The sequence below is a fragment of the Agrobacterium sp. SUL3 genome (assembly GCF_001263295.1).
Classification (GTDB): Bacteria; Pseudomonadota; Alphaproteobacteria; order Rhizobiales; family Rhizobiaceae; genus Agrobacterium; species Agrobacterium tomkonis.
This window is the reverse complement of sequence record NZ_KQ414505.1, coordinates 284,826-398,453: the sequence shown is the minus strand read 5'-3', so window position 1 is coordinate 398,453 and position 113,628 is coordinate 284,826. Positions and strand designations below refer to the sequence as shown.

Sequence of the window (113,628 nt, the reverse complement as noted above, 5' to 3'; positions counted from 1 at the left end):
ACTGCTCGCCGCGGATATCGAGCCTGAGATGAGCAGGGTCGTGCTGGAATATGGTACGGAGGCGTAACTCGTCGGCAGTGATGGAAAACCCTTCAGGGCGCGGACCTGCGGCGAACATTATTGCCGACGGATCGACTTGAGGGGTCCAAAAAATCTGCTGGGCATGAGCCGCGATGAGCGGGTCGGCGCCGAAATCGCAACCCCCATAGGTTCGCAAATTCTTCGGCCGTTTCGAGTGAGAGTCGGCCGCTGGACACAAGCTCCCGATAGGCTTTCCGGTAGTCGGGGTTTCGGCGCAGAAATTCCCAGGCAAGGTCACCCGGAGTTAGATTGTCGATATAGTTGTAGGCGGTCTCAGACCGCCAACTTTCATCTTCGGACATCCTCCACCGCCTCCGCGAAATTATGACGCAACGCGAGTCAAGCAGCGGTCACGATCCCAAGTTGAGCGTGGCGTGGGAAGAACGAAGTCGGATCAACGTGATGCAGGTTCTGCATCACCTCAATGGAGGCGGGGGCCGAGAAGCTCGCAAAAGCCGTTCTCGGTCATCCATTTCGCGCGAGCGAGGTGGGCGGCATGAATTTTCGCTGCACGGTTGGGGTCCGCTGCGGGATCGAGGCCGAAGAGAAGCTCGACGACTTCCTCCCAGGTCGCACCGTCCGCCTCGGCGTCGAGCAGCCTCAGGTACAGCTTCAGATGCGCCTGGTCATAGGCGGTGAGCGCCGCGCCGAGCGGCGGTTCGTCCAGATATTCTGCGTTGGTCACAATGAGCCCCACGAGTCATTCGTATCCAATTTGGAGCAGTTTGTTAACCGTAATGATATCCCGCGCCACACCGCCGCGGTTTGACGCAAAATCAGGATGGTCGGGCGGGTTCGCCCGAAAAAGTCGTCAAGGGTTGTCCTTGTCACCAACCAGCATCACTCCCACGCTTTGGCCGGAGTTGAGCAGGACGATGCCACCGCCTTCAAAGGCTCGACGGACCTGATCGCGTGTTGATTCATACACCTCGAGCCCGCTGTCGGATTCAAGGCGCTTCAACGCGGTCAGTGATACCCGGGCCTTGTCAGCGAGCGTCTCCTGTGTCCAGCCGAGCAACGCGCGTGCGGCCCGTGATTGTCGGGCGGTGATCATGCATGATCACCTCCCACTCGGACCTACGCGTACGCCAGAACTACGGCTATAATAGTCGTTCTTACTGGAAAAGACCAGCGGTTCTGGCTTTAGCGGGCGCGATTCCGGTGTCCAGAACCAGAGGTGATTCGTTCCACCGTCAGGCGTTTGGCCCCGCCCGGATTGTCCGGGCGGGGCGTCGCGCTGGCCTTACTCGCCGTTGCGGCGGCCGCTAGGGCGGGACCAGATGAGGCTGAAGCCTTCGCCTTCCTCGTCGTCGAAGAGGTTGGCGTAGATCGGGGCATTGAAGCTGGGATCGTCGAGCTTCAGGCCCAGATAGGCGCGCCCCTCGTTGGAGGTCTTGGACCAGGCGGCGCCGATCTCGGCGCGGCCGACGAAGACGCGGTGGCTGGGGGCGTTCTCTCCGGTAGCGCGGGCCTCGGAGACGATGCGGACGTTCTTGGTCTGCAGGCTGAGGGTGACGATTTCGCCGGTGTACTCGTTGTTGCCGGTCTTCTTGAAGGTGCCGATGGTCGCCATGGTAGTTCTCCTTGAACTCTGTTCCGAGCCCGCACCATTGCGGCCTCGATGGCGATCGACAGGCCGGAGGCGATTGACGGCGCACCCCGCAGGGGCCTGACAGCAAAGGAGGGGCTTTCTTGGCTCGCGAGGAATGACGGCGCAGCCGGCAGGGGAAGAAAGTTTCGACGCCGCTGTTGCGGCATAGGCGATCGAGGCGCAGCCGACCTTCGGCCAGATCAGCCCATTGAAGAGGCCGTTTTGGAGCGGTCGACCTGACAGAGACGGCATCACAGGAGAACGCGGCGACCGCCCCGGACCGATGGACCGTGACGACGCCTGACACCGCGGTTCAAACCAGCTCCGGCGGACGCTCCGTTCCGCCGGCTCCTGCCCGTCGCCCACGCGATCGCCCCCTCTCAGCACTCGCACCGTCGTTGGGCGCGCCGTCAGGGCATTGCCCCCACCACCGTCACCGAGGGCATGGCGCGTCAGTTGGGTTAGCCGTTGATCCGATCAACGCGATTGCGAACGACCCTGCCGACGAAGAGCGCGACACGTAAGACATCAACCCACCGTCCTGCCGCCGCCGGCAACGATGTCAGGCGCGCGCGACGTTCTGCCCGGTTGGCCCGGGCGCGGCCATTGCTGTCACCCGAATCAGCGCCGTGACACCAACGGCGACTGCGCCGATGACGGAGAAGATGATCTGCCAGGTGTCGGAGGGCATGGTGTGTTTCACGATGCCATGTGTCGCATGGTAGCCGGCGAGCGCCGCAGGCGCGACGAAAGCGAGTGCGATCGCGAGCCGTATCCAGAGCGGACGGATGAAGGCGAGCAGGAACTGCCCGAGGCCGAGCGTCAGTGCGGCGGCGGCGAGGCCGACGAGGATTGCCCCGAGCCAACCGGCGCCGGTCTGGAAGGCCCAAGTCCCGGCACTGACGCCCGCGAAGAACGGAAGCGCGAAGACAGCCAGTGTGAATAGAAGCCAGCACAGGGCGCCGATCGCCACGATGCTGGAGAGGATGCCGATGAAAACCATGGTGGTGTTCTCCGTGAGATAGAGGTCTGACGGTCGCGCCTCCACCACCACCACGGCGCGTTGCCAGTATAGCCGAAGAGAAGGCGGGACGGGAGCGGAAATCCCGTAGGATTCCCGCTTGCAGTCGCGACGCCTTGCCCGCGGTCAGCGGGCGAAGGGATCGATCTCGTGAACGATGGCGGCGAGTTCGCCGTCATATTCGCCGGCCGGCATGACGCCCATGGTGCCGTCGCCGGCCTGGAAGATGACGATGGTGACCATGAGGCTGGTAGCGAGGCTGAAGGCGAAGGCGTGAGCTTGATTGAGGGACATCTGACCGGCTCCTGTCTTGGAGGCGGGAGACCATCTCCCGCGCGACAGGCGCCCGATGTGTCCGGCCGATGGCCGCGATCACCGCGCAGGCGAAGCCGGAGCGGCGGCACGCTTTGCGTAGTCCGACCCTTTACGGGTTGATGGCGTCAGGCCAGCGGCTGGACCAAGGATCAGCGCATTGGAAGCGGGGGATGGTTTTCCGCCATGACCGGGGCCACCATGGAAACGCCCGTTCAATGCTTTCGCGCCAAAGCATCGCCGCCATGCTGCCGGTCGTGATGCTGCCGACATGGCCGGGTATGATCATGCAAAGCGCAGTTGTCGAAGAGAATGCCCATGCCGAAGGTGCCTGAGAAGACCGACTTCCCCGTCAGCCAGGTGCGGCGCTATCTGGAGCCCGGTCCGATCGTGCTGGTGTCATCAAAGTGGCAGGGCGCGACCAACATCATGACGCTCGGTTGGCACACGATCCTGGAATTCTCGCCGTCTCTGGTCGGCCTGATGATCTCCGGCGGCAATCACAGCCACCACATGATCCGCGAAAGCCGGGAATGCGTGGTGAACCTGCCGACGACGGCGCTGACCGATACCGTGGTGGGGATCGGCAACACGTCGGGGGCCGAGATCGACAAGTTCGCCAAGTTCAATCTCACGCGGCAAGAGGCGAGCAAGGTCGATGCGCCGTTGATCGGCGAATGCCATGCCAGCTTCGAATGCCGCCTTCACGACGACGCGCTGGTCGACAAGTACAATTTCTTCATCTTCGAGGTGGTGAAGGTGCATGTCGCCACGTCGCCAAAGCATCCCGAGACGCTGCATTACACCGGCGATGGCGTGTTCGTGGTGTCCGGCAAGGTCATCAGCCGCAGATCGCTGTTTCGACCCGAGATGCTGTGAGAGGCAGCGCTCACGCGCCACCTCCCTTCGGGCGGAAGTCGAACAGCGGGATGCCGAGCTTCCTCGCCTTGTCGGCGAGATTGTCCTGAATGCCGGTGCCAGGGAAGACGATGACCCCGATCGGCAGGACGTCCAGCATCTGATCGTTGCGCTTGAACGGTGCGGCCTTGGCGTGTTTCGTCCAGTCGGGGGCGAAGCCGACCTGCGGCACCTTGCGGGCGTCGGCCCATTTGGCCGCGATCTTCTCGGCGCCCTTCGGCGACTTGCCGTGCAGCAGCACCATGTCGGGGTGCTTGGCGTGGACCTGATCGAGCTTGGCCCAGATCAGGTGGTGATCGTTGAAGTCGAGCCCACCGGTAAAGGCGATCTTTGCACCGGCAGGTAGTAGCACCTGATTGTCGGCGCGCTTCTTGGCGGCGAGGAAGTCGCGGCTGTCGATCATCGCCGAGGTCAGGTTGCGGTGGTTGACCATCGATCCGCTGCGCGGTCGCCAGTTCGATCCGGTGTGGCGCTCGTAGTGCTCGGCGGCCTGGTCGCGCATCAGCTCGAAGGCGTTGCGGCGTTCGATCATGGTCTGGCCCTCGGCCGTCAGGCGTTCCAGCTCGACGGCCTTCACTTCGCTGCCGTCCTGTTCGCGCTGGCCGCGGCGCTGCGCCTGCTCGTTGTCGTCCAGCTCGCGCTCGATCCGGTCGGTGGCTCGGTGGAAGACGTTGACCGTCGACCAGAGGAGATCGTCGAGGTCGGGCTCGAGGCGGGTGTCCTCAAGGGTGACGATCAGGGCGTCAAAGATGTCGGCGATGGCGCCGGCGACATGGTCGCCTTCCGGAAGCGGTCGGGGATCGGGTTCATCCGTGAAGGGACGGTAGCCGTAAAGCTGGAGTTCGCTGAGGACATGGTCGGTGGGTGAAGAGGCGTGGTGCGGTTCGTAGTCGTCGTGCTCGCTCATCGGGATGCTCCGTCGGTTCGACCGCGACCCTCGCGGCCTTCATGGCGACGAAAGCCGGCGGGCGGGCCGGACCTGCACCCGCAGCGAGGCGGAGGGCCGGAGCACAGCGGAGGATGACGAAGGCGGGCTATTTTGCCTCGCGATGGAAAGGCCCGCAGGGCCGCCGGAAAATAGTCCGCCGCAGGCATTGCGGGTCCAGGCCGTTTGCTGGCCGATCGCCCTCTCGAAGGCCGGGGCGCGGTTCTCTCCGACATCAAGATCATCCGAGCGACGCCGACGACGGCGCTCCCGCCGTCTGCATTCTCCTGTCGGCCTATGCCGCCAGCGCCATGAAGCGTGCGACGTCCTGGGGCGCGATCTGCACCCGGGCCGCTGCCCGGAGGCTGTCCAGACCAGCCAGGCGGAGATCCTCGTTGAAGTCGCCCAGGCGCGGAGACACCACGACCGCCTCGATCCCGGCGGCGTTCGCCCGTTCGATCAAGGTCGTCATCGCACCGTCGCCGGCCGGATCATTGTCGCGGGCGATGTAGAGCCGGCGCAGCGTGTCGGGGAACAGGATGGCCGAGAGATGCGCCGCCGAGAGCGCCGCCGCCATCGGCATAGTGGGCAGCGCCATTCTGAGCGACAGCATCGTCTCTATGCCTTCGCCCGCCGCCATCACTTCGCCCGCCACACCGAAGCGAACGGCGTGTCCCAGGAGGTCGCCCATCGCCCGTCTCGGTGTGTCGATCGGGGCCTTGTCCGAGCCGTCAGGGGCGAGCCAGGTGCGATGCGCGCCGGTCTGATGCTCGGCGAGATCGGTGACCGATGCGATCATCGCCGGCCAGGTCTCCGTCGGGGAATACTCGTCGGGCCGATAATAGCACCTGGGATGAAAACGCAGGCTTCCGGTTCCGTGCAAAGCCGTAATCGCACGGTTCCGTAGATACGTTTCCACGACAGTGCCCAAAATCGGCTGCGACATCCCGACGAGCCGCCGCGCTGCTTCCGGCGATCCGATCGGCGCTGGTGCTTTGCGTTCGCCATCATGCCGGCGGTCCGGCTCGGGATGCGGCATCGACAGGAAGGCGCGCGCCTCATCGGCGACGTCCTTGAAGTCGACCAGGCCGCAGCTCTCGCGGATGACGTCGAGGAGATCGCCATGCTCGCCGGTGGCGGCGTCGGTCCATTTGCCGGCGGTGCCCTTGCCGGTTTCGCCGCCCTTTAGCCGCACGAACATCGAGCGGCCGGGCGTGTTGCGCACATCGCCGACCAGCCAATAGCGGCCCTCCCGATGACCGGCAGAGAGGTAGTGGCGGCACACCGCCTCGGCCTGCCGGCCGAGACGGATTGCCAGTTCGGAGGCGTCCTGCCGTGCCATCACGCCGCCTCCCGCTCGCCGATACGCTCGACGGGATAGCGCTCCAGCACCTTGGCGAGGATGGTCGCCCCGGTCGTATCGGTCGGCACAAACATTCGCAGCTTCCACGAGATGATTTCGTGGAATAGGCCATATGCCCGCAGGCGATCGCGCATGGCGTCGGTGAAGCCCGACAGTTCGATGCGGTTGGCGCCCATGACCCGGACGCGGCGAAGCTGGAGACCCTCGGTCAGATCGAGGATGGTCTTGCCGTCCATCAGCGCCATGAACGCGTAGTCGGGCGTCAGGGTTGACGTGCCAGCCGCGAGCGCGCCGGCCACCCATGCCGGGGAGACGCGGCGGCCAACGATGCGCTCGCCGTCATCTGTCTGGAGTCGATAGACCCGCGTCGACTCGTTCGGCAGCCGCTTCCAGATCGGCAGCAAGAGCCCGCTGACGACATGGATGGTGCTATCGGCATATTCCGGCACCTCGGCGGCCTCGGCATTCCAGGCCGCTGTGAAGCCAGCCCGATCCGCGTCGACCCAATGGGTCTCGTCCATCATCTTGATGGGGATGTTGTGCGCCTCCATGGGCCGGATCAGCCGCACGCGCCGTTCGATCTCGCCATCGTCCAGCATGATGCTGGTGGTTGGTATCTGCACGGCGGCGCGGCCCGAACGCTCGTTGACCAGCAGCTTCGCGCCTGCGTCATCGAGATGGTCGAGCGCCTCGGCCAGCGTCACGGGACGGTTGCGCTGGCGCTGGTTGATGGTCAGCAGCCGGGCCTCGGCCCCGGTGCCAGGATGAACGTGGATCGTTCGGCGGTCGGTGACGATGAAGCTCTCGGCCTGCAGCGTCTCCAGCCCGACGTCGTAGCTGCCGGAAGCGATAGCGCCTTCGATCTTGGCGTTCAGCAGCCGCTCGAACGCCGTGAACAGGACGCCCTGAAGTTCGATGGTCAGCGCAAGCAGCCGGTTGAGAAAGGTGGTGATCGGCGGCAGTTCGTCCTTGATGCCGGTGGAATCCATCAGCGAGAGGCCGGTGGCATCCTCGAACATCTGGAGCGAGCAGCCGTCGACCTTGCCGCGCACCAGCAGCAGGTAGAGTTGCCGCAGGGCGTCGCGGGCGTAGTGGCTTTCCAGATTGTCTTCGGGCCGGAACAAGCCCTGGCCGCCGGTCTGGCGCTGGCCGCGCGTGATCGCGCCCAGGGTGTCGAGGCGGCGGGCGATGGTCGAGAGGAAGCGCTTTTCCGCCTTCACGTCGGTCGAGATTGGCCGGAACAGCGGCGGCTGCGCCTGGTTAGTCCGGTTGGTGCGGCCCAGGCCCTGAATGGCGGCGTCGGCCTTCCACCCCGGCTCCAGCAGGTAGTGGACGCGCAGTCGCTGGTTCCGCGCCGACAGGTCAGCATGGTAGCTGCGCCCGGTGCCGCCGGCGTCGGAGAAGATCAGGATGCGTTTTTGATCGTCCATGAACGCTTGGGTCTCGGCCAGATTGGCCGAGACGGCACGGTTCTCCACGGCGAGGCGGTCAATGCCGCCGGGACTGGTCTTGCGAACAATGCGCCGCGAACGTCCCGTCACCTCCGCTACGACATCGGTTCCGAAGCGCTGGACAATCTGGTCGAGCGCGCCGGGGACCGGTGGCAGCGAAGCGAGCCTCTCGATCAAACGGTCTCGACGGGCAACAGCGTCACGGCTCTCGACCGGCTGGCCGTCGCGAAACACCGGTCGCGACGACAGATTGCCCTCGCTGTCGGTGAACGGCTCGTAGAGCTGCACCGGAAAGGAATGGGCGAGGTAATCCAGAACGTATTCGCGCGGAGTGATGTCCACCCGGACGTCGTTCCATTCCTCGGTGGGGATTTCCGCCAGGCGGCGCTCCATCAGGGCTTCGCCGGTCGACACGATCTGGATCACGGCGGCATGGCCGTCGATCAGGTCCTGCTCGATCGAGCGGATCAGGGTTGGCGTCTTCATCGAGGTCAGCAGATGGCCGAAGAACCGCTGCTTGGCGGATTCGAAGGCTGAGCGCGCCGCGGACTTGGCCTGGCGGTTCAGCGTGCCGCCGTCGCCGGTGATGTTGGCGGCCTGCATCGCCGCGTCGAGATTGTTATGGATGACAGCGAAGGCGCCGGCATAGGCGTCGTAGATGCCGGTCTGCTCGGGGGTGAGCTGGTGCTCGACCAGTTCGTATTCGACGCCGTCGTAGGAGAGCGACCGGGCCGTGTAGAGCCCGAGCGAGCGCAGGTCGCGGGCCAGCACCTCCATCGCCGCCACGCCGCCGTCCTCGATCGCCTCGACGAATTCGGCGCGGGTCGAAAACGGGAAGTCCTCGCCGCCCCAGAGACCGAGGCGCTGGGCGTAGGCGAGATTGTGGACGGTGGTCGCGCCGGTCGCTGAGACATAGACGACACGCGCGTTCGGCAGGGCGTGCTGGAGCCGGAGGCCCGCACGGCCCTGCTGCGAGGCGGCGACGTCGCCGCGTTCGCCCTTTCCACCAGCGGCGTTCTGCATGGCGTGGCTCTCGTCGAAAATGATCACTCCATCGAAGTCGGAGCCCAACCATTCGACGATCTGCTTGACGCGGGAAAGCTTCTCGCCGCGATCGTCGGACCGTAGCGTGGCATAGGTGGTAAATAGGACGGCTTCCGAGAGCGTGATGTCCTTGCCCTGCGGGAAGCGCGACAGCGGCGTGACCAGCAGCCGCTCCATGCCGAGGGCGGACCAGTCGCGCTGGGCATCCTCCAGCAGCTTGTCGGATTTGGAGATCCACACCGCCTTGTGGCGGCCCTGCATCCAGTTGTCGAGGATGATGCCAGCCGACTGGCGACCCTTGCCAGCGCCGGTGCCGTCGCCAAGCATGAAGCCCCGGCGGAAGCGCACGGCGTTCGGCGCATCGTCGGGCGCGGCCGAGACGACGTCGAAGGCCTCATCGAGCGTCCATGATCCCGCGAGGAAGTCGGAATGCGCCTCGCCGGCGTAGATGACGGTTTCGAGCTGAGCATCGGAAAGAAGACCATCTGGGACGATGTTGGCGGGCAGCCGGGGCCGATAGCTGGGCTTCGGCGGCGCGACCGAGGCCATCGCCACGGATTGCACCAGCTTGGTCGGATGGGCCTGCGCCCCGGGAATAAGGATCGCCTGCAATCGGTATTCTTCATAAATTGCATCGGTGATCCGGCCGTCTTCGGCGGGCGTCCAGTCCACGGTTTCATAGGCGAGTTCGACGCCTTCGGGCTCGATGGACGCGGGCGTGGCGGGACGTGCAGCAGTGGTGCGCGCGAGATATCCGCGAACGGTCCGGGGCGTCGCGGCGGGTGCCAGGGCCGCCGCTGGCGGGAGGGCCGCAGTCTGGCGCGGTGGAACTTGCGCCTCGATCCAGCCGAGCAGCGTGGCGACGTCGGGCGCGGTGCCTGGCGAAGGGGGAAACGTAGCCTGATCGTCGGCCGGCAGCTTGTCGATGACTGTCAGCCGGGTGTCGATGGTCGTGCCGTGCTTGGCATAGACCGAGCCGTCCACAGCCGCTGTGAAGACGACGCGGCCACGCTCCTGAAGCCGGATGAAGGCCGCAGCCCAAGCCGGATGGTCGGGGCTGAAGTTGGCACCAGTGATCGCCACCAGCCGCCCGCCATCGGAGAGCCGGGCCAGCGCGGAAGCGACATGGCGATAGACTGTATCGGCCACGCGGCCGGTGACGTTTGCCATGGCAGAGAATGGCGGATTCATCAGCACGACGGAGGGGACGGATCCAGTCGCGAGATGATCATTGATCTGGGCAGCGTCGAAGCGCATGACGGCGACAGCCGGAAACAGCGCAGCGAGCAGATCAGCTCGGGTCTCGGCCAGCTCGTTGAGGAGGAGCGTTCCGCCTGATATCTCGGCCAGGATGGCGAGAAGACCCGTGCCAGCAGACGGCTCCAGCACGATGTCGCCAGCAGCAATGGAGGCGGCCGCCACGGCGGCGAGACCGAGCGGCGCCGGCGTCGAGAACTGCTGGAGCGCCTGCGATTCTTCCGAGCGCCGCGTATGCGTCGGCAGGAGTTCGGCGATCTTCGCGAGAGCGGAAAGCCGTGAAGCCGGAGACGCGGCCTTACGGAAAAGCGCCTTTCCGTATTTGCGCAGGAAGAGGACTGTCGCGACCTCGCACGCCTCATAGGCGGCCTTCCAGTTCCAGGCGCCGCTGGTGTCGGATGCGCCGAAGGCTTCTTCCATCGCTGCACGGAGGATCGCGGCGTCGATACGCTGGCCGCGCTCTAGATGATCGAGAAGCTGTAGCGCTACGTTGAGGATCGAGGACGCGGGGGTGACGGGCGCGGCCGGAAGGGCCACGGGAGACAGAATGTTCATGGAGGAACCTCGGGAGAGCGGAAGGGACAAACCCGGACGGCGCTCTCTCTCAACCGCCCGGACTCGACCCGTCCCGGCCGTCCTCTTCCTCTGATCAGCCGACATAAAAAAACGCCCGACCGTGAGGCCGGGCGCTGAGGGAGAGGGCAAATTTCAGTCGATCGCCTGGAAGATCTCGGCGGCTTCCAGATGGTCCGCGGCGTAGTCGTAGAGGCGGCCATATCCTTCCGACATCGCGTCGATCGGATATTTGAAGGAGAGATGGGAGAAGGCGAACAGCGTCGCGATGATGCCCGCGGCGTCGGCCGATACCTCGCCCTCATAGCCGTTAGTGTCGCAGACGATCTGAAAGCGGGGCTTAGAGGTCGGCGCGAGGTAGAGCGGCCTCCCGCCGCGCTCATAGAAGTCCCAGAGACCGCCACGATAATCGAGCGGGCTCAGGCGTCCCATCAGGTGATAGACGGTCATCTCCGCCACCAGGACGTGCTCACGGCCGAAGAGCAGCGGCAGGAAGCCCATCCGGCGACCCTCCGGTACGATTGCCACGGCGCGCGCCGCGGAATCGTCAGTGCTGGGGTTGGTGTCGGGCATGGGGGTTCTCCGGAGAGCGGATCGGGACGAACCGGCGGCGCTCTCTCTCGACCGGGCCGGCTCGAACCCGTCCCGGCAAACCTCTCGCTCTGACGCGCCGCATGAACGCCTGATCGCGCGGCCTTCCGAAGCGGGCCGCGCGCCACTACACTCCTTCATCTAACACATGGCGGACGGCGACCCTGGCGATCGGGGACGCATGTCCGCCCGACCAAGTGAGGTTCCGGAAGGAGACGGTGATGAAGGGAAGTGTGATCGGCATCGTGCCGCGGGCTGCCTCGTTGTGGGCTTCGGGGCGGGCTTTGCGCTCCGCCCGGTGATCGCACCGGGCGACGCATCGGCCGCTGCGGTCGCGGGCGTGGCTCAGCCGACGGAAGAAGAGGCCATCGCAGCCGTCCGCCGCCATCGCCCCTTCACGGGGACGTCGCTCGCAAATGCGACACTCAAGCTCGGTGATTGCTCGCCGGGCGGTGTTGGACCCGGCGTGACGTGCATGACGCAGCTCACGATGGATGTGACCCGGGCGAACGCCACGCCCCAGAACCGACCGGTCGGCTTCGCGCGCGTCAACGGTCAATGGGAAGTGGCCGTCTGGTAGAATTCAGGCAGCTATTTCGCCACCCGTATTGGGCGGAAGGTAGGCGTCGTAAGGATTGCCATCTGCCAGATGGCCGAACGGCGTGAACATATAGTCGCCACCGTCACGGCCGACCGCACAGATGACATAGCGCGGCTCGCCGGTCGCGGCGTCCGTGCATTCCATCAGCGCCAGATCGCCGCTTTCCGCGGCGCGCAGCAGGGTTTGGAAATTGGCTCGCGCATGGTCGGGGATCATCGCGCACCTCTTTCGGCGAGCCAGCGGCCCGTGCTCATCCATTCGATCGTGTGGCCTGTGGAGAGATCGAGCAGATGGGCGCCGCCGGAGAAACCGTCGACGACAGGTTCCGAGGCGACGCCGGCCCACTGAAAGCCCCAGGTGCCGGTGAGCCCGAACGTCTCCGCGCAGCGGGTGACGAAGGTGATCAGCAACTGCGGATCGGCGGTCCCGGGGTCGCGAAGCCAAAGTCGCGTGGCGCCATGCTCGGGCGTCAGCGAGAGCAGGAACGGCTCGGCGGGCGGATCCTCGCGACCGTTCTCGGCCATCAGCGCGGTGTAGATGTCGAAGGCCCGCGCGACATTGGCGACTGAGCCGACGTCGAGCAGGCAGGAGAAGCGGGTGAGAAAATCGGGCATGTCGGGCTCCTGAAACGAAAAGAGCCCGACGCTGGGCCGGGCTCGGGTGGATCGGGATCGTGGTTGAGAGGGGCTAGTAGCCGAATTGCCATGACGGCCACGATTGGCCGTCGTCGGCAGCCGCCGCGGCCTGGGTGAGGTATTCGGGATCGCGGTCGGCCACGGTGGGGTTGCGGACAGGCGTCTCGTCGATGACGGTCACGCGGGAAACGAGGCCATCCTCGACCTCGACGTGGACCGGCACGAAATACTGGAAGACGACACGCCGGATCGGCGCGGGGCTGAATTGCACCATGTGAACGCTCCTTCGATTGGGGGAGAGGTGCGGAGCGGCCGAAGCCGCCCCGCGAGCCACTCATTCGGCGGCTACGAGGTGACGGTCGTCATCCTCGCCATCGGCCGGCGATTCCGAGTCGTCGTCGGCGCTGAGGAAGTCGGGCAGCTCGGCCCCCTCGGCTTCGCTGCCGCCGTCCGCGCCCGCTGCAGAATCGCCGTCAACGCCAGCAAGCCGAAGCGGCTCAGGCAGCCAACCGCTATCGGCCAGGAGACGCTCGGCCTCCTTGGCCATGTCGCCCTTTTTCAGATGACCGATAAGCTCGGCCGCTCGCTCGCCGGCGCCTTCGCGGACGGCTTGGAGGATGCGCGGCTTGGTGACACGGTTGAGGTAGTTGCCGAAGGTCGGGCGCCAACCAGCCTCCACTATGTCGAGCCCGGTCGTCCGCGTCAGCCGGTCGGCCTGCGCGAGCCTCATGTCGAGCGTGTGCTGCGACACGCCGCCAGCGCTGTGCGGGTTCGGCCGCTCATAGAGCGCGTTGACCCCATAGCTGACGCAATGTGCCAGCAGCGCCATACGGCTGGCATCGTCGAGACCGGCGAGCCAATCCCACAGGGCGTCGTCGTCCTTCGGGATGTCAGTGGCCCAGGCGTCGTGACGCTCCTGCACGGCCCGCGCGGAGGGGCTGTCCTTCAGCGCCTCGTCCTGAACGGGGAAGAAGATGTGCTTCACCCCGGCCTCCATAGCGCCCGTGTACATGCGGGTCATGAAGTTGTCCGAGACGAGTTTGTGGAGAAGCGCCGTCATGGCGATGTGCGGGTTTTCAGCCACCGCGTTGCGCAGCGCGAGGGTGCGGTAGGCGGTCAGCTCGACGACGAGGCGTTCGGGCAACGGTTTGATGCTGTCGTCATCATCGTCCTCCTCCGGTTCGACAGGCCGGCCGCCGATAGTGATGACAGCGCGTTGCACCGAGGGGCTCGCGGTGCCGGCGGATTCGGTATCGGTCTCCGATCCTTCCTCACCATCGGTCCGGACCTGAGGCACATCCTCGGGCCGGACGAAGCCGCGATCGACCGAAAGCGATCCGTCGGCGTCGATGCTGACAAAGACGCCGGCGATGGCGATGTCGGCCGGATCGAAGTGCTCGGGGCGATCGTCGAACGCGGCCAGAGCCGTCTCGATCTCGCCCATGCGCTCGTCGACCTCATCGGGCAGTTCGTCGGCGTCCTGATATTCCGCTTCGAGCCTGGCCTGCTCGGCGGTGAGCGCCTCGATGGTCGCCTGTTCCTCCGCCGATAGATCGATCGGCGTGCCGGAGATTTCCTGCAGACCGCGCACGGCGTCGTAGGGGAAACTGACCGCGACCTCGATCCACTTCCAACCCTCGGCGGCGATCACCTCAGCCTCGGCCTTCAGCTTCTCGGCGACGAGGCGATCGAGAAGCCCGACGTCCTGCAGCCAGCCGCCATCGTCGGCCTGGAACAGGTCGCGCATGACGATGCCGCCAGCCGCCTCATAGGCTTCGAGGCCGAGGAAGACGGCACGCTTGTCGGAGGCGCGCACCGTGGTCTCGGTCAGCATGCGCCGGATCTGATAGGGCTCCTTCGACCAGGCGTCCTTGATCGCGTCCCAGACCTGGGTCTGACGCTCGTGGTCTTCGGAGACGGTGAAGGCCATGAGCTGCTCCAGCGTCATGCCGTCGTCGGCATAGACCTCGTGGAGGACGGGCGAGACGGCTGCGAGGCGCAGCCGCTGCTTGACCACGTTGACGGGGACGAAGAAAGCCGCAGCGATCTCCTCCTCGGTCATGCCTTTGGTCAGCATGTCGTGGAAGGCGCGGAACTGATCGAGCGGATGGAGCGGCGCGCGCTCGATATTCTCGGCCAGCGACACCTCTTCGGGGAGGATGGCGCCATCGCGATCACGGACCACGCAGGGCACTGGAGCGATCTTGGCGAGACGCTTCTGCTTCACCAGCAGTTCGAGCGCCCGGAAGCGGCGACCGCCGGCGGGCACCTCGAACATGCCGGTCTCCACGCCCTCGGCGTCAACGACGGGAAAGACGCTGAGACTCTGGATCAGGCCGCGACGAGCGATCGAGGCCGCAAGGTCCTCGATCGAGACGCCGGCCTTCACGCGCCGGACGTTGGACTGGCTGAGCACCAGCTTGTTGAAGGGGATGTCGCGCGAGGACGACAGGATGATCTTCTGAACGGCAGTAGCCATCGGGATTTACTCCGCGACGGGCGGCCGAGAGACTCTCTCTCAACCTCCAACCCGTCACGAAGCGAAGCGCCGCCCTCTTCCTCTAAAGGGGGCAGCGCAACGGACCGGCGAACCAGAAAGGCACGGAAGCGCAAAGCCGGAGATACGGAAAACCGCATCCCCGGCTTCGCGGAAATCAGGCGGCTCGATCGAGCAGCTTCTTCGCCTTGCCCTCCATGTCGAGGCGGGCGTCCTGATGGGGCTTGTCGCGCGCGACGGCGGTGATGCCCTGCACGAAATCGAAGATGGACTCCGGAGGGCGGCCTTCCTCGGCCAGCACTCTGTCGATGATCTTGCCAGTCTCGGCCTTGGAGAAGCCGCGCCGACGCAGGAAGTCGGTGCGGTCTTCGTCGGTCCTGGCGACGATCCGCTCGCGGGCGGCCCTGATGCCGTTGACGAACGGCAGGGGTGAGGAATTCGCGAAGTTCAGCAGCGCCGGGGCCGCCTCGTGCGCGAAGCGGTTGGCGGCATATTTGGAGTGGCGGATGGTGATTTCCTCGAAATCCTCCACGCCCCACAAATTGCGATTCTGGCAGACCGCCCGGAGATAGAAGCTCGCCATGCCGAGCGTCTTGGCGCCAACCTCGGAATTCCAACAATAGAATCCGCGGAAATAGAGATCCGGCGAGCCGTCAGGCAGGCGGCCAGCTTCGATCGGATTCAGGTCGTCGACCAGGAACAGGAAGACGTCGCGGTCGGAGGCATAGAGCGTGGTCGTATCCTTGGTGATGTCGACCCGCGGATTGTAGATGCCGGTCGACCAATCGAGCACGCCCGGCACCTTCCAGCGGGTGTCGCCCGTGCCATTGCCCGCGATACGCTGCACCGCCTCGACCAGTTCGTGGTCGAAGATCCGGCCGTAATCCGGGCCGGTGACGGCGCGCAGTTCGACGCGGCCAGTATCGGTTTCCAGCGTCTTGATCTGCTCGGCCCGACTGGAGGTCAGGCCGTATTGCAGGTTGATGGCGGCGAGCGCGGCCGGGAGCTGTCGCAAATAGGCGGCTGGTGCGCCGACCAGGCTGGCGAGCTGGCCGAAGGACCAGTGCGTCGGCGCGATTGACGCATCGGTGCCTGGCAGGATCAGCGCCAGCCGCTCCGAATCGTTGCGGTTCGCCTCGACGTGGATGAGCGCGCTTTCCACCACCCGCGTCCGGCTTCGTTCGGTGCGGTCGCGAACCGTGTGGGCCAGTTCCGACAGGGAGAGATAGCGCTCGTCGGCCGGACGCGAGAACCATTCCGACGAGACGCGGCCGATCCACTCCCCCCGGCTGACATCGACCTTGTAACCGCCGTTTGTGTCGCGGCGGGCGTCGAGGACTGAATCTTGGGACATGGGAACAATCTCCATGACGGGCGCCGGAGACCTCTTCTCCAGTCCTCAACCCGTCACGGAAATCAGTCCACTCTCTCACTCTCAGCAGGGCGTTGCGGGGCAGCCGCCCCGCAGAAGGGGTCGGTCGAGACCAGCGGGCTCGGGCGCAGGGGAAGGCTTTCCCCTCAAGGTCTAGTCCGGAGTAGAGATGCCTACTCTGGGCACGTTTCATGTCGAGCAAGTCGGATAGTGAAGAATCGTGTATTGGAAGAGTTAGTGCGATCGCAAAGGAAAACAGGTGGGCGACGTTTCAACCGAGAAAGAAACTTTCCGGGTGCTCAGCTTAGATGGCGGAGGCGCAAAGGGCTTCTACACACTGGGCGCGCTGAAGGAGATTGAAGCGCTCGCGGGTTGTAGATTGTGCGAGAAATTCGACCTGATCTACGGGACTTCGACTGGCTCCATCATCGCCGCGCTACTAGGCCTTGGGAAATCGGTGGACGAAATTGAGGCGCTCTACCGCAAGCATGTGGTGACCGTCATGTCGGCTTGGCGCCCGAGCCAAAAGACCGCGGCACTCGATGCGCTCGCAGCAGATGTTTTCCGGGAGCTGCGTTTCGACGCCTTCAAGACGGACATCGGCATTGTTGGCACGAGATGGAAGGAGGAGCGTCCCATCATCTTCAAGACGAACCGGCGTCAGGCTTTTCGTGGCAAGGCGACGTTTGAGCCCGGCTTTGGTTGTACGATCGCCGACGCGGTGATCGGGTCGTGCTCGGCGTATCCATTCTTCGAGAAGAAATTTGTAACTACCTCCGCAGGTGAGAGGATCGAGGTCCGGGACGGCGGTTTTGTCGCGAACAATCCTACGCTCTACGCAATCGTTGACGCGATTGAATCGTTGGGGATCGCGAGGAGCGATGTTCGCGTGGTGAGCATCGGCGTTGGCGAATATCCGTCACCGAAGCTTCCGACCTGGAGCGTTCGAAAATGGGCAAGCAAGCTGCCGACGATGGTCTTCCTTCAAAAGACGATGGAGATCAGCGCCCAGTCGATGGATCAGTTGCGGCGCGTGATGTTTCGAGATGTTGCGACGGTTCGGGTTCACGCCCGATATACCCAGCCAGAGATGGCGACGGACATGTTGGAAGTCGATTTGGAAAAGCTTGGCTTGCTGTGGCAGCGCGGGCGCGATTGCGCGCGCGAGGCGGAGGAGGAACTGAAGTCGTATTTGGCTTAAACGGGGGGAATTATGGCGATCGCGGAAGCGCAACTCGAGACGTGGTCTCAGCAAGGCAAGACGGGCCAGTTCACGGACACCTATAATTCAATTAGGGGGAATCTTCTCGACGGGTCGGCCTTCTATCCGGTGAAGGACATAGAAGTTCACCTGCAGGGCTCTTACGGCAACGATACGAACGTGTGGGCGGACAGCGACGTGGACGTCGTCCTCTGCCACAATGGCGCGTTCTACTACGATATTTCCGCGATGAGCCAAGCCGAACAGGATGCCTTCAAGGGCGTCTTTTCAGCAAATGCCGCATACGGTTATAACGAGTTCAAAGGCGATGCCGAGAGGTACATCAATCAACTGTACAACGGTGTCGTTGCGGGCGGAAAGGCGCTGCATGTTCCGGGAAATAATGGTCGCCGCAACGCGGACATACTCATCTGCCAGCAATTCCGGCGTTACTATTCCTATCAATCCGGCGTTCACGGCTACCATTCCGGGGTAGCGTTTTACGTGAACGGATCACGGATCGAGAATTTTCCGAAGCAACACTCGGACAACTGCACCGCAAAGCATCAGGCCACGAACCAGAACTTCAAGCGTGTGGTCCGGATCTTCAAGAACATGCGCAACACGATGATCGGCAAGGGGTTGCTCGCCGACAAGATCGCGCCCTCATACTTCATCGAGGGGATGCTTTCGAATGTGCCGAACGACAAATTCGTGGGCAGCTATCAGGATATGTTCGTCGAGTGCTTCAATTGGGTCGTGAACGCGGATCGGACGAAGTTGACGACCGCGAGCCAACTCCATTGGCTCGTAAGGGATGGTTCCTCGGTCTGCTGGTCGACGGCTAGCTTCGATGACTTCACGGCAGCGCTCAAGGAATTTTGGGAGAGTTGACGAACAGCGCGTAGTCGGGATCGGGACGAGACAGGTCGAGGATTTCGGGATCAAAGGTGTAACCGACGAAGTCGCGGACGTGCGGAGGCAGTTTACAGGCGAAGACCTGGCGGCAGGTGCAGGTCAAAGCCTCGTTTCGTTAGGAACAGGAACCGGGTGACGGCTGCGATCGCTTCCCGGCCGATGGCCGCGCGTGGACGTGTTTGCGATGCTGTCGATCAGCGTTCGTTATTGTCGTCTTCATAGTTGGACCAATCGTCGGCAGGCGCATAATATTCTGCCGCGTCGTAGGTCTGGGTTTTCTTGTAGCGATCGCTGAGACCCACGACAGCGAGTCTTGAGAGACCGGCGATCTTGAGACCGCATGCGACGCATTCGAAGTGGGTCGGAAGATACTCTTGGGTTTCGATGATTTCGTCGTCGTCGAGCTTCTGTGTTGGAGCAGAAACTGGCTCCCCCAGGACAAGAGCCGCCGAGCCGCACGATGGGCAGTCGACTCGGTGGCCGTTCTGACGGGTGGCCCACACTGCGGCCTGGGTTTGTAGCGTCGAGCGGTCGTCATCGAGCTTGGCGTTCCAGACCTTTTTGTGCGCCTCTACATCGCCCTTTACGGCCTTCGCGCTTTCGTCGTCGGCTGCGTCGATAAGCTTTTTTGCAACCTCCGCTTCGTCTTCACCTACGAACTCTGGGAGCGTCACTCCCATTGATGTCAGGAGGATCGCACAAGTCTGATAAAAACGTGGCTGCCAAGTCGACCCCTTGACGCCGTCGAATGCCAGTTCGCCGGAGTGGAGTTCGGCATTGCGCTTGCCGGTATGTACGACCCCGAAGCTCTCATGCTCCTTGGTAAATTCCGGCAGGATGCCTGAAAGGCGCTTGAACACCTCACTGATTGGAATGGATCTTGGTGAGAACCTCTCTTCGAAGGGAGCGAACCCCAACGCGAACAGGAGATTTGATCCGTTTTTATCGGCCTCAGCTAGCAGCGCTGGGCTGACATTCGCCAAAGCTGCGCGAGCGAGGAATTCCAGGGAGAAGCTAGACCAGAGCGCGTATTCCCATTCATCGCTGTCATAGTCATCCATGTTTTGAATGTAGCGCTCGGCCTTCGCGTATAGCGCTTCTGGATGATATGTTGCCGGTGTTGCGCCCGGCTCGATAGTCTTCTTCATTTAAGTGCCCCCAAATATACCCTTTGTATTGAACGATCCTCGCGCCCGGGTGGGATCGGAGACCGAGCGTGCAACATGCGCCAGTTGTCGATGATCAGAGTATCGCCAGGATGGGCGAGCGCGATCGACAATGGGACGCTCTTAGCGAGCCAATCGCGGATCTGCGTGTCGGCCGCGTCGCCAATTCTGCTTGCTGGCCGAAGGAATATTTCATCCCACCGTAATAGGTCGGCGCCATCCGCAGATTCGAAAAGGTGAAGCAGCGCAAGGGTGCCGTCGCGTGGACGCCGCGGTTTGAAGATTGCCCGTGTGAGAGTGTCGCGGGAAACGGCATCGATGAGCGCGCGACCGTCAAACAGCAGCGTGGGGACGTCGTCATATCCCACTTGGCATCGCAGCAACAGATAGCGCGGGGGCCGGCGCCAGTGTGCAAGATCGGTATGGAACGGAAAGCTGCCCAAGCCGAAGTTCCCGCTATAGGTATTTGGAGCAGCGTCCTCGCGAGGCACCAGGGTTTGAACAAGGCCTCCTTCCCAGGGCGTCAACGGATCGCCAAAATCGCTGGCGACTTCGACAGTACCGATGCCCAAGCGATGCCGTGGAATGAAGGAGTAACCGTTTTCGGCAATTTTGCTTCTGAGATCGGACGCTGTCACTTTTGCAGTCCCTCAGATTGCGTTCTCGGCCTTCAGCAGATCCCGAACACGGGCGCCGAGCGGCGTGAGGATGTAGACGGTTCCGCGATAAGCGCCATCGGGGAAGTGTGTCTTCTTGGGGATTGCGAGGCGGCGGACTGCTTGGTCGTGGGCGAAGACGGTTTTCAGTGCTTTAGAAATCGCCCCCATGGCGTTTCTGAGGGCGGGATCGGCTTGGCCGGTTTGGTTGCTGAAGGTGTCGTGGCCACTGAGAAGCTTTTGGAGCGCTTCTCTCCGCAGGGGCTGGCTGGGTTTGGGACGAACTGCGTCTACGACCTTTTGTGCAAGTTTCGCCAGTTCGTCGTCACCTTGGTCCTTTGGGACCGCAATCGGGCTGAAAAGCTTGAGATTTTCGGGCTTAACGTACGGAGACAAGGCCTCAAGCGCGCCCTTCAGACTGTGATCTGGTATCTCTGCAATAAGCGTCGCCATAGCTCTTCTCATTAGATCTGACTAACGAGAAACCTAAGGGGGTCGCTTGCCGCTTTCAAGGCCGATCGTTAAAAATCATCGAAAATCCCGCGTCTTCACCTTGATCGAGTCGATGTGCAGATCGCGGACGTAGATGTCGCGTGTGCGCAGCCCCTTCGGTGCCAGACCGCGCGGATCGGGGGTCGGCGAGCCATGGTGGAATTCGTCACCGCGTCCATGCGGCAGCGGGAATGCGGCGTCGCGATCGCCGACACTGGCGAGGTCCGCCGAGAGATCAGTCAGGCGCTGGGCGACGAGATGCACGACTTCGCCCTCGCGCTGGATGCGGCCGCGCACGGCGAACATGCCGGCTGACAGTATGATGCGCCGGTTCGGGACGATTTAGCGCTGTCTGCTTTTCGGGAAAACGGGACCGAAACGCTTGGCCCTCGCGAGGCGCTCGGCGCTCTCCAGTCTGCGCCGCGGCGCATCGGCGTCCTGACGGCACCTCAAAGATTGCCGCATCGGGACAATCTGAGTTTGCTAATCGGGCGACGCGACGGGATCATCCATCGAGCACACGAAATCAGTGAGGCCGAACTGGACGATGGAATGCGCCACGCAAGGCGCTTCATCGAGCGGTTTGCGAAATCGCTGCTCGATCTGAATCTTCTGCAGTAGGCGATCGTAGGGCCAGGCTGGGTGCCTATGGATTCTGCAGTTTCCATAGGCGGTATTGCTCGCGCAGCTTCGCTTCTATCGCCATCAGTTGGGCGGGATAGTGGTATCCTTCGAAGCCACGCGCTGCAATATCGGTTGACAACTGGACTAGGCGCCAAGGTGTGTATTCGTGAAATGGGTTTAGACCGATGACATTGCCAAGAGACAGGTCAGCCGGCGCCGGCGCCGTCAAGAGCTTCGCAAACGTTGCGATTGCCGCGTTCATATCCCACCGGCAGACAAACAACGACAGTGCGCAGAGGGCAAGGAGTGGAATCGGCGGTCCCTTCCACCTGTAGGAATCAGGATTGATCGGACTGAACTTGATGCCAGCGTTCTTCGCGACAAAACCACAGAGCGTGAGCGCTGCGTCGTAGTGCGGCCGCAAGGCACTGACGTCGAAAACCTCCTGATCCTTGTGCTTCGTGGCCAGTTCCTGGGCCCGACGCCAATGCGGCGGCTCGACCGGCGTCTCCCTGAGAAGTTCAAACAGGGCAAGGTGCTCTTCTGTGAATTGGTACTTTGCCGCGGCTGCCCAATCGAAGCCTGGCATTTCTGCTTGGGCAGGATGGAAGGTCCAGCGTTGATAATGCGAGTGGCGCCGTAGGCATCGGGTCCATTCAATTTGCTCAGGTGTGACCGTCACCCGGACGCGGCTAGAGGCTTTCAGTTCGAAAAACCATTGGCGCATGGCGCGGATCGTCGACTGATCGAATAGCTTCTGCTCGATACCTTTGCACACAAGCTCTCTGATCAGTCGTGTTTCTGCAGATTTCTCAGACCCGAGATTCACGAGCCCGTCAGGTTGGGTGAGCACGCCATCGTCTTCGCCATAGAATTCACAGAAAGGATGATGCGCGTCGTTGCCGTCCTGCCCGACGAACCGGAAGTGAGATTGCCTGATCAGCTTTTGCGTTGCGCGGGCGCGAGCCGAACGCACGACATGAGCGCCGGTGCTGCCGCACGACGAACATCGAACGTCCGAGCGAATCCAGTCGCTCCATTTGGGATCTATTTCGGGAACCTGCTCGGCGGCAATGGGCTGCCTTCCGCTCAGCAACCATGCGAGTTGCTCGACGTCGATCTCGCGAGCGTAGTGTTGCGAGTAAGCAGTGGTTGCCATAAATCCTCCTAGAATGACCTTCTATGTTCGTTGGACGTGTTGCCATTTGTCTTGGCGCAATGCTTCCACCGAGTTGTTGTTCTGAGAGCCCGTCCCGAAAGGGTTGAGCGACTGGGGCACTCGTGATTCCAAGGGGTTGTTCAGGCCATCTTGGAGCGAGCGATGTGGACCCCAGCCACTCGCCGGCAGCATAGTCGCGCGGGACTTCGATATGAAACGGATTTGACGGATGCGGAGTGGCGGCTGATTGCGCCGTTGCTACCGGCGCCGAAGCGGACGGGCCGGCCGCTCTCCTGGCCGCTGCGCGAGATCGTCAACGCGATCTTTTACGTCATGCGCGGAGGCGTCGCCTGGCGGCTTCTGCCGAGCGACCTTCCGCCCAAGAGCACGGCCTATCGCTGGTTTGCGGCCTGGCGAGACGGGGGCGTGTTCGAGGCTCTCAACCATGCGCTGCTGATGATCGATCGCGAACGCAGCGGTCGGCCGGCCTCGCCCAGCGCCTGCATCATCGACAGCCAGAGCGTGAAAACGAACGAAGCCGGTGGGCCCCGTGGCTACGACGCCGGCAAGAAGATCATGGGTCGCAAGCGCCACGCCCTCGTCGATACCGACGGGCGTGGCCTCGTCCTCTTCGCCCATCCCGCCAGCGTGCAGGATCGCGATGGGGCGGGCCCGCTGCTGGCCGCCTCGCGCCGCCCGTTCCCCTTCATCGAGAAGGTCTTCGCGGACGCTGGCTACCAAGGCCCGCGTGTCGCGACCGCCACCCGCATCGCCGTCGAGATCGTCCGGCGCAAGCCCGATCAAATCGGCTTCGCCGTTCAGCCCCGGCGGTGGGTCGTCGAGCGCTTCTTCGCCTGGATCAATCGAAATAGACGGCTCTGGAAGGACGCCGAAGCCACCATCGCCTCCGCGACGGCCTTCCTCTACGCAGCCGCCGCCATGGTTCTTATCCGCCGCATCGCGCGAGCGTCATGAGTTCCGGGACGGACTCTGAGTGAGAAGCGCGCTCTACGCCGCAGGCGTGAAGCGGACGCTCGGCGATATAATTCTTATAGTTTTCGTCGCGCGCGTGAGCGCTACATACAAATCCTTGCCGCTCATTGCGTCGGTTGATGTCACGATGGCTCGGTCGAACTCCAAACCTTTCACCAAGAGCGTGCTTCCAATACTGCGGATTCCCAATCGGCGACCGGCGTGACGACTTCGATTTTGAACCTCCCAGATCGACGCGTGGAGGCTCGGGGGTTGGGTCTTCGTCGTGGTCTGGAGGGCCGATTGCATCGCAAAGTACATTTCGCGGCGGTAGATGCGGACGCCCGGCCGATCTCGCAGCGCCTGGAGGAAGGCGAGCATCGAGTCATCGCCACCGTCCTGGATGATCGCATCGGTGAGCTGCAAAAGATCGCCGAATTTAGCCTGGCCCAAGCGGCGGCCCTGTTGGCGGGCGTCAACGGCGCGCTGGAGTTCTGCCTTGTCGGCCCCGATCATACATTTGGCGGCGAAAGCCAGGAGCATCTTGAAACGCGCTTGTCCGACCGACCCATCAATGGCTCTGGCCGTGGCGAAAAGCGTCTTGCAGCCGACCGCCTCGATATTGACGAACCCTTGCTGTGCGAGCTTCTGCGCCAGCGCCGATCGACGGTTTTCGCTAGTGCTGTCGCCGATGACTATGAGGTTTCCAAGCAGGTCATCGCGCATCGATTCGAGGCATTGCCGGACTACTGTAGCCTGCTGATGGCGCGGATCGGCGGGCAAGGCGGTCCAGGTTACGCAACTTGGACGATTGCTGAGATCAAGAATTTCGCCCTTCTGAAGCGCCAGCCGCACGGCTCGAAGCCATTCGGCGAGATCCTCGTTCCCGGCGTTCTTCCATCGCCATGGAGTTGCCAGTTCGGCTGCTTGTCCAAAGTTTGGAAAGACATCCTTCTCCCAGCTAACCGGCGTTTGGCCCCGGAAGTCGAAGATGGCCTGAAGCGGGTCGCCAAAAACGCACGTCGGCAAATGATTGGCGAGCCGTCGGATCACATCGTGCTGCTGCAGGGTGCAATCTTGGTACTCGTCAACGAAGCAGCCACCATATGAAGAATTGATCACCCCATCCACGGCGCCACTATCGAGTAGGCAGGCTCCGGCGGCATAAACTGCGTCCCACTCCGCCGTGGAGTTGGGGGCGGTCGAAAGGATGCCGGAGCGCCGAGGAAAGGAAGCCGCAAACCGGAGGCACCAGCCGGCGATCGTGTCGATGCGATACTTACCGCTAGGAATTTGAAGTTTCTTGAGGCGTCGCGTGAGCGCGTCGACGCCGGCATGCGTGTGCGTAAGAATGAGCCGGCGATGTTCGGACACGCCCACCGCACGGGCAATTTGCTCGGTTTTCCCGCAGCCAGCGGCCGCAATGATGCTCCCCCGTCGAACGCCGGCCGCCAATCGCGCAATATCTGCGTCTACCTCAGGAGCCATCGATCCATGTCCGCATGGCATCGAGCCCTTGGGCGAGTGGAGTTGCAGCCACGTTGGCCAAATGGGGGCCGACAACTGATGCCAACCCTTCGCCGCGTGAAATGTCCTTGAACCAACTCTTGTCGTTCGCGACCTTACCAATCAGCCGACGCAAATCCACGGTGTCGCGCTCCGGTCCCAGCTTGGCGGCGGAAACGGTCGGAAGGCCGGCGGCGTTCAAGGCATTGTCGAGGACGGCGATGACGCTGTCCTGTCCGACGCACTCGATTGCGAGGGCAATCAGTGCGCGTACTCCGGCCCAGGGTAGGTCGAGAAACAGCCGTTGCTCGGTCGAGCAGTTGTCAGGCCATTGCCAGAAGGCCGCGCCTTTGTCGGTCGCTCTGCGCAAGGCCTCCGCGTTTGGCGGCTGGTCGGAGTCCAGAAGAAGCCAGACCTCGTATCCAAGATCGCGAAGATGCTCGGCGATAAGTGGGGCCTTATCCTTGCCCCCGCCATCGATCGGGACCGCTCCCTGCAATGCGAACGAATCTCGGCCGCTAGTATGCCACCATCCATCTAGCCCGCGCATAAGGCCCTGTTCCGTTCGCCCCTCGCCAACAAGAACCTTGCGCGCGAGGAAGGCCTCAGGCGTTCCGCGAAGGTGACGCTGCGCCGTGTCGAGGTCTCTGGCCAGTCCCGAAACTGACGCCACGGTCGTCACACCCGCTGACGATCGAACGGCAAAAATATCCGAGGCGGTTAGCTCGCGGATGACGACTGGCGAGTGTGTCGTCACGAACATCTGCGGCTGGACGGCACCTTCCCCGCCCTTGGGCGTTTTCAGATACTTGAGCAGCCGGGCGACGCGATGCGGTTCCAGACCATGTTCGATTTCGTCGACGATAGCGATATGAGGCGGGCCGGCGTCGTGCTGAAGCGCGGACACGAGAAGGCGAGAGGACCCAGTTCCAAGTCGGCGGAGTGGAAGGTTGCCGTCATGCAATGCAATCCCGCCAGAGGTGATGCTGACCCCTTGAACGTCCAGTTCGGCTGTGAATTTCCCTCGGACGGGCACGGCGAATAGCTTGCTCAGCTCCTCTGCCCGGTCGACGGCTTTTTTGAAGATACCTTGATCGCCGGCCTTGAAGGCTGTGCGGGCCGCCCGGCCGGCTTCCGCCAGTTGAAGGCTATATCCCTCACCAGCCTCGCCGATGCGTGTCAGGACGGAGGTTCGGCCCCAGCCGAGATGTCGTTCGGCATACGGTCCCAAGCGATTGGTGCCCATCCGCTTGGCGTCTTTGTAACGTACGGTCGGTGGGTCCTTGTCGATGGCATCGATACGATCATTGTGGATCGACCATCGCGCCTCTAGCGATTGATCGATAACTACGGTGATGGATAGCGCGTCTTCCAAACCCGCGCCGGACTCGTCCTCGATTTTCGTAGCTGCCTGGTTCCAGCCCCGAAGGTGTAAACCGTATCGGTCCTCGGCTTTGAAGTCGCCGGGTAGCCCGGCCAACGTTACAGTGATCCGCAACGGCTTCTCGATATCGAGGTCGAAGAAGTCGCAATCATCGGCGAAGCTATACGAGCGGGGATTTAGACACAGCTCGATGGCATCGAGGATGGTCGTTTTTGTGGAGTCGCCGGGGCCGATCAGGCAGTTCATGCCCGCCGCAGGTGCCCAAACCAGAGATTTGATTCCACGGAAGTTCTGGACCTCCAGATAGACGATGCGCATTCCTGCCCCCAGGCCGCTGACGCAGATCGTCAGTCAAAGTTCTTTCTCATGCCAAATCGCTCACAAGGATCCTCGATCCGGGTAACTAGCGCCCACGGGCACCGCCGATCTGCGCGCCGATGCGCGGCCGACGAGCCGATTTCTGCGGTGCGGCACCGTCATCGCCGAGATGGTGAATTCGCAGAGCAGGACGCTCCGGCAGTTTGACGGTCAATTCGAGCTTACCCCCCACCGCCTCGACATAGCTGCGAAGCGTCGAGAGATACATGTCGGTCTGCTTCTCAATTTTAGAGACCGAAGGCTGCTTGATATTGAGCGCGGAGGCGATATCGGCCTGGGCCTTACCCGCTATCTGGCGCAACTCGCGCAGGCCTTCGACCTCCTGCTTGAGCTCCTGATAGCGCGTATCGATCGCGACCTGCTCCCCCGGAGGCAGCGTTGCGATGAAGTCGTTCAGGTTCCGGCCCATCTCACTTTCCCTTCTTTACGGCTTTCAGGCTTTCCAGATGCTCGGAAAACCGGAAATCCGCTTTTGCTATCAGCTTCCTATAGAAGCGTTTCTGGCTTCCGCCCGACTTGTCTCCTGCTACCAGCAGGATTGCTCTTCGTTCTGGATCGAAGGCGAAGGCTGCGCGCCATTCGCCGTCGGCCACTTCGAACCGCAGCTCCTTCATATTGGCATGGCTAGACCCCTTGAGCGTATCGGCATGGGGCCGACCAAGCTGCGGGCCGTAATCCGACAGCAGCTTGGCAACCGCGAGCAACGCCTCGCGGACATCGCGCTCAAAGGCCAAAACCTCGCCCTCAAAGGCCGGGTGGATTTGGACTTCCCACTTCATATAGCCTCCGGGCTATGTCGGGTCAATGGGAAGGATGCGCGGAGCGGCCGGCGACGCCGTGGTCACGCGACGGCAACTTTCGGCCCAAACATCGAGATCATCGACCGCGTAGCGGACCCATTTTCCAAACTTGTGAAATACGGGTCCGCCACCCAGCGAGCGGTAGCATTCCAGCGTATGCCCTTCGAGGGCGAGGTAGCGGGCGGCCGCCTCGGTATCGACGAAGCGGATCGGGCCTGCGTCATCGACAAACCTCGCGCGACGCAGGATGTCCGCCGTAGGCCACCGGCGCCGCTGGTTGGCGTCCTTACGCATGGCTCGCCTCCTTTGGCTCGTCGTGCTTGGTGCCGGGCGGAACGGCGCGATTGTCGCCGGAGCGATGACGGAACGGCCGATAGTTTCCGAGCTTGGTGCGCGAACCATACTGGCCGTCCTCGTAGCCGAGGGGTTTGCCGGTCGCGGTCAACACCGGCTCGATAACCTCGACTTCGGGCGCAACCGAAGGCACTTCCACAACCGGCGCCCGCGTAGGTGTGGGAGGCGGGCTCGCCGAGTGACCGCCAAGCAGAGCCTGCCGTCGCTGGTTCACCGCCTCCGCTGCGGCTCGCACCGGGTCGTCCTCGGTGTGGACGTACTTCATGAACATAGTCACCGTCTTGTGGGCGGTGAGCGCCATGCCGACTTTCACCGGGATGCCGGAGTTTGCAATGTCGGTCGCCGAGCGATGCCGGATGCCGTGAGTTCCGATATGCGGGAGGCCTGCACGCTCAAGGATGCGTCGCCAGCCCTGATAATAGGTGTGCTTCGACATCGGCAGGTCGGGGTCGAAGACGGACGGGCAGACGAAAGGCGATTCCTCAAGGAGAGGAGCGGTCTCGAACAGCCGCTGCGCTTCGGCACTCATGGGTTTGGACATGCCGCCGGTCTTGCTGTCGGGCCAGACGACGCGCCGGTTGTCGTAATCGACCCACGACCATTCGAGCTGGATGATCTCCGACATGCGCGCCGCGAATTCGAACTGGAGCCGGATCGCGAGGAGGATGAAGGGATGCTCAAGGCCCTCCGCCTCGGCGCGCGCAAGGTAGGCGAAGAGCTTCTTCATCTCGCTGTCGGTGATCAGCCGGGTCTTTCCCCGTTCCGGGTACTTCGGGACGTGGCGGCATGGGTTCGACCCGTCGGCGCGCATGCCCCAGACCTCGGCCATGTTGAACATCTTCCGCACGGCCGCCAGGACGCGGTTCGCGTTCGTGGGCTTGTGCGACATCTTCTTCATCAGATTCGAGATGTCGGCGCGGGTGACGTCGGGCACCTTCAGTTGGCCGAGCACCGGGATAATGTAGCGCTTGCCGTAGCCGCGGTTCGAATGAACGGTGGACGGCTTGTTGCGGCTCTCCGAGTAGTCGGTGATGAAGCGGTCGAAGAGTTCTTTGACCGTGGGTGCCTGCCGAGCTGTGGCCCGCTCGGCGCTGGGATCGAGGCCGCGGCGAACCTCGGCCAGCCAGTCCTGAGCGATCCCGCGGGCCTGCTCGACGGTGATCTCGCCGTAGCGGCCAATAGCGGGCTTTCGGCGCTGCCCGTTATGGGCGACATAGGCCACCATGAAAATCTTGCGACCGGCCGGGGTGACCTTGACAAGGAAGCCGGGTATCGTCGTATCCCGGAGTTCGTAATCGCGCTCCTGCGGGGTTGCGGCGTCTACAGCGGTCTTGGTGAGTTTGATTTTGGGCATTCCTAACCTCCGATGAGGTCGGATTTCAGGTGCAACATAGGTGCACCTAGAAAGCCAACCGTGGCGTACATCCGGTTAGGTATGGGTGACTCGATATCCGAAAAAAGCTAGTGCTGACAGTCGGTTATCGGGAAAACGGATACCCCCGGATACACAAAGGATAGGGCATCTGGGGTCTCTCAAAATGCGGTTCCGCAAGGAGTGCTGGTTCGATCCCGGCTTGGGGTACCATTTCCTGAAAATAGCATTGATTTTTATGGTTTTTGTTCGGCGCACCGGCCCGTAACAATCATCCCGATGATAGCCGTACAGAACGGATGCTGGCAAACGAAAATTTTCGTTTCAGCCTGTCGAAAGGCCGTCGCATTCATCTACATCCTTGCTATAGCCGAACCTGCCTCGGGATCAGGGGCTGCTCCCCCGCCATAATAGGATTTCACCGCATCGTGGCCGCGTAGTCCTTCTGGCCGATACGCCTTCGTTTCATCGTAATGGACCACACCAGCCAACTTGAAACGATCAACGACGCTTGGATGTATTGGCGCGTCGACAGGAATTTTGCGAACGCATGATTTCCACGGCAACCAGCCCGACTTGATTTCATCGTGCTGACCGCCTGCACTGGAGGGATATAAATGCAGCCATTTATCGTCTACGACGATGGGATGCGTCACATTCGTCGCTCTGTTCACCATCCACGCCAGCGCGATGTCTGATAGACGGGATTCCGTTTCCAGATAGCTCCCTCCAATGTCTGAGTGCACACCCGCAAACCAGACCTGCTCGAACCAACCGTCTTCCTTGTCTGCCGAGTCGCTCGATTCATCGGTCCATGGCACGCGAGCAAACTTCGCTCTATTCTCGTCAATGGAAAGGGCGTGTTTGGCATATTCGACGCGTGGATTGAGAACCGTGTCGTAGAATTTCATACGCCAGCCCGTCAGATGAATGGTTTTCCACCATGGGTCGCTCAGCCCTGTAGCCCACTTCAAATGGGTCGCCAGATACCACGTTACCATGAATGTCGCCGCCACACCCACGCTGGCAAAAAGCCATGCGTTTAATGCAATCTGCCACGGCATCATCGCCCAGACGGCCGTGGCCAACAGGGCAACTCCCAAGGTGGCCGCGAGGAGGATGAGTATTTGCTGGACGGCATTGACCCCCAACGCGCCCACGGTGTCCCACACTCCGACGAAGTAAGGTACCGTATTGGCCCGCTTGGTTTCATCAGAGGATCGATATTTTTCGCGAAAGCGGGCGGCCAACTCTTTCCGCTGGGCGTCAAGCAGCTTGCTGCCTTTACCGGCGCCGTGCTGATAAACCGTTTTCACCGCTTCGTTTGCAACCTTGCGAGCGGTTTTCGGGTCACGATAAAAGGCAGTGACGCCGTCATCCATCCTTGTCGGCACGCCGCACCAACCCAGTACGCCACCCAAGCATCGCGCGGTGTAGGCGCCACGGCTGAATCCAAACAGGAAAATCCGGTCACCTGGTTCCCAAGACTGGAGAATAAAAGTGTAACAGTCCACGATATTCTTGGTTATTCCAAGTCCTGTCGCCTGTGAGAGAACGTTGTAGATCTTCCGGAAGGCACCGATCTTGATATCGTCGGCATCTGAAGCTGACCCCAACCCGGCATCGTAAAAAGCGATTTGATCATCGGGGTTCACGGCCGAGTCTGGACCGCACCGGGTTGCACGAAATAATTTATAGACGTTACTGCGGCGCTCATCGGGAAGTAGCCCGCCGGCCTGACCTGTACCATCTGAAAGTATAAGGATGTTCTTCGGCATGCGGCTTCGCTCCAATGAACCTCAGCCATCTTGCTGGATTTGTGATATTCAGTAAGCACAAAAGGATTTCAACCGGGAGTTTTCCTCAAAATTCTCTTCTAGTGAAGCCTCTATACGATGCAGAGAAACAAACCGCCGTTCGACTGTGTCATCGCCGTCGTAAAATCACGAAACTTTGCTCATCCACCTCCCGTTTATTAACGGGCTTTCATTTGCCAGAAGTAACGGACTGGATTAGACGAATCCCGTAACACACCGTTGACTGGCGACTTAATTTCGCCATCACGCCCGCCTTTTTGAAAGCCCGTCCGGGATATCTGCTTCTTCGCGAAGTTTGGGGAAAACATCATGGCCAATGCGACCACCGCCAACAACAGCCGTACGCTCGCCGCTCTCGGCGTCACGGCGGGAATGATCTTCACCGTCGGCTCTGCCCTCGGTTTCCAGCATATTGGCGGTTACACGCCCTGCGCCTTGTGCCTGTTGCAGCGCGATCCCTATTATTATGCCATTCCGCTGGGCATATTGGCCGTTGCAACCAGTGTCTTCAAACTGCCGGTTCAGATCACGCGGCTGCTCCTCGCCCTCATCGGCGTGGCCATGCTGATCGGCGCCGGGCTTGGTGTTTATCATGCCGGTGTGGAATGGGGTTTCTGGGAAGGTCCGATCACCTGCGCCACCGGCGCGCCGTCCATCACCACCAATGCCGGCGATCTGCTGGGCAATCTCAACGCCATCAAGGCGCCGTCCTGCAATGACGCAGCACTTCGGGTGCTCGGCCTTTCCTTCGCGGGCTGGAACGTCATCGCAAGCATTGCACTTGCGGCCATCGCCTTTTTTGGCGCGAGCCGTAAAAGCCGGTAAGCGGAAAAGCCGCGTTGCAGTCCTGAGGGATCAGGGCTGCAGCTCGGTATCCCAGTAAAGATAGTCCATCCAGCTTTCGTGCAGATAGTTGGGCGGGAACAACCGCCCATTATTGTGCAAATCCTGAACCGTCGGCTGGAAGGGCTTCTGTGCCGGGAACATGCCCGCCTGTTTGGGAAGCTTACTGCCTTTTTTAAGGTTGCAGGGAGAGCACGCGGCCACGACATTGTGCCACGTGGTTTCACCGCCATGCGCGCGGGGGATAACATGGTCGAAGGTCAATTCATCCCGCGTGCCGCAATATTGGCATTCGAACTTGTCCCGAAGGAAAACGTTGAAGCGCGTGAAGGCGGGGTTGCGGGTGGGCTGCACATAGGTCTTGAGGCTGACGACGCTCGGCAGCCGCATGGAAAAGCTGGGGGATGACACCGCGTGATCATATTCTGCAATGATGTTCACACGGTCTAGAAAGACAGCCTTGATCGCGTCCTGCCAGGACCACAACGACAAGGGATAATAACTCAGTGGCCTATAGTCTGCGTTCAGAACGAGCGCCGGCAGGGCCTGTGGTGAAACTGCAATCGTCAAGGGCTTCTCCTGAGCGATTCGGCATCTGCACTTGTATATTAGGTCCGTTGTTACAGGATTGTGAAGCCTATAAATGCAGCGGAGAAGAGCTTAATTTTTCAGCGGGAAAAAGGCTCTTTTATGTTCCTGATGACCGGACGACAGTCCGCCCGATCGCTTGCCGCCTGACAAGCGCATGAACAGCGATTCGCCGCTCGCGGTCACAAAATCGGTCTCACGCTTGTTGCGCCATCGGTGATATGATTATCGCGACCGAGAGAGCGGCGCGCACATTACGAACTGGCACCTATCGGTCGCTCCATCAGCAGGAGGAGAGCGCATGGTTTCGCGCAGGCATCATCCATCGACAGCGTTGCGGGCCGGGCTGGCAACAGGCCTGTTTGTCCTTACGATAAGTCTGGCCGCACTGGCCCATGCGCAGCAATATCAGAATTTCGAAATCACGCCGGATGGTCGCGGTGGTGCGCAGGGCACGATCGGCGGGCGCAATTTCGAAATCGAACGCAACTATGACCGGCCGCCGGCAAACCGCCGCTCCTCATCGGACGCACGGCGCGACTATAGGAGCCCCGTGCCGCAGCAAACATGCCTTGTCGACACCGAGGGCAGAACCCGCTGCAACTAAACGCGGCTGCGCCGATTTCCCGGTCGGCCTCCTCTGCCGGCAACAAAATTCGATTTCACTAAAAAGCAATCTATCGACTTAAACGGCCTGCAAGAAAGGGCCGGTATGTTCAGGCACAGACAAAACAACTGTGCAGGGGCAGAGACATGGCAAAGAAAACAGGCCGTCTGGTAAAGACTTTGGCAGTCGCCGTCGGCATGGCGGCAAGCATCGCGACGACGGCATCTGCCGTTCAGCTTGGTGGTCTCGCCAAAAACCCGGTCACAGCGCGGCCCGGCCAGTTCATGTCAACAAGCCGTCCGACCATCGCGCCCATCGCCTTTGCTAAATTCTGCGACAATGCCGCCGACCAGTGTGTCCGCATTGGCGATCGTGACACGATCGAGTTGACGAAACAGAAGCGCACGGAACTGCAGCGTATCAACTCCGAGATCAACTCCGCGATCGTCTATGTCGGCGAACTTGAGGGACAAGATGAGTGGAAGCTCAATCCGGCCAGCGGTGACTGCGACGACTATGCCGTGACAAAGCGACAACGCCTGCTGCGGGCCGGCTGGCCGTCGGGTGCGCTTCGCATCGCCACAGCCCGCATACCGAGCGGTATCGGCCACGCGGTTCTGGTCGTCAGCACGACCCAGGGTGATCTGGTGCTGGACAACCGCACCAACGTCGTCAAGCCGTGGAAAGCGGTGGATCTGAAATGGATCAAGATACAGTCGCACGAAAACCCGCGCATCTGGCTGAAGCTCTAAAACGTCTCCGCCAATACCCGCACATCCCATCGTTTCGCAGGACCGGATGCACGCTCGACCATCGATTTAAGGCGTCATGTATTTCGAATGCGAAAGAGGGTATGCTGCCCCCATATCGAAGTATTCTTGACCGAAAAAACGCCGCTGATGCGGCGCTTCAACAGAACGTTTGCGGAGATCGTGGCTTCCAAACGACCCAGCCCAAAAAGGCTGTTCGGCCGCCGCAGTCAACGCTCTTGACCTTGTACCGGAGAGACAGTATCGGCAGCTATGCCTAAGGTGCTCAACTGGATTCGCGGTCGTAAACAACCAGCCCCCCGCGACGACCGGAGGCGCCGCAGGTTGGACCTTGGCGACAAGCCTACCTCCTTTCCGATCTACGCCATTGGTGACGTGCACGGTTGCCTCGACCTGCTTTTGCAGGCGGAACGGAAAATCCTCGCGGATCTGGGTCCCGACCCCTCCCCCGCTCTGGTCGTTCTCGTTGGAGACTATGTCGACCGCGGACAGGATTCCTGCGGTGTCATCGACCACCTTCTGCAGCCGCCGCCGGCGCCACTGCGCCGTATCGCGCTCTGCGGCAATCATGAGCAGCTGTTCAGCGACTTTCTCGAAAATCCGCAGGACAACATGCACTGGCTGGATTTCGGCGGCCGCCAGACGCTTTTATCCTATGGTGTCGATATCGATTATTTCATGCACAAGGGCCGTTTACGACTTCAGCCTTTCAGAGACGCACTGATCGGCGCGATCCCGCATATCCATCGCCAGCTTTTAGCCAGCCTGCCAGTCTATGCGCGCATCGGACCCTATATTTTCGTGCATGCCGGCTTCCGGCCGGGAGTGCCGCTGGATGCGCAGACCGATGAGGACATGTTATGGATCAGGGAGCCGTTCCTGTCGCAGGGAGCCGGGCTGGACCTGCTCGTCGTTCATGGCCATACGCCTGTTGCGGCACCCGAAACAGGCCCGCGACGGATCGGCATCGACACCGGAGCTTTTACGACGGGCAGGCTTACGATTTTAAGAATTTCAGACTCTGAAATTACCCTACTTGCATAATATTAAACGCATGGCATGTTTTTTTATGGTCGCAGGACAAGACTCTGTCGAAATCCCCTTCTCAAGGTGAGAAAACCGGTAGGACTCGTCGTTAACATTAGCTAAAAGTTCCGTTCGAAGCGCTATTTTAACACTTGATCGTTCGTTTGGGCTGTGCGATTTAAAAAAGAGAAATTTTTACATGTTGGATAGTCATATTCGACATTGAATGTATTTAAAGTCGTATTTTAAAGATTTGGAGACGTATTATGTCCCGCCTTCACAACGGCCCGGCGCTTGCTGGCGCAATGTTGATCGCCAGCATGGGTTTTTCTTATGCGAACGCCCAGAGCATAGAGCCCGTTCCTCCACCCGCACCTCAGCAGGCTACACCGGCACCGGTTGTGGCACCCGTAAAGACCGCCGACGAAACGACGGCCGCCTTCCTCGGCCGTGTCAACACCGCGAATCCGGAAACGGTTTCGCTTGCAGCCGCTGAACTCTTCAAGCAGTCTCCGACGCAGGTAACGGTGGGTGACTTGATCGCCCTTGCATCAAGCACGGATGCCGCAGCAGCGGACATGACCGGAAGAGTAACAAGCGGGTTTCCGATTATCGCCGTTTCCACCAACGCTGCGCAATTCTCCGAACAGCTTTCCGCACTGATTCTGAGTGATTCGAGCCAGCTGCCCACCATCGTTGCGCTGGCCAAAAAGGTCGCCAACAAGGACTTCTCCGAGGTCGTCGGCGAAGGTTTGGCGCTTGCCTATTCCACGGCGATGCAGAGGGGCGACACGATACTCGCAGCCGCGATACAGCTGCAGACCAAGAGCGTCGGCGTGCCATCCGATCTTCTTATTGCATTTAGCGAAAACGTTCAGGGCACGGCCGCCGGCCCTGCCGCTCCCGCAGCAGCCGCTGCAGCTGCCTCACCGATCGGTGGCGCCGGTTCCACACCTGCGAGCGGCAACAGCATTGGCGGCTCGGCGGCCGGAGGCGGTTCAGCCGGCACGGCACAGGCCGGAGGCGGAGCAGCTCCGGCTGGCGGTGGCGGCAGTGGAGCGTCGGGCAGCGCAGCAACTTCGCCGTCGATAACGGTTTCAATCGGCAGCGTAAGTACACCGACAAGCACAAGCCCGATTTGACACTGGCTTCCCGCGGTTTCCTCGGGTTATCGCGGTTTTCTGTCTTAAGACGCAACGGGACTTGGCGACCGCGGCGCCCGCTAAAAAACAACGAGGCTGACAGTTGTTGCAAAGGCACGATCCCCTGACGATGGCCGACTACGACAAAAGCGCGTTTACGGCCGATATTATCGATATCGAAACCGCTCTCGCGACGATCCGTCGGCAATGGCGTATTGTCCTCGCCGCTATTGCTGTCGCTGCAGCAATTGGTTTGACCTATATCGTGACCGCCGTCCCGATTTATTCTGCTACGGCAACCCTGCTGATCGACCGCAACAACAGCCAGATCGTCGAGCAACTTTCGACGATCGGCGGCGTCGTGGAGGACGAGGCATCCATTCTCAGCCAGGTCGAGGTTCTGCAATCGGAAACCATCGGGCTTGCGGTCATTAATAGTCTGAATCTGGCGGAAAATCAGGAATTCGGAGCCGCACGCGCGTCGCTTCTAAGCTCGATAATCGATACTATCCGTTCGCTCGTAAATGTTTCCCAATGGTTTTCGCCCGAAAAAGAAACCGTCATCGATGACGAAACCCTGAAACGAGCGCTGTCGGACCAGTTGCTGTCGAACCTTTCCGTCAAACGCATAGGCCGCACTTATGCACTGGAACTTACCTACAACTCTACATCGCCGGTGCTTGCCGCCCAGATCGTCAATGCGGTAGCTTCCGCCTATCTGGTCGACAAGCTGAACTCCAAATACGAGGCAACGAAGCGCGCCAGCGACTGGTTGTCCGATCGCATAGCCGAGTTACGCCAGAGGGCTCTCGAAACCGATCTGGCCGTGCAGAAATTTCGCGCCGAGCACAATTTGATCTCGGCCGGCAGTAACGGCCTGCTCTCCGATCAACAGCTCGCCGAATCCAACAGCGCGCTGATCCTGGCACAATCGGAAACGGCAAGGGCGCGGGCGCGGGTGCAACGGATCGACCATATCCTCGCTACTGACGATGTCGATGCCGTCGTAACGGATATTCTCGACAGCTCCGTCGCAAATGATCTGCGCAAGAAATATCTCGAATCCTCCAAGGTCGAGGCGGAAATCACCGGCCGGCTTGGCGGCAACCACGTTCAGGCCGTGCGTCTGCGCAACGAAATGCAGGAATACCGCCGGCTGATGTTCCAGGAAGTCAGCCGGATCGCACAAAGCTACAAAAGTGATCTTGAGGTCTCGGAAGCACGCGAAAAATCACTGGCGGAGAGCGTCGCCAGGGCCACTGACGTCAGTAATTCGGCCAGCCAGACACAGGTTCAGTTGCGCGAATTGCAGCGCGAAGCGGAAACCTACAAGAACATGTATCAGACCTTCCTGCAGCGCTACCAGGAGGCGATGCAGCAGCAATCATTCCCTGTGACGGAAGCGCGCGTGATCTCCAAGGCAATGCCGCCTGAGGGGCCGAGCAAGCCAAATAAGCCGCTCGTTTTGGCGTTGTTCATGTTCATGGGCGCCGTAGCCGGCGGCGGCATGGCCGCATTCCGCGAATTCCGCGATCGCTTCTTCCGCACCGGCGAACAGGTTCGCGATGTTCTCGGGCTGGAGTTTTTGGGGAATACCCCTCTCATTCAAAACAAGCCTGCCACGGACAACCTACCGACAGGAAAAGAGAGCAATCCCGCTGCCACACGCCCCTCCAGCATTGGGCGCCACGCTGTAGACCACCCACTATCCTCCTTTGCAGAAACGCTGCGTAGCACCCGGCTCGCAATAGATCTCGGCATTGCTGCGAAAAGCGGAGCGCGGGTGGTGGGGGTAGTATCAGCCTTGCCGAGTGAGGGAAAATCAACGATCTCCATCAATCTGGCGCAGCTTCTCGCCGGGCAGGGCGCGAGAGTGCTGCTGCTGGATGCCGATATTCGCAATCCGGGCGCCACGCGCGCCCTGGCGCGTCACGCCGGAGAAGGCCTGCTCGAAGTGTTGCTGGAAGGTCGCAATGTTCGGGACGTGCTGCTGCACGACGAAAAGACGCGGCTCGCTTTCCTGCCCACAGTCGTCAAGCAGCGCGTACCACATTCCTCTGAGCTGCTGACATCGGCTCAGATGCATAAATTGCTGGCCGAAGCGAGTAACGCGTTCGATTATATTGTCGTAGACCTGCCACCTCTCGGGCCGGTGATTGACGCTCGAGCAATGGCTGGACGAATTGATGGTTTCATCTTCATCACCGAATGGGGTAAAACCGCCCGCAGGGCGGTACGCAATACGATCGAAAACGAAGTCCACATCCGCAAGAAGTGCCTCGGCGTCATCCTGAACAAGGTAGACACGGAAAAGCTGAAGCTCTATCGGGCTTATGGTTCGAGCGAATATTATCATTCGCGCTATACCCGATATTATCATGACTAGACGGGACTATGTGACGCGTCTGCGTAAGTTCTTGGCAGTCGCGCCGGTTCTGATCATTTCCACGTTTGTTTTATCCATCGCAGCACAAGCATTTTCCGAAAGCCGGCGTTTTTCCGATATTGTCGCGATGGCGAAGATCGCGGACGATAAGAACGGTCTGGCACCCGGTCTTCTGGCGAAAACTGTCAAAGGGCTGCATCCCGTCGTCGCAGAAAAAATCTGCCGTTCAGATATTATCAAGGGTGGATTGCGGCTGGTTCTCGCCGATCTCGATATAAATGGCAAAGATCAGGCCTCCGAGACAGCAGCCGCGCGCCTTGGTTTTGCCGAGACTTATATTCGTCATGCGCTTTTTTGTTTTCCTGCCAATGGCGACGTATGGCTGCGTCTTGCCATGGTTCGTGCATTGCGCAACGCCTCGCCCATGGAAATTGCCGTGCTAATGAATTTTTCTCAGCTTTACGGACCGGCCGACGCCAATCTGATACGTGGACGCTTCGTGATGTGGCAGCAATTTCCAAAAGAAGCCCTACCACAGGCAGACACGGCCCGCGATGCCGACACCGCGATCGTGTGCAGCAAAGGAGGGGAAGTCCTGCGCTGGACCTTGCGTAATATCTGCCCACAAAAGCCGCCGGACAGAATGAAACGCCCAGTCCCGCATCCTTGATCTAAAAGGGCGGCGCGGTCAGGTCTCACCTTCCTTTGAGGCACCGCCACAGCAGCCAATTCCCATAAAGCCGAAAAACCATGCAGCCCACCGAAGCCCTGCCAGAACCACTGTCCTCCTCGCAGCCCCAGCCGCTCGCATTTCAGGACTATTTCCGGGCAATTGCCATCGCCGCGTTCTGGGCGATCTTCCTGCTCACGCTTCTCAATCGGGGCGCGGTTGAGATTGAGAGCCGTATTGTCGTCACGGCGGCAATCTATCTTTTGCTGGTGTCCGCAATCCTTCTGCTTGGGCCCCCTCAGGCCGGTGCCGGCAAGGCCATCGCAGCGGCCTGCCTTTTGTTGGGGGGGCTTATCGTTCAGCTGCTGTTTCAGGCATTGTTCCTGCCGGGCATCACTCCCTCGCATCCCGCCTGGTCTGTTGCCGCGATGTTCACACAGACCGCGCCCACCGCCACGATATCACTTACCCCGGCTGACGATCGTCTCGGCCTGCTGAGCGCCGCCCTGCCCTTCGGCGCCTTCATAGCTGGCCTCGTGATTTTCGATACGAATGAGCGAGCGGCAAAAGCACTGCGATGGTTCGCAATAGGCGGCGGCTGGCTCGCATTGTGGTCAATCATGCAGTTTCTGTTTTTTCCTGAAATGCTCGGCTTCATTCAGAAACGCTTTTATCTTGACAGTCTGACCGGTCTCTTCGTCAACCGAAATACCGCTGCAACCTTTTTCGGCCTCATCCTGCTCACACTTGTTGTGCTGCTGCATAAAAGGCTCCTGGCTCCCAACTGGCGCATGGTGAGGGCTCTGGTGGCAAATCGTCTGACCGTGCCGGATGAACAGAAACGTCTCATCCGCAGCGCGGCTTTCGCCAGTGCGCTTACTGCTTTTTGCTTCATCGCATTGATGCTGACCGGATCGCGCGCAGGGATCATGTCGAGCTTTGCGGCACTGTTGTTGCTTATCCTTTTGACCGTCTTCAACTCCCCCATTCGAAGAGGACGGAATGCGGCACCCCTTTGGGGCGGACGGCACGGATCGAAACGACGAGCAGCGATCATGCTTTTCATCGCCATCGGGCTGTTCTCGCTTTTCGCCAATAGGGTGGCGCTTCGCATGGAAGCGCGGTTGGAAGACGACCTGCGCTTCTGCTACATGCCGGGCATCACACGCGCCATCGCCGATAATTGGCCGTGGGGATCGGGGCTCGCAAGCTTTAAGGAAACCTACGCCCCCTATCATGCGGCGCAATGCGGCGTGAACAGCGTTGTCACCCATGCTCACAATGTCTATGCCGAGGGCTTGCTGACGCTGGGCATCGTATTCCCGTTTTACGTAGCTTTTTTTGTGCTCACCCAATTGGCCATATTTTTTCGCGGGGCACGTAAACGCAAACGTTATCGTTACGCTTCCCATCTGGGCTTTACTGGACTCCTGCTTGTCGCACTACATTCGACGCTTGATTTTTCGCTACAGATCCCCGGCTTCGCAATGGCTTACGCCGTCTTCCTCACCCCCGTTGTAACCCTTTGTCTGCATCCGCCGGGAACAGAACGGGATGGGCGGCAACGCCGGAGCCGACCTTCGGCCGATCCCCAGACAAATGAAAGGCTCGGCGAAACTACCGCTTCCACCATCAATTCCTGTGAACAATGATGGGCCGGGGCCTGCTTTATGGAAAAGCTCATGCCGGTAACCCGTTTTACCGATGTCTTTACAGCAGCATCGGAAATCGTCGACACGGTCCCAACATTGGCAACCGGACCCAACAGGCAAAATTGATTAACCGATGAAGACAGGCGACATCAGTTTCCCCTGATGATAGAGTGGATACGGAAAGTGTTTAAACCCGTTTCATAAACGCCTAAGAGGACTTGAAGTAGTCCGTTCGGTTAAAACCAAACAGCATAACGTACTTTATATATTTTCATTTACTGAACTTTCTGGATAATAAAACCAAAATACTCCACTGGAATTGCCTTTGAGCCGAAATTAAGAGGCATTTCCAGACTGAACTAGACTGGTTTTTCAAAAATATATTTTCCATAAATTTAAACAATTTAAGGAATACCAATGAAAAGGTTTTTACAAAGATCTCTTATCTGCCTTTTCGCGGCATTCAGTCTTCTTTCTCTTCCTGCATTTGCACAACAGTCCGAACTCGTCAAAAACGGCTTTTTCGCCGGCCATATCTTCCCATGGTGGCCGCAAGGCTCGGCTATACTGTTGCAGAAAATAGCCGGACGCGAGGCTGTCTTGATTCCGTCCGGCATGGTCGTACAGGAGAAAATCAGCGTCTCCGGCGGGCGCAACTACCGCCTCTCAATGGATATCCGCAGTGAAGCCACGCAGCCGGGCACGGTTTATGCGCAGATGAGCTTTCGTGGGGCGGGCGTCACGGATGAATGGCAAGGGCCAGCCAAAGTCACATTAGATGGCCGCGAGAATGGGAAATGTACCGCCGATAAAGTTCCGCGGACCGAGAAAGCAGCTTTCGTTACAGGCGGCGATACGGCCAAATGGCAATCCCACGCCATTGTCTTTACCGCACCGCCTGAAGCCGATCAGATGGTTCTTTACCTTCGTAAAGCTCCGTGCACCCCGGGCGCAGCGGCATTCACCGGCATCTCCATGACACAGACAGAGGAGCCGGCAACCTCAGTTGCCGAAGCCGCACGTCAGACCTTGGTGACAGAGTGGCTTCCACCGCCCGCGGAGCAGGCTTCTAACGCCGCACTCATGAGAAACCAGCTTGCTCGTCCCGCTCCACAGGATGGTCGACATCGCCTGGCGACAGCAAGAGACATGGCAATGCGTGTGCATGTTGGTGTCGATGAAGACGTGATGACGCTTCAGGCCGCCAGCGATCTCTCAAATTTTTCTGCGCAGGTTGCAGGTGCTGTTGGACCCAAACATCTGTCCATAGATGAAGCTGTCGCAGAGCAGCCGTTGCTCGTCGTCGGCCGCCTTAACGCATTTGCCCGTAAAGCGTTCACTGAGGCCGATTTTGAAGAACTGGGAGACGATGGCTTCCTCATACGTTCTTCCGGTCCCCACATCCTGATCGCCGGGCGTACACCGCGCGGCACCATGTATGGCGTCAACTGGTTCCTCGACCGTAAGCTCGGCATTCGATGGTTGGCGCCTGATGTGACAAACCTTCCGCTGACGCCAGACATCACGCTACCGTTTCAACACGAGCGACAAATCCCGCGCTTTGGCTTTCGGGAGGTGCTCAGTGTCGAGGCGGAAGACAAGGCATGGCGTCAGCGTAACCTCATGAACGGTGAATCTCACGGCCCCTCCTTCCAATCGTCACCGCCGGCGCTTGATAGTTGGGATAGAAGCTGGGCAAGCCAGGGCATCATCGCCAATTTCTATCAATTATTGCCTCCGGCCATCTATAGGCCGGCTCATCCGGACTGGTATGCGGGCGGGCAACTGGCGATGATGAACGAGGAGATGCGCGCGGAGATGGCCCGGGTGGTTATCGAACGACTACGTGCCTTGCCGGGCTATCGCAGTATCTGGTTTTCCATTCACGATATGGATTGGGGCTGGGATATGGACGCAAGCAGCAAGGCATTCGCCGATCGTCATGGAGGGTATGCTTCGGCGCCACGGCTGGACATGATGATCGACATTGCCCGACGCGTCCGCGCCGAACTACCTGGCGCTCGTCTCGCCTTTAATGCCTACCACTGGAGCTTCACACCGCCGGAAGGCATGACCGTCCCCGATCACATCCTTGTCTATCCGATGACGATCCACGTTAACTACCGCGACGCGCTCAACGGTACCGCTAACGCCGCCCTCGGCAAGGACATTGCCGGCTGGAACAAGATTGCCCGCAATGTTCTTATTTGGGATCACATCACGAATTTCGCCGGCTTCATTCAACCTACTCCAAACATCTTCCCAATCGGCAGATCGATCCAATGGCTGGCCTCACTGGACCACGTTGGGGGATATATGGGTGAAGGCAGCTTCAATACGCCGGGCGCCGAATTTGCCAGCCTGAGAGCGTGGGTGATCGCCCGTCTGCTCTGGGACCCAGAACAGGATATTAATGAACTGGTTCGTGAGTTCTGCGAGGCTTATTACGGGCCTGCGGCTTCTGATATCATCGAATATATCCGTTTCTACCATGACAAGATCAGCCGCACCGATGATGTTCTGGCAGAAAAGACGAGTGTCGATATGGCTATGTTTGACGCCGAGTTTGTCAAACGGGCCGACAGCCTGTTTGACAAAGCCGAGGCATCGGTCCGCGGAACCCGCTATGAAGCCCGGGTGCAGACCGCCCGCATGCCGGTCGATTATGTAATCCTCCTGCGGCGGAACGAATATTCGGACTTGAAAGATCAGATAGGCTTCGACGTAAACACCGACAAAAACCAGCGCTCTGCCCGTTTTTGGAAGGCGATCTCGCAAGCCGGTGTTACCCAATACATTCAAAACGACAAGATTGCAGCCCTGGCTCCTCTTCTGGCCATAGAAAGGCGACCGCCCGAAAAGCCGGATATCGCCATGGATGGGGTGAGCTGGAAAGACATACAGGATATCTCATTTCAACGTTTCGCCGGAGCGAAAAGCGCGATCGTGGCCGATCCCCTTGCCTCTGACGGGGCAGCGGTGGCACTCGATCGGAGCTCGCCGGGTTGGAATATGCAGTTGAAGTTTGACAAATTACCCAAGTCCGGCGAATGGTGGCTTTATGCCGCCCTTCGTACGGATGACACGACGAAAAATGAAGCCGTCGCCAAACTCGGCGCGGCCCCCCCGATGGATTGTTTCGATACAATTGGGCCCGATCAGCTGACTTCCGCTGCATACTCCTGGTTCCAGGTTCCAGGTGGACCTTTTTCATACACGGCCGACCATGCTCGCAGTATTTATCTGGATCCGTTACGCGGGCCTGAGGGATCGAAGGTTATTATCGACAGAATAGTTGCATTATCTCGCCCGTGGCGTGAAACAACCATTGATCTGCCCGGCAAAAATTTACCGCATGTCAGAACATCCTCCACGCAAAAATGCTAATATTCGCGCAGTGGGATGTGAACTCAGTTACATTCGAAATGCAAAGAAACAAATATAATTTAAGTGAAGACCGCGTTCGTACATCGATATACAAATTTTGATAAATCCATCCTGCTCCGCTCTGTTCACTTATTGCCTAAACATTTAGCGATACGAAAATGCCCCATTTTTGAAGGAATTTATGGGTGAATACCACCTACAGCCAGCCTTGGTCTTTGCCACGAAAAGATGCGATCCCCAAGCGACGAATGCTTCTTCTGGAGATAATTCTGGTCGGCGGCCTGCTTTTATTGCCGCTGCAGGCAGTGAAGCTTTCCATTGCACAACCCGCACATCTCTGGGTGTTAATCGCGCTGGTGGTGATGCTGTTTTATGAACGGCCACGACTATCGGGAACAGAACTTATCGCCTATGCGGCATTCGTCTATTTTACGCTGGCTCTAACCTTCATGCAGGATTACACGCGCATAAAGGAAATGGATCAGCTCGTTAAATTTGTCCTTTTTTATCCGGCGTTTTATGTGGTGGGAAAATGGTTGGGATGGCACTTCGGTGACCGTTCGCTGCCATTGGCGTACGGCTTCCTATTTATCTTCCTGATTTTTCAATATGCAGCGCAGACGCTGCATATACCCGTGATCTATGAGGAAATCAGCTTTGGGCAGGGTGCGCTCCATGGAACGTTCAAGGAGCGTAATTGGCTGGCGGTCTATTTTCTCCTTCTCTCCTATGTATTGCTCCTGAAGGATCGCTCAAATCGAGGCTTCTTGCTGTTCTTCGGTCTTAACATTGTTGTCATGCTTCTATCCGGCTCAAAGACGACGTTCATAGCTGCTGGAATCGTGTTTCTCCTGCAATCAAGGCTGCCTTTGTGGATAAAGATCCTGCCGGTTATCATCGGCGCAATGTTTTATCTGTCCATTTTTTCGGAAGAGCTCACCGGCGACAGATTGGCGGTCAAACTGGAGGAAGAACGGGGACTTGCATTCACTGTCAGCCTCGATCTGCTGCGCGCCAATCCGTTTGGTTACGGGCTGGGATTTGTGGAGGCGTTTTTCTCCAACACCTGGATTCAGGTAAGAGGGCTGGGAGAAGGCACAAACTCGGTATTCTCGGTCCCGCTTGATCTCTGGCTAATTGCCGGACCTTTCGGTTTTGCGATGTGGTTGGTGATCTTTGCCGGAGTGGGAAACTCTGCAACCAGGGTGTTGGCGCCAATTGCAGCCTTGTCGTTGCTTAACCCACTACACCAGTCCGAACTGGTCTATTTTTTCATGGGATTTTTAGTATCGCAGGACAAGTTCCAGCGACTTGCACTTCAAAGAGCGAGGAAAATCGCGGAAAGTATCAACGCAACGAATGAATTCAGTCGCGAATACAAGCATAGAGCGGAGAAACTCCCGTAATGTCGGGGGTTTGCCCTCACTCCGCGGCGCATCCCGCTATGGGGGCCCAAGAATAGGCAATCGTCAATTTGGACGTCGCAGTATCACTTGATTGGTTATTTCTCGAAGTCGTTAATGTTGTCCGTGAATATCTGCAAATTCTGCGAACAGGGGAATTTTCGGTCGGCCACCAATCGCAAATTTGTCTGGTCAAAGCGATTTATTTCGCATATGCGAGAAGCAGTTCCATATTTATTTTATTTCTTAAATTCTTACAAAGCGGATTATAAGCCATGTTGGCACCAATTCACAGTGAGCTAGAAGCGCACGCTGCTGTAATGCGGGACCTCAAATCAAAGTTTTCGCAAATTAACGAATGTATCGGAACAGGGGCGAAGGTTGCATACATTGACTACCCCGCACATTTCAATACAGGAGACCTGCTGATTAATATTGGCACCGAAGCATTTTTTTCTCGAAATGGAATTAATGTCGTAAGTCGCTATGCAATCGGAGATCTTGGCAAATATTATTACGAATCCGATAAATTCATTCTAGGAAGACGCCTCCCTCAACTTGATGCGGATATCGCCGGCGGTGCGGTTCTGGTATTCCATGGGGGTGGGAGTTTCGGAGATGTATGGCCGCATCATCAAAAGCTCCGTGAAGCCCTGTTGGAGCGATATAGTGGCGTTAAAGCCATCGTGTTTCCCCAATCGATTCAATTTGGCGACCGAAGAAAATACGACGAAGCCGCCAAATTGTGCGGCAGGCATGGCAACCTGACAATATTCGTGCGGGACCAGGAATCGCTTGAATTTCTGGCTGCCAGTGGGGTACCGGGTGAGATATTGCCCGATATGGCACATGAGCTTTGGGAAAACGCGGCGTTTTTTCCATTCCCTTACACGATCGGAACTGGCGAGCTCCAACAAACACGCATCGACTTGGAGGGGGGGAGCAGTCAAGCTGGCGCCAAAGGTGGTTTCGATTGGGATGACACCCAATCTTCTCGCGACAGGGTATTATACAAGGTATTTTGTGCTTGGCGGCGCCTCAATCCCGTTCCGCGATCAGCTCCCAGCTATAAGGCATGGTATGTTTTGCGGGATCGCGTCATCGGCAATGGCGTCGAACATTTCCAGAAGTTTGAAAGTGTCAGGACCGACCGCTTACACGGTATGATTTTGTCATCACTGCTTTCCAAGCCGATATATTTTGATGATCGCAACAACAAATATCGGAAACTCCATCGATATCATTCCAAGTGGCTCTCAGGGTCGCCGTTAGTTACATCGGCTTGAGCTCTCGGAGGGACCATGAGCTCAAGACTGATATTTGGCCTTTCAGCCAACCTGGCAGGCGGCCTCGTGCCGATGGCGGTGACGTTGATCGTCACACCATTTTACCTTCATTTGGTCGGCCTGGAGCGTTTCGGCGTATTATCTCTCATTTGGCTGCTGCTCGGATATCTCGGCATCTTTGACTTTGGTTTCGGGCGAACCGTAGCGAGTGCGGTCGCTCGCGAAAGTGACGAGCACCGACGGGCGGATTTTTTTTGGACCGGCCTTGCACTTAGCACCCTTGGCGGACTAGCGGGTGCATTTCTCGCTTATTGCATCAGCCGTTTCTTCTTCGACCGCATCTTTTCCGTGAGCGCTGACTTAAGTGGCGAAATTGGAACGGCACTCCTGACACTTGTGGCTATTTTGCCATTCGTGACCATTTCCTCGGTGCTGACTGGATACCTTCAGGGACGGGAACAATTCGGAAAACTCAATATCGCCCAGTCGGCAGGCACAATTTTGTTTCAGACTGCTCCGCTTCTGGCGGGGTGGCTGGTTTCGGTCGAACTTCCGTGGCTCGCGGTGGGCGCTCTTCTGGGAAGGGTCGGAGGCGTTATTCTGCTCTTTGCTTACTGCCTGTCATTGTCAAAAGAAGCGCGAGTGCCGCGTTTTAGTATCTCCGATGTCCGCCCCATGCTCAGCTTCGGCGGCTGGACGATGGTCTCCGGCGTCATGAACCAGCTTATGCTAACCATGGACCGGTTTGTTATCGGTGCAGTTTCCTCCCTGCACGCGGTTGCCATATATAGCTTGCCGTATAATGTAATCATTCGGGTCACGCTCATCCCATATAGCTGGTTCTCGGTATTATTCCCGCGCTTCGCCGCAGCCAAACACGATGAAGAAGCTCGGCAGATACTTGAATTCGGAAGTCGTGTGATGTTTCTTACCATCACCCCGATTACCGTCTGCGGCTTAATCTTTCTTAAGCCTTTTCTGGACCTTTGGGTTGGCAGAGAAATAGCTGACCAGGCCGTCCCTCCGGGCACCATACTCATGGCTGGGTTCTGGTTCTACGCAATGACATTCATGCCCCTCGCATTCTTCCAGTCACGCGGCAAGGCTCACGTGCCGACCCTTGCATATGCGATCGAGTTTGTTGTTTTCGTTCCACTTCTATACTTCGCCGTTGCCAAGGCTGGCGTAATTGGCGCTGCTGGCGCGTGGGTTTTTCGCACCATGCTCGACGGGATCATTCTTTACTGGGCTGCAAATAGAGTGACGGTCTACTGGAAGAATTTCACCCTCGCCATGCCCTGTCTTTTACCAGTTTCACTGTTTGAGTTACTGGGACGCGATCTGGAATATTACAACGCCCTGAAATCCTTCCTTCTGTTCGGATCGCTTGTTTATATCGCGTTTTGTCTCCTGCCCTCCGAACGTGGGATGGTCGTGCAGTTCATAAGATCGGTAAGGCGGAAGGCTCTTTGATTAAGGCACTTCGTAATTAAACATATTTCAAAATTTTCATGCACTGCAAAACTTCACCTTGCGATAGCGAAATGAATTGATAGACTACGGCTAAATTCATATCTGCCTGCTTTTTTTACTTTTATCTTTTTTAGAAAAATACATTGTTTGATAGGGTTACTTTTGAACATTTCACTTGTGACGTCCACAATGCATCGCCCTCGACAAATCGGCGAGCTTTTGGAATCCCTAAAAATCCAGTCGGTACCAGCAACTCAGATCATTGTCGTTGATCAAAGTTCTGATGACGGTACCGAGGAGGTCGTGAAGCGCTTTGAAGGCAGTCTTCCGGTTCTTTATATCCGGGACAGCCGCAAAGGGCTTTCTCGCGGCCGCAATCTAGGGCTTGAACACGTTACCGGCGATATCGTCGCCTTTCCAGACGACGACTGCATCTATCTGACGGATACCTTAAAACGGGTAAGCTCCGCATTCCTCGATGACGGCGACCTAGGTGTCTACACGGGCATGAGCATCACTCCTGCCGGCGTGCCTTCGCAAGGCCGTTGGGGGATGGTGCCGCATGTCATCAATCGCTTCAATATCTGGACCAGCCAAACCTCCTACACAACGTTCTACCGCGTGCCGACCCTCAAAAAAGCAGGCCGGTTCAACGAAGATCTTGGCGTTGGTTCTGGCACGGTATGGGGTGCTGGCGAAGAAACGGAACTATTGCTACGCGCACTGCGCGACGGTGCAAAGGGTTTTTATGATCCGGGTCTGCGCATCATGCATCCCGAACCGCTGGCGATTTTTGACGACGTCGCGATGAAACGTGGGCGCCTTTATAACCGAGGCTTTGGGCGAGTAATGCGCATGGAGGCGTATCCGCTCTGGTTCATCACCTATATGGCGGGCCGTCCGCTCATTGGCGCCATGGCCGCCCTCGCCAAAGGACAGCTGGGGCAAGCGCGTTATCGTGCCAGCGCGTTTCGCGAGCGCCTGCGCGGCTGGGCCGACGATCCTAACCGGCAAACACAGCGTAATCACTAACTCTCGAAAACGGCTCTAACGGGATGGTATTGGTTTGACCACATTACAGCCCAAACATTTCATTGCCATGATTGCGGACACCGTGTTGTCGGCAAGAGAGCCGTTTGGCTGCGCGAAAGTGATTGGGGCCGCACCGTCCCTGTTAAGTGGTCGCTATGCCGGATGGAGCGCATCTGTTGTTCCACAACAGAAAACAGCCCCCGGTCTGCGGGTAGATTCTTCCGATGGCTTTCCTGAAATCGATCATTCGACGGTCAACTACGCTTGCCATGAAGCAAACCTCCATCAGCACAGCAGCTCAGGCGCGCGCGCCAGGGCAACAACCAAGGAACCCTTAACGTGCGTCTGAGAAGTGGTGACACATATGCGCCCACCACGACTGTTTTTGCAGACCGGCGGTGGCCTGAAGAAACGGGCATCGGAAAGGTGCAGACCGAAATTGAGGCACGGCTTCCGGCCGACCTGCGCATAGTCGATGTTAAGGTGCGCGGACAGATAGGTTCGCCCTTGTCGCCGCTCTCTATCAGTCACTCGCTTGCCGGACGTGGCGGCAAAGGCGTGTTTTTCAGCGCGGGCTTCGTACCACCGCTAGTTACTAAACTTCCATCGGTGGTCGTTGTGCACGATCTCACCCATCGCCGTTTCTACGGCAAAACCAAGCGCGCTTATTATGACCTGATCTATAGGCCGCTGTACCGACGCTGCGCGGCAGTTATTTGTGTTTCGGAATATACAAGACAGGAGTTCATGGACTGGTCTGGAATGCCTTCAGACAAAGTCCATCTTGTCTATAATGGCACTGAACAGATGTTCCGCGAAGACGGGCTGAGACACAGCCCCGGCTACCCTTACATCTTCTACGGCGGCAATCACCGCAGCTACAAGAACCTGGACAGGCTCGTGCGAGCCTATGCAACCTCCAGCCTGCCCGGCCGGGGAATAAGACTGGTTCTGACCGGAAACCCCAATAATGAGCTTCAGGCGCTGGCCACCGAGCTTGGCATCGACCGGAATTTGATTTTCACGGGCCGACTGCCATCCGAGCAGATCCCTTCACTCTACAGAGGGGCACTCGCAGTCGCCTATGTCTCGCTGTTCGAGGGCTTCGGACTTCCAATCGTCGAGGCATATGCGTGTGGGGTACCGGTCATAACCTCAGATGTTTCGGCCATGCCGGAAGTCGCAGGCGGGGGCGCGCTTCTGGTGGATCCACAGTCCGTGGAAGAGATCAGGGAAGGGCTTGATCGGATCACCTCTGACGAAGCCTTCCGGCAACACCTTATCACGAGCGGCCGCAAGAGACGGGAAGATTTCGATTGGGGCGTATCGGCTCGACACCTTTGGGAAATAGTGAAGGGGGCTGCCATCTAGGCGGTAATTCGGAAACATGGTGAATATTATGGCCAAACGACAGAGACTTCACGTCATCCTTGTCAATTTCCGTACGCCAGAATTGACGATCCGCAGCGTCGGTTCGATACGGGAACGGGGTATCGCCAAGGCTGAAAATATTACTGTCGTCGAGAATTGCTCGGGCGACGATTCAATGCGCCTGATGCAAACCGCCATGCCGGATATCGAGATCAAGGCATCACTGGTCAATGGCGGTTTCGGTGCCGGTGTTAATTTTGGTGCTGCGGGAATAGACGCGGACTATTTGCTGATACTCAATCCCGACACCTATTTCGAGATGGATAGCGTAACACCTGTACTTGATCACATGGACGCCATGCCGGACATCGGAATTGCGGGTCTGGATTTGATCAATCCCGATGGTAGTCGGCAATACGGCGCCCGACGCTTCTACTCGGTACTGGACATCGCTACCCGACGCTTCGGTCAACTTCGTCCATTGATGAAGAGCCGTATAAATCGCCATCTCATGCTCGACGAAACCGATAGAGGCGAACCATTCAATGCTGAATGGGTGATGGGTACGGGTTTCATCATAAGGCGCGACCTGTTTAATCGGCTCGGCGGCATGGAGGAAAACTACTTCCTCTATATGGAGGACGTAGACCTGTGCGCACGCACCTGGATGAGCGGCCGTCGTGTGGTCTATTTCCCAGGCCTTCCACTTGTCCATGATCACCAGCGCCAAAGCGCAGCAAGCCCGTTAAGTTTCGCCGGCCGAGCACATATCCGCAGCCTATTGTTGTTTGCGCGGCGCTTCCATTTGCCACTGTTTCGCTCTCCCGGAATTGCAAACATCATCAGCAGCGGCCGCAAAAAACGGTGGTCGGAAGAACCGCCGACTAACGTGTTTACAACGACGTCTATTGATCTCTGAAGTCGATAGAACAAGCGGAAGATGGAAAAATGCAGTTTGAAAGACTGGATATACCTGACGTGATTTTGATCACGCCGAAGAAGTTCGGGGATGAGCGCGGATACTTTATGGAGTCTTTCCGGAAGAGCCTGTTCGAGGAAGCCGTCGGAAATTTTGACTTCGTTCAGGACAATCAATCCCTGTCAGCGGACGCAGGTACGATCCGTGGACTCCATTTCCAGCTGGAACCCAAAGCGCAGGGTAAACTGGTCTCCTGCGTCACTGGCGCCATCCTTGATGTAGCGGTCGATATCCGCACCGGATCTCCTACCTACGGACACCACGTGACGGCCGAACTTACCCCCGACAATGGGCAAATGCTCTGGGTTCCGGCAGGCTTCGCGCATGGCTTTTGCACGCTCGAGGCGAATACCAAAGTCAGTTACAAGGTCACAGAATATTATAGTCCCGAACATGATCGCGGTCTCGCATATGACGACCCCGAGATCGGCATAAACTGGCCGATCGCCAGCGGCAAAGCGGTCTTGTCAGCCAAAGACCGCCGCCAGCCTACACTGGCGGAGCTTGGCGCCGTGTTCACCTATTCACAGAGTTCTATCGGTTCATTGGAAGGGTAGCCCATATGCGTGTTCTGGTAACCGGGGGTGCCGGCTTCATAGGTTCTGCTGTTATTCGTCACCTGGTGCTCGACAAAGGCTACGAGGTTCTAACGGTCGACAAGCTTACCTATGCGGGTACACTGGCCTCTCTTCAGAAGATTATCGATCACCCCAGACACCATTTTTTGAAAGCGGATATATGCGACAGTTCGGCGATCCTTGATGCGTTCGAAAGCTTCCGTCCGCAGCGTGTCATGCACCTTGCCGCTGAAAGCCACGTGGATCGCTCAATCACCGGCGCGCGCGATTTTGTCGAGACCAATGTGTTGGGCACATTCAATATGCTCGAGCATGCACGTCGTTTTTGGTCGAGCCTGAAGGCCGACGAGAAAGAACCATTCAGATTTCTGCACGTCTCCACCGACGAAGTCTACGGCTCGCTCGGACAGGAAGGTCTTTTCACGGAGGAGACCCCCTACGATCCGAGTTCGCCTTACTCGGCATCCAAGGCCTCTTCCGATCATCTGGCGAAAGCCTGGGCCCGGACCTATGGTCTGCCGGTCATCGTCTCCAACTGCTCCAACAACTACGGCCCGTACCATTTCCCGGAAAAACTCATCCCACTCGTGATCCTCAACGCCCTGGCGGGAAAGGCGCTGCCAATATACGGGACTGGCGCCAATATTCGGGACTGGCTCTATGTCGAGGACCACGCCCGGGCGCTTGATCTCATCTCCGAGAAAGGCCGCATAGGCGAGACCTATAATGTGGGCGGTCGAAACGAGAGACGCAACATTGATGTCGTCGAGCGAATTTGTGCGTTGATGGACGAGTTTAATCCATCAGGTGCGCCACATGCACGGCTGATAACTTATGTGACCGACCGCCCCGGTCACGACGCTCGTTATGCCATCGACGCCACCAAGCTCGAAGTCGAGCTTGGATGGACGGCGCAAGAGAATTTCGACACCGGCATCGAAAAGACCGTCAAATGGTACCTGGACAATCAGTGGTGGTGGGAGCCGCTGAGACAAGATTACTCTGGAACACGGCTCGGATTGATTGAACAGCAGATCAAGGTCGCGTCATGAGCCAGCGGCTGCTTGTGACTGGAATACACGGACAGATCGCAATGGCGCTGGCTGAACGCGCTGTGCTCAACGGATCTTTCGAGATTGTCGCCCTTGGTCGCCCTCAACTTGACCTAGCCGATCCTTCAACGGTGGGTGCAGCGATCGAAATGGCATCGCCAGACATTATCGTATCGGCGGCAGCGCATACTGCGGTTGATCAGGCAGAATCGGAAGAGGAACTTGCCACACGCATCAACAGTCTCTCAGCAGGAGAGATTGCAAAGGCCGCCCATCGGCTTGGCGTGCCAGTCATCCAGATTTCCACCGACTATGTTTTTGACGGCCAAAAGAGCACGCCGTATTTGGAAGACGATCCCGTCGCTCCAGTCGGGGTTTATGGACGCTCCAAGCTTGCTGGAGAAATAGCGGTTCGCGCCGCAACAGACGAGCATGTGATCCTTCGCACTGCCTGGGTTTACAGCCCATTCGGCAAAAATTTTCTGAAGACGATGTTACGGCTGGCGGAAACGCGCGAAAACCTTTCAGTTGTCGACGATCAGATCGGTAATCCGACCTCAGCTCTCGATATCGCCGATGGCATACTCACAGTGGCCTCCAATCTTCTATCGGATCAATCACGCAGGCTCCGCGGCACTTTCCACATGAGTGGATCCGGTGCAGCAAGCTGGGCTGACTTTGCCGAAGAGATTTTTTCCCACGCCCGCTTGCAAAACGGTCCGTTTGCGACAGTGACGAGGATCGCAACAAGCGACTATCCCACGCCTGCAAAACGTCCGGCGAACTCGCGGCTCGATTGCTCGCGATTGCGGGATCTGCACGGCATCGTTTTACCCAATTGGCAAAGTTCGACCGCTCAGATTGTCGAACGGTTGATCGCCGAATTGCGAGCATAAGTCACCTTATCAAGACAAACGGAGAAAGCACGGCATGAAGGGCATCATACTTGCGGGCGGAAGCGGAACACGATTGCATCCGATGACTTCGGTCCTCTCGAAGCAACTCATGCCGATCTACGATAAACCGATGATTTTTTATCCGCTGTCGACGCTAATGTTGGCCGGCATCCAGGACATATTGATAATCTCGACACCCCGCGACCTGCCCAACTTCCAGGCGCTTCTGGGGGACGGTTCACGCCTCGGGATTTCATTGACCTACGCCGCGCAGCCGACGCCCGACGGCCTTGCCCAAGCCTTCGTTATCGGCGCCGATTTCATAGGCTCCTCGCCCTCATGTCTCATTCTGGGTGATAACATCTTCTACGGCCATGGTATAAGCGACGTGATCAAGGATGCGGCCTATCGCCTGGACGGAGCAACAGTGTTCGCCTACCAGGTTAACGATCCAGATCGATATGGCGTCGTTGAGTTTGATAGCTCCATGAAGGCAATTTCGATCGAGGAAAAGCCTGCCGTACCGAAATCCAACTGGGCGGTAACCGGGCTCTACTTTTACGACAATGACGTCATCGACATCGCGGCTAACCTGAAGCCGTCGGCGCGAGGCGAATTGGAGATCACCGACGTGAACCGTGAATATCTTGACCGTGGAAAGCTCAATGTCGAACTTATGGGCCGCGGTTACGCCTGGCTCGATACCGGAACACCCGATAGTCTTCTGGAAGCCAGTGAATTCGTAGCGACACTCGAACGCCGTCAGGGCTTCAAAATCTGCTGCCCAGAAGAAATTGCCTATCGCATGGGCTTCATAACTGAAGATCAAACGCGAAAACTCGCGGAGGGCTACGGAAAGAGCAGTTACGGTCGCTATCTTTCCAAACTGCTTGGCTAGAGCATTTCCAGGAAGAGTGCGTAGCGGCTGTACGCCCAGAAAATACGCGAAACAAATCTGGAGCGCGTCCGACGTTTCACCGTAACTGGATGCGCTCTAAGCTGTTTATGTGTCTACGTTTCCGGATACAAAGCACTATGCCACGTCGATGATTTCAATTTCCTTCCCACCCAAACTGACCAGATCACCGGCCGCTTTACCCATCAACGCCCGGGCGACGGGGGAAACATAAGACATCGATCCCGCAGCGGGATCGGCCTCGTCTTCACCGACAATCCGGAATTGTTGCGTCCGTCCGTCATCGCGGCTGAAGGTTACCAGGCTGCCAAAGGCGACGATGCCGTCCGCAGGCGGGTGCGGCATGAGTTGGGCGGTGCGGAGACGCTCCGCGAAATACCTGATATCGCGCAGGGGGCTGGCGGAAACCCGCCTTCTTTCATTGACGTCCTCAATGGCGTTGGCCGCTTCGCAAGCTTCACGCGCGGCGTGCAGTTGCAGTTCCAGCGCTTTCAGTCCGGCCTCGGTCACCAGATTGGGATGTGGCGAAATCACCCGATCGGGCAGAACCGTCTCGGCTGCTGTTTCGGCACTGTCTTCCTTGGTAAAGGCTACACTCAATCCTGGCACTCCAATGTCGTTGAAATGCCGCTTGGACATCTCTCTCCAGTCCAGTTTTGCCATTGCTCCCCGCGACGGAGCAAGAGCGCAACCGTAAGAAACCCGCATAGAGGGAACATACCCCTCATTTCTGGCTCTAACGGGAGGCTTTTTGCCCTGCTAGGTTGTCTTGCAGGAGGAGTGAGGACACCAACGCTAACGAACAGGAGACGGCAATGGCCCGGACAGTAGTGAATGCGCTTGGGGATACGCTCTATTATAGCGACAGTTCCACCGGATTTTTCTCCGCCACGGGTTCCGGCCCACTGCTCACCGGCACCGGCGGTAACGATTCCATGTGGGGCGATAGTTCCGTCAATGTGACGATGGCGGGCGGCACGGGCGATGATATCTATTATCTCTATTCCAGCATCAACCGCGCTGTGGAAAATGCCGGGGAAGGCATCGATACGATCGATACCTGGATGAGCTACACCCTGCCCGACAATTTTGAGAATCTCAGGGTGACGGGTGATGGCCGTTACGCTTTCGGAAACGCGCTCGATAACATCATCACCGGTGGATCGGGCAGCCAGACGATCGATGGCGGAGCTGGCAATGATGTTCTGATCGGCGGCGGTGGAGCCGACACTTTCGTCTTCACAAGCGGCAACGGCACCGATCTCATCATGGATTTCAGCGCCAACGATACGATCCGGCTTAACGGTTACGGCATCACATCCTTCGATCAGCTCGTCAACAATGCCACGCAGCAAGGCAGCGATCTGTGGCTGAATTTTTCGAATGGCGAAGCCGTCGTTCTTGCCGGAACGACCATCGACGACCTTCAGGCGAACCAGTTCGAACTCAGTCTCGACCGGTCATCCCTGACCCAGACCTTTGCCGATGAATTCGATGCACTGTCACTGCGTAGCGGCGATCAGGGAACCTGGGATGCCAAATATTGGTGGGCTCCGGAAAAGGGAAGTTCCCTGACGACGAATGGCGAGGCGCAATGGTATATCAACCCTGCCTATGCCGGCACGTCAGAGGTCAACCCGTTCAGCGTCGAAAACGGCGTGCTCACCATCACCGCTGCGGAAACGGCACAATCAGTCGCCGATGAAGTCGAGGGTTATGATTATACCTCCGGCATGCTGAACACCTATTCCTCCTTCAGCCAGACCTATGGATATTTCGAAATCCGCGCCGATATGCCGACCGACCGCGGCGCATGGCCAGCCTTCTGGCTTCTGCCGGAGGACGGATCCTGGCCGCCGGAACTCGATGTCATTGAAATGCGCGGCCAGAATCCCAACACGCTGATCATGTCCACCCATTCGAACGCCACCGGTGAACAGACATCGGTCGTCAACAATGTCAGCGTGCCGAGCACGGAAGGGTTTCACACCTACGGCGTGTTGTGGGATGCCGAACATATCACCTGGTATTTCGACGATGTCGCGGTGGCGCAGACGGATACGCCTGATGATATGCACGACCCCATGTATATGGTCGTCAATCTTGCCGTCGGCGGCATGGCGGGAACGCCGTCAGCCAATGATTTCAGCGACGGCTCACAGATGATGATCGATTATATCAGGGCCTATTCACTTTCAGACTGGGCCGCCTGACAAAAACGCCGGCAGTCGCGTCCAGAACTGCCGGCGTTTAGACATCAGCCTGCAGAGGCTGCGTCTTTTTCAGGTTCTTTATTCAGCCGCAAGCTGCGTGCCTACAGCGTTCAGCGACATCAGATGCTGCGCCGTTTTGAGGCTTGCGGGCTGCTCGGCCCGGTAACGGCGGCTGATTTCCATCATCAGCACCGTACCCGGCAGGAAGGTGAGCTCCGAGAAGATGCTCGCCCACTCAATATCACCCCAGCCGAGCGGCATGTGGAGGTCGCCGATACCGAGCGCTGTATTTTCCTGTGTGAAATAGGCCTCGTAGAAGCCCTGCGGCCGGCCGAAGGAATCGTGCACATGCAGGTGGCCGGCGACCGGAGCCATGGCGCGAAGCTGCTCGCGGAAATCGAGACCACGATAGGTGGATTCGAGATAGGCATGGCTGAAATCGATCAGCGCCACGAGATTATCGTGACCCACGGCCTTAACGGTCGCCGCCACTTCGGCCGGCGTCTGGCGATATTGCCCCGGTTCGGTGGTGAAGATGTTCTCCAGTGCAACGCGCACGCCATTGGGCTTGCAGAATTCCGCAAGTTCGAAAAGCGCTTCCCGCTCACGGCTGTCGGCATCGGCCCGCTCGGCAATCTGGTCGGCACGCAACGCACCACCATGCTGAACCAGGATGCCCGCGCCGATACGGTTACAAAGGACAGCGAGCGCCTTGGCGGCATCGATCTGGTAACGGCACGTCACCGGGTCCATGAAATTGGACGAAACCAGGCCATGCACGGTGTAACGAAAATCGAACTGCTTTGCGAGCGCCACGAAACGGTCGGCGCGCTCCTCGATGATGCGGCCGCCCGCAATCAGATCGAGGCTCGTCACGGCGATTTCAACGGTATCGCAGCCAATATCCGCAAGTGCGCGCAGATCACTTTCAAGCGTGGCCAGTTCACCGTCGTCGGAGCCGGCGTTGAAACCGGTACCAATAAGATTGCTCATGTCATCATCTCCAGGGATAGAAATTATGCAAGTTCACGCCGCCGCACGGGCGCAGCGCGCCGTATCGAACAAATCCGGTCTGTCGATATTGACGTAGTCTACCCCGGCCAATGCAATCTCATTATGAAGGTCGACGTCATCCCCGCCATAATAAACCATGACTTCGAGACCGGCCTTGCGGCACGCCGCGACAAGCCCCGGCCGCCGCATCTGCTCCGGCGTGATCTCTATGATCGAGGCATGGTGCACGGCCGCCGCCAGCGAGGGAGACTTGGCGATATCGAGCAACATCATCTTGCGGAATTCAGGCGCGGCTGCCTGCAGGCCCCGGCGCATATCCTCCGAAAATGAAAAGAAGAAAGTATCGCGCACCATGCCGAGATCCCGTACCAGCGCGGCAACCTTGACGGGATCGCAATATTTCAGCTCGACATAAACACCGCAGCGGCCTCGCAAATGGCGCAGATAGGCATCGAGACGCGGCACGACCGCCCCTTTGAAACCTTCCCCGAACCAGCTGCCCGCATCCAGCGCATCGATCTCGCCCGACAGGGCATGGCCGATCGGCCCCTTACCATCGGTGGTACGGTCCAGCGTTTCGTCGTGGAAGACATAGAGCACCCCATCCGCACTCTCGCGCACGTCAAGCTCGATATAGTCCGCGCCCTGCTGCAGGGCGAGATCGGCGGCGGCAAAGGTATTTTCGGGCGCGAACTTGTTGGCGCCGCGATGGGAGACGATTTTGGGCATGGAATTTCCTGTCAATTTACGGGCTCCGGCTCTCGCGCCGGAATGGTCGAATTGTGAGAAAGATCGGCGTGCAGCCCGGCAATGCGATTGCCGGTAGCATCAAAAACGAGGGTGAGGCCTGATCTGCAGCTGATGCCGACCCGATCACCCGGCGCGTGCTTTATCGTCTCGCCATATTCCAGCGCGTGGATCACGCCCGCGGACGTGTCGATCGTGTAGAACACCTCACGCCCCATCGGCTCGACGGTGGTGACCGGCCCTTCCAGCCGCGCTTCGGCGGATTTGACGAGCGTAATATCCTCCGGGCGCAAACCGAAAGTGATCTCGCCGTCGCAACGGGCATTGATGTCGAACCTGGCGTCGCCAATCTGCAACTGCTCGCCTTTCGCCTGCCCCTTCAGCAGATTCATCGGGGGAGTACCGATAAAACCGGCGATGAACAGATTGTCGGGCCGGCGATAGAGATCATCGGGCGTGCCGATCTGGGCGATAGAGCCGTTGTTCATGCAGATGATCCTGTCCGCCATGGTGATCGCTTCGATCTGGTCATGGGTGACGATCAGCGTCGTGATGCCAAGACGCTTCTGAATGTTTTTCAGCTCGGCGCGCATGGCGATGCGCAGGGTGGCGTCGAGATTGGAGAGCGGCTCGTCTAGAAGCAGGATATTCGGCTCCTTGACCAGCGCCCGGGCCAGCGCGACACGCTGCTGCTGACCGCCGGAAAGCTGCGAAGGCCGCCGGTCGAGCAGCGCGCTGATCTGCACCAGGCTCGCAGCCTCTTCCACCCGCCGCGCCACGTCCTCGCGCGGCACATTCTTGAAACGCAGCGGAAAGGCGATGTTCTGCCGTACCGTCAGGTTGGGATAAAGCGCATAGGACTGAAAGACGATGCCGACATTGCGGTCGCGTGCGTCGATGCGGTTGACATTGTGGCCGTCGAAGGCGATCTCACCGCCGCTCGGCGCGTAAAGCCCGGCCAGCAGGAAAAGTGTGGTCGATTTTCCGCATCCGGAAGGACCGAGAACGGCGACGAATTCACCATCTTCGATGGAGACCGTCATCGGTTGCAGAACCCGGGTGTCGCCCCAGCTTTTGGTGACTTTGTCGAGAGTGATCCTGGCCATGGTGATTATCCTTTGATCCCGCCGATATTCATCTGGGTGATGTATTTCTGCGTGAAGACGTAAATGATCAGCACGGGCAGCAGATAAACGACGCCAACGGCGGCGATCATGCCGAAGTTCACGCCCACGCTGTCCTGTGCCACGAAGAAGAGATAAAGGCTCATCGTCATCTGGCTTTTTTCGATGAGCAGGGTCTGGACGAAGACATATTCCTCCCAGCCACGCAGAAAGGTGAAGGTGGCGACCGCGATCAGCCCGCCTCTCACCTGCGGCAGAACCACCATGCGGAAGGCCTGAAAGCGGGTCGCGCCATCGGTGACGGCGCTCATTTCGATGTCCCAGGGGACATTGTCGAAGAAGCCCTTGAGAACGAAGATGGCGAAGGGCAGCTCCAGCGCGCTCATGACCAGAACGACGCCGAAGAGATTGTTGAGCAGGCCCATGTAATGCAACTGCACGAAGATCGCGACGGTGAGCGCCAGCGCCGGAAAGGCATGCAGGAGCAGAAGCCCGCGCAGGACGTTTTCACGCCCGGCGAAGCTGAAGCGCGACAGGGCATAGGCGGCGGGCGTGGCGACCAGCGCGACGATCAGGGTCTGGGAAGCGGCAAACAGCAGCGAACTCTGCAGGGCCGTCCAGACGGATGGCATCAGCGCGATGCGCGTGCTGCCGGTTTTCTCGATATCGCGGCTCCACAGAAAGCTGTAGTTCTCGATGGTCAGATGCGGCAGAACCAGAACGAAAACCAGTGTCGCCACCACGGCGGCGAGCGCCAGCCAGAGCAGCATGGGATTGCGCAGGCGAGTGGAAAAAAGCGCAACCGCAACCGCCCCGCAATAGGCAAGAGCCGCGATTGCGCCGCTGCGCCACAGCACAAGCCGGCTGAGATTGTCGTCTGAGGTCGTGAACGACTTCACCACCAGCCACAGATAGGGCAGGAGAACAGGGGCCGAAACCACGGTCAGGAACACGAGGATGACAGGCAGAAAGCTGGCGCGATGGGCAAGGCCGCGCCTTTCAAGCCGCGTCCAGTCCGGCTGCAGACCAAGGGCGCGCCCGGCATGGGTTTGGGTATCGGCGAGCGTCATCACAGCACCTCGATTTTAGGGGGAGCAAAGGTCGAGCGCATATTGGTGAGGCGCCATTGAACCAGCGTCACCGCGACGCCGATGGCCATCAGGCCGAGCGCGAGCGCGGCGCCATAGGCATAAGCACCGTTTTCGAAGGCGCGACGGTAGATATAAAGCGCATAGGTGGTGCTGTCGTAGACCGGGCCGCCGCCGGTGATCAGCAGAATATATTCGTAGGTCGTCATCAGTGAGAGCGCCTGATAAAGCGTGACAAAACGGATCGGCGCGGAGAGAGCCGGTGCAACGACATGGCGAAGCACGCCCCACTCACTGGCGCCGTCGATGCGCGCGGCATTGGCAAGGTGCGACGGTATGGAGCGGATGGACGACGTCAGGATGACCATGGCGAAGGACGCACCGACGACGCCGTTCGCCACCACCACCAGAATAAGCGGAAAGTCGTTGCGCAGGTTGAGCACGGGTGCGCCGAGCGCGCCAAGGAACTGGTTGAGCAGTCCGGAAGATGTGGGATCGGCGATCCAGATCCAGAGCACGCCGTAGAGCACGGCCGGACTCATGCGCGGCAGAAGCCACAGGCCGCGAAAGAAGTTGCCAAGCCGGTCCGGCATCGCCGTCGTCGTAACGGCCAGAAGCGCACCGAGGCTGATATTGAAGATGAACAGCGTCGCTCCGACATAGATGAGCGTCGTCAACAGCACGATCGGCAGGCGTATGTCGCGCTGGACCATACGCTGGAAATTCTCGGCCGTGAATTTGCCGATCTTCAGATTGGCGCCCATATCGGTGAATGCGATCACCAGATTGACGACGATCGGGGCCAGAAAGAAAAGGCCGAGCAGAAGAAGAGCCGGCGCCAGATAAAAGATCGGCCGGGCCGGGCGGCGTGCCCTGAGCTGAAATTGGGACATCACAATATACCGGTGAGAGCGCAAAAGTGCCGCCCGGCAAGGCCGGGCGGCGTGGCCGAGGGCAAACTCAGTTGCTTGCGGTTTCGCGGATTTCGACGTCCGCGCCGAATTGCAGTTCCAGTTCGTCGGCGATGAAATCGACCGCCTGGGCCGCCGTCATCTTGCCGGTTTCGACCGCCTGCAGACCGCTGAACAGCACCTTGTTATAGCTGCTGAACTTGGTGTGGTTGGGCACGAACTTCGCGAATTTCATCATCGGCGAGGCGGCGGAGAGTGCCCAGTTATCCTTGTACTTCGGCATCGCCGTCTGGGCGTTGCTGATAGCCGTGTGATAAGAGGTCACGGCGTGTTCGTTGTTGAAATAGGGCAATGTCGCGAGCGCCACGAGATCGGCCGCTATATCGGGATTGGTGCCCTTCGGGTTGAGGGTATAGAGCAGCGGATGCGACAGGTTGGCCGGCTTACCGCCCTTTTCGGCGGCCGGAGCGGCGATCCAGCCGATCTTGTTGAAATATCCCTTGCCGTCGGTCGGCCAGGTCGCGCCGTTCTTTTCACCCACCTGCCAGGCAACCGCCCAGACGCCCTGATGGAAGATGAAGGACTTTTCCGTTTTGAAGGCGGTCTGGATCGCTTCCCAGCTCATGGCCGTATTGTCGACCGGGGTGACGCCCTGCTTGGCATTGCGCTCGTACCAGCCGAGCGCCTTGACCATCTCGGCCTTGGGGAACAAGAGCTTGCCGGTCTTTTCATCCATGAACTTCACGCCATAGGACTGGAACACCATCAGGTAGTCGATGCCGACATTCGGACGGTGCAGCATGCCGTATTGCGCAACCTTGCCGTCCACCACTTCCTTCGACAGCGCCGTCAGATCGTCGAGCGTGAATTCACCGGCGTCGACCTTGGCCGGCAGGCCCTCGATGAAAGCCTCATCCTTGCCGATCTTGCGCAGCATGTCCTTGTTGTAGAAGAACATGCGGATTTCCGCATCCTGCGGAACGCCGTAAATCTTGCCGTCCGTCGCCCTGGCGGAATCCCACAGAACCGGCAGGATATCGCCATAGACCCACGGCGTGGCGGCGATCTTGCCTTCCATCGGCATGGCGTAACCGTCCTGCGCGAACTGGCCGATCCACTCATGCGGCAGAACGTAGATATCCGGCCCCTGGCCGACAGAAAACGCCTTCAGCGTATCGAGTGCCAGGGCGTCCCAGCCCTGAACGCTGCTGTTGTTGACGTCGATGACAATGCGCTTGTCGATGCCTGCGGCCTTGAACTGCGCGTTCATGATGCCGGCGGCGGCTTCGATGTTGGTGACGCGGCCAGGTCCATTCTTGTCGGCGAGCGTCCAGAGTTTGATTTTGATGTCTTCGGCAAAGGCAACAGCCGGCAAAAGCGTGCCGAGAGCGACTGTCGCCATCAAAGAAAGAGACTTGAACATGTGAACTATTCCCGTTGAAACTTTTTACTTAATTAACTTGCTTAATTAACAGCCTTATGACAGTTTTCTTCGTGAACCATTTCCGATGAAAACATCATTTAATTAAGTTGCTTAATTTACATCTTCATGACAATTCCGTGGGTGGAGTCTGGAGAGCGAAACTTTGACTGAGCGACGAAACGGCGGACTTACGGGCATCGGCACGACGCAGGGCGCGCTTCTGGGTTACATCAGGCGCAAGGGTTCGGCCTCGCGGGTCGAGCTTGCCGATCATTGCAACATAACGCCGGCCGCCGTCAGCATGATGACGCGCAATCTGCTCGAGCGTGGAATCATCGTGGAGGGCGCGCGACGGCAGGAGGGGCGCGGCGCGCCCCATATCGATCTGCTGCTCAAGAAAAACGTCGGTTATGCCCTTGGCGTGCACGCCAATTGTTATCTGGTGATGTTGACGCTCCTGAATTTCGGCGGCGAGATCGTCGGCGAATTGCGGCTGCGCGGCTCCTATCGTGCATTTTCCGATGTGCAGAAGGCGCTTCAGGAAGGATCCGAGGAACTACTGGCAAAAAACGCGATCGACAGGAAGGACCTGATCGGCGCCGTGATTGCCATGCCGACCCGCTTTCACAGAGAGGCCGCGTCGCTCGATCTGGCCGAAGAGGTGATTTCCTGGGCAGATTCGGACCTTTCCGCCATGCTGCGCGAAGCCTTGCCCTGCCAGGTGATCATCGAAAACGACGCCAACGCCGCCGCCATGGGCGAACTCACGCTCGGCAACACGGCCGGGCATGAAAATTTTGCCTATATCTACCTGTCCGAAGGCATTGGCGGCGGCGTCATCATCAAGAACGAGCTTTATCGCGGTTATCTCGGCAATGCCGGCGAGATCGGTGCCTTGCGCAACCGCAACGTTTCGCGACCCTCCTTCGAAGATCTGGCTGCATGGTGCCTCAAGCATGTGGGCGAAAAACCCGCAGGGCGCGCGCCCGATGTCTGGACGGATTATCTGTCGCGCAATCCGGCCGTGCTTGATGCATGGCTTGAGCGGGCAGGCCCGGAGGTCGCCAGCCTTGGCTTCGCCGTCAGCGCCGTACTTGCACCCACCGCCATCTATGTAGGCGGCACATTACCGAGGATCGTGCGTGAAAAACTGGTGGACTGGCTGGATTTCAAACGCTCCGACCCGTTCAACGGCTCGAAGGTGATACAGCCGCAGATCCTGCTGCCTGAAGTGATCGCGACAGACCCCGTTGCTTTCGGCGCGGCGGCGATGATCCTCCACGGCGTCAGCGAAACGGGCTGACGCCCCGGACCTTCCGGGTTGTCGTGCCCTAACCGAGATTGGTCACCATGAAATAGATCAGCCAGCAATGTGCGATCGCCAATGCCGCCCAGGCCCATTTTGCGACCTTGATATCGGCGTCGACGACGGTATTGCTGATCTCGCCCCCGCCAAGAGCCTCTTCCCCAACCCGATCCTCCCGCGTCAGAGACGTGGAAGAAGCCTTGGAATCCGGCTCGCTGACAATATAAAGCCTGTCGCTGCGCATCAAAGCACGCGGCTCGGCATCGACGCTTTCCGTATGGGAAAGTGCGCCCTGACGGGAGACGCCGTTCACCGCAGGAAGCTGCGATGACACCCGCCTGTTACGCATGTTACCTCGATTGGGCATCATAATTTTCCACATAATAAAAATAAAAATATTCACCGGTAAGACCGGATAAAGCCGTGGCTTTTCCGGGCATGTCAGAAAGAGCGGCAGCTCACGCCCCGCCTATCGACCAGGTATTCCCCCATGTCCCTGCGTCTCCCCGGACACAAAGACGCCCTTGCATTCAGCGTGCCGGACTTCCCGGCAGATCACGCCTGACCGCGTAAGGCTTGGCCTCCCGCTGGATCAGGAAGACGGATTTCTCGACCGGCAGCGGCTCGACCGTCCGGTACCGTTGAAACCGCCTGGAATATTCGAACCGGATCAGCCTGCCTTCGAACTTCCCGGCCAGAACACGATAGCCGTTGACGAATTCGTTCAGGATTTCCAGTTCCTCTCCCCACAGCCAGCCACCGTAAGAGGTGCCTTCGTTCGAACGCAGCACGATCTCGAAAAAATGCCCGCCCGCCACAACCGGCATGCGGAAAAGAATATCGAGATTATCCTCGTCCTCATCGTCGCATTTTTCAGCCGATAACCTGGCATGGGCAACCTTTGCATGAACCAGCGCCGAGACCGGATAGAACGGGCGCCCCTTGAACCACATGAACTCGCTGACCGCATATCCGACATCGTCGGCACGCTGGTAAGGTTCAATACGCGGCTCGAACGCCATGTAGCTTCCGTTAAACGCTATCACTTTCGAAAATTCCCGATGCCTGCCCGCTGCATATTCGCTGCTTTCAGCCCGTCCTTCATGCTTCTGCCTGCGACAATAGGCAGGCCGCGTCACACCAGCGTCAAATGGAGCGCTATGATGACTTTCAATTTCCCGGACACGTTGTTAGATGGTGATTCATGAGGGGACGAAAGTGGCTGGGAACGCTGAACTGATACCGATCCGGCTTTTTGGCACCCCGCGCTGTGATGCGGTGCGGGAAGCATTTTTCCCGTCCAAGGGTTTTGCGCTCATCGCAGCCCTCATTCTTGCGCCCAACCAGTCGCTTTCCCGCCAGCACGCCGCATCGCTCCTGTGGGAAAATGTCGAGCAGAAACGCGCACTCGGCAATTTACGACAGCTGATTCTGCGCCTTCAGAAGCTGCCCAATGAAGACGAGTCCATCCTTCTGACCGAAGGGAACGATCTGAAGGCGGGAAAGCTGGCGCAGCGGACCGACCTTGCGATCTTTCTTGTCGGCGCGAGAGCCGAAGACCCGATGCGGCGGCTGCAGGCCCTGCTCGAATTTAGCGGCGACCTGCTGGATGGGCTGGATGCCGGGCAGGATCATCTGTACCTCTGGCTGTTGTCGGAACGCCGTCGTCTCAAGGACCTGTTCTTCTCAAGCTACACGCAGCTTCTGGAGGAGCTGACCCGTTTCGGCCGCGCCAGCTCCAACGATATCGCGAGACTTGCCGAATGCGCGTGCAAGATCGAACCGGAACGCGAGGAAACCTACCGCGCCGCCATGGCCGCCTATGCGCGGATCGGAAATATCAGCGCCTGCGAGGGCATGTTCGCGCTGTTGCAGGAGCAGCTGCGTCAGGAGGCACGCTCGCCGGAAGCCGAGACCGTGGCGCTGAGACGCCGGATACAGAGCCTCGCCTCAACGATAACCACCCCCGCCGAGCCTGACGAAGCCAGCCGGCGAAAAACCACCACGAAACCGCGCGTCGCCTTCGGCCTGCCGGCCCGGGTGGACGGGCTGCCGGCATCGCCGGTCATGCACGCCTTTATCGAGGATGTCGCCAACAGCCTGGTGCGCTACCGGACCTTTACCGTCCTTTCACCACACAGCACCTTTGCGCTCTCGCGGGACCGGGCCGATGATGGTTACGCCATGCTGCGGGCCGACTACCGGATCATGTCGTCGGTTTTCGACGATACCGGCATGTCAGTGGCGCTGATCGAGGAGGCGACCGGCGAAAACGTCTGGTCGCTGGAAGTGGTTCTCACCGAGCGGCACATCCACACCGCATTTCGCCTGCTCTCCAAACAGGTGGCTGCGGCGCTTGCCCGCGAGATCGAGCGGCTACAGGTGGAACCCGACCGGAACCATAGCGGCGAGGCCTACCGGCAATTGCTGGAGGGCCAACAGCTCCTGCGCGGCAAATGCGACCTGCCGCTTCTGCGCAGAGCCCGCTCCATGTTCCGCAGAGCCGTCGATCTCGATCACGGCATGGCCGTCGCCCGCGCCCGGGTGGCGCAGAGCCTGCAGCTGGAATGGCTGATGCTGGGCGGCAACGACCCTCACCTGCTGCACCGCGCCAAGGCGGAGGCCGACGCTTCCGTGGAGATCGACCCTGCCCTCGGCGTTGGTCACTGGATGTGCGCCGTGGTGGCGCTCTACCAGCGGGATTTCGACATATCCGCCGAAAAATTCTTCGAGGCAGAGGCGCTTGCTCCCAACTCCGCCGACCTCCTGCTCCAGCATGCCGATGCACTCGCCCACTTTGGCGATGCCGAAACCGCCTGGGAGAAGTTCCAGCAGGCGATCGATCTCAACCCGCTCGCACCCGATATCTACTGGTGGGCCGGCGCCAGCATCGCCTTCAAGCGCGAGGATTATGGCGCGGCGGTGGAATTATGCGCGCGAATGGAAAATGACGAGCCGGCCCTGCGGGTTTTGACCGCAAGCCACGCGCTGCATGGCGATTTGGCCGCTGCCCGGGAAACCGGCGGCAGGCTTCAGGAAAACTATCCGGGTATGTCGGCGAGGGAGATCAGCAGCCTTTCTCCAGACCGTGACCCGATAGCGAATGAAAAATTCTATCACGCACTTCGATTAGCTGGGATCAAATAGGAGATATTATGTCCTCGCATTTCTTCATTGTCGGAAAAAAGGGCTTCGGCGTTCTTTTCATTCGCACGACGCCGCTCAGGGTTGCGTCCGTATCGCATGAGACGATCGCGGCCTATGAAGCCAGCCACCCCGGCGTGGACGGCTATGCACGCGTCGCGGCTGCGGCAAAGGCCATGCTCGTTCGCCAGGACGGCCAGCCCGAGGCTGAGCTGGACCAGGTCCAGATCCAGGGCATCGAAGCCCTCGTCGCCGGTGGCGCCGTGGTTTCCGAAGCCGATTTCGCCTTTATCGGTGAAGTGACCGACGCCGGCTGGGATTTCAACCGCATGGTGCAGGCGCCAATCGGCGCGGCGCTGAAGGCTGTCGGTCCGGCAGGTTCGGTCACCGGCGAGCTGTTCGACGCCATCCTTGCCGACGACGCCAACTCTGCGCCCTGATCGCGGTTCCGCAGCCTTGACCGCTGCCGGTGCTCCCATATCAGCGACAGCGGCTTCAAGGCATGCAGACGCATCGTTCTTCGATCCCGAACTGCTCCGGCAGTTCGGGATTACCCGTATCGGTGACGTTACCGGTCTCGATATTATCGGCATACCCGTATGGTTTGCGGTGCGCCCCAATTCGCGCGGGCTTTCGGTTTCGCAGGGCAAAGGACTTGTTGCGGAACAGGCGCGGCTCTCGGCGATCATGGAAGCAATCGAGGGTGCCGTCGCTGAAGATACCCGCAAACATGTCTCCGCCTTCGGCTCTCTCGAGCAGATGCGGGCAAAAGGCGTTCCTCTCATTCCTTTCGAAACCGTCGGCCGCGTCGATCCGGAAAGGCTGGATCCTCAGCGCGAACGCGGCTGGGTGAAGGGAATATCCGTTCGCCAGCAGCAGGACGCATTTGCTCCTTACGAACTCATCGGAATGGATTTTCGCGCGGATTTCCCCTGGGATCGGCAGGCTTTCCTCATGAGTTCGCAAGGTCTCGCGGCGGGGTTTAATCATGACCATGCGGTTCTCCACGCCTTGCTCGAACTCGTTGAAAACGACGCCTGCTTTCTCGTCGATACTTTCGAAACCCGCACGATCGCGCCAGAGCCGGTCACATTTCCGGTCGGCATCGATGCGTCGTTCGACAGCCTTGTTGAACGCCTTTCAGACATTGACCTGACACCGTCCTTCTTCGACATGACCAATACACTCGGCGTGCCGGTGGTGATGGCAAGCCTTCCCCGCTCCGTTAACGCGCTGGACGGCCCCGCAACCCGCAATGCGGCGGGCGCCGCCTGCCGACCCGCAACCTATGACGCCGCTGTTGCAGCGCTGCTCGAAGCGATACAGTCGCGACTGACGGATATCAGCGGCGCGCGGGATGATCTCTCCCCGCTGCGTTACCAGCGGGACATGTTGACTGCGCCCGCTTTCGGGCGGCAACCGGTAGAACGGACGCCGGTGCAGCTTGATCTTGTAACGGATGACAGAGCTTTGCCGCCCTGGCGCCAGCTTGCCGAGCGCCTTTTCACCGCAGGAATCGAGGATATTTATGTCTTCCCACTGGAAACGGGTGTCCCGGGCCTCAATGTCGTGCGGGTTCTGGCGAGCGGCCTTACCCCGACCAGTGGAGGCCTGCAAAACATATCGCCGCGGGCGCTCGATCATTTCCTGAGCGCCGGAGGTCTTCGATGAAAACCGTGGTTTTTGCAGGCCCCTCCATCCACGGTGTCACTGGCGAAAAAATGTCAGGTCTCGATCTTCGCGGACCGGCGGCCTGCGGTGATATTTTCGATGCCGTGCAGCAGGGCGTCCGGACAATTGGTCTCATCGACGGCCTTTATGGGGACTGCGCCGCCGTCTGGCACAAGGAAATCCTGCATGCCCTGTCATCCGGCGTCACTATTCTCGGGGCCGCCAGCATGGGAGCGCTCCGGGCGACGGAATGTGCCGCCTTCGGCATGATCGGCATCGGCGAAATCTTCGCAGCCTATCGTGACGGACGACGGTTTTCCGACGCCGATGTGGCGGTCAGCCACGCGCCGGGTGAACTTGGCTATCGTCCACTGACGATCGCGCTGGTCGACGCCGAGGCAACGCTGGAAGCGTGCCGCGATAAAATCGCCACGGAAGAACACGATACTCTGCTGCAGGTTGCCCGACACCTGCATTTTAGCCGCAGAACATGGCGTGCCATTACCACTGAAGCCGGACTTGCTTCAGAAGTGGCAAATTTTCTGGCCAAAGAGGCCGTTTCCGTAAAAAGAAACGACGCGGTCGAACTTCTGGAGGCGCTCAATGCAGGGGACCTGCCGTCCCCGCCATCGCCATCATGGAAATTCCAGAACACGGTGTTTTTTCAGCAATTGGCGGCGCGGCGGATGACGGGAGAAAAGATGCCGTGACAATGTCCCGGTCTCCGTCTTTCGTAGCCGATTGTGGTGGACTGATTGACACGATCGCGTTCGCGCTTCCGGCATCGTTTTTTACCGATGATCACGACAGGCATCGCGTCTCGCCACTGCTTCCCATCGGAAACCTGCTTTCGGCTCTGCCCCACGAAATGATGGCGGCCATCATCATTGACCGGGACTGCATTCCATCGGCGCAGGACTGGCTCGAAAGGCTGGCTCCCCCCTGCGCCGCCGAGTTGCTGCCGCTTGATGAAAACAGCCGCATTTCGCATCCGTGGATACAGGATATGATCCATGTTCAGACCGATGAAAAAGGCGCTGCGACCGAACTGGTTTCGGCAGCGGGAAACGCCAGCGCCAGCGCGCTCGCCAAGCGTTTCGAGCTTGTAACGGCCGTTTCGGACGTCCTCTTGGATGGTGGCAACCAGCTGGTTGGCCCGGATTTTCGGCTGGTGGGCCATTCGAGCCTTAAGGACAGCAGTAGAACAGGAGTCGATGCCAACGCCGTAGAACTCTCGCAGCAATGGCAGAAGGTCGAGGCTCTGGACGGCAGACCAGTTCACAGTTTTGGATACCGGCCGGAAGACCTTGGTGTTACGGAGGCCACGCTCGATCTTTCTCCGGCAAGACCGGCCCCCATGGCGATGGCCTCCCGGAAAATGCACCAATGCGGTTTCCACGTTGACCAGTTCGTTTCGGTGACTGGTCTGAGACAGGATAACCGTCCGCTGCTCCTGGTCGCCGATCCGGTGGCGCATGCGGGATGCGGCAGCCGTGCAGCGACGGATCTGAAACAAAAACTCGACGCCTCGGTGCATTCGCTGATCCGGCAGGGTTTCGCGGTAAGGCGAAATCCCATTCCTGTTTCCCCGGCCATCGACAGCAACAAATGCATTCCGCGACTTTACAACAATGTCATTCTTGAAAATGTCGTACGATCAGGCCAAAAGCAGCCATTCGTCTGGTTGCCGCATTTCGGTGATGAGGAGGCGCTCGGGGAGTTCGACGAAGACAACAGGCAAATCTGGGCAGGGCTCGGTTTCGATCCCATCTGCGTGACCGGGTGGAGCCATCTTGCAAGCCGCAACGGGGCGTTGCGTTGCGCCACAAAGGTTATAAGCCGGGCTTCGTAGCGTGTTCCGTATCTGTAAAACCGCATTCTTTTGTCAATAAAGGTTCATATTACCCGTGGAAATTGTGTTGAATGTCTACCTTCAACAATATTAATTGATAATTATCCGATTTAAGACCCTCAACATGGAGGAATTTATTATGCAGCCCAAACTTCCCAGCCCGATCGACGTGCATGTCGGCACCCAGATCAGAATGCGGCGCAAGTCGCTCGGCATGAGCCAGAGCGCTCTGGCCGGCCGGCTCGGTATCACCTTTCAGCAGGTCCAGAAGTACGAAAAAGGTGCAAATCGCGTTGGTGCATCGCGTTTACAGGCCATCGCATCCGTTCTCGGTGTCGATGTCAGCTCGCTTTTCGCCAATGCCACGCCCGATGTCGGAAACGACAATCCGGCCATCGGCTCGATAAACGCCATGCAGTCCTTCGTCGCTTCGAATGAAGGATTTTCGCTCAATCAGGCCTTTTCGCGAATCAAGAGCGCAAGCATCCGCCGAAGCATTGTCGCCCTCGTGACATCGCTTGCAGCGACCGAAACGGCGGAAAATACGACCGCGCCAGAGAAGAAGAACGATGAGTAACGCAGGTGTGACGCTCGCGTGACGCTCGATATGGTCGAAAATGAATAACGCGGGATCAACGCGTTTTCATACTGTCGATTGTCGAGAGGGAAGCATGGCGGCGTCTACCACAGCAATACTTGAACAGGACAATGCAGACGAGATTCTGGCGCTTGGAAGGATGGTTTCATACCTTTGCCAGCGCTCGAAATCCATGGAACTGGGCATGTCGACCTATTTCCTGGAAATGGCATTGTTGTCGCTGGCTCAGGATATCAATCAGCACGGCCTGCCGCCTGCAGGCGCAGAGCTGAATTCCAGCGGTTTCGCACCGGCCGATCTGCATTGAGCAATTTCCTATCCGCAGCCGCATAGATGCGTAGCACGAAGCGTTCCCGCACCTTCCTCCAGCCGGGAACGCCTTGAAATGAATTGACGCATCTTGCATCTGCCTGCGCATAGCCCCTCCCAAGGGATTTCATCGTAAATGATGATCGAGGCCCGGTTTTTCGCCGGGCCTCGCCTATTATCGGGGCAGCGCGCGCCGAAGTTCCGCAGCTGCGGCGACCATGTTGACGAGCGCCGGTCTCACCTCTTCCCATTTGCGGGTTTTCAGGCCGCAATCCGGGTTGATCCAGAGTTGCCGATCGTCAAGCCGCTCTCGCGCCAGTGCCAGAAGGTCAACCATTTCGCCGACGGCCGGTACACGCGGCGAATGGATGTCGTAAACGCCGGGGCCGATCTGGTTCGGATATTTGTAGGTCCGGAAAGCATCCAGCAGTTCCATCTTCGAACGTGAGGTCTCGATGGAAATCACGTCGGCATCCATTGCGGCAATCGCATCGATGATCTGGTTGAATTCCGAATAGCACATATGGGTGTGGACCTGTGTGTGATCGCCCACGCCGCTCGAGCAAATGCGGAAGCACTCCACCGCCCAGCCGAGATAGTGCTGCCAATCCCGATGCCGAAGCGGCAGACCTTCACGAAGAGCTGCTTCATCGATCTGGATCATCTGTGCGCCTGCCGCCTCGAGATCATTGACCTCATCACGGATGGCCAGCGCGATCTGCCGGCATGTCAAGCTTCTGGCGATATCGTCGCGCACGAAAGACCAGTTGAGGATCGTTACCGGACCGGTCAGCATGCCCTTGACGGGTTTATCAGTGAGTGACTGCGAATATTCCCACCAGCGAACCGTCATCGGTTTCGGCCGCGACACATCGCCGAAGATGATCGGCGGGCGGACATAACGCGAGCCGTAACTCTGCACCCATGCGTGCTGGGTGAAAGCGAAGCCGGAAAGCTGCTCGCCGAAATATTGCACCATGTCGTTGCGCTCGAACTCGCCGTGAACGAGGACATCGAGACCTATTTCTTCCTGCCAACGGATGGTTGCTTCGGTTTCCTTTTGCAGAAAGCCTTCATATTGCGCATCTGTCAGGGCACCTTTCGCATGCGCGGACCGGGCCTTGCGCACCTCCAGCGTCTGCGGGAAGGAGCCGATGGTCGTCGTCGGGAAGAGCGGCAGGGTGATGGCCTGCGCCTGCACCTTCTGCCGTTCGGCAAAGGCGCTCGTCCGCTGCCTGTCGGCCTCGCCGATCGTTCCGATACGTTTCTGCACGGCTGTATTCGTCACCTTTGGCGACGAGGCGCGTGTGGCAGCTGCCTTCGAAGCCGCGCCCAGTTCAGCCGCAACCGCAACCTTGCCCTCACCGAGCGCCCTGCCGAGCGTCGCAAGCTCGCCGAGCTTTTGGGCGGCGAAGGAAAGCCAGCTTTTCAGGTCGGCATCAAGGCCGGTTTCCAGTTCGAGATCGACGGGAACATGCAGCAGCGAGCAGGAAGGAGCAATTTGAAACGCTTCTACGCCCCGCGCGGCAATGGCCGCTTCCAGCCGATCAACGATTGCCGCAAGATCGGCACGCCAGATGTTACGACCATCAATGACACCAAGCGAAAGGACGCGATTTGCGGGCAAAGCCTTCAGCACAGCCTCGAACTCATTGGACGCACGCACCAGATCAATATGAAGACCCGCGACCGGAAGTGCCACAATGGTTTCCAGATTGTCCTCAAGCCCGCCGAAATAGGTGGCAACGAGGATTTTCAGGTCCGGGGCGGCTTTCGACAAGGTCTGATAGGCCATCGTGAACGCATGGCGTTCACCCTCGGAAAGGTCCAACGCCGCAACTGGTTCGTCGATCTGTACCCAGTCCGCACCGGCCGCATGCAGGCGGCGCAGCAGTTCTTCGTAAACAGGCAATAGCTTCGCCAGCAGATCGAGCGGCTTGAAAACGGCCTCCCGCGCCTTGGCAAGCTTCAGGAAGGTGACCGGACCAAGGATGACGGGACGAGTGTGAATGCCGAGCGCCTTCGCCTCAAGAAAATGCTCGACCGGCTTTTGCGAGGTGAGCACGAAATGCTGATCCTCGGAAACCTCCGGCACCATGTAATGATAATTCGTGTCGAACCACTTGGTCATCTCCAGCGCCCGAACGCCCAACCCGTGAAGGTCATCTGCCCCGTGGGCGTGGCCGCAACCCGCATGGGCCTCGCTCTGGCTGCCACGCGCCATGGCGAAATAGGTCGACAGGGAAACATCTTCACCTTCCCATCCGTAAACCGAGGGAATGGCACCCACCATCACGGCTGTATCAAGAACATGATCATAGAGGGAGAAATCATTGGAGGGGATGTGGGTGATCCCCTTCTCGCGCTGAAGCACCCAGTTTTCGGCGCGCAGCCTGGCGGCGGTTTCAAGAAGTTCCGTCTCGGGGATCTTTCCCGACCAGAAGCCTTCAAGCGCGAACTTCAATTCGCGATGGCGGCCAATTCTCGGAAAACCGAGCGATGCGACTGGAATGGTCTTGTTTGGCATTGTCATACCCCATTTGGTTGTGGGGGCATGGGTAAAGCGGACGCGTGCAGGCCCGACCTTTGCCGAACCATTGCAGCAACCACCGGGACACCCCGCCCGTGGACGTTATTTTGTCCTGGCAGGTCTCCTGGCTTACGGGTCGTCGCCTTTGCCCGTCTTCCCGGGAGTTTTCACCCCAGTGACGTGGATGGACAAAGGCTCGCCGCTTACAGTTGCGGGGGCAGCTCCGGCCTTGCCGATCGTCGGCGCACCGGATTCCCTCTTAGCTCCGGGATTGAAACATTCAGGCCCGGAGAACCATGACGCCAGCATTTCTCACCACAAGCGTCACGATGTCAATAGACATAAAGAAATCTTTATGTCTTTATTTCCTCAATTCAGGATGCGACCGCGCCCGGCCCCGGAACGGCACCTGAGGGCACCTTGCCGAGAATGATCATGCCCAGAACCTCGTCTTTAGTGACATCCTCAGTCCGGGCATGGCCGACAACCTTGCCGTTTTTCATCACGAAGACCCGGTCGGCAAGATCGAAGACATCGTGAATATCGTGGCTGATGAGGAAGATGCCGATGCCCTGCCGTTTCAGCTCCTTGACGAGATCGCCCACCTGCGCCGTCTCCTGCGGCCCGAGTGCCGCCGTTGGCTCATCCATGATGAGGATGCGGGCATCGAACAGAATGGCGCGAGCAATGGCGACGGACTGCCGCTGGCCACCGGACAGCGCCTTCACCGGCTCCTTGAACCGCCGGAAATTGGGGTTGAGACGCCCCATCACCTCGCGGGCTGAGGCTTCCATGGCGACATCATCAAGCGTGCCCCATTTCGTTTTCAGCTCGCGACCGAGATAAAGATTGGCCGCCGCATCGACATTGTCGGCCACGGCCAGCGTCTGGTAGATGGTCTCGATGCCGTATTTCTTGGCGTCGCGGGGATTACGGATATCCGCATCCTCGCCATTGATGAGGATATCGCCGCCATCGCGCCGGTAGGCGCCGGAGAGGATCTTGATAAGGGTCGATTTGCCCGCGCCGTTGTGGCCGAGAAGGGCGACCACCTCACCGGGGAAAAGGTCAACAGAGGCGTTTTCCACCGCATGGATGCCGCCGAAGGAAATGGAAATATTGCGCATTTCCACGAGGGGCGTGACTTGGTCCGTCATAGGAGTTCTCCTCGGTTCTTACTTGGCGCGGGCGCGGTAGATGGTGTCGAGCCAGACGGCGACGACCAGAACCACACCGACGACGATGCGCTGGAAGGGCGTATCAATACCCACCAGCACCATGCCAGATTGCAGCGACTGCATGACGAGCGCGCCGAGCATCGCGCCCGCTATGGTGCCGACACCGCCGGCAAGCGAGGTGCCGCCGATGACGGCCGCCGCGATGGTGTAAAGCTCGTCCAGCTCCCCTTGCGCATTGGTGGCCGCATTGAGGCGAGCGGTCGAGATGGCTGCGGCGATGGCGCAGAGAACGCCCATCAGCGTGAAGATCTTCACCGTGACCCAGCGGGTCTTGATGCCGGCCAACTCCGCAGCCTCCGGGTTGCCGCCAATGGCGAAGACATAACGCCCGAAGCGCAGCCGCGTGGCGATGAAGGTCATGACCGCACCAACCGCAAGCGCCATCAGCACCGGAACGGCAATGCCGTGCGCAATGAACAACCCGCCTTCCGGCCAGGTTATGCCATTGGCGTCAGCATAGTTGCGGGCAATGTTGATCGGCCAGGGGTAGCTGTTCACCACCGCCACGAAACCGATAACAATGAGGCAGCCGAGCGCCACCAGAAAATATTCCGCCCAGACCGGCCGCAGCGGAAAACCGAAACGGCGACGCTGATGGCGGGAATTCAGGATGGCCGCCACGATGGCGACGCAGGCCACGACAGCGGCGATCCAGCTCCAGGTCGCGCCAATCGAGCCATTGGTGCCGCCACCCATCAGACGGAAGGTGGAATCCATCGGCGCAACGGTACGCCCGCTGGTAATAAACCAGGTGCCACCGCGCCAGACCAGCAACCCGCCGAGCGTGACGATGAAGGACGGCACGTTCAGGAAAGCGATGATCGAACCCTGCAACATGCCGATGGCGCCGCCGACGAGAATGCCGGTGAGAAGCGTGACAATCCATGTCGCCCAATGTTCGAAACCGAGAAGCTGCGGCAGGATTTCCGCCTGCATGACCCCCATGATCATGCCGGAAAAACCGAGGATCGACCCGACCGACAGATCGATATTGCGGGTGACGATGACAAGCACCATGCCGGTTGCCATGACAGCCACGGACGCGGTCTGCACTGAAAGGTTCCAGAGGTTTCGCGGCGTCAGGAACAGGCCGCCAGACAGGATATGAAATCCGATCCAGATCAGAAGAAGCGCCCCGACCATGCCGAGCAGCCTGGTATCCAGCTCCGTGGCACTGATGAAGCGCGTTATCGAGCCTGTCTTTTCCGTCTTTTGCGACGCTGTGGAATTGGATTGGGTCATATCGGCCATGAACTGCCGGTCCTCCTTACATCTGAAAGGCGCCACGCCACCGATGTGGCGCAGCGCCCAAAGCTGGACCCTTGGGTCTTAGTCGCAGGCCTTCACGGTTCCGGCCTTCACACCCTGGCAGGCCGTTTCCTTCTTGATCCAGCCGGCATCGATGACGACGTTCAGATTGTCCTTGGTGATCGCGATCGGCTTGAGGAAGACCGACTGCATCGCTACCTTTTTCGGACCGCCATCAAAGCTGGTGACACCCTTGATTTCCGTCATCTTCTTGCCGCCGGCCAGTTCCAGCGCGATGCCGGCTGCTTCCTTGCCGAGTTCGCGGCTATCTTTCCAGACCGATACCGTCTGCGTGCCCAGCGCGACGCGGTTAAGTGCCGCGAAGTCGGCATCCTGACCGGAAACGGGAACCGAACCGGCCATGCCCTGCGCAGCGAGAGCGGCAATAGCGCCACCGGCCGTGCCGTCATTCGAGGCGACGACCGCATCAACCTTATTGTTATTCTTGGTCAGGAACTGTTCCATGTTCTTCTGGGCATTTTCCGGCTTCCAGCCATCGGTATAGGCTTCGCCGACATTCTTGATCTTGCCGCCGTCGATGGCGGCCTTCAGCACTTCCTGCTGGCCGGCGAACAGGAAGTCCGCATTCGGGTCGGAAGACGAGCCCTTGATGAAGACGTAGTTACCTTCCGGCTTGACCTTGAACACTTCGGCTGCCTGAAGACGGCCGACTTCCTTGTTGTCGAAGGTGATGTAGAAGGCGTTCTGATTTTCGATCAGGCGGTCATAACCAACAACCGGAATGCCTTCGGCAACGGCCTTCTCCACCGCCGGGCCAATCGCGTCGCTATCCTGCGCCAGAATGATCAGCGCATTGGCGCCCTGCGAAATCAGCGACTCCACATCGGTCAGCTGCTTTGCGGCAGAAGACTGCGCATCGGCGGAAATGTATTTCGCGCCGGCCTTGTCGAGTGCTGCCTTGATGGCCGCCTCATCCGTCTTCCAGCGCTCTTCCTGGAAATTCGACCAGGAAACGCCAACGACGAGATCAGCCGCGATGGCGGCGGTATGCAGGGAAACGAGTACGGCCGTACCCGCCAAAAGCTTGGCAAACGAATTCATGATGTCCTCCCGGTAAGGGCGAAGCCCCACACCTCCATGCAGGGAAAACGCCCGGAAAAAAGCTGACGGTCTCTGTGATTTCACAATTTTCTCGACAGTCGAGAAAATTAATGTCAGAGATTCCCAATGCTGTCAACAACGGCTGCGGGCAGCATCCGGGTGCCTTGATCTTCGCTCTGGCATGCGCCATCAGACGGGGGTCAACACCACAGGAAAAAGCCGTTCAGGGAGCAGGCCCCAGCCCATGTCCGCCATTGCAAGTACGGAACTGGTGCGCCAGAAAAACAGCCTGTCGGTTATGGCGGCCCTGCGCCTGCACGGCAGCCTTTCCCACACCGACATGTCTTCCTTCACCGGGCTCGCCTCGGCCACCGTCTCCGCCATCACCATGGAACTTGAGCGCGCCGGCCTCATTCTGCGCAAGGAACAGCTCGCCGCCACCGGTCGCGGGCGGCCGCGCATTCTCTTTGCGCCGCGCGGCGCATTCTGCCACGTCGCCATCGTCATCATTTCTTCCGACAGCGTGCAATATTCGCTGGTTGATTATGCCGGCAAGCTGGTGGATCGCTTCACCGAACAGAGGTTAGCTGCCGAAAAAGGCACATTCGGCGGGGCAATACTCGCCGGCCTCGCACGGCTTGCGGACCGCTCGCGCATCGATCGCCACAATATTCTTCAGGTATCGATCAGCAGCAAGGGGCTGGTGGATGCGGCAGCGGCAACGCTCGTCTGGTCACCGGTACTCGGCAATGAAAGGATCGATTTCCGGCAATTGCTTTCCGCTGACGGCCGCAATCGCGTGACACTGAACAACGAAACCCTGCTCGCCGCCAAGGCCATCAGGATGCGCGAGCAGACGAAAGACGACCCGGCGCCGGAAGCGCTCGTCACCCTGTCGCTCGGCCACAGCATCGGCCTCGGCATCGCCCGCTCCGCAGGCGGTACAATCGAGGTCAGCGCCCCCAATTTTGGCCATATGCTGCATCTGGCCGATGGTGCCCTGTGCCGCTGCGGCACCAAAGGCTGTATCGAAGCCTATTCCGGGTTCTACGCCATCCTACGCTCGGCTTTCGAAGCCCCGCCCCAGGCCGAACCGGCCAAATTCGTGCCGATTGCCGAAGTAGACAAGATCGCCGCTTCCGCCCGCGCCGGCGCACGCATGGCGCGCTTTGCCTTCCGCACCGCCGGGCTGGCACTGGGCAACGGTCTTTCACGCCTGTTCAGCCTGCATGGCCATATGCCGGTTTTTGTGACAGGACCCGGCACCCGTTATTTCGATCTTCTGGAAAACGGCCTGCATGATGGCCTTGCGCAATCGCAGGCGGTACGTTTCGGCGGCATGCCCAAAATCAGCATCGCGCCCGACGAACCGGAACTGGTGTTCGAAGGGCATATGGAACACGCGCTTTCCGCTGCCGACGACTATATATTGAGCGCCGATGGCCCGGAGAGACCGGTGAGAAATTCCGCGATTTGACAGGTGCTAAACGCTCGCCCGTAACGAGACGCAGCTATTGGCCGCTCACTAAAGCCGACGCAGGCCTTCGCGATGCGCAGTATTTTCCGGCAATTTAACCGCAGTGGCAATATCGAGCCGTATGAGCAACTGGATGAAATTCCAGCCAAGATCAATCTGTCCCGGCTCCAGGCCGAGCCGTGCCGATTCCGGAAAAGCGTGATGGTTACCATGAAAGGATTCGCCGAAAGTGAGCACTGCTGCTGTCGGAATATTGTAGCCCTGCACAGCGACATTATCGACTGCCCACACCTGTTGGCCTCCACGATGCGCATAGTGACCGACAAGCCAATGTCCGGTCAACGAAACCGAAATGCGTACTGCAATGCCCCAAACCACCCAACTCCAGCCACCGAGAAAATAGAACAATAGTATCCAGGGGAGTTGCTGCGCCATCCAGCTACGCTCCAGGAAACGGTAGAAACGATCGTTTGCAACCTCCGGCTCAATAAGGAACATCGGCGGGTGCTTGAGTATGACTGCGCAGTGCATCTGCCACCAGGCGTCGACGAAGAAGGACCGCCGGTGAGCGAACAGGTCATGGCATGTTATTTGCCGCTGCGCCCAATCGCGTATGTCATGTGCGTAGATCATGCCAAAAGGTCCGGCCATGCCGACCAGCGTCCCCAGATAGACCAATACACGCTCGACCGACTTGCCGGTGCGGAACGAGCGGTGGATCAGTAGCCTGTGCATTCCCACCGAATGTCCGGCGCAAATGGTGATGGCGGTCATGATAACGAACAGAGTGAAGCCACCCCAAGAAAATGTCAGCGGCCCGAAGATAACCGCGACCGCCATCATCGCGCCCGTCCACACCGACTTCGCCGGCATCCAGCATACGCGCCCTTCCGTTGCATCACTCAGCGGTTGCGAGATCATACGTCCTGTGGAAATCGTCGCCATCCGCCCCGCCCTTTTCTTGCCTGACCCGCGCGCAATCTTGCACCATCACCCAGCGGATGATATTTATTTAGTCTATGAGCTAATTACCTTTTTAGCAGACTTATATAATTAGGCAATTAGCTAATTAACTTGAGTGCTGATATTTATGAATCATCGAGGAAGGTTTGGCATGTGATGGAGCAGGAAAACGATTCCGAAAGGTTGGCCGAGCAGGTAACGACTCCACCCATGCAGCTTGTTTTTGAGGCGCTGGCGTCGGCCCCGCGCCGTAAAATCCTGGCCTATCTTACCCACACAGATCTTACGGCCGGCGAAATCGCCGCACGCTTCGACATGTCGAAACCCTCCATCTCGCAACATTTGAATGTGCTGGAAACCGCCGGTTTGATATCGGGCAAACGGGAGGGCCAATTCATCCGCTACTCGCTGACACCCAATAAGCTGGTGAATACTCTCAACAGCTTTGTTCAAGATGTCTGTCCTGTCGGGCGGCCGCTGAAGAAAGAAAGCAAGGAGTTGGCCGACTTGAAAAAAAGCACGAAGGAGCGATGAACGCTCGATAGAGACCGTTCAACCTGCTCCGGAGTTCGTATTGCTGATGCTGATGCTCAGGCCCGCTCCGCCACGGCTTCGGTTTTTTCCCTGCTGCCTGTCAGCATCGCCACGAATTGATCCAGAGCGGCGGCCTCATCCTTGCTCAGACGCAAGCCCTGTTTCGTGCGCCGCCAGAGAATGTCCTCTGCCGCGCAGGCCCATTCGTGCTCAACCAGCCAGCGCACCTCGCATTCATAAAGCGTGCCGCCGAAATGCCGGCCGAGGCCAGGCACATCGGTGGTGGCGCCCAGCAGTTCCGCCGCCTTGGTGCCGTAGTTTCTGATGAGCCGCTCGGCATGGCGTCCGTCAAGGAAGGGATAGCGTGAGATAAGCGCCCGCACCTGCGCCTCGTATCTCTCAGCGCCGAAATCACCGCCCGGCAGGTGAGAGCCCGCCGTCCATGGTTTACCCTTATCGCCGATCGCCGCACCGATCTTTTCCAGCGCATGTTCCGCCAGCCGCCGATAGGTGGTCAGCTTGCCGCCGAAAATGTTGAGAAGCGGCGCTTCGCCGTCCCCTCCCTCCAACTTCAGCACGTAGTCGCGGGTGGCTTCCTGCGCTTTCGAAGCACCGTCATCAAAAAGCGGCCGCACACCGGAATAGGTCCAGATGATGTCTTCCGGCTTTACCGCTTCGTTGAAATAGTCGCTGGCGGCATTGCAGAGATAGGAAATCTCTTCCTCCGAGATGCGCACCTTCGCCGGATCGCCCTTGTAATCGCGGTCCGTTGTGCCGATCAGCGTGAAATCCCGCTCATAGGGAATTGCGAAGATGATGCGGTTATCAGGGTTCTGGAAGAAATAGGCGCGCGGATCGGAAAACTTCCTGCGCACGATGATGTGGCTGCCCTGTACGAGCCGGACATTATGAACATCCTTGCGGCCGAAGACGCCGGACAGCACCTTGTCCACCCAGGGACCGGCGGCATTCACCAGCATACGCGCCTTGTGCGTGGCCGCTCGTCCGGTTTTTTCATCCATCGTTTCGATGAGCCAGAGGCCGCCTTCACGCCGCGCGGAGACGACCCGCGTGCGGTTCATGATCGTCGCGCCGCGATTCGCGGCATCGCGCGCATTGAGTACCACAAAACGGGCGTCATCCACCCACCCATCGGAATATTCGAAAGCCTTGGCGAAAGCCGGTTTCAGCGGCTTGCCCGCCGGGTCCTTGCGAAGATCGAGCGTGCGGGTCGCCGGCAGCAGCTTGCGGCCGCCGAGATTGTCATAAAGAAACAGGCCGAGCCGGACCATCCAGGCCGGGCGTACGCCGCCCTTCTGGATGGGCAGAACGAAGCGCATCGGCCAGATGACATGCGGGGCCATGGCCCAAAGGATTTCCCGCTCCATCAGGGCTTCACGCACCAGACGAAACTCGTAATGTTCGAGGTAACGCAGGCCGCCGTGAATGAGTTTGGTGGCGGCGGAGGACGTGCCGGAGGCAAAATCGCCCTTTTCCGCCAGCGCCACGGAGTAACCCCTGCCCACCGCATCGCGGGCAATGCCGCAGCCATTGATGCCGCCACCGATGACAAAAAGATCGAAAATGTTTTCGCCGGACATGAAGCCTCCGCGACAATGCAGGGGAGGAACCCCTTATGGAAAGACAATTATATAAAAACGAAAACAAAACGAATGTCAAAAGAAAACAAACGAACATTGCAAAGGCAAGCAATATCTCCGCCATGAGCAGCGCTTCACAACGTCAGTCTCCCGGAGCACTTTCGCTTTTCTGCGAATCGCGAAAACGCTCTCACTCCTTGTTTGCCGCATTTCCTGACGGAAAATCGGGGGGCACTTTTTCTGGAAATGCTCTAGGAGATTTATGTTTCAGCCATATGTCTGAGAAACCTGCTCAAGCTCATAGAGCACGCCGCCCATGTCTTTAGGGTGCAGGAAGAGAACGGGATTGCCATGCGCGCCGATCTTCGGCTCGCCATCGCCCAGAATTCGGACGCCTTTTTTGACGAGATCGTCGCGGGCCACGAGAATATCAGGCACTTCGAAGCAGAGATGATGGGTGCCGCCACCCGGGTTTCTGTCGAGAAAAGCGGCAATCGGCGAATTTTCCCCGAGAGGATAAAGAAGTTCGATCTTGGTATTGTCAGCCTGAATGAACACCACCGTCACGCCGTGTTCGGGTAGCGATTGCGGTTCCGAGACATCTGCGCCCAACGCCCTGTAACGGGCCACGGCGGCATCGAGATCGGGCACCGCGATGGCGACATGATTTAGTCTTCCAAACATGGCCGTCCTTCCCTTACGCGTTCCGCCTGATGCCTTCCAGCAGATCTAGGACCTTGTTGGCGGCATCCATGACATTGGTGCCGGGCCCGAAGATTGCCGAAACCCCGTGGTCGAGCAGAAACTGGTAATCCTGACGCGGAATGACGCCGCCCACGACAACGACGATATCGCCCGCACCCTTCTGTTTCAGCGCCTCGACCAGCTGCGGCGCAAGGGTCTTGTGGCCCGCGGCCAGCGACGACATGCCGACCACATGCACCTTGTTCTGAACAGCAAGATCGGCCGCTTCGGCCGGCGTCTGGAACAGGGGACCAGCCAGCACATCGAAACCGATATCACCGAAGGCGGAGGCGATGACCTTGGCGCCACGATCATGCCCGTCCTGCCCGAGCTTGGCGACCATGATGCGCGGTTTGGTGCCGATCCTTTCCGCAACACCTGACAACCGGGCGGCGAGTGTGGCCAGCTCGGGCTCGTCCTTATAGGCCTCACCGTAAATATCGCTCACCACCTCCGGCACGGCGGCGTGATCGCCGAAGGCCAGGCGCAGCGCATCGGAAATCTCGCCAACCGTGGCACGGGCGCGGGCGGCGGCGACTGCTGCTTCGAGAATATTGCCCTTGCCGCTGCGGGCGACTTCGGAGAGTGCGGCCAGCGCTTTGGAAACATCTCCACCATCCCGGCGGCGTTTGGTGTCCTCAAGCCGGCGGATTTGCGCGGCGCGCACGGCGGCGTTGTCGATGTCGAGGACATCAATATCCTCTTCGGTCTCCAGCCGGTAACGGTTGACCCCGACGATGACCTCTTCCCCTTTGTCGACCGCTGCCTGTCGGCGTGTCGCGGCCTCCTCGATCAACCGCTTCGGCAGCCCCTCCGTTACGGCCTTGGTCATGCCGCCAAGCGCCTCGACTTCCCCGATCAGCGCCCAGGCCTTTTGCGCCAGTTCGTCCGTCAGGCTCTCGACATAATAAGAACCGGCCAGCGGATCGACGACCTTGGTGACGCCGGTTTCGTGCTGGAGGATAAGCTGGGTATTACGGGCGATGCGGGCGGAAAATTCCGTCGGCAGGGCAATAGCCTCATCGAAGGAATTGGTGTGCAGCGACTGCGTACCACCAAGCACGGCGGACATGGCCTCAAAGGCGGTGCGGACGATGTTGTTATAGGGATCCTGTTCCTGCAGCGAGACGCCGGATGTCTGGCAATGGGTGCGCAGCATCAGCGAAGAGGCCTTTTGCGGCTTGAACTCGTCCATAATGCGCGACCAGAGGAAACGGGCGGCGCGCAGCTTTGCCGCTTCCATGAAGAAATTCATGCCGATGGCGAAAAAGAACGACAGGCGGCCGGCGAAATCATCGACATTCAGCCCTTTCGCAAGGGCGGCCCGCACATATTCCCTGCCATCCGCCAGCGTGAAGGCAAGCTCCTGCACCAGCGTCGCGCCCGCCTCCTGCATGTGATAGCCGGAAATCGAGATGGAGTTGAATTTAGGCATCTCTTTTGCGGTATATTCGATGATGTCGGCGATGATGCGCATCGAAGGTTCGGGCGGATAGATATAGGTATTGCGGACCATGAACTCCTTGAGGATATCGTTCTGGATGGTGCCGGAAAGTTTTTCGCGCGAAACGCCCTGTTCCTCGCCAGCGACGATGAAATTGGCAAGCACGGGAATGACCGCGCCATTCATGGTCATCGATACCGAGACTTTTTCAAGCGGAATGCCATCAAACAGGATTTTCATGTCCTCGACGCTATCGATCGCCACGCCGGCCTTGCCGACATCGCCTTCTACCCGCGGATGGTCGCTATCGTAACCACGATGGGTTGCGAGATCGAAGGCGACGGAAACGCCCTGCTGGCCGGCGGCAAGCGCCTTGCGGTAAAAAGCGTTCGAGGCCTCCGCCGTGGAGAACCCGGCATATTGGCGAATGGTCCAGGGCCGCCCGGCATACATGGTGGCGCGCGGGCCGCGGGTGAAGGGCGCAAAGCCCGGCAGGCTTTCGAGATGGGACGTGTTTTGCAGATCGTCGGCCGTATAGAGCGGCTTGACCTCTATGCCTTCAGGCGTATGCCAGACGAGTGTTTCCGGTGACCGCTTCAGCTCCTTTTCGGCAAGCTGCAGCCAATCCCGCACCGTTTTTTCACCCGACATGCATCTCTCCCCTTCTGCATTTCATCTTAACATTGTGGCGGGCAATCGTGACCGAAATCCAGCCATGCCCCTGCCGGGCCAAACCTGCCGACCCCGTAAACCGCTCCGGCCCGCATCCGTTCCGGAGAAATGGTAACAGCCATCACTCGAATTCGAGGATCACCTCGTCAACAGCAAGGCTGTCGCCCGGCTTAGCCGAAACTTTCGCGACGCGGCCGCGTTTTTCCGCGCGCAGGATGTTTTCCATCTTCATGGCCTCCACCGTCGCCAGCGCCTGACCGGCTTCCACCTCATCACCCTCACCGACCGAGATGCCGGTGATGACGCCCGGCATGGGGCAGAGCAGCAGTTTCGAGGTATCCGGCGGCAGTTTTTCCGGCATCAGCAGCGCCAGTTCCGCCACGCGTGGGCTGCGCACGCGGGCGACAACATCCATGCCCCGCCAGCGAAGGCGGATCGCGGCACCGGCAAGATCAACCTTGGCGGCGATCACCTCGCCCGCCACCGTGAACAGGCCGAGGCTCTGGCCGGGAAGCCAGCCGGTATCGACACTCAGCGCCGCGCCGTCATCAAAACGGATCGCCGTGCCATCCGTGCCGGTTTCCACGCTGACGCTTCGATGGGACTTACCGAGCGAAACGACCCATTCGTGGCCAACGATGCGGCGGTGATTGCCGATGGTGCCGGAAATCTCCACCGCGCGGCTCTGAAGCCGTTGGTGGATGACGGTGGCGATGGCGGAAAGCTTGCGCGCTGAGGCCTCATCCGGCTCGACGCCGAAAAAGCCTTCCGGAAATTCTTCCGCGATAAAGCCCGTCGTCAGGCGTCCGGCGCGAAAACGCTCATGCTGCATGACGGCCGACAGGAACGGCAGGTTGTGGCCGATACCCTCCACCTCGAAACGGTCCAGCGCCTCTCCCATGGTGTCGATTGCCGTTTCGCGGTCCTCACCCCAGCTGCACAGCTTGGCGATCATCGGATCGTAATACATCGATATCTCGCCGCCTTCAAAAACGCCGGTATCGTTGCGGATGACGGTGCCGTTTTCCTGCTCGCCCTCCTGCGGCGGGCGATAGCGCGTCAAGCGGCCGATGGAGGGCAGGAAGTTGCGATAGGGGTCTTCGGCATAAAGCCGGCTTTCGATCGCCCAGCCGTTCAGCTTCACATCCGCCTGCCCGAACGAAAGCTTTTCCCCGGCAGCGACACGGATCATCTGTTCGACCAGATCAATGCCGGTGATGAGTTCCGTGACCGGATGCTCCACCTGCAGGCGGGTGTTCATTTCCAGAAAATAGAAATTACGGTTGCCATCGACGATGAATTCCACCGTTCCGGCCGAATGGTAGCCGACGGCCCTTGCCAGCGCCACGGCCTCTTGCCCCATCGCTTGCCGGGTCGCCTCATCCAGAAACGGCGATGGCGCTTCCTCGATGACTTTCTGGTTGCGGCGCTGGATCGAGCATTCGCGCTCACCGAGATAAAGAATGTTACCGTGCCGATCGCCCAGCACCTGTATCTCGATATGGCGCGGCTGGGTGACAAATTTCTCGATGAAGATGCGGTCGTCGCCAAAGGAGGACTTCGCCTCGTTTTTCGAGGACTGGAAACCCTCCCGCGCCTCGGCGTCGTTAAAGGCGATACGCATGCCCTTGCCGCCACCGCCGGCAGAGGCCTTGATCATCACGGGATAACCGATCTGCGATGCAATCTTCACCGCCTCTTCGGCATCACCGATCAGCCCCATATGGCCGGGGACAGTGGAAACACCCGCTTCCGCCGCGAGTTTCTTCGAGGTAATCTTGTCGCCCATCGCCTTGATGGCGCCGACGGGCGGGCCGATGAAAATGACGCCCGCCTTCTCTAGCGCCTCGGCAAAGGCGGCATTTTCCGACAGGAACCCGTAACCCGGATGTACCGCATCCGCCCCGGTCTTTGCGATAGCCTCAAGGATTTTGTCGATGACAATATAAGACTGCGACGAAGGGGAAGGGCCGATATGCACGGCTTCATCCGCTTGTCTCACATGCAGCGCATTGGCATCCGCATCAGAATAGACCGCGACGGTGGCGATGCCCATTTTCTTCGCCGTCTTGATCACCCGGCAGGCGATCTCGCCGCGATTGGCGATGAGGATTTTCTTGATCATGCGGTTATTCTCCCCTCGCATCGTCATCATCGTCGCGGAATTTCTTTTCATAGGGCATCAGCAAGATCGCCGAGGCAGCGGCCGCCGCGCCGAACAGGGACGCGATGGGCACGACGACCAGCAATACGGGCACGGCAGGATTTGCCGCACGGCCGATGCGCGCACCCAAACCGCCAATGTCGAGAAAGATCAGCGCTGCACCGACGCAGACGCCGATCAGCACGCCAACTGCCGCATTGAGCGCCATGAAACGCAGCATCTGCCGATGATCGAGCCGTGCGGCCTCCGGCGTCAGTCTGGGTTTCAGGTTGCGGTTACCGGATGCCTTACCGGAGCCAAGGCGAAACCCCTGCCGCAGCCAGCGTTGCAGCCAATCCATATCGATCTGAAATATACCGACACCCATTTCGCCTCCCTCCTCCATTATCAAATTTCACCCCGTCACCTGTCGCTTTCCGCTGAGGAATCCGCAGGCACGGTCAGATAGGAAAAAGGCACGGCATCCGTGAGCCAAACGCCATTATCGGCCAGGTAGAAACGGCAACCATCCGCAAACATCTGAGCGGCATCGACAACCAGGACCACAGGCTTTCCATGCCGTTGTCCGACGGTCAGCGCGGTCGTCCGGTCAGCGGAAAGATGAACCTGTTGTCTTTCCCCAGGGCGCAGGCCTTGCTGCAGGATGGAATCGAGAAAACGCGTCGCCGTACCGTGAAACAATTGCGTCGGCGGCTCGACCGGCGGCTGGCCAAGATCGACCTTCACGGAATGCCCCTGCGCCGCCCGGATGCGGCGACCGTCTTCCGATAGCGTAAAGCGCTTCTTGTCGCTTTCTGCGACGACCGCAAGCAAGCCTGCCTCATCGAGCGGCGTGCCACTCGCATTCGCTTTTGCCAAGAGATCTGCGACATCCGCCCAACCCTGATGATCCAGGGCGAGGCCAATACTTTCAGGCGCATGGCGCAGAACATAACTCAGGAACTTGCTGGTCGCTGTCGACATCGAATTTCATTCCCCGTTGACGGATGACAGCATCCTCAAATCTCGAAGAAATTCTCAAACGATTCGGGGAAATTCTGCCGGGCGACACGCTCGTCGATGACAAGCATCGCCTGATAGGACAGCGGATCAAAATTCTTTTCCGCCGGAAGAACTTCGCGGCCGAACAGCAGGTTGAGGCGGGCAGCGTCGAGATTGCCCCGTTCGAACGGTTCCGGACCGAAATGGTGCCAGAGCGAGTGCAGGAAGGCGGCGTCGATGCGGTGTTCCTTGGAGTCGTCGCGCGCCCTGCGGGGTATCATCTTGATGGGCGTCACCCCTTTTGGATTGGCGCGACGGATGGTGAACTGGACGCCCGTGCTTGGCATGCCGGAGGGAAACCCCTTGTGTTTGGTCATTTCGGGCAGGTTCGCCATGTCTTTTCCTTCCAGAAGCATTTTCAGTAAAAGCGGGTTCGCTTTATGTCCTGACAATGCGCAAATTCAAATAATGAGAGCGCTTCCACGGTCCAACAAACCAGAAGCGCTCCAGTCTCTCGTTATGCCTTGCCGATCTTATCCTGCGTCTTCGTGTCGAAGTCGGAGGCATCGTGGCGTTCATGCAATTGTTCGGACGGATCGCCCGAGGTCTTGTTGACGATCACGCCGCGTTTTACCGCCGGCCGTTCGCCGATTTCAAGCGTCCAGCGCATGACGTTCTTATAGCCATCGGCTTCAAGGAAAGCACCGGCATCGCCATAGGCCTGCCCGAGCGCGATCTTGCCATACCACGGCCAGACGGCCATGTCGGCAATCGTGTATTCGTCACCGGCCAGATAACGGTTTTCGGCGAGGTGCCGGTCCAGCACGTCCAGCTGACGTTTGACTTCCATGGCGTAACGGTCGATCGCGTATTTGATCTTCACCGGCGCATAGGCATAAAAATGCCCAAAACCGCCGCCGAGGAAGGGGGCGGAGCCCATCTGCCAGAACAGCCAGTTCAGCGCCTGCGTGCGGGCATTGCCCTCTTTAGGCAGAAACGCGCCGAATTTTTCCGCGAGATAAACGAGGATCGAACCGCTTTCGAAAACGCGCGTCGGCTCAGGCGTCGAATGATCCATCAGCGCCGGGATCTTGGAATTCGGATTGACGCCGACAAAACCGGAACCGAACTGGTCACCTTCGCCGATCTTGATCAGCCAGGCATCATAGTCTGCGCCCTTGTGGCCAGCGGCCAGCAATTCTTCCAGCATGATGGAAACCTTCTGGCCATTCGGCGTCGCCAGCGAATAAAGCTGCAGCGGGTGCTTGCCGACCGGCAGTTCCTTTTCATGGGTGGGACCGGCAATCGGGCGATTGATATTGGCGAACTGGCCGCCATTGCCCTTGTCCCAGGTCCAGACCTTGGGCACTTCATATCCGGCGGGGAAATTATCTGCAGAGGAATTTTCGGCCATAAAACTCTGTCCTTGTGCGTTTCGGGAGGGCATCCGAAGGTCCGGGCGCCTGAACATCATTATAGTAAGGTGGCCGAAGCATTTTTCCAGCCCCGCGGCGGATCAGAGCGGAATGGTATCGTGTTTCTTCCAGCGGGTTTCGACGTTCTTGTTGCGCAGCGAGGCAAACGCACGGGCGATGCGGCGGCGTGACGAATGCGGCATGATCACCTCATCGATGAAACCGCGTTCCGCCGCCACGAAGGGGTTGGCAAAACGCTCCTCATATTCCTTCGTACGCGCGGCGATCTTTTCCGGATCGGAAAGCTCGGAACGATAGAGAATTTCCGCAGCACCCTTCGCGCCCATCACGGCGATTTCCGCCGTCGGCCAGGCGTAATTCACATCCGCACCGATGTGTTTCGAGGCCATCACGTCATAAGCGCCGCCATAGGCCTTGCGGGTAATCAACGTCACCATCGGCACCGTCGCCTCCGAATAGGCGAAGAGAAGTTTCGCGCCGTGCTTGATAACGCCGCCATATTCCTGTGCCGTTCCCGGCAGGAAGCCCGGCACATCCACCAGCGTCAACAGCGGAATATTGAAGGCATCGCAGAAGCGCACGAAACGCGCCGCCTTGCGCGAACTGTCTATATCGAGGCAGCCGGCCAGCACCATCGGCTGGTTAGCGACAACCCCCACCGTCTGGCCTTCGAGACGGATGAAGCCGGTGATGATGTTGCGGGCAAAGGCTTCCTGCAACTCGAAGAAATCACCCTCGTCGGCCAGCGCGTGGATCAGTTCCTTCATGTCATAGGGCTTGTTGGAACTATCGGGGATCAGCGTATCCAGACGCGCTTCCAGCCGTGCGGGATCATCATGGAAAGGCCGGACCGGCGGTTTTTCGCGGTTGTTGAGCGGCAGGAAATCGAACAGCAGCCGCACATGTTCCAGCGTTTCGATGTCGTTTTCATAAGCGCCGTCGGCGACGGAGGATTTTTTGGTGTGGGTGGAGGCTCCACCCAGCTCTTCCGCCGTAACGATCTCGTTGGTGACGGTCTTCACCACATCCGGCCCGGTCACGAACATGTAAGAGGTGTCGCGCACCATGAAGATGAAATCCGTCATGGCAGGCGAATAGACGGCACCGCCCGCACAGGGCCCCATGATAACGGAGATTTGCGGCACGACGCCGGAGGCGATGACGTTGCGTTTGAACACATCGGCATAACCGCCGAGCGAGGCCACGCCTTCCTGAATACGCGCGCCGCCTGAATCGTTGAGACCGATCACCGGCGCGCCGTTGCGCACCGCCATATCCATGATCTTGCAGATTTTCTGGGCGTGGGTTTCCGAGAGCGAACCGCCAAGCACGGTGAAATCCTGGGAGAACACGTAGACCTGCCGGCCATTAATGGTGCCCCAGCCGGTAACGACGCCGTCGCCCGCCACCTTCTGCTCCGCCATGCCGAAATCCACCGCCCGATGGGTGACATACATATCGTATTCTTCGAAGGAACCTTCATCCAAGAGCACGTCGATGCGTTCGCGCGCCGTCAGCTTGCCCTTGCCATGCTGCGCCTCGATGCGCTTGACGCCACCGCCGAGCCGCGCCTCGGCGCGCCGCGTTTCCAACTGCTCCAGAATGCCGGGCATGTTTCCTCCATGCGTTGTCATTACGATCCATAGCCCAGAAAATAGTCGTCCAGAAGCCTTGATCGTGTGCGTATGCGTGCCATAAATATTTGCAATATTAAATTTTGCAAAGTTGCAACATGGCGACGGAAAAACTCTTCATCGGCCGCAAGGTTCGCGGCCTTCGCGAAAACGCCCGCGCCACGCAGGCGCAATTTGCCGAACGGCTGGGTATCTCCGCAAGTTACCTGAACCAGATCGAGAACAATCAACGCCCGGTTTCCGCCAGCGTTCTGGTGACGCTGGTGGAAAAATTCCAGCTGGACATGGCGGAACTGGCGACCGGAGAAAACGACCGGCTGGTTTCCGCCGTGCGCGAGGCGCTGAAAGACCCGCTATTCCTGAATTACGAGCCGGGGCTACAGGAATTGAAGCTGATTGCCCAGAACGCGCCGGGTTTTGCCCATGCCCTGCTGCGCGCCCATCAGGCTTACCGACAGAACAGCGAACAGCTGGTGCAGCTCGACGACCGGCTCGGCCGCGGCACCGCGCAGGTGGAAAGAACCCCCTATGAGGAGGTGCGTGACTTCTTCCACTTTGTCGACAATTACGTCGCCGAGATCGACCTTCTGGCCGAGGAACTGGCGCAGGAACTGGAGATAGAAGGCGGCGAGACCTATGGCATTCTGGCAGCGCATCTGCGCAACTGTTACGGCATCCAGATCACGAGAACCGAGGCGGCGGGCGGCCTGATCCGGCATTTCGATCCTGCCAGCAAAACCCTCGCCCTCAGCTCCTATATGGCCGCGCCGACCCGCTGCTTTCAGCTTGCACTACAGATCGCCCAGCTTCACGCCGGCCCAACGGTGGACAGGGTGCTGGCCGGCGCCGGTTTCCGCAATGCGGAAGCCGCAGAAATCTGTCGTATCGGGCTGCACAATTATTTCGCCGCAGCCCTCATCCTGCCCTATGGGCAATTTCACCGGGCGGCGCAGGAGCTGCGCCACGATCTCGAGCTTCTGGCCGTTCGTTTCGGCGCGAGCCTTGAGCAGGTGGCCCACCGGCTGAGCACCTTGCAGCGGCCGGGCATGAAAGGCGTGCCGATCTTTTTTGCCAAGATCGACCGCGCCGGCAACATCACCAAACGCCACAGCGCCACACGGCTGCAATTTGCCCGTTTCGGCGCGGCCTGTCCGCTGTGGAACATCCATCAGGCTTTCGAAAGCTCCGACAGGATCGTGCGGCAGCTGGCAGAAACACCTGATGGCGTGCGCTATCTTTCCATCGCCACCCAGATCGAAAAGGCCGGCGCCGGTTTTAATACCGAGAGGCCGCGTTACGCTATCGCGCTTGGCTGCGAAATTTCCCATGCGCAGAATTTCGTTTATGCCGATACGCTCGATCTCGGCAATTCAGCCTCCTTCAAACCAATCGGCATTTCCTGCCGGGTCTGTGAAAGGGTGGATTGTGTGCAGCGCGCCGTACCGCCGCTGAAACGCAAACTGCAATTCGATCATCTTTCGCGTGGAGCATTGCCCTATAGCATCGCAGATTTTTAGCCTTCAGAGCCGCTCAGGGCAGCGGCACCATGGCGCGGCGCATGATGTTGGCATAATAACCCCAGAAAAGCCGGGCGGCGACGGAGCGCCACGGCGACCAGAGTGTCGCCCGTTCCGCCAGCCATTTCGCTTCCGGCCTCACTTCCAGATCAAGCGCATGCGCCACCGCCGATCTCAGCGCCACATCCCCCACCGGAAAGATATCCGGATGCCCGCCGCAGAACATCAGATAGACTTCCGCCGTCCACGGGCCGATGCCACGAAGCGCGACCAGTTCGGAGAGGGCAGTTCCCGCCTCCTTGCGCACCACGCCGTCCAGATCGATCTGCCCTTCCGTGACGGCAAGCGCCAGCCCTTCCAGCGTCATTGCCTTGGCACGGGAAAGGCCGAATGTGGCGCGTAGCTCCTCCGGTGCGGCCAGATAATTTTCCGCCGTGACCACACCGTCGGTGCCGGCAAGAATTCGCGCCCAGATGGCATTGGCGCTGGCGCGCGACACCATCTGCGAGACGATGATATGGGCAAGGCCGGCAAAACCGGGTTCATGGATGCGCAGTTCCAGCGGGCCGGCTTTTTCGATGACGAGGCTGAGCGCAGGATCGAGGCGGGCCAGATGCTCCAGCCCTTCGTTGATATCATCCATTCTGGTAATGATTTTCATCTTCGCATTCCGTATCCGCCCCGCCCGCAGCCGGCTGGCGGGGTGCTTTAAAACATGGCAGAAGAAACCATGCCTTCGCCTCTCCGTCAAAAACCGGTTTACCGATTTGCGCCAAGTCCCAACGGCCCGCTGCATCTCGGCCATGCGCTTTCCGCCTTCCTGAACCATGATATGGCGCAGGACAATGGCGGCCGCTTCCTCCTGCGTATCGAGGATATCGACCAGACGCGCTGCACGCCGGAGCTGGAGCAGGCGATCTATGATGATCTCGGCTGGCTGGGGCTCGCCTGGGAAAATCCTGTCCGACGTCAATCGGACCATTTCGATGCGTATCGGGTGGCGCTGGACAGGCTGATCGACGCGGGCCTTGCCTATCCTGCCTTTCTGAGCCGTGGAGAAACCAAAGCGATCGTCAAAGCCTTCGAGGCCGATGGCGGGCTCTGGCCGCGCGATCCGGATGGCGCGCCGCTCTACCCATCGGTGGACCGCGAAATGCCCGAGGCGGAACGGACAAAACTCCTCGCCTCCGGTCGGCAGCATGCCTGGCGGCTCGATATGGAAAAGGCGATCCGCGCCGCCGGCAGCCCCCTGTTCTGGCAGGAGAGCGGCGATTGCGAGAGGGGGGAGATCGAGGCCCGACCCGCACTGTGGGGTGATGTGGTGCTGTCTCGTTCCGACGCGCCTTCGAGCTATCATCTGTCCGTTGTGGTTGATGATGCGCTGCAGGGCATCACCCATGTGGTGCGCGGCATGGACCTGTTCCACGCAACCGCCATTCACCGGCTTTTGCAGCATTTGCTGGACCTGCCGCAACCCGCCTATCACCATCACCGGCTAATCTTGGGCGCGGACGGGCGCAAGCTTTCGAAAAGCGAAGGCAGCACCGGGCTTGCCGCTCTTCGTGCAGAAGGGGAGACACCCTCAGATATCCGCCGGCTTGTCGGCCTCCTCTAGCGCCCGCTCACGGCGAGCGCCGTTGCCGCCAATATTGCGGCGGATGATCTGCCGCACCTTGTATTTCATCAGGGCCGCATTCATCTCCGCACCGAGCATGAAGATGACGCCGACCATATAAAGAAACACCAGAACCACCATGACAGAGGCGAGACCGGCATAGGTCGCGGCATAATTGGCGAAAGTGGAGAGGTAATAGGCAAAGATCGCCGCGCCGATGACCCAGAAGATCATCGTCAGCAGAATGCCGGGCCAGACGTCCCAGATGCGCCGCTTGCCGGCCGGAAGCCACAGATGCGCCGCAACCAGCCCCGCGGTCAGCACGACGATGGTGCCGTAAAGGCCGAGGTTGGAAATGGTGTTCAGTACATCCGTCAGCCACGGAAACCGCTCTTCGGCAAAGGAGGTGGCGACCGGCACGGCCACGAGCACGATGCTGATGCCGGTAAAGACCACCACCGCGATGAGCACGTAAAGCAGGCTGAGCAGGCGGGTAATGTACCACCAGCGCGTCTCGGTGACGCGATAGGCGCGGTTGAGCGAAATTCTCAACGCCTCGACGCCGTTGGACGCAAAATAGGCGGCGGCCAGCACCGAAATCGTCAGCAGCCCGCCGCGCGGAATGGTGAGCACCTGCTGCACCTGCGCCGCAAGCGGCCCGGCAATCGCTTCCGGCCAGGTGTCGAAAATCAGATGCACCGCCGTTTCGGAAAACTGGTCGGCACCCAGAAAACCGGCCAGAGCCGTGCCGAAGATCAGGAATGGAAACAGCGCCAGAAGAATGGACAGCGCCATATGGCTTGCCATCGCCCAGCCGTCATCCTCGGCGAAATGGGAATAGGCATCAAAGGCAACCTTGCCTGCCAGGCGCACTGCGGCAACCATGTCACCTCCATTCATCGGCATTTCATTTGTAACTTCGTCGCGAATATGGGAAATCAGCTTCGCTTTGTACAGCGCGCCAACCCGTCTTTCGGTTCCCGCCGGGGCACGAATTTTGCGCAATTCAATTTTCACGGGCCGGACTATCAGGCCAGAACACCATTCGGCTTTCCGGAGCGGCAGATGTCTGAAAAACCCGTCATCATCATCACCGGATGTTCCTCGGGCATCGGCGCTTATTGCGCCGGCGCGCTTCACCGGGACGGCTGGCGGGTCTTCGCCACGGTGCGGCGCATCGTCGATATGGCCGCCCTCGAAAACCAGGGCATCGAAACCCTGATCATGGACTACACAAAGCCGGAAACCATCGCTGCTCTGGTAGACACCGTTTCAGCCCGGACCGGCGGCCGCATCGACGCGCTGTTCAATAACGGCGCCTATGGCCAGCCGGGTGCGGTGGAAGATCTGCCGGTGGAGGCGCTGCGAGCGCAGTTCGAAACCAATGTCTTCGGCTGGCACGATCTGACACGGCGGGTCATTCCCTTCATGCGCAGCCGAGGCGCCGGCCGCATCGTGCATTGCTCCTCCATTCTCGGCCTCGTCCCCTATCGGTATCGCGGCGCTTATACCGCTTCGAAATTCGCGATCGAGGGGCTGGGCGTGACGCTGCGCATGGAGCTTCAGGGCAGCGGCATCCATGTGAGCTTGATTGAGCCTGGTCCGATCACCTCGAAATTCACCGCGACGGCGCTTGCCCATGTCAGGGACAAGATCGATCTGGAAAATTCGGCCCATGCGGTGGAATATAAACGCCAGCTGGCGCGCATGGATGGTTCAGGCCCCGTCAACCGCCACAAGCTTGGCCCCGAGGCCGTTTTTGCCGTGCTGAAACACGCCCTGACCGCCGCGAAGCCGAAACCGCATTATCCCGTCACCGTTCCAGCCAAACAGGGGCTGTTGCTGAAACGGCTCTTGCCTGCCGGACTGTTCTATCGTCTGCTGCGCAGATTCGATTGAGGAGGAGTAACCCCTAAATGTCCGGCTTCACCAGTGTTCTGGCCCTTATCGTCATGGGCCTTGTCGTCATCGTGCTTATACGTGGCCTTTTCAACATGCTGAAGGGACAGGACGCCAACCGGTCCAACAAGCTGATGCAGCTTCGTCTGCTGTTGCAGGCCATCGCCATCGTGCTGATCATGCTGACGCTCTGGCTCACCGGCGGCGGCCGCTGACATGGTGAAACTGAACAAGATCTACACCCGCACTGGTGACAAGGGCACGACGGCGCTGGTTTCCGGCCCGCGCCGCCTGAAGCACGATCTGCGCGTCGAGGCTTATGGCACGGTGGACGAGACCAATTCGGCCATAGGCATCGTGCGGCTGCACACGAACGGGCTGGAAAAGCTTGATGCCATGCTGTTCCGCATCCAGAACGACCTCTTCGATCTCGGCGCCGATCTCGCCACGCCTGACAGCGGCGAGCCGCTGTCCTACGAGCCGCTGCGCATCGTCGAAAGCCAGGTTACCCGGCTCGAAAACGAAATCGACGAACTCAACGCGACGCTCGAACCGCTGACGTCTTTCGTGCTGCCGGGCGGTAACGCGGCTGCGGCCAGTCTGCATATGGCGCGCACGATCTGCCGCCGGGCGGAAAGGCTGATGGTGGCCCTTTCAGTCACTGAGAACGAGATCGTCAGCCCGGCGGCCATCAAATACGCCAACCGCCTGTCCGACTTCCTGTTCGTCGCCGCGCGTTTCGCCAATGATACGGGCAAGGCCGACATATTATGGGTTCCCGGCAAGAATCGCTAAAAACCTAAGACAATCGCGAAACCAGAGGGCATTCGATGTTCATACCGCTGCACGACGCGAATTCCCTGAAACACATCCGGCTGCAATATGTCACGATTGGTCTGATCGTCGTCAATGTGCTGGTCTGGCTGTTTACCGGCGTGCTTGCCAGCGACACACAGGCCAATGCCGCAGCCCTCGGCCTCGGCTTCATTCCAGCAGTCGTGTTCGATTATGCCTATCTGGAGCCGGCCCTTCAGGTGGTGCCAGATGACCTGACCGTTGTCACCTATGCGTTCCTGCACCTCGATTTCTGGCATCTGGCCGGCAACATGCTGTTCCTCTGGGTATTCGGTGACAATGTCGAGGACGCGCTCGGCCATTTCCGATTCCTGATCTTTTATCTCGCCTGCGCCATCGCCGGTGCGCTGCTGCACGGCTTCGTCGCCCCCACCTCGGAAGGGCCGTTGATCGGCGCGTCGGGCGCGGTTTCCGGCGTCGTCGCCGCTTATTTCCTGCTGCATCCAAAGGTGCGGGTCTGGGTGCTGGTCTTCATGCGTATTCCGCTTCCCTTACCCGCCTTCATTCCGCTGGCGCTGTGGATTGGCCAGCAGTTCCTGATGCTGGCGCTCGGGCTGGAACAAAACGTCTCCTGGGGCGCGCATGTGGGCGGCATATTGGCAGGCGCCGTCATGGTGCTTTTCATGCGCAGGCGGGGCGTTCCGCTATTCGACCGCACCCTTGTTCCGCCGAGGGCGGCGCAGTTCAAGAATCCGTCGCAAACGGCAGGGTTGTCGCAAATCGAACGGGGCTATGACGGGGGCGGATAAGCCCGTGACGAAGAGATAAAGTATTTACGTTAACGTCAACGTAAGATATGCCTTACGTGCATGTGATAATGAACATTGCTCCGTTGTATTTGCGAGAAAAATGCTTATCCATGTCGCCAACCTGTTTTTGGAGGTCCGCGCGGTCTATTCACCAAGCGGACAGGAGTTTGAGGAAAGCCGCCGATGAAAATCCTTGTCCCCGTTAAACGAGTCGTCGATTACAACGTGAAAATCCGCGTGAAATCAGATGGTTCTGGCGTTGAGCTTGCCAATGTGAAGATGTCGATGAACCCGTTCGACGAGATCTCGGTGGAAGAGGCGCTTCGTCTGAAGGAAGCCGGCAAGGCGGAAGAGGTTGTGGTCGTGTCCATCGGCCCGGCCAAGGCGGAAGAAACGCTGCGCACGGCGCTCGCCATGGGTGCGGACCGCGCCATCCTGATCGAGACCGACGAAACGGTCGAGCCGCTTGCCGTCGCCAAGCTTCTGAAGGGCGTGGCAGAGGCTGAACAGCCCGGTCTCGTTATCGTCGGCAAGCAGGCGATCGACGACGATTCGAACCAGACCGGCCAGATGCTGGCAGCCCTTCTCGGCTGGGGCCAGGGCACCTTCGCCTCGAAGGTCGAGCCGTCCGACGGCAAGGTCGCGGTAACGCGTGAAGTCGATGGCGGCCTGCAGACGGTGGAGCTGAAGCTTCCCGCCGTGGTCACCACCGATCTGCGCCTGAACGAGCCGCGTTATGCTTCGCTGCCGAACATCATGAAGGCCAAGAAGAAGCCGCTCGACAAAAAGGCGCCGGCCGATTTCGGCGTCGACGTTTCGCCGCGCCTCAAGGTGCTGAAGACCGAGGAGCCGGCAGGCCGCAAGGCCGGCATCAAGGTCGGCTCGGTGGCCGAGCTGGTCGAAAAGCTCAAAGCTGACGGCGTCCTCTAAGGTTTCGGAAAAGGGAGATATTCTTATGGCCATTCTTCTTCTGGCAGAACACGACAACGCAACCCTTTCCGACCTGACGGCAAAGACGCTGACGGCGGCAACGCAGATCGGCGGCGACGTCCACGTGCTGGTCGCCGGCTCCGGCGCGAAGGGCGCTGCGGATGCAGCGGCGAAGCTATCCGGCGTTTCCAAGGTGCTCCTTGCCGACGACGCCTCCTATGCCAATGCGCTCGCCGAGCCGCTGGCGGCGCTGATCATCTCGCTTGCACCTTCCTATGACGTCATCGTCGCACCTGCCACCGCATCTGCCAAGAACGTGCTGCCGCGCGTGGCGGCGCTTCTCGATGTGGCGCAGGTTTCGGAAATCATCGAAGTGGTTTCGCCTGATACCTTCAAGCGGCCGATCTATGCCGGCAACGCCATCCAGACGGTGCAGGCGACTGACGCCAAAAAGGTCATCACCGTGCGTCCGACCGCTTTTGCGGCGGCGGCTGAAGGCGGTTCTGCAGCGGTTGAAACCATCGGCGCTGCCGAAAACCCGGGCCTCTCCAGCTTCGTTTCCGATGCTCTGGCTTCGTCCGACCGTCCGGAACTGACATCCGCGAAGATCATCATCTCGGGCGGCCGCGCGCTTGGCTCCTCGGAGAAATTCAAGGAAGTCATTCTTCCCGTCGCCGACAAGCTGGGGGCCGCCGTCGGTGCAAGCCGCGCCGCAGTCGATGCCGGTTATGCACCGAACGACTGGCAGGTGGGCCAGACCGGCAAGGTGGTTGCACCGCAGCTTTACATCGCCGCCGGCATTTCGGGCGCCATCCAGCATCTGGCCGGCATGAAGGACTCGAAAGTCATCGTCGCCATCAACAAGGACGAAGAGGCGCCGATCTTCCAGGTTGCCGATTACGGCCTCGTCGCCGATCTGTTCGAGGCGCTGCCCGAACTCGAAAAGGCGCTTTGATTTTAACCAGCCAACCAAGGCGGCGCGTTTTTTGAACGCGCCGCCTTCTCTTTTCCGGCGATATGCGTAACATCGCCGACAATGACGCAGACCAGCCACAGGAGAACAGCATATGACCGCCCCCTTTAAGAATATCGGTGTCATCGGAGCCGGTCAGATGGGGTGCGGCATCGCGCATGTTTCCGCCTTGGCGGGTTACAAGGTTCATATCTACGATCTCTCCAAGGATGGCATCGAAGCCGGCCTTGCCACGATCAACGGCAACCTCGCCCGCCAGGTCACCAACGGCAAGCTTTCCGACGACGCCCGCAAGCAGGCGCTGGCCCTCATCAGCGGATCGACTGATATTAACGACCTCGCACCGATGGATATCGTCATCGAGGCTGCGACCGAGAACGAGGAGATCAAGCGCAAGATTTATGCGCAGGTCTGCCCGGTCCTGAAGCCGGAGGCGCTGCTCGCCACGAATACCTCATCGCTTTCGATCACCCGTCTCGCATCTGCAACCGACCGTCCCGAACAGTTCATGGGCATTCACTTCATGAACCCGGTACCCGTGATGAAGCTCGTTGAACTGGTGCGCGGCATTGCCACCAACGAAAAGACCTTCGACGCGGCCAAGGACTATGTGCGGACGCTGGAAAAGGCGATCACGGTTGCCGAGGATTTCCCGGCCTTCATCGTCAACCGCATCCTGCTGCCGATGATCAACGAGGCGATCTATACGCTTTATGAAGGCGTCGGTTCGGTGGAAGCCATCGACACCGCCATGAAGCTCGGCGCCAACCACCCGATGGGACCATTGCAGCTTGCCGACTTCATCGGTCTCGACACCTGTTTGTCGATCATGCAGGTGCTGCATGACGGCCTGGCCGACAGCAAATACCGCCCCTGCCCGCTGCTGGTGAAATATGTCGAGGCCGGCTGGCTCGGCCGCAAATCCGGCCGTGGTTTTTACGACTATCGCGGCGAGACGCCGGTTCCGACACGCTGAGGCGCAAGGATCAGCTGCGGGAGGAAGACCCCTCCCGCACGACCGGAAAAATTATCTAGCCTTCACCGCCGATACCAGCGCCTTGGCATCCTCACTGTCCCAGGCGGCCGGACCATTCATCGCCGCGAGCAGGCAGCCGTTTTCGTCAAGCAGCATGGTTGCCGGCAGGCCGAAGGCGAGGCCTTCCTTTTTTAGCGTGTTGAAGACGCCCATGGAACTGTCGCGATAAAGCTTCAGCGCATCAATCTTGTATTCGTCCATGAAGGCTTTCGGCTTCTCGTCCGCGCCGATGTCGATATTGACGGTGACCACCTCGAAATCATTGCCGCCCTCTTCTTTCTCAAGCGCATTCAATGCCGGCATTTCCTCCCGGCATGGCACACACCATGTGGCCCAGAGGTTGAGCAGAACCGCCTTGCCCTTGAGATCGGTAAGCGTCATATCCTGCGCGTCCGGCCCCTTGAAAGATAACGGGACGACACGTGGTCTATCTGCGGCCGACATGGCAGCCACCTGCCCCTTCAGAAACGGTTTCAGCGAGGCAATGCGGTTTGCGGCACCCTCACATAAACCGGCGTCAGCGACCGCTGCCCCTTGAACCGGGCTCTCAGACCCAATATGCCTGAACCAGACCGCGCCCGCGCCGCACAAGACACCGGCAACGGCAGCAATTGCAACCAATCTGGCGGAAGGAAGCCTGAACGGCCTTTTTTCTGTCATCGAATACTCCAGGGCACTGCGAACATGGCTGACGGCACAGATCAGAAATCCTCCAACCAGATGTGGGGCGGACGTTTCGCTTCCGGGCCATCAGCCATCATGGAAGAAATAAATGCCTCCATCGGCTTCGACAAGAAGCTTTATGCCCAGGACATCCGCGGCTCTATGGCGCACGCCACCATGTTGGCGGAAAAAGGCATTATTTCGCAGGAAGATAAAGAGAAGATCGTTCACGGCCTGAACACGATCCTGTCAGAAATCGAAGCCGGCACCTTTGAATTCTCGCGCAAGCTCGAAGATATTCACATGAACATCGAGGCGCGTCTTGCGACCCTCATCGGCACGGCAGCCGGCCGCCTGCATACGGCCCGTTCGCGCAACGACCAGGTGGCGCTCGATTTCCGCCTCTGGGTCAAGGAAGAATTGCAGAAGACTGAAGCGCTGCTGACCGCGCTTATCGCCGCCTTCCTCGACCGCGCCGAAGAAAATGCCGATACGGTGATGCCGGGCTTCACCCACTTGCAGACGGCGCAGCCTGTCACTTTCGGTCACCATTGCATGGCCTATGTGGAAATGTTCGGCCGTGACCGCGCCCGCGTACGCCACGCCATCGAGCATATGGATGAAAGCCCTATTGGTGCGGCCGCACTCGCCGGCACCGGCTATCCCATCGACCGTCATATGACGGCGAAGGCGCTCGGTTTCCGCGAGCCGACCCGCAACTCCATCGACACCGTCTCCGACCGCGATTTCGCGCTGGAATTCCTGTCGATCGCCTCGATCTGCGCCACGCATCTGTCGCGTCTCGCCGAGGAGATCGTCATCTGGTCGACACCGCAATTCGGCTTCATCCGGCTGTCGGATGCCTTCTCGACCGGCTCGTCGATCATGCCGCAGAAGAAGAACCCTGACGCCGCCGAACTGGTGCGCGCCAAGACCGGCCGCATCAACGGCTCGCTGATCGCACTTCTGACGGTCATGAAGGGCCTGCCGCTCGCCTATTCCAAGGACATGCAGGAAGACAAGGAACAGGTTTTCGATGCCGCTGAGAGCCTGGAACTGGCAATTGTCGCCATGACCGGCATGATCCGCGACCTCGAAGTGCGTAAGGACCGCATGCGCGCCGCTGCCGGCTCGGGTTATTCCACCGCCACCGATCTTGCCGACTGGCTGGTGCGCGAGGCAGGCCTTCCTTTCCGCGATGCACACCATGTGACCGGCAATGCCGTGGCGCTGGCCGAAAAGAAAGGCTGCGATCTGGCCGACCTTTCGCTCGAAGAGCTTCAGGCCATCCACCCCGGTATTACCAAGGGTGTTTTCGACGTTCTGTCCGTCGAGGCATCGGTCGCCAGCCGCACGAGCTTCGGCGGCACGGCCCCTTCGGAAGTGAAGAAGCAGATCGCCTGGTGGCGCGGACGCAACTGATAAAATCGCGTTACGCTGCGATCACAAGAAACAGGGTGCACAAGCGCCCTGTTTTTCGTTATCAGAGAGGCACATATTTCCTTTGGACAGGCTCATGCTTTCAAAAACCGCGCGCAAACTCATCGTTCCCATCGGCATGACACTCGCTGTCAGCCTTGTTCTCAGCGCCTGCGGGCGTAAGGGCGACATCGATCCGCCGAGCACGCCGGTCGAAATGCGCAACAAGCGCAATGCCGACGGAACGGAGACGAAGCCGGCAACGGCGGAACGCCCGTTCATCCTCGACAAGCTTCTCTGACGGGTAAAAAGCCGTGAACCATTTTGGCTATATCGACGGCGTGCTGCACGCCGAAAACGTGCCCGTGCCCGAGATCGCCAAGGCGGTCGGCACACCCTTCTATGTCTATTCGACTGCAACGCTGGAGCGCCACTACAAGGTGTTCTCAGGTGCGTTTGCCGATGTGGACGCCATGGTCTGTTACGCCATGAAAGCCAATTCCAACCAGGCGGTGCTGAAGACGCTGGCAAAGCTCGGCGCCGGCATCGACGTCGTCTCCGGCGGCGAATTGCGCCGCGCGCTTGGCGCTGGCGTGCCAGCAAGCCGCATCATGTTCTCCGGCGTCGGCAAGACGGTGGCGGAAATGGATTACGCGCTTGAAGCGGGTATCTACTGTTTCAACATCGAATCCGAGCCGGAACTGGAAGTCCTCAACCTGCGCGCGGTCAGGGCGGGCAAGCGGGCGCATGTCTCCTTCCGCATCAATCCGGATGTGGATGCGCGCACCCACGCGAAGATTTCCACCGGCAAGAAGGAAAACAAGTTCGGCATTTCCTACGAACGTGCGCGGGCGGTCTATGCCCATGCCGCCACTTTGCCCGGCATCGAAGTCACCGGCATCGACATGCATATCGGCAGTCAGATCACCGAATTGCAGCCCTTCGAGGATGCCTTCCGCTTGCTGCGCGAACTCGTCGAAGTGCTGCGCGAGGATGGTCATGTGATCAGCCACGTCGATATTGGCGGTGGCCTTGGCATTCCCTATCGCGAGGATAACAATCCGCCGCCACTGCCGGATGCCTATGCGCATATCGTCAAAAACGAGCTGAAAAGCCTCAACTGCAAGATCGTCACCGAACCCGGACGCCTGATCGTCGGCAATGCCGGCATTCTGGTGACGGAAGTCATCTATGTGAAGGATGGCGGTGACAAGACCTTCGTAATCGTCGATGGCGCGATGAACGACCTCATCCGCCCCACGCTTTACGAGGCCTATCACGGCATCCGCCCGGTGGTGCAGCCGGCCGAGAACACACCGCGCATCAAGGCCGATATCGTCGGCCCGGTCTGCGAGACCGGCGATTATCTGGCGCTGGACCGGGAGATGGCCGCACCGCAGCCGGGCGACCTGATCGCCGTCAGTTCCGCTGGCGCCTATGGCGCGGTGCAGGCCGGCACCTATAACTCGCGCCTGCTGGTGCCGGAGGTGCTGGTGAAGGGTGACAAGTTCCACGTCATCCGTCCGCGTGGCACCTATGAAGAGCTGATCGCCCTCGATTCCGTACCGGCTTGGCTCGACTGACCGTCTATCATACGGCTAGTCGATCACAATTGAGCGAAGCTGCCTAAAAAATGGGGGTGAGGGCTTAGGTGCCCTCGTCTTCGCCACAAAGAATGTTATCCTTGCTCCAGTGATATGAACAGCTCGCCGTTCCGGGAATGGCGTTCGACGTGGCCAGAACCGGGAGAACGGATTGATGACCACAGCCGGAGAGGACAGGACAGGCAGAAAGCGCCCGACTGGCGCATTCGCGCAGCGGCCGGACCTTGCTCGACGGGTTGCCGCCAAGCGGTTCTTCGCGAAAATCGTGCTGTTTTCCGAAAAAATGGCCCCGAAGACGCTGTGGCCGCTGTCCATCGCCGCCGTGTTTCTGGCGCTCGCCTGGTTCGGCCTGTACCGGCACATGCCGGATTTTCTACGCCTCGGCATTGTTTTCGTCCTTGTTTTCGGTTTCATCGCCACACTGCTGCCGATTGTGCGGCTGAAGTGGCCAACCGACAATGACGCCTCCCGTCTGCTGGAAGAACGTAATGGCATGGCGCACCAGCCGGTGGGCGTGCAGGAAGACGAACCGGCCTTCGATACCCCCTTTTCCCGCACCTTGTGGAAAGAACACCAGATCCGCATGGCGGAGCGCATTGCCGCCCTCAATGCCGGCCTGCCGAAACCCGATATCGCCCGTTATGACCGCCTGGCGCTGCGCGCCGTTCCGGCATTGCTTCTGGTCACTGCTTTCGGTTTTTCCTATTCCAATGGTGCCGGCACGGTTGCAGATGCATTCCGCAGCCGGCCGGCCGTGGGTCCGCTCAATCCCGATATCCGTCTCGATGCCTGGGTCACACCGCCCGCCTATACGGGCCGCGCACCGATTTTCCTGACCGGACGTGATGCGAGCGGCCGCGACGCGGTTTCCGTGCCGCAATCCTCCAAGCTGACGATCCGCATGACCGGCGGCGATGGCGGTGAGGAAGTGACCTTCGAGCCGGAAATGGCAGGCGCGTTGCAAAAGCTTGCGCCGGAAGCTGCACGTGCCGATAGTGCAAGCGGCGACGTCGCGGTTCAGACGCCGGCACGCTCGACGGATCAGCCTGTTGCTCCACGCACTTTCGCTATGGATGTCACCGAGAGCGGCATGATCAGTGCCAATGGCGAACAATGGGTGTTCAACGTCATTCCAGACCAGCCGCCCAGCATTGCCTTCGACAACATGCCGCGCCGCGCCGTCAACGGTGCGCTGGAAATCGGCTTCACCGCCAAGGACGATTATGGGCTGAAAGAAGCCCATGCCATCATCGAGCCGCTCGGCGTTGCAGAGGGGGCGACCGCGCTTTACCCGGCGCCGGAATTCAAGCTCGATCTGCCGCGGCAGAATAATCGCGAGATCAAGGGCCTGACCAGCCGCAACCTGACCGAACATCCTATGGCGGGAAAACGCGTGCGCATCACGCTGGTGGCCACCGATGGCGCCGGCCAGACCGGCCGCAGCCCCGCGCATGAAATGGTGCTGCCGGGCCGCAATTTCTCCGAGCCACTGGCAGCTTCCATCGCCGAACAGCGGCAGATATTCTCGCTCGACACGCGCCAGATGCCGAAGGCAATCGCCTATAACGAGGCGGTGGGCCTGCGGCCGGAAGAGACCATTCCCAACACGACGCACTATCTGCTGCTGCAATCGGCGCAGACCCGCATGCGGCTCGCCTATAATCAGGAAATGCTGAAGGACACGGCCGATTATCTCTGGGAAATCGCGCTCGGCATCGAGGATGGCGATCTTTCGCAGGCGGAAAAACGCCTGCGCGATGCACAGAACGCGCTGTCCGAAGCGTTACAGCGCAATGCCTCGGATGAGGAAGTTGCCAAGCTGATGCAAGAGCTGCGCGAGGCGATGCAGCAATTCATGAGCGAGCTTGCGCAACGCATGCAGAACGCGCCGCAAGCCAACATGAACCAGCAGGCGCAGAACGTGTTGCGCCAGCGCGATCTGGAAAACATGATGAACCAGATCGAGAACCTTGCCCGTTCCGGCAATCGCGACGCGGCGCAGGAAATGCTTTCGCAGCTGCAGCGCATGATGAACAATCTGCAGGCGGGCCGGCCGCAACGTCAGGGCCAGCAGGGGCAGCAGCAGAGCAGCAAGATGCGCCAGCAGATCGACAAGCTGGGCGAAATTCTGCAGCAACAGCAGAAGCTGATGGATGAGACCTTCAAGCTCGATCAGGCGCTTCGCGACCGCATGCAGCGCGGCGACCCGCAGCAGGGCGGCGAAAGCGAAGACCAGCAGATGGGCGAAAACGGTGAGCAGCCACAGCAGGATCAGCAAGGCCAACAGGGGCAGCAGGGTCAACAGGGTCAAAATGGTCAGCCGGGCGGACAACAGCCAAGCGACCAGATGACCGCTGAACAGTTACGCGAGGCGCTGAAGAACCTGCGGGCGCAGCAGGATGCGCTCGGCAAGCAGCTCGGCGAATTGCAGCAGGGCCTTCGTGATCTCGGAATGGAACCGGGCGAAAACTTCGGCAAGGCGCAGCAGGAAATGCAGGGCGCCGGCGAGGCGCTGGGCAAGGGCCAGGGTGAGCAGGCCGTCGAAGGACAGGGCAATGCGCTGAACGCGCTGCGCCAGGGCGCGCAGGACATGATGGGCCAGATCATGCAGGCCATGCGCCAGCAGGGTCAGCAGCCGGGGCAAGGGCAGGAAGGCATGGCCGGTCAGGGCGGACAGAACGGCCGCGACCCGCTCGGCCGCCCGCGCAGCACCACCGGCCCGGATTTCGGCGATCAGGTGAAGGTGCCGGACGAGATCGACGTGCAGCGCGCCCGCGAAATTCTTGAGGCCATCCGCGAAAAACTCGGCAACAATCCGCCCGGCGAAATCGAACGGCGGTATCTGGAGCGGTTGCTGGATATTCGGTGAGGGTTCCCACAGGTAATGGCGCGCCTCGTTACATCCTGTTTCAGAAGCTAACGCTTCCGTCGTGCCGGGCTTGATCCGGCATCCAGCTGCCGCGCGTCTGCGTGGCGGAAAGAGTTCTTTCAGCCCAAGGGCTTGGGCTGGCTGGATTCCGGCTCAAGGCCGGAATGACGGAGGTAGGGAACTGCGCTGAGCCAGGGGCTGACCAACAAAAAAGCGGCCCGACAGGCCGCCCTTTAATCTCTGCAATCTCGCCGCTCAGGCCGCAAGCGCCCGCGCCACCGCCTTGCGAATATCCGGAAGCGCAAAGGGTTTGGAAACCACGTCCACAATCTTCGTCGCCAGATCATCAGCCCGTTCGCGCTGTTCGGCATAACCGGTCATCAGCAGGATACGCATGGCCGGGAAGCGTTCGGCGGCGCGGTGCGCCAGCTCGATGCCATCCATGACCGGCATGCGGATATCCGAAAGAAGAAGATCGAAACTGGTCTCCTGAAGCTTCTCCAGCCCCTGCTCGCCGTCAGCCGCCTCATGGGTCTCGTGACCGTCGAGACGCAGCGCGCGGGCGACGAAAGCCCGCAATGCATCCTCGTCTTCGGTAATCAGAATTTTCGCCATTAATCATTGCTCCTGGGCATCATTTCCAGCCATGAGCAACATCGCAGGCTCCTCTTTTCAAGAGGTAAACACCCAGGCTTTCGCTGGGTGAATGGTTAATGAGGCGTGTCCGCCCTGTGCCGTTCCGGCACGGCAAACATGCTCAGGCGTCGCCTGTCACCACGCCCACGAAAGGCAGTTCGCGGAAGGCATAAGCGACATCCATGCCGTAACCCACGACGAAATAGTCTGGACATTCGAAACCGACATAATCGGCCTCCAGATCTTCCTTGCGCTTGACCTTCTTGTCGAGCAGCACGGCAATGGTGACGTTACGCGCGCCGCGCTCGTAAAGCAGTTCCTTGGCGAAACGCAGCGTGCGGCCGGATTCGAGAATATCGTCGATCAGGAGCACATCGCGGTCCTTCACGTCGCTGTCGATATCCTTGACGATCCTCACCCCCTGCGAAACCGTGCCGGCGCCATAGCTCGATAGCGTGATGAATTCGACTTCGGGAGCAAGACCACTATCATGCAGCGCGCGGATAAGATCGGCTGCGAAAATAAACGATCCCTTGAGCACGGCAATGACCAGCAAATCCTTGGTCGGGCCACCGGCAATGTGCTTGGCCATATCGCGATTGCGCTCGGCGATCTGCTCGGCGGTGTAAAGCGGCTCGATGTTTTTTCCACGGACGACGGGCATTCTTTCTCCTGTGCTGCGCCTTGCCGATTTTACCTTTCAGTAAAAATACGAAGATCACGCGTTAGCACAGTCAACGTTCGGACGCACCCGCCTCGACGAAGGAAAGCTTGATGTCAGGCGTTTTTCCACCGGGATGGCGCAACTTTGCCGAAAATCCGTGGCTGAAACCGGGCTGCATCTCTCGCACCGGCGGTTCAATGACCATGCTGGCCACCAACTGCCCCTTGGCCGCAAAGAGATCGGCGCGAAGGGCCGGCACCTCTTCCAGGTTGCCGCCATTATTCTCCACGATGCCACTGATGAGCAGGATATCCATGCCGCCTGCCTCCTGCGGCGTAACGGTCACATGGGAAATGGCGAGCGGGTTTGCCGTGGCGGCGGTCTGCTTTTCCGGCACAACCACCGAGAGGCCGCCGGAGCAGACGAAAACGAAAATGGCGAGCCCCGCAACCAGCGCTGAATAGGCATCCGCCGACAGGCGCGACAATCTGCGATCCAGCCAGCCGATAAAGGCAAGGCCAAGCGTACCGATAGTGACGGGCGATTTTGCCCTCTGCCGGCGTGCCGCGCCGCGATTGTCGTTTCCGGGCTGACGCGAACGGTTTTCCTTGATGGTGACAAATTCCGCGTCTACCACGTCGTGGATCGGATTTGCCGCCCGCGCCGTGCGGCGCACCGGCGTTTCCGGCATCAGGAGGTCGAAATCGAATGCCGCTTGCCGGCGAGATGAACGGAACATAGCCATAGAATTCCCCGGTCAGGTTTTCCGGCCCGCAAAACTGGGCATTGCAACGAATCCTGCCAAGTTTTAAATTTAATTGGTTAATGCTTCGCAAAAACGGCTCGCGCGGGCCACCGGAACCGGTTTACACCGCGACATCCGGCCCCAAGCGCCGGCGGTTTGCGAACCACCACGAAACGAAGAGACTGGAAGTCCGTTGATCCATTTCGAAAATGTCGGGTTGCGTTACGGCATGGGACCCGAGATCCTGAGGGACATGACCTTCGATATTCCCAAGGGTTCGTTCCAGTTTCTGACCGGCCCTTCGGGTGCGGGCAAGACCTCGCTGCTGCGCATGCTTTTGATGTCGCTGCAGCCCACCCGCGGTAATATCCGCATGTTCAACCGCGATGTATCGCGCATTCCGCGCAGCGAGCTGCCGATGTTGCGCCGCCGTGTCGGCATCGTCTTTCAGGATTTCCGGCTGCTGGATCATCTGACGACCTATGAGAATGTCGCCCTGCCGCTGCGGGTGCGCGGCAAGGAGGAAAGCGCTTACCGCAACGATGTGATCGAGCTGCTGAAGTGGGTTGGGCTTGGCGAGCGCATCAATGTGCTGCCGGCCATCTTGTCCGGCGGGGAAAAGCAGCGCGCCGCCATTGCCCGCGCGCTGATGGACCAGCCGGAAATCCTGCTGGCCGACGAGCCGACCGGCAACGTTGATCCGCCGATGGCCAAGCGTCTTCTCAATCTCTTCCTCGAACTCAACCGGCTGGGCACGGCTGTCGTCATCGCCACCCATGATTTTGCGCTGATGGACCAGATCGACGCGCGCCGGATGATCCTGACCGAAGGGCGGCTCGACATCTATGAATGAGATCACCCGCAAACAGCTGACCCCGGAAGCGGCCCAGCCGAAGCGCCCGCCCATGCGCATCCGCCCGATGGCGCCCATTCTGCCGCCGTCGAACATTCAGGGCAATGCGCTGATGGTGGTGATCGCCATCATGGCATTTCTCGCCTGCCTGACGCTCGGCGCCGTCTCCATGGTGCGCGCCACCGCCGCCACCTGGCAGAGCCAGATTTCCCGCGAGATCACCATCCAGATCAAGCCCGAGGACGGGCTGGACATGAATGCGGCGCTCAACAAGGCGCGCAATCTGGCGCTCACCTTCGTCGGCACGCGAGACGGCACGATCCTTGACGATGCGGCGACATCGCGCCTGCTGGAGCCATGGCTCGGCAGCGGTCTTGACCTTTCCGAACTGCCGATACCGCGCCTCGTCGTCATCACCATCGATGAAAACAATCCGCCCGATTTTCAGGCGATGCGGGACATGCTGAAGGCCGAGCTTCCGCAGGCGTTTCTGGATGACCACCGCACCTGGGTGGACAGGTTGGTCTCCATGGCCAGAACCACGGTCATGATCGGCCTCGGCGTTCTGATCCTCGTTTTCACCGCCATGGTGCTGACGGTGGTGTTTGCAACGCGCGGGGCGCTTTCCGGCAACCGGCATATCGTTGAGGTTCTGCATTTCGTCGGCGCGGAAAGCAGCTTTGTGGCACGGGAATTCCAGAAACACTTCCTGAAGATCAGCCTTAAAGGGGCGGCCGCAGGCGGCGCGCTCGCCGCAGCGGTTTTCCTTGCCGCCGGTTTCTGGCAATCGAGCACGGTCGCCACGCCGCAGAGCGATCAGGCAAGCGCGCTTTTCGGTTCCTTTTCCGTTGGTCTCGGCGGCTATATCGGCATCGCCACAACGATGATCGTCATAGCACTTCTCACGACCATTACGGCACGCGTGACCGTCATCCGCACCATCGACGATATCGACCGCGTCCGCTCCGATCCGTCGAAAAGTGACGGCCTCACATCATGACTTTACTCCCAGAATCCCGTGGCAAACTGAAACCGTCACAGGCCGGATGTAACCTGCGGACGGTGGACAAAAATGCCTGTTCCTTGCCTTAATCGGCGAGTATTCAGGAGGAATGTTTGTGAGTCGGATGGACCAGGATCAGACGACCACGCGACCGGCCAGAAAGGGCCTGTTGTCGCGGCGTGGTCCGTTGCGCCGTTTTATTCGCGGCTTTATCCTTCTTTGCGTTGTTCTTCTCGGCGTTTTTTTAGGCGGCTTCCTGTGGTTCGCTGACTCCGTCGCTTCCATGCGCCCGCCGGAGGGCACGAAGGGCGATGCCATCATCGTTCTGACCGGCGGCTATCAACGCATCGAACAGGCGGTCGGCCTGCTGCGTGATGGCGTGGGCAAACGTTTGCTGATTTCCGGCGTCAACCCGGCCACCACCCGCTCGCAGATCCGCAAGATGACGCAGGGCTCATCCGACATGTTTTCCTGCTGCGTGGATATGGGTTACAAAGCCATAGACACGATCGGCAACGCCAATGAAGCGGCAAGCTGGATACGCGATCACAACTATTCCTCGATTGTCGTCGTAACCAACAATTATCATATGCACCGCAGCCTGCATGAATTGCGCAGCGCCAGCCCGCAGACGCAATTCATTGCCTATCCCGTCATCAGCGCCGATCTTGCCCGCACGAACTGGTTCGTGGAGCCGGATGTGGTCAGAACCATGCTCTACGAATATTTAAAGTTCGTGGCCGCGGCAGGACGCGATCTGACCGGCTTCGGCAAGGGCGATGGCCTGCGCAAGGCCGCCGCTGACCATTCCACGCCGAAGGTAGCGACCGCTTCTCCATGAGCGGCAAGAAACGCGCTTGCTGCGGGGCCTTGTTTTCGTGTACGCGTCTGGCATCGGCATCCGGCATCGAGGCGCATCAACGCTTCGGAACGGCTGCGCCCCGGGAAGGCTGTTGATGCTCAAGCTGCGCTCTTTTCTTTTCAATACGCTGTTTTATCTCAACCTGATTGTCCGCATGATCGTGCTGACACCGATCTATTTCATTCTGCCGCGCAAGATCGCCTTCGAAATCCCCAAGAACTGGGCGCGGTCCAACCATTGGCTGATGAAAACCATCGTCGGCACCACCTTCGAGATCGAGGGGCTGGAGAACATCCCGGAAACCGGCTGCATCTTCGCGCCCAAACATCAATCCTTCTGGGATACTTACGCACTGCTGCCCAATCTGCCGGACCCCGTCTACATTCTGAAACGGGAATTGATGTGGATTCCGCTATTCGGCTGGTATGTGATGAAACAGCGGATGATCCCGGTCAACCGC

111 protein-coding genes and 1 riboswitch (2 of these 112 running past the window's edge) are annotated in these 113,628 nt (G+C 59.4%); of the genes, 53 read left to right on the top strand and 58 right to left on the bottom strand.

Features of this window, described 5'->3' with window-relative positions; translation table 11 throughout:
- The 7 genes from AKG12_RS16320 to AKG12_RS30750 form a co-directional block, all read right to left on the bottom strand.
- On the bottom strand, positions 1-118 hold the start of the coding sequence (locus AKG12_RS16320; protein WP_052819644.1) for a DUF2285 domain-containing protein. Its footprint begins 377 nt before the window's first position; the window shows 118 of its 495 coding nt (coding positions 1-118); its start codon is at positions 116-118; its stop codon lies beyond the left edge, outside the window.
- Positions 93-383, bottom strand: a complete 291-nt coding sequence (locus AKG12_RS31290; RefSeq protein ID WP_350640215.1) for a transcriptional regulator domain-containing protein — start codon at positions 381-383, stop codon at positions 93-95. The genes AKG12_RS16320 and AKG12_RS31290 overlap by 26 nt, the downstream gene beginning before the upstream one ends.
- A gap of 119 nt (positions 384-502) precedes the next feature.
- Complete coding sequence (locus tag AKG12_RS16315) at positions 503-766, bottom strand: DNA -binding domain-containing protein (RefSeq protein ID WP_108609713.1); 264 nt, start codon at positions 764-766, stop codon at positions 503-505.
- 126 nt (positions 767-892) lie between these two features.
- The gene (locus AKG12_RS16310; RefSeq protein ID WP_026227536.1) at positions 893-1,135 is read right to left on the bottom strand and encodes a helix-turn-helix domain-containing protein; all 243 of its coding nucleotides are present in this window, start codon (positions 1,133-1,135) and stop codon (positions 893-895) included.
- A 189-nt stretch (positions 1,136-1,324) separates the two neighbouring features.
- Positions 1,325-1,654: a DUF736 domain-containing protein gene (locus AKG12_RS16305; RefSeq protein WP_018429585.1), complete on the bottom strand. Its 330-nt coding sequence runs from the start codon at positions 1,652-1,654 to the stop codon at positions 1,325-1,327.
- A gap of 580 nt (positions 1,655-2,234) precedes the next feature.
- The gene (locus AKG12_RS16300) at positions 2,235-2,675 is read right to left on the bottom strand and encodes a hypothetical protein (RefSeq protein WP_052819643.1); all 441 of its coding nucleotides are present in this window, start codon (positions 2,673-2,675) and stop codon (positions 2,235-2,237) included.
- Between the two features lie 144 nt (positions 2,676-2,819).
- A complete protein-coding gene (locus AKG12_RS30750) occupies positions 2,820-2,987 on the bottom strand; it encodes a hypothetical protein (protein ID WP_197283329.1) in 168 nt (55 codons plus the stop codon).
- A 336-nt stretch (positions 2,988-3,323) separates the two neighbouring features.
- On the opposite strand from AKG12_RS30750, the gene AKG12_RS16295 reads away from it, so the two are divergent.
- A complete protein-coding gene (locus tag AKG12_RS16295) occupies positions 3,324-3,884 on the top strand; it encodes a flavin reductase family protein (RefSeq protein ID WP_052819642.1) in 561 nt (186 codons plus the stop codon).
- A gap of 10 nt (positions 3,885-3,894) precedes the next feature.
- Here AKG12_RS16295 and AKG12_RS16290 read toward each other — a convergent pair whose 3' ends face one another.
- From AKG12_RS16290 to AKG12_RS16275, 4 genes are all read right to left on the bottom strand, one after another.
- The gene (locus tag AKG12_RS16290; RefSeq protein WP_052819641.1) at positions 3,895-4,830 is read right to left on the bottom strand and encodes a DUF2493 domain-containing protein; all 936 of its coding nucleotides are present in this window, start codon (positions 4,828-4,830) and stop codon (positions 3,895-3,897) included.
- A 313-nt stretch (positions 4,831-5,143) separates the two neighbouring features.
- Positions 5,144-6,190, bottom strand: a complete 1,047-nt coding sequence (locus tag AKG12_RS16285; RefSeq protein ID WP_052819640.1) for a DUF7146 domain-containing protein — start codon at positions 6,188-6,190, stop codon at positions 5,144-5,146.
- Positions 6,190-10,518, bottom strand: coding sequence for a strawberry notch family protein (locus AKG12_RS16280; RefSeq protein ID WP_052819639.1), 4,329 nt, complete (start codon positions 10,516-10,518; stop codon positions 6,190-6,192). Before AKG12_RS16280 ends, AKG12_RS16285 begins: the two co-directional genes overlap by 1 nt.
- 153 nt (positions 10,519-10,671) lie before the next feature.
- Complete coding sequence (locus AKG12_RS16275) at positions 10,672-11,109, bottom strand: antirestriction protein (RefSeq protein WP_052819638.1); 438 nt, start codon at positions 11,107-11,109, stop codon at positions 10,672-10,674.
- Positions 11,110-11,467: 358 nt separating this feature from the next.
- On the opposite strand from AKG12_RS16275, the gene AKG12_RS16270 reads away from it, so the two are divergent.
- Positions 11,468-11,707, top strand: a complete 240-nt coding sequence (locus AKG12_RS16270) for a hypothetical protein (RefSeq protein ID WP_285277750.1) — start codon at positions 11,468-11,470, stop codon at positions 11,705-11,707.
- A gap of 3 nt (positions 11,708-11,710) precedes the next feature.
- Here AKG12_RS16270 and AKG12_RS16265 read toward each other — a convergent pair whose 3' ends face one another.
- The 5 genes from AKG12_RS16265 to AKG12_RS16245 all read right to left on the bottom strand — a co-directional run bounded on the left by AKG12_RS16265 (position 11,711) and on the right by AKG12_RS16245 (position 16,214).
- Positions 11,711-11,944 (bottom strand): DUF6117 family protein, encoded by a 234-nt coding sequence (locus AKG12_RS16265; RefSeq protein WP_052819637.1) that lies wholly within the window; start codon positions 11,942-11,944, stop codon positions 11,711-11,713.
- Complete coding sequence (locus AKG12_RS16260) at positions 11,941-12,342, bottom strand: hypothetical protein (RefSeq protein WP_052819636.1); 402 nt, start codon at positions 12,340-12,342, stop codon at positions 11,941-11,943. The genes AKG12_RS16265 and AKG12_RS16260 overlap by 4 nt, the downstream gene beginning before the upstream one ends.
- A 73-nt stretch (positions 12,343-12,415) precedes the next feature.
- Entirely contained in the window at positions 12,416-12,637 is a 222-nt protein-coding gene (locus AKG12_RS16255) for a hypothetical protein (RefSeq protein WP_052819635.1), read from the bottom strand.
- 60 nt (positions 12,638-12,697) lie between these two features.
- A complete protein-coding gene (locus AKG12_RS16250) occupies positions 12,698-14,842 on the bottom strand; it encodes a ParB/RepB/Spo0J family partition protein (RefSeq protein ID WP_052819634.1) in 2,145 nt (714 codons plus the stop codon).
- Between the two features lie 175 nt (positions 14,843-15,017).
- A complete protein-coding gene (locus AKG12_RS16245; RefSeq protein ID WP_052819698.1) occupies positions 15,018-16,214 on the bottom strand; it encodes a hypothetical protein in 1,197 nt (398 codons plus the stop codon).
- 277 nt (positions 16,215-16,491) lie between these two features.
- On the opposite strand from AKG12_RS16245, the gene AKG12_RS16240 reads away from it, so the two are divergent.
- Entirely contained in the window at positions 16,492-17,433 is a 942-nt protein-coding gene (locus AKG12_RS16240) for an anti-phage phospholipase (RefSeq protein WP_052819633.1), read from the top strand.
- A gap of 12 nt (positions 17,434-17,445) precedes the next feature.
- Complete coding sequence (locus tag AKG12_RS16235) at positions 17,446-18,327, top strand: anti-phage nucleotidyltransferase (protein ID WP_052819632.1); 882 nt, start codon at positions 17,446-17,448, stop codon at positions 18,325-18,327.
- 218 nt (positions 18,328-18,545) lie between these two features.
- Here AKG12_RS16235 and AKG12_RS16230 read toward each other — a convergent pair whose 3' ends face one another.
- From AKG12_RS16230 to AKG12_RS16210, 5 genes are all read right to left on the bottom strand, one after another.
- Entirely contained in the window at positions 18,546-19,499 is a 954-nt protein-coding gene (locus AKG12_RS16230) for a hypothetical protein (RefSeq protein WP_052819631.1), read from the bottom strand.
- Positions 19,496-20,155 (bottom strand): Fe(II)-2OG oxygenase family protein, encoded by a 660-nt coding sequence (locus AKG12_RS16225; protein WP_052819630.1) that lies wholly within the window; start codon positions 20,153-20,155, stop codon positions 19,496-19,498. The genes AKG12_RS16230 and AKG12_RS16225 overlap by 4 nt, the downstream gene beginning before the upstream one ends.
- 12 nt (positions 20,156-20,167) lie before the next feature.
- A complete protein-coding gene (locus AKG12_RS16220; protein ID WP_052819629.1) occupies positions 20,168-20,626 on the bottom strand; it encodes a hypothetical protein in 459 nt (152 codons plus the stop codon).
- 75 nt (positions 20,627-20,701) lie between these two features.
- On the bottom strand, positions 20,702-20,971 hold the full coding sequence (locus AKG12_RS16215) for a DNA polymerase (RefSeq protein WP_245327298.1): 270 nt from the start codon (positions 20,969-20,971) through the stop codon (positions 20,702-20,704).
- A gap of 340 nt (positions 20,972-21,311) precedes the next feature.
- The gene (locus tag AKG12_RS16210; RefSeq protein WP_052819627.1) at positions 21,312-22,448 is read right to left on the bottom strand and encodes a hypothetical protein; all 1,137 of its coding nucleotides are present in this window, start codon (positions 22,446-22,448) and stop codon (positions 21,312-21,314) included.
- A gap of 162 nt (positions 22,449-22,610) precedes the next feature.
- Between AKG12_RS16210 and AKG12_RS16205 the strand changes: the two genes are divergently transcribed.
- Positions 22,611-23,423 (top strand): IS5 family transposase, encoded by an 813-nt coding sequence (locus AKG12_RS16205; protein ID WP_047170150.1) that lies wholly within the window; start codon positions 22,611-22,613, stop codon positions 23,421-23,423.
- Between the two features lie 33 nt (positions 23,424-23,456).
- Here the strand turns inward: AKG12_RS16205 and AKG12_RS16200 are convergent, their stop codons facing one another.
- The 7 genes from AKG12_RS16200 to AKG12_RS16170 form a co-directional block, all read right to left on the bottom strand.
- On the bottom strand, positions 23,457-24,908 hold the full coding sequence (locus AKG12_RS16200; RefSeq protein ID WP_052819626.1) for a UvrD-helicase domain-containing protein: 1,452 nt from the start codon (positions 24,906-24,908) through the stop codon (positions 23,457-23,459).
- Positions 24,898-26,628: an ATP-dependent nuclease gene (locus AKG12_RS16195; protein ID WP_052819625.1), complete on the bottom strand. Its 1,731-nt coding sequence runs from the start codon at positions 26,626-26,628 to the stop codon at positions 24,898-24,900. Before AKG12_RS16195 ends, AKG12_RS16200 begins: the two co-directional genes overlap by 11 nt.
- A gap of 85 nt (positions 26,629-26,713) precedes the next feature.
- Entirely contained in the window at positions 26,714-27,097 is a 384-nt protein-coding gene (locus AKG12_RS16190) for an XRE family transcriptional regulator (protein WP_082178886.1), read from the bottom strand.
- Position 27,098: 1 nt separating this feature from the next.
- Entirely contained in the window at positions 27,099-27,467 is a 369-nt protein-coding gene (locus AKG12_RS16185; RefSeq protein ID WP_052819624.1) for a type II toxin-antitoxin system RelE/ParE family toxin, read from the bottom strand.
- Between the two features lie 12 nt (positions 27,468-27,479).
- Positions 27,480-27,782 (bottom strand): hypothetical protein, encoded by a 303-nt coding sequence (locus AKG12_RS16180; RefSeq protein ID WP_052819623.1) that lies wholly within the window; start codon positions 27,780-27,782, stop codon positions 27,480-27,482.
- On the bottom strand, positions 27,775-29,196 hold the full coding sequence (locus AKG12_RS16175; protein WP_052819622.1) for a tyrosine-type recombinase/integrase: 1,422 nt from the start codon (positions 29,194-29,196) through the stop codon (positions 27,775-27,777). The genes AKG12_RS16180 and AKG12_RS16175 overlap by 8 nt, the downstream gene beginning before the upstream one ends.
- A 371-nt stretch (positions 29,197-29,567) precedes the next feature.
- Positions 29,568-30,992, bottom strand: a complete 1,425-nt coding sequence (locus AKG12_RS16170) for a T6SS phospholipase effector Tle1-like catalytic domain-containing protein (RefSeq protein WP_052819621.1) — start codon at positions 30,990-30,992, stop codon at positions 29,568-29,570.
- Positions 30,993-31,340: 348 nt separating this feature from the next.
- Here AKG12_RS16170 and AKG12_RS16165 point away from each other — a divergent pair, with 348 nt between their 5' ends.
- A complete protein-coding gene (locus tag AKG12_RS16165) occupies positions 31,341-31,856 on the top strand; it encodes a disulfide bond formation protein B (protein ID WP_052819620.1) in 516 nt (171 codons plus the stop codon).
- A 30-nt stretch (positions 31,857-31,886) separates the two neighbouring features.
- On the opposite strand, the gene AKG12_RS16160 is transcribed toward AKG12_RS16165, so the two are convergent.
- The gene (locus AKG12_RS16160) at positions 31,887-32,444 is read right to left on the bottom strand and encodes an HNH endonuclease (RefSeq protein WP_003585610.1); all 558 of its coding nucleotides are present in this window, start codon (positions 32,442-32,444) and stop codon (positions 31,887-31,889) included.
- Positions 32,445-32,763: 319 nt separating this feature from the next.
- Between AKG12_RS16160 and AKG12_RS16155 the strand changes: the two genes are divergently transcribed.
- From AKG12_RS16155 to rfbA, 19 genes are all read left to right on the top strand, one after another.
- Positions 32,764-33,069 carry a hypothetical protein gene (locus AKG12_RS16155; protein ID WP_052819619.1) on the top strand — a complete coding sequence of 102 codons (306 nt, stop codon included), beginning with the start codon at positions 32,764-32,766 and terminating at the stop codon, positions 33,067-33,069.
- A 146-nt stretch (positions 33,070-33,215) separates the two neighbouring features.
- On the top strand, positions 33,216-33,821 hold the full coding sequence (locus AKG12_RS16150) for a transglutaminase-like cysteine peptidase (protein ID WP_052819618.1): 606 nt from the start codon (positions 33,216-33,218) through the stop codon (positions 33,819-33,821).
- Between the two features lie 270 nt (positions 33,822-34,091).
- Positions 34,092-34,883, top strand: coding sequence for a metallophosphoesterase family protein (locus AKG12_RS16145; RefSeq protein ID WP_046799777.1), 792 nt, complete (start codon positions 34,092-34,094; stop codon positions 34,881-34,883).
- A gap of 248 nt (positions 34,884-35,131) precedes the next feature.
- Positions 35,132-36,007, top strand: a complete 876-nt coding sequence (locus AKG12_RS16140) for a hypothetical protein (protein ID WP_046799778.1) — start codon at positions 35,132-35,134, stop codon at positions 36,005-36,007.
- 130 nt (positions 36,008-36,137) lie between these two features.
- Positions 36,138-38,393, top strand: coding sequence for a polysaccharide biosynthesis tyrosine autokinase (locus AKG12_RS16135; RefSeq protein WP_052819617.1), 2,256 nt, complete (start codon positions 36,138-36,140; stop codon positions 38,391-38,393).
- Positions 38,386-39,063 (top strand): hypothetical protein, encoded by a 678-nt coding sequence (locus AKG12_RS16130; protein WP_046799780.1) that lies wholly within the window; start codon positions 38,386-38,388, stop codon positions 39,061-39,063. Before AKG12_RS16135 ends, AKG12_RS16130 begins: the two co-directional genes overlap by 8 nt.
- An 80-nt stretch (positions 39,064-39,143) precedes the next feature.
- Positions 39,144-40,715, top strand: a complete 1,572-nt coding sequence (locus AKG12_RS16125) for an O-antigen ligase family protein (protein WP_082178885.1) — start codon at positions 39,144-39,146, stop codon at positions 40,713-40,715.
- A 417-nt stretch (positions 40,716-41,132) separates the two neighbouring features.
- On the top strand, positions 41,133-44,102 hold the full coding sequence (locus AKG12_RS16120; RefSeq protein ID WP_052819616.1) for a DUF4838 domain-containing protein: 2,970 nt from the start codon (positions 41,133-41,135) through the stop codon (positions 44,100-44,102).
- A gap of 185 nt (positions 44,103-44,287) precedes the next feature.
- The gene (locus tag AKG12_RS16115; protein ID WP_156316065.1) at positions 44,288-45,508 is read left to right on the top strand and encodes an O-antigen ligase family protein; all 1,221 of its coding nucleotides are present in this window, start codon (positions 44,288-44,290) and stop codon (positions 45,506-45,508) included.
- Positions 45,509-45,780: 272 nt separating this feature from the next.
- The gene (locus AKG12_RS29425) at positions 45,781-46,791 is read left to right on the top strand and encodes a polysaccharide pyruvyl transferase family protein (RefSeq protein WP_082178884.1); all 1,011 of its coding nucleotides are present in this window, start codon (positions 45,781-45,783) and stop codon (positions 46,789-46,791) included.
- Positions 46,792-46,806: 15 nt separating this feature from the next.
- On the top strand, positions 46,807-48,264 hold the full coding sequence (locus tag AKG12_RS16105; protein ID WP_052819613.1) for a flippase: 1,458 nt from the start codon (positions 46,807-46,809) through the stop codon (positions 48,262-48,264).
- A gap of 162 nt (positions 48,265-48,426) precedes the next feature.
- Positions 48,427-49,296: a glycosyltransferase family 2 protein gene (locus AKG12_RS16100; RefSeq protein WP_156316064.1), complete on the top strand. Its 870-nt coding sequence runs from the start codon at positions 48,427-48,429 to the stop codon at positions 49,294-49,296.
- A gap of 34 nt (positions 49,297-49,330) precedes the next feature.
- Entirely contained in the window at positions 49,331-49,645 is a 315-nt protein-coding gene (locus tag AKG12_RS30285) for a hypothetical protein (protein ID WP_156316063.1), read from the top strand.
- A 77-nt stretch (positions 49,646-49,722) separates the two neighbouring features.
- On the top strand, positions 49,723-50,667 hold the full coding sequence (locus tag AKG12_RS16095; RefSeq protein WP_052819611.1) for a glycosyltransferase family 4 protein: 945 nt from the start codon (positions 49,723-49,725) through the stop codon (positions 50,665-50,667).
- Positions 50,668-50,695: 28 nt separating this feature from the next.
- Complete coding sequence (locus AKG12_RS16090; RefSeq protein ID WP_046800016.1) at positions 50,696-51,586, top strand: glycosyltransferase family 2 protein; 891 nt, start codon at positions 50,696-50,698, stop codon at positions 51,584-51,586.
- 29 nt (positions 51,587-51,615) lie between these two features.
- Positions 51,616-52,203, top strand: coding sequence for a dTDP-4-dehydrorhamnose 3,5-epimerase (gene rfbC, locus AKG12_RS16085; RefSeq protein ID WP_052819610.1), 588 nt, complete (start codon positions 51,616-51,618; stop codon positions 52,201-52,203).
- A gap of 5 nt (positions 52,204-52,208) precedes the next feature.
- Entirely contained in the window at positions 52,209-53,276 is a 1,068-nt protein-coding gene (gene rfbB / locus AKG12_RS16080; RefSeq protein WP_052819609.1) for a dTDP-glucose 4,6-dehydratase, read from the top strand.
- On the top strand, positions 53,273-54,172 hold the full coding sequence (gene rfbD, locus AKG12_RS16075) for a dTDP-4-dehydrorhamnose reductase (protein ID WP_046799786.1): 900 nt from the start codon (positions 53,273-53,275) through the stop codon (positions 54,170-54,172). Before rfbB ends, rfbD begins: the two co-directional genes overlap by 4 nt.
- Before the next feature lie 34 nt (positions 54,173-54,206).
- Entirely contained in the window at positions 54,207-55,070 is an 864-nt protein-coding gene (rfbA, locus tag AKG12_RS16070) for a glucose-1-phosphate thymidylyltransferase RfbA (RefSeq protein ID WP_046799787.1), read from the top strand.
- A 135-nt stretch (positions 55,071-55,205) separates the two neighbouring features.
- On the opposite strand, the gene greA is transcribed toward rfbA, so the two are convergent.
- The gene (gene greA / locus AKG12_RS16065) at positions 55,206-55,688 is read right to left on the bottom strand and encodes a transcription elongation factor GreA (RefSeq protein WP_052819695.1); all 483 of its coding nucleotides are present in this window, start codon (positions 55,686-55,688) and stop codon (positions 55,206-55,208) included.
- Positions 55,689-55,903: 215 nt separating this feature from the next.
- Here greA and eglC point away from each other — a divergent pair, with 215 nt between their 5' ends.
- Entirely contained in the window at positions 55,904-57,301 is a 1,398-nt protein-coding gene (gene eglC, locus AKG12_RS16060; protein WP_052819607.1) for an endo-1,3-1,4-beta-glycanase EglC, read from the top strand.
- 78 nt (positions 57,302-57,379) lie between these two features.
- Here eglC and AKG12_RS16055 read toward each other — a convergent pair whose 3' ends face one another.
- From AKG12_RS16055 to AKG12_RS16030, 6 genes are all read right to left on the bottom strand, one after another.
- Complete coding sequence (locus AKG12_RS16055; protein ID WP_052819605.1) at positions 57,380-58,294, bottom strand: TIM barrel protein; 915 nt, start codon at positions 58,292-58,294, stop codon at positions 57,380-57,382.
- Positions 58,295-58,327: 33 nt separating this feature from the next.
- Positions 58,328-59,044, bottom strand: a complete 717-nt coding sequence (locus AKG12_RS16050; RefSeq protein ID WP_052819603.1) for a glycerophosphodiester phosphodiesterase family protein — start codon at positions 59,042-59,044, stop codon at positions 58,328-58,330.
- A gap of 11 nt (positions 59,045-59,055) precedes the next feature.
- Complete coding sequence (locus AKG12_RS16045) at positions 59,056-60,168, bottom strand: ABC transporter ATP-binding protein (protein WP_052819601.1); 1,113 nt, start codon at positions 60,166-60,168, stop codon at positions 59,056-59,058.
- A 5-nt stretch (positions 60,169-60,173) separates the two neighbouring features.
- Positions 60,174-61,256: a carbohydrate ABC transporter permease gene (locus AKG12_RS16040; RefSeq protein ID WP_052819599.1), complete on the bottom strand. Its 1,083-nt coding sequence runs from the start codon at positions 61,254-61,256 to the stop codon at positions 60,174-60,176.
- Positions 61,256-62,167 carry a carbohydrate ABC transporter permease gene (locus tag AKG12_RS16035; RefSeq protein WP_046799793.1) on the bottom strand — a complete coding sequence of 304 codons (912 nt, stop codon included), beginning with the start codon at positions 62,165-62,167 and terminating at the stop codon, positions 61,256-61,258. Before AKG12_RS16035 ends, AKG12_RS16040 begins: the two co-directional genes overlap by 1 nt.
- Before the next feature lie 67 nt (positions 62,168-62,234).
- A complete protein-coding gene (locus AKG12_RS16030; protein WP_052819596.1) occupies positions 62,235-63,608 on the bottom strand; it encodes an ABC transporter substrate-binding protein in 1,374 nt (457 codons plus the stop codon).
- Positions 63,609-63,771: 163 nt separating this feature from the next.
- Between AKG12_RS16030 and AKG12_RS16025 the strand changes: the two genes are divergently transcribed.
- Positions 63,772-64,911, top strand: coding sequence for an ROK family transcriptional regulator (locus AKG12_RS16025; protein ID WP_052819594.1), 1,140 nt, complete (start codon positions 63,772-63,774; stop codon positions 64,909-64,911).
- A 28-nt stretch (positions 64,912-64,939) separates the two neighbouring features.
- Here the strand turns inward: AKG12_RS16025 and AKG12_RS16020 are convergent, their stop codons facing one another.
- The gene (locus AKG12_RS16020) at positions 64,940-65,263 is read right to left on the bottom strand and encodes a hypothetical protein (protein ID WP_225341538.1); all 324 of its coding nucleotides are present in this window, start codon (positions 65,261-65,263) and stop codon (positions 64,940-64,942) included.
- Positions 65,264-65,444: 181 nt separating this feature from the next.
- Positions 65,445-65,936 carry a hypothetical protein gene (locus AKG12_RS16015; RefSeq protein ID WP_046799796.1) on the bottom strand — a complete coding sequence of 164 codons (492 nt, stop codon included), beginning with the start codon at positions 65,934-65,936 and terminating at the stop codon, positions 65,445-65,447.
- 172 nt (positions 65,937-66,108) lie between these two features.
- On the opposite strand from AKG12_RS16015, the gene AKG12_RS16010 reads away from it, so the two are divergent.
- From AKG12_RS16010 to AKG12_RS15980, 7 genes are all read left to right on the top strand, one after another.
- Positions 66,109-68,061, top strand: a complete 1,953-nt coding sequence (locus tag AKG12_RS16010) for a BTAD domain-containing putative transcriptional regulator (RefSeq protein ID WP_052819592.1) — start codon at positions 66,109-66,111, stop codon at positions 68,059-68,061.
- An 8-nt stretch (positions 68,062-68,069) separates the two neighbouring features.
- Positions 68,070-68,498 (top strand): hypothetical protein, encoded by a 429-nt coding sequence (locus tag AKG12_RS16005; protein ID WP_046799798.1) that lies wholly within the window; start codon positions 68,070-68,072, stop codon positions 68,496-68,498.
- Positions 68,499-68,514: 16 nt separating this feature from the next.
- Positions 68,515-69,729, top strand: a complete 1,215-nt coding sequence (locus AKG12_RS16000) for a YcaO-like family protein (protein ID WP_285277749.1) — start codon at positions 68,515-68,517, stop codon at positions 69,727-69,729.
- Positions 69,726-70,439: a TfuA-like protein gene (locus AKG12_RS15995; protein WP_052819590.1), complete on the top strand. Its 714-nt coding sequence runs from the start codon at positions 69,726-69,728 to the stop codon at positions 70,437-70,439. The genes AKG12_RS16000 and AKG12_RS15995 overlap by 4 nt, the downstream gene beginning before the upstream one ends.
- A gap of 2 nt (positions 70,440-70,441) precedes the next feature.
- Positions 70,442-71,581 (top strand): hypothetical protein, encoded by a 1,140-nt coding sequence (locus tag AKG12_RS15990; protein ID WP_082178881.1) that lies wholly within the window; start codon positions 70,442-70,444, stop codon positions 71,579-71,581.
- A gap of 139 nt (positions 71,582-71,720) precedes the next feature.
- Entirely contained in the window at positions 71,721-72,158 is a 438-nt protein-coding gene (locus AKG12_RS15985) for a helix-turn-helix domain-containing protein (protein ID WP_046799801.1), read from the top strand.
- 94 nt (positions 72,159-72,252) lie between these two features.
- Positions 72,253-72,486: a hypothetical protein gene (locus AKG12_RS15980; protein ID WP_046799802.1), complete on the top strand. Its 234-nt coding sequence runs from the start codon at positions 72,253-72,255 to the stop codon at positions 72,484-72,486.
- A 177-nt stretch (positions 72,487-72,663) separates the two neighbouring features.
- Here AKG12_RS15980 and metE read toward each other — a convergent pair whose 3' ends face one another.
- The 4 genes from metE to xylF form a co-directional block, all read right to left on the bottom strand.
- Positions 72,664-75,015, bottom strand: a complete 2,352-nt coding sequence (gene metE / locus AKG12_RS15975) for a 5-methyltetrahydropteroyltriglutamate--homocysteine S-methyltransferase (protein WP_052819693.1) — start codon at positions 75,013-75,015, stop codon at positions 72,664-72,666.
- Between the two features lie 100 nt (positions 75,016-75,115).
- A riboswitch (cobalamin riboswitch) is annotated at positions 75,116-75,332 on the bottom strand.
- A 60-nt stretch (positions 75,333-75,392) separates the two neighbouring features.
- Positions 75,393-76,175, bottom strand: a complete 783-nt coding sequence (locus AKG12_RS15970) for an ATP-binding cassette domain-containing protein (RefSeq protein ID WP_046799804.1) — start codon at positions 76,173-76,175, stop codon at positions 75,393-75,395.
- A gap of 18 nt (positions 76,176-76,193) precedes the next feature.
- The gene (locus AKG12_RS15965; protein ID WP_404801044.1) at positions 76,194-77,498 is read right to left on the bottom strand and encodes a sugar ABC transporter permease; all 1,305 of its coding nucleotides are present in this window, start codon (positions 77,496-77,498) and stop codon (positions 76,194-76,196) included.
- An 87-nt stretch (positions 77,499-77,585) separates the two neighbouring features.
- Complete coding sequence (gene xylF / locus AKG12_RS15960) at positions 77,586-78,626, bottom strand: D-xylose ABC transporter substrate-binding protein (protein ID WP_046799806.1); 1,041 nt, start codon at positions 78,624-78,626, stop codon at positions 77,586-77,588.
- Between the two features lie 244 nt (positions 78,627-78,870).
- On the opposite strand from xylF, the gene AKG12_RS15955 reads away from it, so the two are divergent.
- Positions 78,871-80,103 (top strand): ROK family transcriptional regulator, encoded by a 1,233-nt coding sequence (locus tag AKG12_RS15955; RefSeq protein ID WP_052819585.1) that lies wholly within the window; start codon positions 78,871-78,873, stop codon positions 80,101-80,103.
- A 48-nt stretch (positions 80,104-80,151) separates the two neighbouring features.
- Here the strand turns inward: AKG12_RS15955 and AKG12_RS15950 are convergent, their stop codons facing one another.
- Entirely contained in the window at positions 80,152-81,048 is an 897-nt protein-coding gene (locus tag AKG12_RS15950) for an acyl-CoA desaturase (protein WP_052819583.1), read from the bottom strand.
- Between the two features lie 174 nt (positions 81,049-81,222).
- Between AKG12_RS15950 and AKG12_RS15945 the strand changes: the two genes are divergently transcribed.
- Positions 81,223-81,600 (top strand): metalloregulator ArsR/SmtB family transcription factor, encoded by a 378-nt coding sequence (locus AKG12_RS15945; RefSeq protein WP_052819581.1) that lies wholly within the window; start codon positions 81,223-81,225, stop codon positions 81,598-81,600.
- Between the two features lie 56 nt (positions 81,601-81,656).
- On the opposite strand, the gene AKG12_RS15940 is transcribed toward AKG12_RS15945, so the two are convergent.
- The 9 genes from AKG12_RS15940 to AKG12_RS15900 all read right to left on the bottom strand — a co-directional run bounded on the left by AKG12_RS15940 (position 81,657) and on the right by AKG12_RS15900 (position 92,255).
- The gene (locus AKG12_RS15940) at positions 81,657-83,201 is read right to left on the bottom strand and encodes a glycerol-3-phosphate dehydrogenase (RefSeq protein WP_052819578.1); all 1,545 of its coding nucleotides are present in this window, start codon (positions 83,199-83,201) and stop codon (positions 81,657-81,659) included.
- Between the two features lie 267 nt (positions 83,202-83,468).
- On the bottom strand, positions 83,469-83,885 hold the full coding sequence (gene mce / locus AKG12_RS15935; protein ID WP_052819576.1) for a methylmalonyl-CoA epimerase: 417 nt from the start codon (positions 83,883-83,885) through the stop codon (positions 83,469-83,471).
- Between the two features lie 13 nt (positions 83,886-83,898).
- Complete coding sequence (scpA, locus tag AKG12_RS15930; protein ID WP_052819573.1) at positions 83,899-86,040, bottom strand: methylmalonyl-CoA mutase; 2,142 nt, start codon at positions 86,038-86,040, stop codon at positions 83,899-83,901.
- Positions 86,041-86,182: 142 nt separating this feature from the next.
- Positions 86,183-88,186 carry an acetyl-CoA carboxylase biotin carboxylase subunit gene (locus tag AKG12_RS15925; protein WP_052819571.1) on the bottom strand — a complete coding sequence of 668 codons (2,004 nt, stop codon included), beginning with the start codon at positions 88,184-88,186 and terminating at the stop codon, positions 86,183-86,185.
- A gap of 4 nt (positions 88,187-88,190) precedes the next feature.
- Positions 88,191-88,592, bottom strand: coding sequence for a hypothetical protein (locus tag AKG12_RS15920; protein WP_197283327.1), 402 nt, complete (start codon positions 88,590-88,592; stop codon positions 88,191-88,193).
- 35 nt (positions 88,593-88,627) lie between these two features.
- The gene (locus AKG12_RS15915; RefSeq protein WP_052819569.1) at positions 88,628-89,188 is read right to left on the bottom strand and encodes an RNA 2'-phosphotransferase; all 561 of its coding nucleotides are present in this window, start codon (positions 89,186-89,188) and stop codon (positions 88,628-88,630) included.
- Between the two features lie 35 nt (positions 89,189-89,223).
- Entirely contained in the window at positions 89,224-89,601 is a 378-nt protein-coding gene (locus tag AKG12_RS15910) for a hypothetical protein (protein ID WP_046799812.1), read from the bottom strand.
- Between the two features lie 122 nt (positions 89,602-89,723).
- Positions 89,724-90,620, bottom strand: a complete 897-nt coding sequence (gene yghU / locus AKG12_RS15905; protein WP_046799813.1) for a glutathione-dependent disulfide-bond oxidoreductase — start codon at positions 90,618-90,620, stop codon at positions 89,724-89,726.
- A gap of 102 nt (positions 90,621-90,722) precedes the next feature.
- Complete coding sequence (locus tag AKG12_RS15900; RefSeq protein ID WP_052819566.1) at positions 90,723-92,255, bottom strand: acyl-CoA carboxylase subunit beta; 1,533 nt, start codon at positions 92,253-92,255, stop codon at positions 90,723-90,725.
- 119 nt (positions 92,256-92,374) lie between these two features.
- Between AKG12_RS15900 and AKG12_RS15895 the strand changes: the two genes are divergently transcribed.
- Positions 92,375-93,793: a helix-turn-helix domain-containing protein gene (locus AKG12_RS15895; RefSeq protein WP_046799815.1), complete on the top strand. Its 1,419-nt coding sequence runs from the start codon at positions 92,375-92,377 to the stop codon at positions 93,791-93,793.
- Positions 93,794-93,806: 13 nt separating this feature from the next.
- On the opposite strand, the gene AKG12_RS15890 is transcribed toward AKG12_RS15895, so the two are convergent.
- The gene (locus AKG12_RS15890; RefSeq protein ID WP_046799816.1) at positions 93,807-94,454 is read right to left on the bottom strand and encodes a DNA-3-methyladenine glycosylase family protein; all 648 of its coding nucleotides are present in this window, start codon (positions 94,452-94,454) and stop codon (positions 93,807-93,809) included.
- Between the two features lie 54 nt (positions 94,455-94,508).
- On the opposite strand from AKG12_RS15890, the gene gluQRS reads away from it, so the two are divergent.
- Positions 94,509-95,408, top strand: coding sequence for a tRNA glutamyl-Q(34) synthetase GluQRS (gluQRS, locus tag AKG12_RS15885; RefSeq protein ID WP_046799817.1), 900 nt, complete (start codon positions 94,509-94,511; stop codon positions 95,406-95,408).
- On the opposite strand, the gene AKG12_RS15880 is transcribed toward gluQRS, so the two are convergent.
- Positions 95,376-96,293: a YihY/virulence factor BrkB family protein gene (locus AKG12_RS15880; protein WP_046800023.1), complete on the bottom strand. Its 918-nt coding sequence runs from the start codon at positions 96,291-96,293 to the stop codon at positions 95,376-95,378. The genes gluQRS and AKG12_RS15880 overlap by 33 nt on opposite strands.
- A 180-nt stretch (positions 96,294-96,473) precedes the next feature.
- Here AKG12_RS15880 and AKG12_RS15875 point away from each other — a divergent pair, with 180 nt between their 5' ends.
- From AKG12_RS15875 to AKG12_RS15845, 7 genes are all read left to right on the top strand, one after another.
- The gene (locus tag AKG12_RS15875) at positions 96,474-97,307 is read left to right on the top strand and encodes an SDR family oxidoreductase (protein ID WP_046799818.1); all 834 of its coding nucleotides are present in this window, start codon (positions 96,474-96,476) and stop codon (positions 97,305-97,307) included.
- A 17-nt stretch (positions 97,308-97,324) separates the two neighbouring features.
- A complete protein-coding gene (locus tag AKG12_RS15870) occupies positions 97,325-97,522 on the top strand; it encodes a twin transmembrane helix small protein (RefSeq protein ID WP_046799819.1) in 198 nt (65 codons plus the stop codon).
- Between the two features lies 1 nt (position 97,523).
- Complete coding sequence (locus tag AKG12_RS15865; RefSeq protein ID WP_052819564.1) at positions 97,524-98,102, top strand: cob(I)yrinic acid a,c-diamide adenosyltransferase; 579 nt, start codon at positions 97,524-97,526, stop codon at positions 98,100-98,102.
- 35 nt (positions 98,103-98,137) lie between these two features.
- Complete coding sequence (locus tag AKG12_RS15860) at positions 98,138-98,911, top strand: rhomboid family intramembrane serine protease (protein WP_052819562.1); 774 nt, start codon at positions 98,138-98,140, stop codon at positions 98,909-98,911.
- A gap of 183 nt (positions 98,912-99,094) precedes the next feature.
- On the top strand, positions 99,095-99,841 hold the full coding sequence (locus tag AKG12_RS15855) for an electron transfer flavoprotein subunit beta/FixA family protein (RefSeq protein ID WP_035222604.1): 747 nt from the start codon (positions 99,095-99,097) through the stop codon (positions 99,839-99,841).
- Between the two features lie 25 nt (positions 99,842-99,866).
- The gene (locus tag AKG12_RS15850) at positions 99,867-100,796 is read left to right on the top strand and encodes an electron transfer flavoprotein subunit alpha/FixB family protein (protein ID WP_052819560.1); all 930 of its coding nucleotides are present in this window, start codon (positions 99,867-99,869) and stop codon (positions 100,794-100,796) included.
- Positions 100,797-100,908: 112 nt separating this feature from the next.
- Positions 100,909-101,790: a 3-hydroxybutyryl-CoA dehydrogenase gene (locus tag AKG12_RS15845; protein ID WP_052819558.1), complete on the top strand. Its 882-nt coding sequence runs from the start codon at positions 100,909-100,911 to the stop codon at positions 101,788-101,790.
- 51 nt (positions 101,791-101,841) lie between these two features.
- Here the strand turns inward: AKG12_RS15845 and tlpA are convergent, their stop codons facing one another.
- Complete coding sequence (gene tlpA, locus AKG12_RS15840) at positions 101,842-102,510, bottom strand: thiol:disulfide interchange protein TlpA (RefSeq protein ID WP_052819555.1); 669 nt, start codon at positions 102,508-102,510, stop codon at positions 101,842-101,844.
- 24 nt (positions 102,511-102,534) lie between these two features.
- Here tlpA and argH point away from each other — a divergent pair, with 24 nt between their 5' ends.
- The 4 genes from argH to AKG12_RS15820 all read left to right on the top strand — a co-directional run bounded on the left by argH (position 102,535) and on the right by AKG12_RS15820 (position 108,405).
- Positions 102,535-103,935 (top strand): argininosuccinate lyase, encoded by a 1,401-nt coding sequence (gene argH, locus AKG12_RS15835; RefSeq protein WP_052819552.1) that lies wholly within the window; start codon positions 102,535-102,537, stop codon positions 103,933-103,935.
- A gap of 94 nt (positions 103,936-104,029) precedes the next feature.
- Positions 104,030-104,233: an LPS translocon maturation chaperone LptM gene (lptM, locus tag AKG12_RS15830; RefSeq protein ID WP_003497438.1), complete on the top strand. Its 204-nt coding sequence runs from the start codon at positions 104,030-104,032 to the stop codon at positions 104,231-104,233.
- Between the two features lie 13 nt (positions 104,234-104,246).
- Positions 104,247-105,515, top strand: coding sequence for a diaminopimelate decarboxylase (lysA, locus tag AKG12_RS15825; RefSeq protein WP_052819550.1), 1,269 nt, complete (start codon positions 104,247-104,249; stop codon positions 105,513-105,515).
- A gap of 175 nt (positions 105,516-105,690) precedes the next feature.
- Entirely contained in the window at positions 105,691-108,405 is a 2,715-nt protein-coding gene (locus AKG12_RS15820) for a TIGR02302 family protein (protein WP_052819547.1), read from the top strand.
- Positions 108,406-108,660: 255 nt separating this feature from the next.
- Here the strand turns inward: AKG12_RS15820 and AKG12_RS15815 are convergent, their stop codons facing one another.
- From AKG12_RS15815 to AKG12_RS15805, 3 genes are all read right to left on the bottom strand, one after another.
- Positions 108,661-109,020 carry a response regulator gene (locus tag AKG12_RS15815; protein ID WP_046799828.1) on the bottom strand — a complete coding sequence of 120 codons (360 nt, stop codon included), beginning with the start codon at positions 109,018-109,020 and terminating at the stop codon, positions 108,661-108,663.
- Positions 109,021-109,162: 142 nt separating this feature from the next.
- On the bottom strand, positions 109,163-109,705 hold the full coding sequence (hpt, locus tag AKG12_RS15810; RefSeq protein ID WP_003497442.1) for a hypoxanthine phosphoribosyltransferase: 543 nt from the start codon (positions 109,703-109,705) through the stop codon (positions 109,163-109,165).
- A 70-nt stretch (positions 109,706-109,775) separates the two neighbouring features.
- Complete coding sequence (locus AKG12_RS15805) at positions 109,776-110,444, bottom strand: hypothetical protein (RefSeq protein ID WP_052819544.1); 669 nt, start codon at positions 110,442-110,444, stop codon at positions 109,776-109,778.
- A gap of 199 nt (positions 110,445-110,643) precedes the next feature.
- On the opposite strand from AKG12_RS15805, the gene ftsE reads away from it, so the two are divergent.
- From ftsE to AKG12_RS15785, 4 genes are all read left to right on the top strand, one after another.
- Positions 110,644-111,303 (top strand): cell division ATP-binding protein FtsE, encoded by a 660-nt coding sequence (ftsE, locus tag AKG12_RS15800; RefSeq protein ID WP_046799830.1) that lies wholly within the window; start codon positions 110,644-110,646, stop codon positions 111,301-111,303.
- A complete protein-coding gene (locus tag AKG12_RS15795) occupies positions 111,296-112,303 on the top strand; it encodes a cell division protein FtsX (protein ID WP_052819542.1) in 1,008 nt (335 codons plus the stop codon). Before ftsE ends, AKG12_RS15795 begins: the two co-directional genes overlap by 8 nt.
- A gap of 127 nt (positions 112,304-112,430) precedes the next feature.
- Complete coding sequence (locus AKG12_RS15790) at positions 112,431-113,147, top strand: YdcF family protein (protein ID WP_052819540.1); 717 nt, start codon at positions 112,431-112,433, stop codon at positions 113,145-113,147.
- A 115-nt stretch (positions 113,148-113,262) separates the two neighbouring features.
- A protein-coding gene (locus AKG12_RS15785) for a lysophospholipid acyltransferase family protein (protein ID WP_052819537.1) crosses the window boundary here: on the top strand, positions 113,263-113,628 show its 5' portion. The gene runs 435 nt beyond the window's last position; only the first 366 of its 801 coding nucleotides appear in the window; it begins with the start codon at positions 113,263-113,265; the stop codon falls past the right edge of the window.

Excerpts from the sequence above, each read along its gene's own strand:
- AKG12_RS31290 (WP_350640215.1), bottom strand. The coding sequence starts at position 383 with ATGTCCGAAGATGAAAGTTGGCGGTCTGAGACCGCCTACAACTATATC.
- AKG12_RS16310 (WP_026227536.1), bottom strand. The coding sequence starts at position 1,135 with ATGATCACCGCCCGACAATCACGGGCCGCACGCGCGTTGCTCGGCTGG.
- AKG12_RS16305 (WP_018429585.1), bottom strand. The coding sequence starts at position 1,654 with ATGGCGACCATCGGCACCTTCAAGAAGACCGGCAACAACGAGTACACC.
- AKG12_RS16300 (WP_052819643.1), bottom strand. The coding sequence starts at position 2,675 with ATGGTTTTCATCGGCATCCTCTCCAGCATCGTGGCGATCGGCGCCCTG.
- AKG12_RS30750 (WP_197283329.1), bottom strand. The coding sequence starts at position 2,987 with ATGTCCCTCAATCAAGCTCACGCCTTCGCCTTCAGCCTCGCTACCAGC.
- AKG12_RS16295 (WP_052819642.1), top strand. The coding sequence starts at position 3,324 with ATGCCGAAGGTGCCTGAGAAGACCGACTTCCCCGTCAGCCAGGTGCGG.
- AKG12_RS16290 (WP_052819641.1), bottom strand. The coding sequence starts at position 4,830 with ATGAGCGAGCACGACGACTACGAACCGCACCACGCCTCTTCACCCACC.
- AKG12_RS16285 (WP_052819640.1), bottom strand. The coding sequence starts at position 6,190 with ATGGCACGGCAGGACGCCTCCGAACTGGCAATCCGTCTCGGCCGGCAG.
- AKG12_RS16280 (WP_052819639.1), bottom strand. The coding sequence starts at position 10,518 with ATGAACATTCTGTCTCCCGTGGCCCTTCCGGCCGCGCCCGTCACCCCC.
- AKG12_RS16275 (WP_052819638.1), bottom strand. The coding sequence starts at position 11,109 with ATGCCCGACACCAACCCCAGCACTGACGATTCCGCGGCGCGCGCCGTG.
- AKG12_RS16265 (WP_052819637.1), bottom strand. The coding sequence starts at position 11,944 with ATGATCCCCGACCATGCGCGAGCCAATTTCCAAACCCTGCTGCGCGCC.
- AKG12_RS16260 (WP_052819636.1), bottom strand. The coding sequence starts at position 12,342 with ATGCCCGATTTTCTCACCCGCTTCTCCTGCCTGCTCGACGTCGGCTCA.
- AKG12_RS16255 (WP_052819635.1), bottom strand. The coding sequence starts at position 12,637 with ATGGTGCAATTCAGCCCCGCGCCGATCCGGCGTGTCGTCTTCCAGTAT.
- AKG12_RS16250 (WP_052819634.1), bottom strand. The coding sequence starts at position 14,842 with ATGGCTACTGCCGTTCAGAAGATCATCCTGTCGTCCTCGCGCGACATC.
- AKG12_RS16245 (WP_052819698.1), bottom strand. The coding sequence starts at position 16,214 with ATGTCCCAAGATTCAGTCCTCGACGCCCGCCGCGACACAAACGGCGGT.
- AKG12_RS16235 (WP_052819632.1), top strand. The coding sequence starts at position 17,446 with ATGGCGATCGCGGAAGCGCAACTCGAGACGTGGTCTCAGCAAGGCAAG.
- AKG12_RS16230 (WP_052819631.1), bottom strand. The coding sequence starts at position 19,499 with ATGAAGAAGACTATCGAGCCGGGCGCAACACCGGCAACATATCATCCA.
- AKG12_RS16220 (WP_052819629.1), bottom strand. The coding sequence starts at position 20,626 with ATGGCGACGCTTATTGCAGAGATACCAGATCACAGTCTGAAGGGCGCG.
- AKG12_RS16215 (WP_245327298.1), bottom strand. The coding sequence starts at position 20,971 with ATGTTCGCCGTGCGCGGCCGCATCCAGCGCGAGGGCGAAGTCGTGCAT.
- AKG12_RS16210 (WP_052819627.1), bottom strand. The coding sequence starts at position 22,448 with ATGGCAACCACTGCTTACTCGCAACACTACGCTCGCGAGATCGACGTC.
- AKG12_RS16205 (WP_047170150.1), top strand. The coding sequence starts at position 22,611 with ATGTGGACCCCAGCCACTCGCCGGCAGCATAGTCGCGCGGGACTTCGA.
- AKG12_RS16200 (WP_052819626.1), bottom strand. The coding sequence starts at position 24,908 with ATGGCTCCTGAGGTAGACGCAGATATTGCGCGATTGGCGGCCGGCGTT.
- AKG12_RS16195 (WP_052819625.1), bottom strand. The coding sequence starts at position 26,628 with ATGCGCATCGTCTATCTGGAGGTCCAGAACTTCCGTGGAATCAAATCT.
- AKG12_RS16190 (WP_082178886.1), bottom strand. The coding sequence starts at position 27,097 with ATGGGCCGGAACCTGAACGACTTCATCGCAACGCTGCCTCCGGGGGAG.
- AKG12_RS16185 (WP_052819624.1), bottom strand. The coding sequence starts at position 27,467 with ATGAAGTGGGAAGTCCAAATCCACCCGGCCTTTGAGGGCGAGGTTTTG.
- AKG12_RS16180 (WP_052819623.1), bottom strand. The coding sequence starts at position 27,782 with ATGCGTAAGGACGCCAACCAGCGGCGCCGGTGGCCTACGGCGGACATC.
- AKG12_RS16175 (WP_052819622.1), bottom strand. The coding sequence starts at position 29,196 with ATGCCCAAAATCAAACTCACCAAGACCGCTGTAGACGCCGCAACCCCG.
- AKG12_RS16170 (WP_052819621.1), bottom strand. The coding sequence starts at position 30,992 with ATGCCGAAGAACATCCTTATACTTTCAGATGGTACAGGTCAGGCCGGC.
- AKG12_RS16165 (WP_052819620.1), top strand. The coding sequence starts at position 31,341 with ATGGCCAATGCGACCACCGCCAACAACAGCCGTACGCTCGCCGCTCTC.
- AKG12_RS16155 (WP_052819619.1), top strand. The coding sequence starts at position 32,764 with ATGGTTTCGCGCAGGCATCATCCATCGACAGCGTTGCGGGCCGGGCTG.
- AKG12_RS16150 (WP_052819618.1), top strand. The coding sequence starts at position 33,216 with ATGGCAAAGAAAACAGGCCGTCTGGTAAAGACTTTGGCAGTCGCCGTC.
- AKG12_RS16145 (WP_046799777.1), top strand. The coding sequence starts at position 34,092 with ATGCCTAAGGTGCTCAACTGGATTCGCGGTCGTAAACAACCAGCCCCC.
- AKG12_RS16140 (WP_046799778.1), top strand. The coding sequence starts at position 35,132 with ATGTCCCGCCTTCACAACGGCCCGGCGCTTGCTGGCGCAATGTTGATC.
- AKG12_RS16135 (WP_052819617.1), top strand. The coding sequence starts at position 36,138 with ATGGCCGACTACGACAAAAGCGCGTTTACGGCCGATATTATCGATATC.
- AKG12_RS16130 (WP_046799780.1), top strand. The coding sequence starts at position 38,386 with ATGACTAGACGGGACTATGTGACGCGTCTGCGTAAGTTCTTGGCAGTC.
- AKG12_RS16125 (WP_082178885.1), top strand. The coding sequence starts at position 39,144 with ATGCAGCCCACCGAAGCCCTGCCAGAACCACTGTCCTCCTCGCAGCCC.
- AKG12_RS16120 (WP_052819616.1), top strand. The coding sequence starts at position 41,133 with ATGAAAAGGTTTTTACAAAGATCTCTTATCTGCCTTTTCGCGGCATTC.
- AKG12_RS29425 (WP_082178884.1), top strand. The coding sequence starts at position 45,781 with ATGTTGGCACCAATTCACAGTGAGCTAGAAGCGCACGCTGCTGTAATG.
- AKG12_RS16105 (WP_052819613.1), top strand. The coding sequence starts at position 46,807 with ATGAGCTCAAGACTGATATTTGGCCTTTCAGCCAACCTGGCAGGCGGC.
- AKG12_RS16090 (WP_046800016.1), top strand. The coding sequence starts at position 50,696 with ATGGCCAAACGACAGAGACTTCACGTCATCCTTGTCAATTTCCGTACG.
- rfbC (WP_052819610.1), top strand. The coding sequence starts at position 51,616 with ATGCAGTTTGAAAGACTGGATATACCTGACGTGATTTTGATCACGCCG.
- rfbB (WP_052819609.1), top strand. The coding sequence starts at position 52,209 with ATGCGTGTTCTGGTAACCGGGGGTGCCGGCTTCATAGGTTCTGCTGTT.
- rfbD (WP_046799786.1), top strand. The coding sequence starts at position 53,273 with ATGAGCCAGCGGCTGCTTGTGACTGGAATACACGGACAGATCGCAATG.
- rfbA (WP_046799787.1), top strand. The coding sequence starts at position 54,207 with ATGAAGGGCATCATACTTGCGGGCGGAAGCGGAACACGATTGCATCCG.
- eglC (WP_052819607.1), top strand. The coding sequence starts at position 55,904 with ATGGCCCGGACAGTAGTGAATGCGCTTGGGGATACGCTCTATTATAGC.
- AKG12_RS16055 (WP_052819605.1), bottom strand. The coding sequence starts at position 58,294 with ATGAGCAATCTTATTGGTACCGGTTTCAACGCCGGCTCCGACGACGGT.
- AKG12_RS16050 (WP_052819603.1), bottom strand. The coding sequence starts at position 59,044 with ATGCCCAAAATCGTCTCCCATCGCGGCGCCAACAAGTTCGCGCCCGAA.
- AKG12_RS16045 (WP_052819601.1), bottom strand. The coding sequence starts at position 60,168 with ATGGCCAGGATCACTCTCGACAAAGTCACCAAAAGCTGGGGCGACACC.
- AKG12_RS16040 (WP_052819599.1), bottom strand. The coding sequence starts at position 61,256 with ATGACGCTCGCCGATACCCAAACCCATGCCGGGCGCGCCCTTGGTCTG.
- AKG12_RS16035 (WP_046799793.1), bottom strand. The coding sequence starts at position 62,167 with ATGTCCCAATTTCAGCTCAGGGCACGCCGCCCGGCCCGGCCGATCTTT.
- AKG12_RS16030 (WP_052819596.1), bottom strand. The coding sequence starts at position 63,608 with ATGTTCAAGTCTCTTTCTTTGATGGCGACAGTCGCTCTCGGCACGCTT.
- AKG12_RS16020 (WP_225341538.1), bottom strand. The coding sequence starts at position 65,263 with ATGCGTAACAGGCGGGTGTCATCGCAGCTTCCTGCGGTGAACGGCGTC.
- AKG12_RS16015 (WP_046799796.1), bottom strand. The coding sequence starts at position 65,936 with ATGGCGTTCGAGCCGCGTATTGAACCTTACCAGCGTGCCGACGATGTC.
- AKG12_RS16010 (WP_052819592.1), top strand. The coding sequence starts at position 66,109 with ATGGTGATTCATGAGGGGACGAAAGTGGCTGGGAACGCTGAACTGATA.
- AKG12_RS16005 (WP_046799798.1), top strand. The coding sequence starts at position 68,070 with ATGTCCTCGCATTTCTTCATTGTCGGAAAAAAGGGCTTCGGCGTTCTT.
- AKG12_RS15995 (WP_052819590.1), top strand. The coding sequence starts at position 69,726 with ATGAAAACCGTGGTTTTTGCAGGCCCCTCCATCCACGGTGTCACTGGC.
- AKG12_RS15990 (WP_082178881.1), top strand. The coding sequence starts at position 70,442 with ATGTCCCGGTCTCCGTCTTTCGTAGCCGATTGTGGTGGACTGATTGAC.
- AKG12_RS15985 (WP_046799801.1), top strand. The coding sequence starts at position 71,721 with ATGCAGCCCAAACTTCCCAGCCCGATCGACGTGCATGTCGGCACCCAG.
- AKG12_RS15980 (WP_046799802.1), top strand. The coding sequence starts at position 72,253 with ATGGCGGCGTCTACCACAGCAATACTTGAACAGGACAATGCAGACGAG.
- metE (WP_052819693.1), bottom strand. The coding sequence starts at position 75,015 with ATGCCAAACAAGACCATTCCAGTCGCATCGCTCGGTTTTCCGAGAATT.
- AKG12_RS15970 (WP_046799804.1), bottom strand. The coding sequence starts at position 76,175 with ATGACGGACCAAGTCACGCCCCTCGTGGAAATGCGCAATATTTCCATT.
- AKG12_RS15965 (WP_404801044.1), bottom strand. The coding sequence starts at position 77,498 with ATGACCCAATCCAATTCCACAGCGTCGCAAAAGACGGAAAAGACAGGC.
- xylF (WP_046799806.1), bottom strand. The coding sequence starts at position 78,626 with ATGAATTCGTTTGCCAAGCTTTTGGCGGGTACGGCCGTACTCGTTTCC.
- AKG12_RS15955 (WP_052819585.1), top strand. The coding sequence starts at position 78,871 with ATGTCCGCCATTGCAAGTACGGAACTGGTGCGCCAGAAAAACAGCCTG.
- AKG12_RS15950 (WP_052819583.1), bottom strand. The coding sequence starts at position 81,048 with ATGGCGACGATTTCCACAGGACGTATGATCTCGCAACCGCTGAGTGAT.
- AKG12_RS15945 (WP_052819581.1), top strand. The coding sequence starts at position 81,223 with ATGGAGCAGGAAAACGATTCCGAAAGGTTGGCCGAGCAGGTAACGACT.
- AKG12_RS15940 (WP_052819578.1), bottom strand. The coding sequence starts at position 83,201 with ATGTCCGGCGAAAACATTTTCGATCTTTTTGTCATCGGTGGCGGCATC.
- mce (WP_052819576.1), bottom strand. The coding sequence starts at position 83,885 with ATGTTTGGAAGACTAAATCATGTCGCCATCGCGGTGCCCGATCTCGAT.
- scpA (WP_052819573.1), bottom strand. The coding sequence starts at position 86,040 with ATGTCGGGTGAAAAAACGGTGCGGGATTGGCTGCAGCTTGCCGAAAAG.
- AKG12_RS15925 (WP_052819571.1), bottom strand. The coding sequence starts at position 88,186 with ATGATCAAGAAAATCCTCATCGCCAATCGCGGCGAGATCGCCTGCCGG.
- AKG12_RS15920 (WP_197283327.1), bottom strand. The coding sequence starts at position 88,592 with ATGGGTGTCGGTATATTTCAGATCGATATGGATTGGCTGCAACGCTGG.
- AKG12_RS15915 (WP_052819569.1), bottom strand. The coding sequence starts at position 89,188 with ATGTCGACAGCGACCAGCAAGTTCCTGAGTTATGTTCTGCGCCATGCG.
- AKG12_RS15910 (WP_046799812.1), bottom strand. The coding sequence starts at position 89,601 with ATGGCGAACCTGCCCGAAATGACCAAACACAAGGGGTTTCCCTCCGGC.
- yghU (WP_046799813.1), bottom strand. The coding sequence starts at position 90,620 with ATGGCCGAAAATTCCTCTGCAGATAATTTCCCCGCCGGATATGAAGTG.
- AKG12_RS15900 (WP_052819566.1), bottom strand. The coding sequence starts at position 92,255 with ATGCCCGGCATTCTGGAGCAGTTGGAAACGCGGCGCGCCGAGGCGCGG.
- AKG12_RS15895 (WP_046799815.1), top strand. The coding sequence starts at position 92,375 with ATGGCGACGGAAAAACTCTTCATCGGCCGCAAGGTTCGCGGCCTTCGC.
- AKG12_RS15890 (WP_046799816.1), bottom strand. The coding sequence starts at position 94,454 with ATGAAAATCATTACCAGAATGGATGATATCAACGAAGGGCTGGAGCAT.
- gluQRS (WP_046799817.1), top strand. The coding sequence starts at position 94,509 with ATGGCAGAAGAAACCATGCCTTCGCCTCTCCGTCAAAAACCGGTTTAC.
- AKG12_RS15880 (WP_046800023.1), bottom strand. The coding sequence starts at position 96,293 with ATGGTTGCCGCAGTGCGCCTGGCAGGCAAGGTTGCCTTTGATGCCTAT.
- AKG12_RS15875 (WP_046799818.1), top strand. The coding sequence starts at position 96,474 with ATGTCTGAAAAACCCGTCATCATCATCACCGGATGTTCCTCGGGCATC.
- AKG12_RS15870 (WP_046799819.1), top strand. The coding sequence starts at position 97,325 with ATGTCCGGCTTCACCAGTGTTCTGGCCCTTATCGTCATGGGCCTTGTC.
- AKG12_RS15865 (WP_052819564.1), top strand. The coding sequence starts at position 97,524 with ATGGTGAAACTGAACAAGATCTACACCCGCACTGGTGACAAGGGCACG.
- AKG12_RS15860 (WP_052819562.1), top strand. The coding sequence starts at position 98,138 with ATGTTCATACCGCTGCACGACGCGAATTCCCTGAAACACATCCGGCTG.
- AKG12_RS15855 (WP_035222604.1), top strand. The coding sequence starts at position 99,095 with ATGAAAATCCTTGTCCCCGTTAAACGAGTCGTCGATTACAACGTGAAA.
- AKG12_RS15850 (WP_052819560.1), top strand. The coding sequence starts at position 99,867 with ATGGCCATTCTTCTTCTGGCAGAACACGACAACGCAACCCTTTCCGAC.
- AKG12_RS15845 (WP_052819558.1), top strand. The coding sequence starts at position 100,909 with ATGACCGCCCCCTTTAAGAATATCGGTGTCATCGGAGCCGGTCAGATG.
- tlpA (WP_052819555.1), bottom strand. The coding sequence starts at position 102,510 with ATGACAGAAAAAAGGCCGTTCAGGCTTCCTTCCGCCAGATTGGTTGCA.
- argH (WP_052819552.1), top strand. The coding sequence starts at position 102,535 with ATGGCTGACGGCACAGATCAGAAATCCTCCAACCAGATGTGGGGCGGA.
- lptM (WP_003497438.1), top strand. The coding sequence starts at position 104,030 with ATGCTTTCAAAAACCGCGCGCAAACTCATCGTTCCCATCGGCATGACA.
- AKG12_RS15820 (WP_052819547.1), top strand. The coding sequence starts at position 105,691 with ATGACCACAGCCGGAGAGGACAGGACAGGCAGAAAGCGCCCGACTGGC.
- AKG12_RS15815 (WP_046799828.1), bottom strand. The coding sequence starts at position 109,020 with ATGGCGAAAATTCTGATTACCGAAGACGAGGATGCATTGCGGGCTTTC.
- hpt (WP_003497442.1), bottom strand. The coding sequence starts at position 109,705 with ATGCCCGTCGTCCGTGGAAAAAACATCGAGCCGCTTTACACCGCCGAG.
- AKG12_RS15805 (WP_052819544.1), bottom strand. The coding sequence starts at position 110,444 with ATGTTCCGTTCATCTCGCCGGCAAGCGGCATTCGATTTCGACCTCCTG.
- AKG12_RS15795 (WP_052819542.1), top strand. The coding sequence starts at position 111,296 with ATGAATGAGATCACCCGCAAACAGCTGACCCCGGAAGCGGCCCAGCCG.
- AKG12_RS15790 (WP_052819540.1), top strand. The coding sequence starts at position 112,431 with ATGGACCAGGATCAGACGACCACGCGACCGGCCAGAAAGGGCCTGTTG.